Consider the following 114,554-nt stretch of genomic DNA (forward strand, 5'->3'; position numbering starts at 1 on the left):
GCCCGCATAGGAGGACAGCCCCAGAACCGTCAGATCGGCGGAGGCGCAGTATGCCGTCAGTTGTTTGCCGCCGTAGCTGCATTCGATTTTCGAACGGCTGCCCGCATCGATCAGCACGGCGGCCTGGTCCCCGAACGCGGTAACGGCGTCGTCACCGTTCCAGCAAATGTCGAACAGCATATTCCCATCGTACACCGCGAGCGGCTGCTGAACTTTCGAATCGCTCAAGTTCAGCAGATACAGGGCCGACTGGATCACGCCGTTTTTCGTATTGACGCCGGTGACCGCCGCCATGCTCCCATCGGGGCTCAGGGCGGCCGCCGTCGGATAGTAGTCCGAAAACCAGTAATGGGATTGCTCGCGGCCGTCCGCCGTATAGGCGGTCAGTTCCCCCCGGTATCCTTCCGCCTCTGTGATCAGCGCATAGCCCCCCTGACGGGCAAGCGCGCCTGCGATCAGATTCTGGTTCAGGTTGATTTTCCGAATCGTGCGGTTGATACTTTCCAGTTGGCATGCCCTGCCGCCCAGGTTATAGAGCAGCATCCGGCCGCCGTTCAGCTTGAGAACCGGATCGCTGAAGCTGTGCTGGCGGGAAACAAGCTCCTTTGCGGTCGAATTCAGCACCGTAAGCGACGTGTCGCTCGCAAAGCAGACGTTCTTGTCCGCCGACAGAAAATTCTGCGGCTGAACGGAAGTACCGGCGATGGAATGGGGAAATCCATCGCCCAGTCCCATGCCGACAACGCGGGCCTGCGCCCATTCCAGAACGGTCGCGGGAGCCAGATTGTCCCGGTTCATCCAGCCGAGGGTCCCCGCGACGCAGAGAAGCAGAATCAAAACGATCCTGTAGAACCAGCGCGGAACCGTATGCTCCCCGAAAACCTTCGGCGCTTTTCTGTCCCTCCTGGGGTGATGTTTCGCCGTGTCGAACTCCGCCGTGTCAAACCGGCGCCCGTTTTCAGCCATTGAGTCTCACGTCCTTATAGAAAACCCTGTTCAGGTACAGTCCCTGGGGCGGCGCGGTCGGGCCCGCCGCCGCGCGGCTGCGCGCCTCCAGAATCCGTTCCACGTCTTCCGGCTCAAGCTTTCCTTCCGCGACCCGCAGCATGGTGCCGACCAGAATGCGGACCATATGGTAAAGGAACCCGTCCGCAGATACAAAAAAGCTCACCGCTCCGCCGTCTTTCTTCCAGTATGCCTCGGTCACCGTGCGCGTCATGTCGCCGCGCTCCCTCGCGTCGACGGCGCAGAAGGAAGTAAAATCATGGGGTCCAAGCAGCCGGGAGGCGGCGCGGTTCAGGCGTTCCGGATCCAGCGGAACCCAGTAGTGCAGCGCCCTCCCGTTTAAAAAAGGATTTCGGACCCGCTCGTTCCAGATCAGATACTCGTATTCCTTGCCGAAGCAGGAATACCTTGCGTGGAACTCCGCCGGGACTTCCCGGCAGGACAGAACGGCGATATCCTTCGGCAGAAAATGGTTCAGCGCCCCGACCAGCCTTTCACAGGGGATGTCGTGTTCCGTATGAAAGCTGATGCAGAACCTGCGGGCATGGACAAAGGAATCCGTCCGGCTGCAGCCCTTGACGTCCGTCTGCTCTCCCAGGATCCGACGGAGGGCCTGCTGGAAAACCTCCTGAACCGAAACGGCATTCTTCTGAACCTGCCAACCGTGATAGTTTGCTCCGTCAAAGCAGATTGTAACCAGAAGATTTCGCATGATTTCCCTTTCTCACCTCAGCGCGGCCGGAAAGTGAAAGGCGCAGAACAGAACCGCCGCGCAGAACAGGCCGGATGCTGCGGCCGCCGCCGCGTCCAGGCCGGACATGTGGAGCTGCTTCATTTTAGTGCGTCCTTCGCCGCCGTGATAGCAACGGCACTCCATCGCCATCGCAAGGTCGTAAGCTCTGCGGAACGACGACACGAACAGAGGGATCAGGATCGGGATCAGCGATTTGATCCGCTGCATGAACCCGCCGCTTTCCAGGTCGGCTCCCCTGGCCTTCTGCGCGTTCATGATCTTGTCAGTTTCCTCGAGCAGCGTCGGCACGAACCGCAGCGCGATCGTCATCATCATCGCGATCTCATGGACCCCGACATGCAGGACCTTGAGCGGTTTCATCAGGCGTTCCAGCGCATCGGTCAGCTGGGTCGGGGAAGTCGTGAACGTCAGCACCGAGCTGAACAGGATCAGGCTGAAGATCCGCACGGCAACGAAGACCGCATTGCTGATCCCGCCGTCCGTGATCCGCATGGTGAAGCCCGGAAAGCGCTGGCTCCAGACGGTGGTCCCGCCGCCGTAAAACAGGTTCAGGACGAAGGTGAACGCGACGATGAACAGGACGGCCTTCAGGCTTTTCAGATACTGATTCAGCGGCACGCCGGACAGGAGCAGGACGGCGGCCATCAGCAGGAGCATCAAAGCAAGGCCCTGAAAATTCGTCGCGACAAAAATAAAAACGATAAAAGCAAAGGTGATGATGATTTTCATGCGCGGGTCCAGACGGTGAATCAGCGAGTCCCCGGGAAAATACTGGCCCAGCGTGATGTCTCTAACCACGGGCGGCGCCCCCTTTCTTCAGCAGCGGCAGAAGCTGCTCCACCGCCTGGTCAACCGTCAGGGAAGGCTCGACCGGGCAGCCGTGTTCCCGCAGCGTCAGCAGGATCTTGGTGATTTCCGGGACGCGCAGCCCCATCTTCTCCAGCTCCCGCCCGCGCGCAAAGACTTTTTCGGTTTTGTCCAGCATCACGGCCTTTCCGCCGTTCATGACCAGCACCCGGTCCGCCACGCGCGCGATGTCCTCCATGCTGTGGGAAACCAGAATCACCGTGTTGTTTCTCTGCCGGTGGTATGCGCCGATCTGGCGGAGCAGCATGTCCCTCCCGCGCGGGTCGAGGCCCGCCGTCGGTTCGTCGAGGATCAGCACGTCCGGGTCCATCGCGATCACCCCGGCGATGGCCGCCCGGCGCTTTTCGCCGCCGGAAAGCTCAAACGGGCTTTTCCCGAGCAGCTCGTCCGGCAATCCGACAAAACGCGCCGCCTCCCCGGCCCGATCCTTCGCCTCGCTCTCCGAGAGGCCCATGTTCTGAGGCCCGAAGCAGATATCCTTCAGAACGGTTTCCTCAAACAGCTGATGCTCCGGGTACTGGAACACCATGCCGACCTGAAAGCGCACGCCGCGGATCTTTTTCGGCTCGGCCCAGATATCCTTTCCCTTGAGCAGCACCTGACCGGACGTCGGTTTCAGCAGCCCGTTGAACTGCTGAATCAGCGTGGATTTGCCGGAACCGGTGTGACCGATCAGGCCGAGAAACTCGCCCTGTTCGACAGAGATGTTGACGTGGTCCACGGCGGTCTTCCGGAACGGGGTTCCCTCGCCGTACAGAAAAGTGAGTTCTTTGGTTTCAATGACAGGCATTTGTCTCTCCTATATTTCCCGACCTTTTGAGCAAAGGCTCCAGAGCCGCGACGCATTCCTCAGCATTCAGGACTCCGTCCCGCAGGGGAATCCCTGCGGATTTCAGACGGTAAATCAGCTCCGTGGACTGCGGAACGTCGAGCTGATGTGTCTTGAGCAGTTCCACCTGGGAAAAAACCTCCCTCGGCGTTCCCTGTGTCAGAATTTTGCCGTCGTCCATCACGACGACGCGGTCCGCACCGACCGCTTCGTCCATATAATGCGTAATCAGGACGATGGTAATTCCTTTTTCACGGTTCAGACGGTGGATCGTTTCAAGGACCTCGTCGCGCCCGCGCGGGTCCAGCATGGCCGTCGGCTCGTCCAGCACGATGCAGTCCGGCTGCATGGCGATGATCCCCGCGATGGCGATCCGCTGCTTCTGCCCGCCGGAGAGCTTGTACGGCGCGTGCAGGCGGTAATCGTACATCTCCACCGCTTTCAGCGCGTCGTCCACCCGCTCGCGGATTTCCGGCGGCGGGACGCCGAGATTTTCCGGACCGAAAGCCACGTCTTCCTCCACGATGCTGGCAACCAGCTGGTTATCCGGGTTCTGAAGGACCAGGCCGACCCTCCGGCGGATCTCGATCTTCAAATCCTCGTCGAGCGTGTCGAGGCCGTCGACATAGACCTTGCCTCCGCTGGGGAGCAGCATGGCGTTGAATTCCTTCGCCATAGTGGATTTTCCCGATCCGTTACGCCCCAGCAACGCGACAAATTCACCCTTTTGAATGCCGAGTGAAACGCCGTGGAGAACTTCGGGCGCATTCTTATCCTCCTGCGATTCATAGGAAAACGTGACGTCTTCCGCCCTGATATAATCTTCCATCAATCCTGTTCCGTCCTTTGCTGCGCCGCAGCTCAGCCGCGCATTTTAGTCTGATTCAGTCTTTCCCTGTATTCTTCCCGGTCGATCAGCCCCGCCTCATAAAGGCTTCTCCATTGCTCTTTCCCGCTGGAAAGGAAATCCTCCCCGGGGGCGGCCTGATTGGATTCCGCACGCGCTTTGGACCTTTTTTTCGAATCCGGGAAAGCGGAGGGATTCCCCTGCAAACGCCGTTTCCCGCCCGGACGCAGGTCTCTGTTTTCCGAGCCGCTCCTCAGCCTGGTGAATACCCAGTACGCCCCGGACAGGAGCGCGGCCAGGGCGAGAAGATAAAGCACGCTGATCGAAATATGGGAGTCGACGGCCTTCGGAATCAGCTTGACCGCGGCGACCAGCAGCACAAAGGCCGCGCCTGCTCCATTCTTCTTTTTCTTCTCCACGCGAAAACCTCCCTTTCCCGATTCAATCCGCCCGCCATACCGCCGTGCCTCCGCACGGCAGAACCAGCCCGCTCCGCGTGACGGGCAGTCCGATCTCTCCGGAGGATAGTCTCCCTTTGAAGCGCCCATTGACCAAAACGCCCAGAATATATTCCATGACCGCAGGGGACAGCCCCGCGGTGTACGAATTTAAAAGGAAAAACAGCGGATCGCGCGAAAGCAGCGGCACGCATTCCCCGACCAGCGCGTAAATCTGTTCCTCCAGCTTCCAGACCTCCCCGCCCGGCCCCCGGCCGTAGGAGGGCGGGTCCATGATGATCCCGTCGTAGGTATTGCCCCGGCGCTGCTCGCGGCGGACGAATTTCTGGCAGTCGTCGACGAGCCAGCGCACAGGTCGGTCCGAAAGGCCGGATTCCTCCGCGTTTTCCCTCGCCCAGGAAACCATCCCCTTGGATGCGTCCACATGGCAGACCCCGGCCCCGGCTTTCAGGCAGGCAAGCGTCGCCGCGCCCGTGTAGCCGAACAGGTTCAGGACCCGGACCGGGCGGCCCGCCTTCCGGATCAGATCCATGACAAGATCCCAGTTGACGGCCTGTTCCGGAAAAATCCCGGTGTGTTTAAATCCCATCGTTTTCAGGCGGAACGTAAGGTCCCCGTAGCGGATGTTCCACACGGGCGGCACGCTCCGGAGCACCTGCCAGCTTCCGCCTCCGGCGGAGGAACGCCGGTAGCGGGCGTCCGCCTTATCCCACAGAGGGTCTTTCTTCGGCGTATCCCACAGGACCTGCGGGTCCGGGCGGATCAGGATCACTTTTCCCCACCGCTCCAGCCGTTCTCCTCCGGAGGCGTCGATCAGTTCATAGTCCTTCCAGTCTGCAACTCTCAATCCAATCTCCTCAGACTGCCGGGAAATCGCGCAACCGTAAATTGCTTTGCAATTCTGCTTGCTGCGTTGGCTACGCTTTCCTTGCACGATTTTCGACGGTCTACAAGTCATTGATATCTCTCTAGGCGAGCCGGTCGCGGAGAACACCCGCGATGGAATTCGCGACCTGAGCGATCTCCTCTTCGTCCTCCCCTTCGACCATCACCCGGAGCAGCGGCTCCGTGCCCGACGGGCGGACCACGACCCGGCCTCTGTTTCCAAACCTTTTTTTGGCGGACTCCACCGAATCCTTGACCTGCGGATCGGTGTAAAAGCGCAGCTTTCCGTCCGGCTTTACCTCGACGTTGACCAGCACCTGCGGGTAACGCGTCATCAGGGTCGCAAGGCTTGAAAGCTTTGCCTCCCTCCGTTTCAGGATGCTGAGAAGCTGGGCGGCCGTCAGCTGTCCGTCGCCGGTCGTGGCAAAATCGTGGAAAATAATATGGCCGCTCTGCTCGCCGCCGAAGTTGTAACCTTCCAGCAGCATTTCCTCCAGCACATACCGGTCGCCGACCTTCGTCGCCTCAAACTTGATGCCGTCGTCCGCGCAGAAACGGTTGAAGCCCATATTTGTCATGATGGTGCCCACCACGGTATCTTTCGCCAGCTTGCCGCGGGATTTCAGATCGGCCGCGCAGATCGCCATGAGAAAATCGCCGTCCACCAGGCGGCCGTTCTCATCCACGGCAAGGCAGCGGTCTGCGTCCCCGTCAAACGCGACCCCCGCGTCCAGATGGTTTTCACCGACAAAGCGCATCAGATTTTCCATGTGGGTGGACCCGCACGCGTCGTTGACGTTGATCCCGTCCGGATGGTCCGAAAGCATATGACACTCCGCGCCCAGTTCAGAAAACAGCAGTTCCGCCGTTCGGCTGGCGGAACCATTGGCACAGTCGACCGCAATCTTCATGCCGGTCAGCGCAAACGGCACGGTGCATTTAATGTGATCCACATAGTCACGCACGGTGTTCGGGGCATCCGACACGCTTCCGACCGCTCCGCCCACCGGGCAGGATGGCTGGATCGCGTGGTCCAGAACGATCGACTCGATCTGTTCCTCCAGCGCATCCGGCAGCTTGTATCCGTCGCCGCTGAATATTTTGATCCCGTTGAATTCACAGGGGTTGTGCGAGGCTGTCAGCATGACGCCGGCATCCGCCTTGTATTTCCCGACCAGAAACGCGACTGCCGGGGTTGGAACGACTCCGAGCCGGACGACGTTCGCGCCCACGCTGCAAAGCCCGGCGGTCATGGCCGCTTCCAGCATGTCGGAAGACAGGCGGGTGTCCTTGCCGATCAGTATTTTCGGATGGCGGTGGGCGCTGTCGGTCAGCACCATCGCGGCCGCCCTTCCGATGCTCATGGCGAGTTCGCAGGTCAGTTCGCTGTTCGCAATTCCGCGGACCCCGTCCGTTCCAAATAATCTGCCCATAAAATCTCTCCTGTATGAAACCTGTCCGAACCGGCAGGCTCGATTTCATTTTTGTCAGTGCGCTTTTGCGCGGGGCTCACTGTTTTCTGTTTATTATGTCGCGTACTGCATCACGCTGTCAAGCGTGTTCCCGCTGACCACCACAATATCCCCCGGCAGTATCTGGGTAAAGCCCTTCGGGACCAGCACGCGGCCGCCCCTCCGGATCATGACCACAAGGATCTCCTCCGGGAGATCCGCCTCCATGATCGACCGTCCCGCCCAAGGATGGTCTTCTTCCACCCTGATTTCGAGCAGCTTTGTTCCCGAATCATCCACATAGTCGTTAAAGGTTCTTGTGACACTCGCTTCATAGTCGACCAGCCCAAGTTTTTTTGAAACCGCAGGCAGCAGGGAGCCCTGAATCGCAACGGAAAGCAGGGAAACAATGAAGACCAGATGAAAAATATCGTTTTTCAGGCCGGCAATGTAGGAAACAGCGTAAATCGCAAACACGATGGAAGCCGCGCCGCGGAGGCCGACCCACGAAACCAGCAGCATCTGCCGGAACGAAAACCGGAACCAGCTCAGAATGGCGAAGACCGCCGCGGGCCGTGCCACCACCATCAGGAACAGCGCAAGCAGGATTCCCTTTCCAAGGACCGCCGGGAAGTGGGAGGGAAACGAAAGCAGCCCCAGCATGAAAAACAGCAGGATCTGCATCAGCCAGGACACCCCGTCGAAAAAATGGACCAGCGACTTTTTGTAGAGAATTTTGCTGTTTCCCAGAACAATCCCCACCAGATATACGCAAAGGAGGCCGTTTCCGCCGAGCCACTCGCAGAACGAATAGGAAAAAGCCGCGATGGCCAGGACGAAGATGGGGTACAGCCCCTCGATTTCAAAGCGGACCCTGCGCAGGAAAAGCGACGACGCGAAGGCCAGCGCAAACCCCAAAACCGCCGAAACGGCGATCTGTTTGACCAGCAGAATCCCGATCGGCCCGCCTCCCGACGTCATCGCCTGAATCGACGTCAGGGTCATCAGATAGGCAAACGGATCGTTGCTTCCGCTCTCAAGCTCCAGCAGCGACGCCAGACCTCCCTTGAGGTTCAGGCTCCTGGACCGCAGAATGGCGAACACCGCGGCCGCGTCCGTCGAGGCGACGACGGATCCGACCAGCATTCCCTCCTGAAACGGCATGCGTAAAGCGGTGGCGCAGAACAAAGCGGTCAGGACGGCCGTGACCGCCACGCCGGCCGTGGAAAGCATCAGCGCGGGGACGGCCACCGGCCGCGCCACTTTCCATTTCGTGCCAAAGCCGCCGTAAAACATGATCAGCATCAGGCCGATGGAACAAAGATTCTTCGCAAGGCCGTAATCATCGAATTCAAATCCCAATACGCCGTCGGACCCGCACAGCATGCCTAAAACAAGAAAGATCAGGAGCGTGGGGATCCCGAAGCGGTAAAGCAGTTTGCTGGATAAAATGCAGGCAATGACAACTGCCGAGAACGCAATCATCCATATTGTCATTCTTACACCTTCTTCTCTAGTTCATTTTCCGGCTTCGCTTCCTTTTTTTATATTATTTATATGAATCAAGTTTGTTTAAAACAGTTTTTGCTGGCCCGGATCTTCCCTGCCGGCAAATTCAAGCCCCAAGTGCTCATAAGCCGCCGCGGTCGCACAGCGTCCGCGCGGCGTGCGGTTCAAAAATCCAATCTGCATCAGATACGGTTCATAGATATCCTCGATCGTGACGGCCTCTTCGCCGATGGCGGCCGCAAGCGTTTCCAGCCCCACCGGGCCGCCGTTGTAAAATTTGATCAGCGCGCGGAGCATCCTCCGGTCGTTCGCATCCAGCCCGAGCGCATCGATTTCCAGCCGGTCCAGGCCGATCCGGGCCGATTCGCATGTGATGGTGCCGCCCGAAATGACCTGCGCAAAGTCGCGCACCCGCTTGAGCAGCCGGTTCGCGATGCGGGGCGTCCCGCGCGAGCGCGAGGCGATCTCCAGCGCGCCGTCCGCCTCGATCGGGATTCCAAGAATTTTCGCGCTGCGCGTGACGATCCGCGCCAGCTCCTGCGGCGTATACAGCTCCAGGCGCAGCACCACGCCGAAGCGGTCCCGCAGCGGCGCGCTGAGCTGACCGGCGCGGGTCGTCGCGCCGACCAGTGTGAAGCGCGGCAGCGGCAGATGGTAGGAAGCCGCCATCTGTCCCTTGCCCGTGATGATATCCAGCGCGAAGTCTTCCATCGCGGGGTACAGGATTTCTTCCACGCTGCGCGAAAGCCGGTGAACCTCGTCGATAAACAGCACGTCTCCGGGGCTCAGATTTGTCAGGATCGCCGCCAGGTCGCCCGGCTTTTCGACCGCGGGCCCCGAGGTGATGCGCAGATTTACGCCGAGCTCGTTCGCGATGATGCCGGCCAGCGTCGTTTTCCCGAGGCCGGGCGGACCGTAAAGCAGGACGTGGTCCAGGCTTTCCTTTCGCTGTTTGGCCGCCTCGATAAAAACGGAGAGATTTTCCTTGACTTTTTCCTGGCCGATGTACTCCGCGAGGGTTCTGGGGCGCAGGGGATTTTCAACCTCAGCGTCCTCCGGCTCATACTCCGGGGCGACGACGCGGTTCTCAAAATCGTATTCGTTTTCGTTATCTTTCTCGTGATCCGTGTATGCCATTCCTCAGCCTCCTCCCCGTCAGCCCCCCTGTTTTCCAGCGTCAATCGTGCGCAGCGAGAGGCGGATCAGCTCCTCGACCGGCAGGGCGCTGTCAAACTGCGCGACGATGGCGGACGCGTCCGAAGGCGAATAGCCCAGCACGGAAAGCGCCTCCACCGCCGCAGCCGCATGCGAAGACGCGGAAACGGCGCCCGCGGCAGACGTGATCGTCCCCTCCGTTCCGCCGAGGTCGCGCACCCGGTCGCGGAGCTCCAGGCAGATGCGCTGCGCAAGCTTCGGTCCGACCCCGCTCGCCCGGGTCAGCGTTTTGCTGTCGCCCGTGGCGACGGACGCCGCGACCTGTTCCGGCTTCAATTCCGATAAAATGGCGAGACCGGCTTTCGGCCCCACGCCGGAAACGCCGGTCAGCATTTTGAAACAGCTCAGCTCCGCCTGGGTGGAAAATCCGAACAGATCGAGCGCGTCCTCCCGGACGTTCAGCACGGTGAACAGCTTCGCCTGCGCGCCGATCTGCGGCAGGGCCCGCTGCGTATTCAGGGAAGTAAAGCATTTGAACCCCACGCCGCCGCACTCGACCACGGCGATCCCCGGTTCCATATGGGTCAGGGTCCCTTTGACACTGTAAATCATGATTCCTCCGTTACGACCGGTTCCGAAGCGAAATCCCGCCCGAAAGCATCGCCCGCCTTGTGGCCGACCCGGCCGCCTGACCGTGACAGACCGCCATCGCCAGCGCGTCGGCGGTGTCGTCCGGTTTCGGAACTTCCTTCAGGCAGAGCAGACGCCGGGTCATCTCCATCACCTGCGGTTTCTTCGCCTGACCGTATCCGGTCACCGCCAGCTTGACCTGCAGGGGGGTGTATTCAAAAATGTGCGCGCCCGACTGATGGGCGGCAAGCAGGATGACGCCGCGCGCCTCCGCCACGCCGATCGCGGTTTTCTGGTTGTTCTGAAAATAGAGCTTCTCGATCGACACCGCGTCCGGCTTCCATTTTCTCATGACGGCGCATAGCCCGTCGTAGATGCTCTCAAGCCGCACGCAGAAATCCTCTCCGGCGCGGGTTTCCACGGCGCCGTGTTCCAGCGGAACAAACCTTCCCCGTTCCGCCCTGATGAGGCCATAGCCTACGATCGCATATCCCGGGTCGATTCCGAGGATCACCATCGCGCCGCCTCCCTTCCGGAAAATATTCGTTTTATTATATCACAAATGCCATGCCGATGGAATACCGCGCCATGAATTTGAACGGATGTGCGGCGTCTTCCTTTTAAACGCCGATAAAAGGCGTATAATAAAGAAAAAAGGACGGTGCGTTCCATGCTTGAAAAAATAGATCTGAAAAAGAGCGTTTCCAGAGAGGAATACAAGGCCCGCTCCAAAAAGCTTCGGGAACGCCTTTCCATCCTGCAGCAGCAGGTGCGGAAAAAGAAGCTGCCCGTCATCGTCCTGTTCGAAGGCTGGGGCGCGGCGGGAAAGGGCGAGCTGATCTCCGACCTGATCCTGAATCTCGACCCGCGCTGGTGCAGGGTGCATTCCGTGACGCGGCCGACGGAACTGGAGCGGAGGAAGCCGGTTCTGTGGAGGTACTGGAACTTCATCCCAAAGGCCGGGGATTTTTCCGTGCTCGACCGCAGCTGGTATATGGACGTTTCCACCGCCCGGCTGGAAGAAGATATGAGCGCCGAAGAGCTGACTCGCCGGCTCAACAGCATCAACACCCTAGAGCGCGAGCTGACGGACGCAGGGTATCTCATCATCAAGTTCTTCGTGCACATCAGCAGGAAGGAACAGAAAGAGCGCTTCGAAAAGCTGGCGAAGGACCGAAACACCCAATGGCGCGTGACCGAACAGGACTGGAAACGGAACCGGCAGTATGAAAAATACTGCGAATCATTCAATGAGATGATCGGCTATACAAATACGGCGGCCGTCCCCTGGCACCTGCTCTCCGGCATGAACCGCCGGGCCGCGGCGCTGGATGTTTTTGAGACCGTCATCGCGCGGGTCACGGAAGCGCTGAACCCAGGCCCCGAAGCAAGGGCCGCCGAAGGGCCCATCCGGCCCGGCTCTTATCCCTTTCTGACGATGCCGAAGCTGTCCGAAGTTTCACTGGACCGCACGATGGATGAAGACGAATACCACCGGCGGGTCGAGGAGGACCAGAATCTGCTTCGCGAGCTGCACAGCGAACTGTACCTGAAAAAAATACCGGTCATCCTCGCGTTCGAGGGCTGGGACGCCGCCGGAAAGGGCGGAACCATCCGGCGCGTGGCAAAGGCGCTCGACCCGCGCGGATATCAGGTCGTCCCCATCGCCTCCCCGACCCCGGACGAGGCGGCCCGGCATTACCTTTGGCGGTTCTGGAAGAACCTTCCGCGCGACGGGCATATCGCCATCTTCGACCGGACGTGGTACGGCCGCGTTCTGGTGGAGCGCGTGGAGGGCTTCTGTACCGAGAGCGACTGGCGGCGCGCCTACCGCGAAATCAACGAATTCGAGCGCGAGCTCGCCGACTGGGGCGCGGTGATCCTGAAATTCTGGCTTCAGATCGACAAGGACGAGCAGCTCCGCCGCTTTCAGGCCCGCCAAAACAGCCCCGAGAAAAACTGGAAGATCACGGACGAGGACTGGCGCAACCGCAGCAAATGGGACCAGTACGAAATCTGCGTCAACGACATGCTGAAATACACATCGGTAAAATACGCGCCGTGGCATATCATCGAATCGCAGGATAAAAAATTCGGGCGGATCCAGACTCTGGACCTGATCACGGACGCCATCCGGGAACGGTGCGGTGAAAAGCGCCCGCACGGCAAAAAAGAGGATTGATTTTTCGCAGGAAACAACGTATCATCAAAACAGAAGCAGAAATCGGAGGTGTTTTTCAATGATCGGAATCATCGGGGCAATGGAGGTCGAAGTGCAGGACCTGCTCGATTTGATGCCGGAGCGCAAAACGGAAACCGTCAGCGGGATCGTTTATCACAGGGGACTCATCGAGGGAGTCGAATGCGCGGTCGCCCGATGCGGGATCGGAAAAGTGGCGGCCGCCGTCTGCGCCCAGACCATGATCCTGCGGTACCGCCCCTCCGCGCTGCTGAACGTCGGGGTCGCGGGCGGAACCGGCGCCGGGGTGAAGATCGGCGATGTGGTCGTCTCCAGCGCGCTGGTCCAGCACGACATGGACACGACCGCGCTCGGCGACGAAAAGGGATTTCTGAGCGGGCCGGACATCATCCGCATCCCGGCTTCCCCCAGACTGACGGAGCTGGCCGCGGCGGCGGCCAAATCCGTTTTCACGCCGGAAAAAATACATACGGGAGTGATCGCCACGGGCGACCAGTTCGTCTGCGACTCGGAACGGCTCGGCCGCATCGCGGACGAATTCGGTGCCGTCGCCTGCGAAATGGAAGGCGGAAGCATCGCACAGGTCTGCTATCTGAACGGATTGGATTTTGTCGTAATCCGCGCGATTTCCGACAATGCGAACGAACAGGCGGCGACGGATTTTACGACGTTTGCCGGCCGCTCGGCGCGGGAACTCACGCTGCTGATAAAGAATTTTCTCCCCAGGATTTAACAAAGGAGGAGCAGCGGATGGAACTGATCGACATCACCAGAGAGCTGTTCTCCTCTCCCCCGTATCCGGGCGACCCGGTTCCGTACCGGGACATCGTGCGCCGGATGGAGCTGGGGGACGACTGCAATCTTTCCGGCTTTTACGCCTGCTGCCACAGCGCCACCCATCTGGACGCGCCGCTCCATTTCATTCCGGGCGGAGACTCCATCGACAAGCTGGACCTTTCGCGCTGCGTCGGCCCCTGCACGGTCATTCCGGCTCAGGGCATCGTAACCGGGGCGGACATCGACCGGCTGGCGCCGAAGAGCGGGGACCGGCTCCTGCTGAAAGGGAACGGAGAGGCTTTTTTATCCAAAAGCGCGGCGTTCGCGCTCGTCGGGGCCGGTGTCCTGCTGGTCGGAACGGACGCGCAGAGCATCGGCGCTCCGGACGACGAGGAAGGCCCTCACGCGGAGCTGCTCGGCGCCGGGATTCCGATTCTGGAAGGACTGGACCTGACCGCCGTACAGCCGGGAGGCTATCGGCTGATCGCCCTGCCGCTGCTGCTGGCCGGCGCGGAGGCCGCCCCCGTCCGGGCCGTTCTGGCATGGGGCTGAACGCCTACCGATAAAAGCGGTATACCGCAACGACCTTCCCCAGGATCTGAACGTTTTTTGAATAGATCGGCTCAAACGCTGAATTTTCCGGCTGAAGGCGAACGCGGTCCCTCTCGCGGAACAGGCGCTTCACCGTCGCCTCATCTTCGATCAGGGCGACGACGATCTCCCCGTCGAGCGCCGTCTGCGTCTTGACGGCGACAACGAGATCGCCGTCAAGAATCCCCGCGTCCTTCATGCTTTCGCCCTTCACGTTCAGGGCGAAATACTCTTCATCCCCCGCCCGTTTGGCCGGGGAAAACGGCAGATATCCCTCGATTTCCTCCACGGCAAGGATTGGGTTTCCCGCAGCGACGCGCCCCAAAACCGGCACCTGTACGGTCGTCTGTTCCCCTGCGAGGTGAATGGCGCGGTTCAGCCCCCGGTCGCGGGTGATCAGCCCCATTTCCTCCAGTGATTTTAAATGCGCATGAACACTGGAAGTCGACTTTAAACCCGTCGCCCGGCAGATTTCCCTGACGGTCGGCGGCAGGCCGTTCTCCATTCTGCCTTTTAAGTAATCATAAACCTTCTGTTGACTCTTGGTCAGCACCGCAAACCCACCTTCCTTTTTGACGTTGTCACACCGTGAACCGAAAAGCCGCAAAACACGTGCTCAGCCCGCGTTCACGGGCAATGTTCCCTCAGGCGCCGGAAGCTCCTCTTCGGTCTACGCCGTGAGATTATTATACCATACTATCACGGAAAGTGGAAACAAATGTTTGCAAAGCGCCGGCTACAGCGGCGTTTTGCATGTATGACGGCAAAAAGCAAAATGGCGGACAGCCGGTCGGGGCCGTCCGCCACTCTCTTACTTTACCGTGATGACCGATACGGGGCAGCCCTCCTGTGCTTCGACCGCTTTGCCCTCCGAGCCCTCCGGCACATTTTCCTGATAGACTTCCGCAATCCCGTCGTCTCCCATGCGGAAAACCTCCGGGCATGTTTGTGGGCATAAGCCGCAGGAAATACAGCCGCTTCTGTCAAGACTTGCTTTCATGAACCAGTCTCCTTTCGAAAAGATATCTTTATGGTTTCCGTTTCCCTCCGATAAAATACAGCGGGGACCTGCGGAGGCAGACGCGGCACTTCTGTAAAAAAGAGCCAGTCCGTTCAAATGTTTTTTGGAAAAAATTCATAAGGTATTCACAGCCCATTCACAACTTTTTTGTGCATGGAAGATATAATATAGACGTAATCAAGGAGTTGGAGCCGCACCACTCTTTGGTTCATGTTCTACCCTCCTCAATATACCCCTCAAGCTAATGAAATCGGACCCGATCGGAAACGACCGGGTCCCTTTTCGGGTTTGATTCGCGCCTTTTATTAATCCATCTCTGAAAAAAATTCCTCCGACTTCTGCCTTTTCCGAATATCGGACCGTTTATGTGGTCAAAATAGGTTCGGAGGTGGCAGAATTGAATTTGCATATTCAAAAAAACGGCCGCAAAGGATCTTCAAAAGGTTTTTATATCGCTCTTGGGGTCTGCCTGATTGCCGTGGGCGTAGCGGCCTGGACGACCTATGACAGTGTGGTAAATTACGCGACGCCGGAGGATAAATCGCAGAGTGAACCGGTCCAGAGCACGGCGCCCGCCAACAATACGGTCAGCGGCGTATATGGAGAACCCGAAGCTTCCTCGCAGCCGGAGGTTTCATCCGTCGCCCCGGAGGCTGCTTCGTCAAAGCCGGCGGAATCGAAGCCTCAGAAAACGTCTTCGGTCCCCGACAAGCCCACGGCTGCCGAAGTAACATCCTACTCCTTCCCGGTTGGAAAAACGGTTGTCCAAAAGTTCAGCGCCGACCCGGTCTACTGTAAAACGACGCTCGACTGGCGCGCCCACACGGGAGTCGACCTGAGCGCAGAAAAGGGAGAAGATGTAAAAGCAATCGCAAACGGCACGGTAACCAAGACCTATAAAGACGACAAATACGGAAATATCGTCATTATTACACACGGCAGCGTGGAAGCCTGGTACTGCGGTTTGGATCAAATGAAAGTGAAGGCCGGGGACAAAATTGAATCCGGACAGGTCATCGGCACGGTCGGCACGGTCCCGATTGAGGCGGATGAAGAATCCCATCTGCACTTTGTCACAAAAGTGAATGGAGAATATGTTGATCCTTTGACCATACTGAAATAAAAATCCGGCGTCCGCCTGGGCGCCGGATTACTTATGATCCGAAGACGGCCGAATATCAAAAATGATTTGAAACTGCCGGCAAATTATGATATAATGAGTCTGTAAGTGAATACAGACAAATTTTAAGCTGCATTCTGTTCACAATATGTTCAACATTTATACAGAATCTGTTTTCATAATCGGAAACGATCCTGCTATAATGGTAAGGGAATTGGATTCAAACTGCTTGATAAGGAGGCAGAAATTTGAAAAAAGGCAAGGCAGCCGTCCTTGTTTGCGTAACCGGTCAGCGCGACTGTGACCGCTTGATTCGCGCGGGAAAAAAGATTTCCGACAGCCAGTCCGTCCCGCTTCAAGTACTGTGTGTTCAGCCTACTTCCGCAGGTTTCGACGCCGATTGCGAGGAATTGGAATATCTTCGTCAGACTGCAAAGGGCTCAGACGCCGAAATGTCCGTTTATTTTCACGATGACGCGCCGCTGATGGCGGCAGGATACGCAAAAAGTATTCAAGCGATGCACATCGTCACGGGTATGGCGGAGGCGCCGGTCAATGGATTCGTGGAGATCATACATAAGCTGTTGCCGCATATTCCGGTTTCGATGGTAGCCAAGGACGGGACGATTTACAACATCTGCCCTGTTAAAAACAGCGGCGGGCAGACAAAAAAATTAATTTACCAGAATTAATCAGATCGTGAAATAGATCACAGAATCGCTGCGGTACGCCGCGGCGATTCTGTTTTTTCCGTATTTTCAGAAAACAGTGATTCCCCCGCCCGCCATATCATATACATGAAAGAAAACAGAAATGTTCTATATTGAAGGTGAAATCGGCATGGTGATTTACAGAATCAGGCCCGGGGACAGCATTTACCAGTTATCCCGGCTGTACGGCATACCTGAACAGCAGATTCTTGAAGACAACCAGATCAGCGACCCGCGGCAGCTTGTGGTCGGCCAGGCTGTGGTGCTGATGACGGACCGCGTGGAACACACGGTCGGGTCCGGCCAGTCCCTTTATTCCATCTCCGCATTATACGGAATTTCGGCCGATCAGCTGATCGCAGCAAATCCTCAGATCACCGATCCGTCGCTGATCCAGCCGGGGCAGGTGCTGACCATACCGGTCACATCGGAGAAGCTTGGGTCGATCATCACCAACGGCTACGTTTACCCCGGGGTCGACCTCGACACGCTGAAGCGCACGCTGCCGCACCTGACCTTCGCCAGCATCTTCAGCTACATGGCAAAGGCGGACGGCTCGCTGACGCCGATCGAGGACGAAGCCGTGATCAGCGCCGCGCGCGCGCAGAATACGGCGCCGATCATGGTGGTCACCAACATGCGCCCGGAGGGCGGCTTCAGCAGCGAGGTCGCCGATGCGATCCTGTCCAGTCCTCAGGTTCAGGACACTCTTCTCGACAATATCGTGCAGACGATGCAGCAAAAGAATTATTACGGGCTGAATATCGATTTCGAATATATCTATCCCGCAGACAGGGAAAGCTACAACAGCTTTCTTCGGAAAACCGTTGAAAAGCTGCATCCGCTGGGCTACATCGTCCTCACGTCTCTCGCGCCGAAAACCAGCGCGGAGCAGACCGGCCTGTTGTATGAGGCACATGACTATCCCGTTCACGGGGACCTGGCGGATTACGTCATTCTGATGACCTACGAATGGGGATACACCTACGGCCCGGCGCGCCCGGTCGCACCGCTGAATCTGGTGGAACAAGTGATCAAGTACGCGGTCTCCGTGATTCCTCCGGAAAAAATCCTGATGGGAATTCCCAACTACGGCTACGACTGGACCCTCCCCTTCGTGCGCGGGACATCCGCCCGCTCCCTGACAAATCCCGGCGCCGTGGAACTTGCCGCCCAGGTCGGTTCCCATATTCTCTTCGATGAAGAAGCGCAGTCGCCCCATTTTGATTATTATTCCTCTGACGGCAAAAAGCACACCGTATGGTTTGAAGATGCCCGGAGCATCCGCGCCAAACTGGAGCTTGCCCACCGGTATGGCCTTGCCGGTGTCAGCTATTGGACGGCCAACAGTTACTTCTCTCAAAACTGGCTGGTGCTTTCTTCTCTTTTCGATGTCACCAAAGTGCTGTAATGAAACGGTCCGGCCGCAAAATCGCAGCCGGACCGTTTCGATTTGTGCAGGGCGTTTAAAGGCGGCCCTGCAGTGCCGTTAAAAATTTCCGGGACAGCACATCGTACTCGTTATTCCGGAGAATATACTCCCGCCCGCGGCAGCCCATTTCCTCCAGCTCTTCCTTCGTGCAGGACGACAGCTTTTCCGACGCCCGCGCGATGGCCGCGCTGTCCTCCGGCGGGATCGAAACGCCGCATCCCGCTTCGGCCACCATGTCGTTCGGCGCGTCGATCGCAAAGATGACGGGCTTTCCCGCCATCATGTAGTCCATCAGCTTGTTGGGGCTGACGCCGAACCGAAACAGCGGCTGGCGCTGCAGACCGATGTACAGCGCATCCATCTGGCTCAGGAGCTCCGGGATCTGCCCGCGCCCGACCGGAGGCAGGAACGTGACCACGTCCTCCAGCTTTTTATCCTTCGCCTTCTGAATCAGCCGCTCGCGCTCCGGCCCCGGCCCGATCAGCAGAAGGCGGATTTTTTTGCCGCAGAGCAGTTCCCCGGCCTCCACAAAGCTGTCAAGCGCATTGGCGATCCCGTGCGCGCCGGCGTATCCGATCAGGAATTCCCCCTGCTCGTGAAAGCGGAAGAGCTGTTCGCTGTAGACCGGAGGCTCCCCGAACGGCTTCTCCCAGTCGGCCTTTTCGATCCCGTTCGGCACATAGACAAATTTTTCCGCAGCCATGCCGTGCTCCACCATGTGCTCCTTCGCGTTCGGCAAAAGCGAAACCACGCGGTCGCTGTGGCGGTAGCAGTAGTTCTCCGCCGCCTGCATCACACGGATGTACGGGTGCTTCGGGCTCATTCCACCAAGCTCGATCGGGCTGAGCGGCCAAAGGTCATGCACCTCGTAGATTAATGACGCCCCATATTTTTTTGCAATATGATACGCCGGGTAAATATCCAGGGGATAGGTGGAAGAGGCAATGACCGCGTCCGGCGCGCCAGCCTTTGCGAGTTCTTTTTGATCGCGGTACAGCCCGCTGAGAAACGACAGCATATTCTTGACCCGGCCCATTCCGTTTCCATGATATTCCGGACCGGCAATCCAGAAATAGCGGATTCCATCGAGCATCTGCTCATCGAACTTCTTTCCCTGAAGATCCGGGTTCTTTGTGCGCAGGTGCGAATAGGAGCTGGCCGCGATGGTCACATTGTGCCCGTCCTGCGCCCAGCGCTTTGCCATGAACCAGGGGCGGAATTCCATTCCGTGAAGCCGGGAGCCCGCGTAGTGATTGATATAGAGAATGTTCACGCCGCGCCTTCCCCCATTCGCGCAACTGCGGCCGCGACTCTGCCCGAGGCGTTCCCGTCGCCGAACGGCAGCTTCGTCCGCGCTCCGGGATCCACTTTTGTATTGACCGCTTTCTCATAGATTTCTTCCGTTTCCAGCGCGGACAGCACGTTCCAGTTTCCGGCGAGAGTTTCCACCCACTCGGTTTCACTCCGCAGCGTAACGCAGGGCACCTCTAAAAACCAGGCCTCTTTCTGCAGGCCGCCGGAATCGGTCAGGACCTGGCAGGCATTGGAGGTCAGCAGCAGCATTTCCAGATAGCCGACCGGATCGATCAGCTGGATGTTATGGAAACCGCACTGCGAAACGGCCTGCTCCGCCAGCGCACGGGTGCGCGGATGAATCGGAAGGACGACTTTCTGCGGCAGGCGTTCAAACGCGCGGAAAATCCGCTCAATCGCCGTGAGCCCTCCGTCCGTCGTTTCGGCACGGTGCAGCGTCGCCAGACGGTACTGCTTCGGCTCGATGCCGAGCTGCTCAAAAATCGCCGTCTTCTCCGGATTCCCCTGTGCTAATTTGGAAAAATGGAGAACGGAATCCAGCATAACGTCGCCGCTGTTGTACACGCCCGCCGTCACGCCTTCTTTCGCCAGATTCCGGACAGCCGTTTCCGTCGGGCAGAACAATAGATCGGAGATATGGTCCGTCAGAACACGGTTCAGCTCTTCCGGCATCCGGCGGTTGAAAGAACGAAGCCCCGCTTCCACATGCAGAACGGGAATATGGAGCTTGGCGGCGGCCAGCGCGCCCGCCAGCGTGGAATTGGTGTCCCCGTAAACAAGCAGCGCGTCCGGTTTTTCCCGAAACAGCACTTCTTCAATCTTCATCAGCATTTCGCCGGTCTGCTTCCCGTGGGTGCCGCTTCCTACGCCGAGGTTGTATGCCGGTTTCGGAATATTCAGCTCCTGAAAGAAAACGTCCGACATGTTGCGGTCATAATGCTGCCCGGTGTGGATGATGACCTCATCGCAGACCTTCGCAAGGGCCATCGAAACCACGGAAGCCTTGATAAACTGCGGCCTCGCGCCGACTACGGTTACCAGTTTCATGATCGGCTCCCCTCAGTTGACCCGCACGTCTTTATGCGTCATATCGAGCGTTGAAAATTCAAGGCTGTCGAATTTTACCGGCAGGCCCGTCTTCTGGGACTTGTAGGCCGCCAGGATGATCTTCATCCCCTTGATTCCCTCTTCTCCGCTGACCAGCGGAGAAGTGTGGCTGTCGACCGCCTCGATATAGTTCCGATAGAGCGCGTTATGGCCGCTGCCGTACACGTCCTTCGGGTCTGTTCCGGCCAGCTTTTCCACCTCCGCGTCCTGCGCGGCGGGAGATGCGAAATTCCAGGTCTGGATGCGGTTGACCGCGAGTCCGCCGATCACAGCCGTGCCGGTCTCCCCAAACAGGGAGAGTGTCTCCTCCAGGTTCTTTGGGTAAACGCAGGCGGTCCCCTCCACAATGCCGATCGCGCCGTTTTTAAAGCGGATCAGAATCGATCCGAAATCCTCCGCCTCGATGTCCCGCAGATAATTCCCGGTCATCGCCATAATGGTATCCGGTTCTCCGCCCAGGCTCCACTGCAGCAGGTCGATTCCGTGGATGCACTGATTCATCAGCGTCCCGCCGTCCTGCGCCCATGTGCCGCGCCACGGCGCCTGTTCGTAATAGGGCATCGAGCGGTTCCACAGGACGCGGGCGGTGCCGCTGACCAGTTTGCCGAACCGGCCGTCCTCCAGCGCTTTGTGCAGTTCCCGCACCGGCGCGTTGAACCGGTTCTGGTGGCAGACGCCGATCGTCACGCCGTGCGCCTTCGCTTCGCTGAGCATCTGCTCGGCGTCTTTGGTGGAAAGAGCCATCGGTTTTTCCACCAGCACGTTTTTGCCCGCGCGGATGCACTCCAGCGCGATCTGCGCATGGTAGCCGCTCTCCGTCGCAATGGAACAGCAATCGATTTCCAGTTCCTCAAGGGCCTTGCGGTAATCGGCATACACCTTCGGCCGGTAGCCGGCGGCCTTTTGACAGTCGTCCGCCTTCTGTTCCGCCTTTTCCGCCATCGGATCACAGACGGCGGCAAGCTCCATGATATCTTGGTTGGCCGCAGCCGCGGCAATATGATTTTTGGAGATCCGGCCGCAGCCGATCAGGATAAAACGGTATTTTTTCATTACAATCACCTGTTTTTCATTTACTATCTTGCATCCCTAATACATTTCCTATTCAGAAATATCGGCATGGCGGTGAAAAAAGTCCGCCGCCGGGAATTTCCTCAGACCGTCCCGCCGGACAAGTCCATTTTCTTCCACAAACCGAACGACGGGCCGAAACAGGCGGGCAGTGCCTGCGGAAGTATCCCCGACCCGTCCCGCCAAACAAAGCGATTCCTTCCACAGTCTGAACGGCGGGCCGGTGAGTGCAGCGTCACGCTGCCTGAAAAATCCCCCGCTTTCGCCGGAAAGCCGGGGGATTTTAATTAAAGCAGCTCGATGTTGGAACGGTTCTCGACATCCTTCATCGCGTTGCGGGTGTCGAACACTTCCTGCGAAAGCGCCTGAATCTTTGGATAGTCAAAACACGAATGGGCCGTACAGAGAATGACGATGTCCGACGATTTCAGCATTTCGTCCGTCAGTTCCTTCGCGCCGGTGTGGACTTTGTCTTTATATTTATATTCCGGAATATATGGGTCAAAAAACGTTGTGTCCGCTCCCTTGGAGATGAGCAGGTCAACCACGTTGAGCGCCGGGCTTTCGCGGTAATCGTCGATATCGGCTTTATAAGCGACACCGAGGACCAGCACCTTCGCGCCGTTCATCGCCTTTTTGTCCCGGTTCAGGACCTCCATCGCGCGCTGCACCACATATTCCGGCATTCCCGTGTTGATCTCGCCGGAGGTTTCGATCAGCCGTGTGTGGTAGTCGTACTCGCGGGCTTTCCACGCCAGATAGAAAGGATCGAGCGGAATGCAGTGGCCGCCGAGACCCGGGCCCGGATAAAACGCCTGAAAGCCGTAGGGCTTTGTCTTCGCGGCCTCGATGACCTCCCAGACGTTGATCCCCATGCGGTGGCAGATGATCGCCATTTCGTTGACGAGGCCGATGTTGATGTTGCGGTAGGTGTTTTCCAGCAGCTTTTCCATTTCCGCCACAGCCGGGCAGGAAACCTCAAAAACCCCGCCGGCCAGCACGCTGCGGTAAAGCGCCGCGGCGACCGTCGTGGAATCGGAACCGACGCCGCCGACCACCTTCGGGGTGTTTTTCGTCTTGTACTGCTTGTTGCCCGGGTCGACGCGCTCCGGGGAGAACGCAAGGTAAAAATCCTCGCCGCAGGTCAGGCCGTTCGCCTCAAAAATCGGCTTGAGAAGTTCCTCGGTCGTGCCCGGATACGTGGTGGATTCCAGGATGACCAGCATGCCCCCGTGGGCATATTTGGCTACGGATTCCGCAGAGCCCTTGACGTAGCTGATATCCGGCTGCTGATATTTGTCGAGCGGGGTCGGCACGCAGATCGCCACGGCGTCCACCCCTTCGATGAACGAAAAGTCTGAGGTCGCGGAGAGCTTTCCGCTTTCCACCATATCCTTCAGCGTGTCGCCGACGATATCGCCGATATAATTGTGGCCCCCGTTTACGGATTCCACTTTTTTCGCCTGAACGTCGAACCCGATCGTCCGGTAGCCCGCTTTGGCAAACTCGACGGCGAGCGGAAGCCCGACATAGCCGAGCCCGACAATGCCGACCACGGCTGTTTTCTTTTCAATTTTATCCAACAGTTCCTTTTTTACATTCGACATTTTATTTTCCTCGCTCCGTCAAATTAAAGATTCTTGAGTGCCGTGCAGACCATGCCGATCTCCTCGTCCGTGATATACCCGTGCATCGGCAGGCTGAAAACAATGTCGCAGAGCCGTTCCGCATCCGGCAGGTCACCCGCGCGATACCCCAAAGGCTCGTACACCTTCTGGAGATGAAGCGGCTTCGGATAGTAGACCATCGCCGGGATGCCTTTCGCTTTCAGCCCGTCCAGTATTCTCGTCCGCTCCTGAGGGTTCTCCGCTTTCAGAGTGTAATACCCGAAACCAGACGAAAATCCGTCTTTGATCACCGGCGTGCGGAATCGGCCTCCCAGAAGCTTTTCATATTGGGCCGCCGCCCGCCTGCGATGCTCGTTCTCCTCGTCGAACGCGTGCAGCTTCGGCAGCAGGATCGCCGCCTGCAGGGTGTCGAGGCGGGCGTTAAGCCCGATGCGCACATTTTCATATTTAAAGCTTCCCTTGCCATGCACGCGCAGGGACAGGAGAAGCTGACAGGCTTCCTCATCGTCGGTAAAAACCGCGCCGCCGTCCCCATAGCAGCCAAGCGCCTTGGCCGGGAAAAAGCTGGTTCCCGCGTATTTGCCGAACGAACAGGCCTTTTTCTCCCCGATCGCGCCGCCGAATCCCTGCGCGGCGTCTTCAATCAGGAGCAGACCGTGCCGCTCGCAGACCGCCTCGATCGCGGGGAAATCCGCCGGCTGACCAAACAGATCAACCGCGATGACCGCTTTGGGTTTCAGTTTTCCGTTTTTCAGGGTCTTTGCAATCTGCATTTCCAGGGACTTCGGGCTCAGATTAAACGTCTCCGGATCGGAATCGCAGAACACGGGAGTCGCCCCGCACAGGCTGACGACCTCAGCGGAAGCGAAGAAAGTGAACGCGGGAACGAACACCGCGTCGCCCGGTCCTATTTTTTCCGCCATCAGAGGCATCAGGAGCGCGTCCGTGCCGCTGCCGACAGAAACGCAGTATTTTCTCCCAACATAGGAGGCAAGCTCCTGTTCCAGCTGCTCCACCTGCGGACCGGAAATGAAATGGGAACTCTCGATCACACCGGCGATGCCGGCGTCGATTTCTTTCTTTAAACGGCGGTATTGAGCGCCGAGATCGTTAAACGCAAGCTGCATTATTTTCGTTCCTCCTTCAGGCCGTTTTCGCCTTCCACATATTTTCTGCCGCACTTCGGGCAGACGAGGCCCTCGCTCAGCTTTTCCCCGCATTCGCAGGCCCAGCCATGCTGACGGGCCGGGCTTCCCATCATGATCGCGTGGTCGGGCACGTCTTTCGTCACAACGCTGCCCGCCGCAATAAACGAATTCCTGCCGATGCGGTGCCCGCAGACGATCGTTGCGTTTGCGCCGATGCTCGCGCCGTCCCCCACAGGGGTGCGGGCGTAAAACTGCGTTCCCCGCTGCGGGTAACGGCAGCGCGGCCGCTGCACGTTGGTAAACACCATGGACGGCCCGCAGAAAACATAATCGCCGAGCTCAACACCCTCGTAAACGGATACATTGTTCTGGATTTTGCAGTAATCCCCGATTTTGACATTGGGCGCGATAAACACATTCTGGCCGATGGTGCAGCCGCCGCCCACGCTGCAGCCGCCGCTGATATGGCAAAAATGCCAGATTTTCGTCCCTGCCCCGATTTCGGCGCCCTCGTCCACACAGGCGCTTGGATGGGCGAAATATTTTTCAGATTCCTTCACAGACAAGCCACCGTTTCTATAGAAATATGGTCCACGGTCCCTTCCGCTTCCGCAGCGGGGCATGTCGGCGGCAACATGCCGCTTAACCTGTATATTATAGCCCCAAGCGTCCTCATAGTCAATCATCGCCGGCCCGGAATCAGCCATTGATTGACATTATCAGGGAATCGTACTATATTATTGGTATCTTTTGAGTTTTCCGGCATGATAATCAGATTATTTAGAAAAAATATAAAGAAAGCAGGATAAAGGATACAGTATGAATGATTTTCAGAAAAGGGATGCTTTTATCCCATATAATCTTCCGGACCTGACACAGGCTGAGATCGATGAAGTGGAAAAAACTCTGAAGTCCCTTTGGGTTGCGAAAGGCCCGCGCACCGTCAAATTCGAGCAGGAATTTGCGGAACATCTGGGCGCCAGGCATGCGGTCGCCATGAATTCCTGCACGGCCGCCCTTCACGTGGCGCTTTTATCCGCCGGAATCGGCCCGGGGGACGAGGTCATCACAACGCCGATGACGTTCGCTTCCACCGCAAACACCATCCTCCACTGCGGCGCGACGCCGGTGTTCGCCGACATCGACTATCAGACCGGCTGCATCGACCCGCAGGAAATCGAAAAGAAAATCACCAAAAAGACGAAAGCGGTCGTCCCGGTCCATTACAGCGGACAGGTCTGCGACCTGGACCGCATCTATCAGCTCGCCGACCGGCACGGCCTGTTTGTTTCGGAGGACGCCGCGCATGCTTTGGAGAGCCGCTACAAAGGCCGCCTGATCGGAAACGGCCTAAAAGGAGCCGCCTCCTACAGCTTTTATGCGACAAAGAACCTGACGACCGGAGAAGGGGGCATGCTCGTCACCGACAGCGACGACATCGACGCGAAAGCGCGCATCTGGGCCGGACAGGGAATGAGCCACAACGCCTGGAACCGCTATGCGAAGGGCGGCACATGGCGGTACGATATCTGTGAGCCCGGTTTCAAATACAACATGTTCGACATCCAGGCCGCGCTTGGTCTCGTACAGCTCTCCCGCATCGGAGAAATGCAGGCGAGGCGTCTCGCAATCGCAGAGAAATACCAGCGCGAATTCGGCAAAATCGACGCGGTGGAACCGCCGTTTGTTCCGGATTACGCAGAGCATTCCTGGCACCTGTACGTCCTGCGGATCGTCCCCGAGCTCCTCACCATTGACCGCGACCGCTTCATCGTGGAGCTGAACGCGCGAAACGTCGGCACCAGCGTGCATTTCATCCCGGTGACGGAGATGAGCGCCTATACCAAGCGGTACGGATTCAAAAAGGGAGATTTCCCAAGCACGGAAAAGCACTTTGAGCGCATCGTTTCGCTGCCGCTTTATCCGAGTTTATCGGAAGAACAATCGGATTACGTCGTGGCCGCCGTGCGCGACATCGTCGAGACCTATCATAAATAGTGCCGCTGTATTTCGGCACCCTGGCAAAACGAAAGGGTTCTCCCGCCGGGAAAACCCTTTTTTATTTGCCGGCCGCTGTCCGCCCCGGCCCGCACAGCCGAAGCGTTTCCACAACGGAACAGAATTTATCTGAAAAGCTGACAATGAAGCTCTCCCTGTATTTCGGGGGGATCGGCGTCAGCGGCCACATGTGCCGCAGGATGATATTCTTTTCCAGATCATTTAAAATAAATTGCCGCTGCGCGTTTTCCAGCGCCGTTCGGGGATGTGTAAACCCGTGCAATCCCTTCCTGCCGTTTTTTTCATGCCAGTCGTACAGAAAAAAATCGTGCAGCAAGGCACCCCGGATCATGCTCCGGCGGTCCACGGAGATCCCCAGGCGGCTGCTCAGCCACAAGCTGGTGTAAGCAACGGAAATACAGTGGTCAAGGCAGGACACATCGGCATGCTGAACAAAGGCGTCCATCTGCCGAACCAGGTCCGAACGAAGCAGCTCGGCAACACACTCACTAAAATACGCCTTTTCTCCTTCGGAAAGAACCATACCGTTTTCGCCTCTCGGTAGCCAGCGGCCAAAAAAATCACCGGCAGAAAAAGGATTCAGAGATCGGCTTTCTTCGACTCTTCCCCCGCTTTTTTTGCCAGTTTCTCAAGACAGTCACGGCAAATATTATGCCCTCCAAAACTGATAATCCCATTCATTCCGCTGCAGAAGATACATGCAGGTTCATATTTTTGAAGAATGATCCGATTATCATCGTCAACGAATATCTGGAGAGGATCCTTTTCATTTATATTCAAAGTCACCCTCAGCTCTTTCGGCAGCACAATGCGGCCCAATTCATCAACTTTCCTCACGATTCCTGTTGATTTCAATAAAAGTACTTCCTTTCACCAAATACGGTCGTTTTTTCGCCTGAACGGAAAAATTATAGTATAATTTTCCATATTTGTCAATTGGTTACACTGAAAAACTTTTCATTGAATCAATAATATTGAAATTCAGTCACGAATAGTAATTATACAGTTGATTTTCAGCGAGGGGATGAACAAACTGTTAAATTACATCTGGGCCGGCATGATTCTTTTCAGTGTAATCTGCGCCGTCATCACCGGAAGAATGGAACAGCTTTCCGGCGCCGTTTTAAGCGGCGCCTCCGACGCGGTGACCCTGGTGCTCACCATGACCGGCATGATGTGCGCCTGGACCGGCCTGATGAAAATCGCCGACGAAGGCGGGCTGACAGCGCTTTTGTCGAAGGCGCTGAATCCGATCATGCGCCTGCTGTTTCCCGACTGCAAGCCGGGCGGACCCGCTGTCAAAGCGATGTGCATGAACATCACGGCAAATCTGCTCGGCTTGGGCAACGCCGCCACGCCTCTGGGGATCGCCGCCATGAAAGAGCTGAAAAAGAACAATCCGACGCAGACCGCGGACAATTCCATGGCGACGTTTGTCGTTCTGAACACGGCTTCCATCCAGCTGATCCCCACATTTCTTGGAACCATGAGAGCCCAGTACGGCTCCGCCGCGCCGTTTGACATCCTGCCGGCAGTCTGGATCACCTCCGTCTGTTCCGTGATCGTCGGACTGACGGCGGCAAAGCTGATGGAGGGTTTTTCCGGTGGATAAGTTTGGGATTTTCGTGATGCCTGCCGTCGTTTTTTGTATCATCCTGTTCGGATTCATTCGGAAAGTTCCGGTCTTCGACACTTTTGTCTCGGGCGCCAAAGAAGGCCTGCGCTCCACCGTTTCGATCCTCCCGTCGCTGATCGGCCTGATCATGGCCGTTTCCATGCTCAGCGCGTCCGGCGCGCTGGATCTTCTCTCCTCGCTTCTGGCTCCCGTTGCAAACTGGATCGGCCTGCCGAAACAGGCGATGCCTCTCGCGCTGATCCGGCCGATCTCCGGCAGCGGTTCCACAGCCGTTCTCTTCCGTATTTTTCAGGATTACGGGCCGGACAGCTTCATCGGGCGCGTCTCGTCGGTGATGTCCGGATCGACGGAGACAACCTTCTATGCCATTGCCGTTTATTTCGGAGCTGTCGGCATCAGGAAGACCCGCCACACCATCCCCGCCGCGCTGACGGCCGACCTGACCGTCTGCATCGTTTCGGCCCTGACGGTGCGGCTGCTCTTTTCGTGATATGGAACGGACGCTGAGGTCCGCACCGGTCTGGGCCCTGGCCGGGAACCCGAACTGCGGGAAAACGACGCTGTTCAACCGCCTGACCGGCTCCAGCGCCACGGTCGGCAACTGGCCGGGCGTCACGGTGGAAAAGAAGAGCGGCACCGCCAAATGGGACAGTGGGAGCGCTCATATCGTCGACCTGCCCGGGATCTATTCCCTTGTGCCCTACACGCCGGAGGAAGCGCTCGCGGGAAACTTTCTGCGCGAGGAAAAGCCGGATCTGATTCTGAATGTGATCGACGCCACCTGTCTGGAGCGGAGCCTGTACCTCACCACACAGCTGCTGGAGCTTGGAATTCCCGTCGTCGCGGCGCTCAGCATGACGGACGCGCTCGCCCGGCGCGGCGGCAAAGTGAACTGCCGCCTGCTTTCGGTCCTTCTCGGAGTCCCGGTCGTGCCGATCTGCGCGACCCGCGGGACCGGCACCGCCGCGCTGCTGAAAACAGCCGCCCGGACGCCGGACGGACCCGTGCGGGCGGCGCGGCCCATCCGGCCCGCCCCCGGAGTCCGGGACCCCGACCTCGAGTCGGCCCAGGCCCGTTACCGCCGGATTCATGACATTGTTTCAAAAACCGTCTCGGGCGCCGAAGTCGTCCACAGGGTTACCGAACGGATCGACCGGATCGCCACAGACCGGTACTTGTCCATTCCCCTTTTCCTGCTGATCGTCCTGGCGGTTTTCGCGCTGACCTTTGGCACCGTGGGAAATGCCCTAGTACAAGTTATGGGGCTTCTGGTCGACTCGGCGTCCCGGACATTGGGCACTTTTCTGGAAGCCGCCGGAGTCTCCTTCTGGGTGAAAGACCTGATTCTGAACGGAATTCTCGCCGGCGTGGGGGCGGTTCTGAAATTTCTGCCGCAGATCGCCCTCCTTTTCCTGCTGCTCTCTTTTCTGGAGGACAGCGGATACATGGCCCGCGCCGCCTTCATTATGGATGCGCCGATGAGAAAAATCGGGCTTTCCGGGCGCTCGTTCGTTCCCCTGCTAATGGGATTCGGATGCACGGTCCCGGCGGTCATGGGCACGCGGATTCTGGAAAGCGAAAAAGACAGGCGCCTGACCGTGCTGATTACCCCGTTTATGTCCTGCAGCGCGAAAATGCCGGTCTACTCCCTGTTCCTCGGCGTCTTTTTCGCGGGCCGCCAGCCGGCCGCCATGTTCCTGATCTACCTGCTCGGGGTCCTGATGGGGCTTCTCTCCGCCGTCTTCCTCAAAAGCACCGTGCTGCGCGGCGAACCCGCCCCGTTTCTGATGGAGCTGCCGGATTACCGTCTTCCGACGCCCGGCAATATCCGGAAGCACGTCGGCCGGCGGGTGCGGGATTTCCTCCGCCGCGCCGGAACGACCGTTTTTCTCGCGACCGTGGCGATCTGGCTTCTGCAGTCCATTTCGGTTGATTTTCACATGACTTTGGACAGTTCGCGCAGTCTTCTCGCGTTGGCGGGGCACGCCGTCGCGCCGGTTTTCACCCTGTGCGGCTTCGGGGGCTGGAAACAGGCCGTCGCGCTTCTGACCGGCCTTGTCGCGAAGGAATCGATCGTCGGGGCATACGGCGTTCTCTGTGCCGGCGACCCCGCCGCCGGGCTGAAAGTGCTGTTCAGCCCGGCGAGCGCCTGCTCCTACCTGATCTTCATCCTTCTCTACACCCCGTGCTCCGCGGCGCTCGCGGCGATCCGCCGGGAATCGGGCCTGCGCCTCGCCGTGTTCAGCGCGTTCTATCAATTCGCGACCGCCTGGTATGCCTCCGCGCTGTTTTATCAGCTCGCGCTGCTGTTCCAGAGACTGCACCCTTAGCGCTCCTCCTACAGCCAGGGGTCCGGCACCGCCGCGGACGGGGAAGTGAGCAGAACGTCGGGGTGTCTCAGGATCCGGCGAAAATGGCGCATCGCCTGGGCATAATAATATCCATCGCAGATCCGTTCGTCCACAACGAACCGGAAGTTGATCGTCCTGACCGGCTTCACGGCCCCATAGCGCCCCATCCGGAGCGAAGTTTCCTTTCTTCCGATGGAAAGAAAGATGGAGCACGATCCGAAATCATAAAGATGGTGGTAGACGGAACCGATTCCCGTGGAGCCGATGTCGACCACAAAAGCGCTCGCGTGAAACGGAGAAACGCGGTGAATTGCCCGGGGCATAAGCCCCGCCTCGTCCATGCGCCACAGAAGGAACACGACCAAACGCAGAAAACGAACGGGCAGACGCCTCAAAAGCTCCGCCGTGCGGTATGTTCCGTTGTTCTGCGCGGAGCTTTTGACCTCTTCAATCCCGGTGTGAATTTTTCTCCAGATGTCCTCCAGGGAATCCGCAGGGGAAAAGAGCGTTTTCACGGCTGTATCCTGCCCCGCCTCGCTCATGGTGTTTTTCACGTCGATCGAGAGGGCGATCTGGTTTCTGGCGTAGAGCTTTCTTCCGGATACGTACCGGTTCAGCCCGGGGTGCAGGGCGATCAGGCGCACCGCCGCGGCCATGACGACATGCAGGGTGCTCAGATCTTTCATCCCGGTTTCCCTGCGCATCCGCCGGATAAACTGTTCCAGATGAGTGATCTCAACTTTTTCCTCGAAAAAGACCATACTGCCCGTCCTGTTCTTCATCACGTGCGGAATCACCGCGAAAAACGGATCCTCTTTGCGGATGCGGAACGAATCATAGCGGTCGCCGAACCTGCGCTTCCGGCCGGGATAAACCGTATTCTCCATCATAAACCCTCCTCATCGGAAGTTTTCATCTTGATTATAAATCAAAAACGGCAAAAATCCAATCGCTTTCTTCCCATTTCGCGCATTGCATTTCCATAAAGTGTTTGTTATAATGTTTGTGATTTCATGGCGGAAACCGGAAAAATTTTTCGGTTCCGCGGTAGGAGCGGATTTTCATGATTTTGGTTCTGGATATCGGCAACACCAACATCACTTTGGGCGTTTACGAAGGAGACAAGCTGCTTTTTGTCTCCCGCATGGCGACGGACCGTATGAGAATGGAAGATCAGTACGCCATCGAACTGAGGGAAATCCTGGACATCCATGGCGTTTCCTTCCGGCAGATCGAAGGAACCGCCATCAGTTCGGTCGTTCCTTCCGTAGACCTGTCCCTGAAACGGGCAATCCTCCGCCTGACCGGAGCGGAACCGGTCAGCGTCGGGCCGGAAATGAAAACCGGAATCCGGATCGGCATCAGCTCGGAAGTGGTCGGCGCCGACCTGATCGTCGGCTGCGTCGCTGCGGCGGAGCTGTTTCACGGGCCGTGCATCATCATCGACATGGGGACTGCGACGACGTTCGTCGTCCTGGACGAGAACCGGGTCATGCTGGGCGGCGCGATCGCGCCGGGGGTCGGCATTTCGCTGGACGCCCTGACGAACCGCACGGCGCAGCTTCCCTCCATCAGCCTGGAAGCGCCCGCTCATTTTATTGGAAGCAGCACCACCGAATGCATGCGCTCCGGCCTGATCAACGGAACCGCATGCATGATAGACGGCATGTGCGCCCACATGGAAAAGGAACTGGGTAAAAAATGCCAGGCCGTGGCAACGGGAGGTCTCTCAAAGGAGATCATCGAGCAATGCGAACGGGAGATCGTATACAGCGATACGCTTTTATTGGAGGGCCTGCGGATCATCTACGAAAAGAACAAGCCCTAAGTTTCCCGCCCGAGCCGGATGTACGACAAAAGCCGCCGTTCCCGAAATGCCGGGACGGCGGCTGATTTAAGGTTAAAATGGTCCTAAGCGTTGTGATGAGTGGGCTCCTCCTCATCGCGGAACAGAAACCTCAGACACCAGAGAGCGGAAACGGCCACCACAATGAAAACAACGCGGCTGCCGGCCGTCAGCTGTCCGCCGAAGATCCAGGAGACAATGTCGAACCCGAAAAGTCCGATGGAACCCCAGTTCAATCCTCCGATAATAACCAGTATCAAAGCGATTTTATCAAGCATTGATATTACCCCTTTCATCATGTAGCTTTACCGCGAAAATATAATTTATTCAGAAAATTTAATTTAAATTTCTGAAATTCCGCCTCTCGCGGCCTTTTAAAGAGGCGGACAAAATATTTTGCCCTTTTCTTCACAAAATAAAACACGCTTTACAAATCCGATCCTCTATGATAACATGCAAATGAGAATTGTTTGCATTTAGCGAACAGAAATGGCCGCACGGCGGAAAGAGCCGCGCGCCGTCAAGTTGAATCCGGGAGCTGATCGTATGGAAAACAGCAGAGGCCGCCTGAAAAACTGCGGACTGAAAATCACGCGCCAGCGCCGCGAAATCATGGACATTTTGGAACAAAGCGCGAGGCCCGTTTCCGCAGAGGGAATTTTTTTCAAACTGCGGGAACAGGGAAACGCCATCAGTCTCTCCACCGTTTACCGGGTTCTGGAGCTCCTGGTGACAAAAAAGGCCGTGCGCCGGATCAGCACCGTGGACGAATGCGGCGCCCTGTTTGAACTGGGCGATATGCACCGTCACTATCTGGTCTGCCTGAGCTGCCACAAGATGTTCCCGATCGACGACTGCCCCCTGGAGGCCTATGAAAAAGAGCTGACTGCCAGGACCGGCTTTGACGTAACCGGCCACAGCCTCGAAATTTACGGCTATTGCCGTGACTGCCGCAAGAAAAACGACTGATTTTTTCCAGCCTCTTCCTCGGCTCTTGACAATGCGCAGCGGAAAGATTAACATATATGGTATTCGCAGTGAAATAGAAAGCTATATATTGCCCTGCGTGAGAAGCAACGGGGAGGAATATTCATGCTGACACACATTATTAAAAGGAACCGTTCCAGAGTGCCTTTTAAAGAGGAAAAAATCGTCTGGGCGATTTTCAAAGCCGCGACCGCGGTCGGCGGCGACGATTTTGCGACCTCGGAGCGCCTTGCGAGCGAGGTTGTAAAACTGGCGGAGCAGAAATATCCGGACGGCGTTGCCGAGGTCGAGGGAATCCAGGATATTGTTGAAAAGGTTCTGATTGAAGAGGGCCACGCCAAAACGGCGAAGGCCTTTATCCTATATCGGGAAAAGAGGCGTTCCGCGCGCGAATCCAACGCGCTGATCGGCGCGACGATCAACATGTTCAGCGAATATCTGGACGACAGGGACTGGAAAATCAACGAAAACGCCAACACGCAGAAATCCATCAACGGGCTGAACAATTATGTCCGCGAAGCGTTTACAAAGAATTACTGGCTGCACGAAATCTATCCTCAGGAGATACGCGACGCGCATCTTTCCGGCGATCTCCACATCCACGATCTTGGTTTCTTCGGGCCCTACTGCGCGGGCTGGGACCTGCGGCAAATCCTGCAGGGCGGGTTCGGCGGCGTGCCGGGCAAGGTGGAATCGCGGCCTCCGAAGCATCTTCGCACGTTTTTAGGACAGATCGTCAATTCCACCTTCACGACTCAGGGGGAAACCGCAGGCGCGCAAGCCTGGTCTTCGTTCGATACATACTGCGCGCCGTTCGTCCGTTACGATCATCTCGATTATAAATCGGTCAAGCAGGCCCTTCAGGAGTTTATCTTCAATCTGAATGTTCCGACCCGCGTCGGCTTTCAGTGCCCGTTTTCGAATTTAACGTTCGACATCGCCGTGCCCCGCACGCTGCGCGACCAGAACGTAATGGCCGGCGGAGCGGTCATGCCGGAGAAATACGGCGATTTTCAGAAGGAGATGGACATTGTCAATCTCGCGTTCTGCGACGTGATGATGGAGGGCGACAGCAAGGGCCGCGTGTTCACCTTCCCGATTCCGACCATCAACGTGACAAAGGACTTTCAGTGGGACAGCCCGGTCGTCAACCGCTTCATGGAGATCACCTGCAAATACGGAATCCCTTACTTTTCCAACTACATCAACTCCGACCTCTCGCCGGAGGACGCGCTCTCCATGTGCTGCCGCCTGCGCATCGACAAAAGCGAACTGCGCAAACGCGGCGGCGGCCTGTTCGGTTCCAACCCGCTGACCGGTTCCATCGGCGTCGTCACCGTTAACCTGCCGCGCATCGCCTACGTTTCCAAAAGCGAGTCCGAATTCCGCATGCGCCTTTGGCGGGAAATGAACATCGCAAAGGAAAGTCTTGAAATCAAGCGGAAAGTCATTGAGGAGCAGACCGAGCGCGGGCTGTATCCCTATTCGCGCAATTACCTGAAAGACGTCAAGAACAAGACCGGAGCGTACTGGTACAACCATTTCAACACCATCGGGCTGATCGGCATGAACGAAGCCTGCATGAATCTCTTTGGGCCCGGCTGCGACCTGACGACCGAAAAGGGTCAGGAGTTTGCAATCGGCACGCTCAATTATATGCGTGATTTCATCCGGGACATTCAGGAGGAAACCGGGCATTACTACAATCTGGAGGCAACGCCCGCCGAAGGGGCAAGCTACAGCCTGGCACGCCTGGACAAGGCGCGCTACCCGGATATCATCACCGCCGGTGAAAACGAGCCGTATTATACGAATTCGACCCAGCTGCCGGTCGGATATACGGACGACATTTTTGAAACGCTCGACCTTCAGGATGAACTTCAATCATTGTATACGGGAGGCACCGTGCTGCATTTTTACCTTGGGGAAGAGATTCACGACACGGAGGCCGCAAAACGCCTGATCCGCAAAATTTTTACCAAATACAAGCTGCCCTATATCTCGCTGACACCGACCTTCTCGATCTGCAGCGACCACGGCTATCTTGCCGGCGAACATTTCACCTGCCCCTATTGCGGCAAACCCGCCGAGGTATGGAGCCGCGTCGTCGGCTATCTGCGGCCGGTTCAGAATTTCAACCGCGGCAAACAGGAAGAATACCGTGAGCGCAAGAAATACGTCATACGGGAGCAGGCGCTATGATTTTCGCCGGGATCCAGAAAAGCTCGCTTGTCGACTATCCGGGGCTGGTTTCCTGCGTGCTGTTCGTGCCGGGCTGTAATTACGACTGCTTTTACTGCCACAACCGCTCGCTGTTCAGCGGCCCGCACGAGATTCTGGACCCCGGCGCGGTCTGGACGTTTTTGAACAAGCGCGCGGGCCTGCTCGACGCGGTGGTTCTGACCGGCGGCGAACCGACCTGTCAGGCCGACCTGGTTGAAACGCTGTTGGAATTCAAATCATTGGGCTATCAGGTCAAACTGGATACGAACGGCTCGAATCCGGAAAGAGTCGCGGATGTGCTCAAAAGCGGCGCGTGCAGCTACTTTGCGGTCGATTACAAGGCCCCGGCGGCGCGGTACAAAGAGATCTGCGGACCTGGCGCGAATGCGGAAGCCGTGCGGAAAACGGTCCGTCTGCTTGCGGAAAGCGGCATTTCCTTCGAGATCCGCACCACCGTGATCCCCCAGCTGACAGAAAGGGATCTGCTTCAGATGGCTTCCGAATTGCCTCCCGTTCCCCGCTGGTCGCTGAACCGTTACCGAAAACCGGAGCAGTACAAGCCCTGCGACAGGGCGAGGATCAGCGCGCCTCCGTGGCTCCAGGAACAAATTGAAGGCTTTGCGCGGAGCATGTCTTCCGTACAGCCCTATATGAACATAAAATAAGCGGCCGCCCTTCCCTTTTTCAGGGAAAGCGGCCGCTTTTCAATCCTTCGATTCAAATTCCCGGTACAGCAGGCTGGGCTGGATCCCGTCGTTGTTCTGATATTTGCCGCTTTGATACGGATCGTAGTCCCCTTCGATGGTGTGGTAATAGATCTGGCAGATTTCCACTCCCGGATAAATAACGATCGGCTGTGTGCAGAACATTTCGAGCGTCCAGTATCCGGCGAAACCAACATCCCCGAATCCGGCGGTGATATGGATAAACAAGCCGAGCCGACCGACGGAAGAGCGTCCCTCCAGCATGGGAACCAGACCCTCGGTGCGGGTGTATTCCGCCGTTCTTCCCAAATACAGCCGTCCGGGCTCCAGCCGAAAACCGGAATCCGGAATCCGGATTTTTTTAACCGGATTCGGTTTCTTCATATCCAGCACGGTCTCCTCGTATACCAGAAGCTCATTGTGGAGCGACAGATTATAGCTGTTCGGGTTGATTTTTTTTCCGTCAAAAGGCTCAATTACAATATCTCCGCCCGCGCGGCGAAGAATCTCTCTTCCGGACAGAATCATATTCCGCTTCCTTTCCATTTGAAACCTGTCCCACGGCGAACCGGGGAAAGGATAAAAAATACGATAAATGCGGGCGGACCGCATTTATCGTACAAACATACTTTAATCAAATCGCGGAAAACCCGCGTTTTGCGTCTTTGTCAGGCTTCTTCCTTCATTTTCGCAAAGCACTCGCTGCAGTAAACCGGACGGCCTTCCGTCGGCTGGAACGGAACCTTGCAGGGAGCACCGCACGCAGCGCAAACAGCATCGAACATTTCCCTCTGGGGTTTCTGGCTCATTCTGCGGGCCTTGCGGCACTCAGGGCACCTTTTCGGTTCATTGGTAAACCCTTTCGCAGCGTAAAATTCCTGCTCGCCAGCAGTCCAGACAAACTCCTTCCCGCATTCTTGACAGACTAACGTTTTGTCCTCAAACATATTTTTTACCTCACTTGTGATAATTTTTTGCCCTGGGACGGAGTTGAACCGACAACCTTTGGAATTACCAATGCTCTTGCGTTAAGCTACTGGGGCATATGACGAAGGGTGGTTTCTCACTCCTACGCAACATAGATTATACCAGAACGAGGGGAATGTCAAGCATTATTTTTAATTTACTGAAAAATATTTAAAATAATCTATAATTAGCGAAGAAATATCAATATTTTTTCATGGATTATGCCGATTTTAAACGAAACGGCTTTTTCTTGAAAAACACGCTGCAAAAGGGGTCTCCAAGCTGTGCGCGGCAGAAAAAAGGCCAGCGCAAAATCCGCCGGCCTTTTTTGTTCAGTCCGTCCGATGCATTTTGTCCAGACATTCCGGGCAGATCCCCCGAAGCAGAATATCGGCTGAATCAATCTGCAGGCGGTATTTTCTCTCCGCCTGAATCACCCGCGCGGGACTGACAGATTCATCCGGTATATCCATCACGCAACCGCATTTCGAACAGACAAAGTGAGTGTGCGGTTTGACGTTTCCATCGAATCTTTCCTGCCCGTTCACCACGCCGACGCTGAGAATCGTTCCATCCTGCTTGAACTGCGCCAGGTTTCTGTAGACCGTTCCGAGGCTTAAATCGGGGTACTCCGGCTTCAGCTTTTCATAGACCCAATCGGCCGTCGGATGCGAAGTAGTTGAGCGCACGGCGCTCAAAATCGCTTCCCGTTTCCTGCTGTAATTCCGTCTTTTTTCCATAAGGTCACCTCGCGGCAATCATAATAATAATAACTTTTCTCGATTATTTTAACATTGTTTCCGCCTTTTGTAAAGAGCATTCCTTCTTAGTTTGCCGTCATGTATCAAATTGGCAGAAAAGATGATATAATAAGTCCCGGCAAAAAGCATCAACATACAAAAGGAGATATCATGAAAAAGGGCATTCTGAAGGAATACGCTGTCATTACCCTGAGCACGCTGGTGATTTCGGCCGGTATTTATTTTTTCAAATTTCCAAATGACTTTACCTTTGGCGGGGTGTCCGGCCTGGCGGTCGTATTGGGGCGCATTACAACTCTTTCTCCGGGGAGCGTCAATTTTGTTTTAAACGCTCTTCTGGTGATCTGCGGATTCCTTTTTTTAGGAAAAAATTTCGGCATAAAAACCGTTTATACGAGCTTTCTTCTCTCCGGCGCGGTCTGGATTCTGGAACGGCTGGTCCCGATGACAAAGCCGCTGACGGACGATCCGATGCTGGAGCTTGTGTTCGCGGTGCTGCTGCCCGCCTTCGGCTCCGCTCTGCTGTTTCACGCGGGAGCCTCCTCCGGCGGGACCGATATCATCGCGATGATCCTGAAACGATATACCAGCGTGGACATCGGAAGAGCCCTTTTCATCAGCGACTTTTTTATCACGATGTCTTCTTTTCTGGTTTTCAGCATTAAGACCGCCCTGTTTTCCTGCCTCGGCCTGCTGGCGAAATCGCTGATTGTCGACAGCGTAATTGAAAGCATCAACCTGAACAAATACTTCAACGTGATCTGCTCCGAGCCGGAGCCGATTCTGGACTACATCGTCAAAAAGCTGGATCGGAGCGCGACGGTATGCGACGCGGTCGGAGCTTATTCCCACCATCACAAATATATCATCTTTACCGTGATGAACCGCGCGCAGGCAGTGCAGCTGCGCCGTTTCATCCGCTCGGTCGAACCGGACGCGTTCCTGCTGGTCTGCAACACCAGTGAAATTATCGGAAGAGGGTTTCACAGCGAATAACCCGCAAAAGGACCGGGCGCCAAAATTCTGCGCCCGGTCCTTTCTATTTATGAAAAAGCTTTGTCACCATTCCGATCTCTTCCCCGCTCGGAACAAGCAGCCGGTAAAACGGCGTGTGGGAAAAGCGGCAGAAAATGGCAATACAGGTGACGGACTGCGCCGTCAGCGAGATCGACGTTGCGAGCGCGACGCCGTTAATGCCCATGCGCGGAATCAAAACCAGGCTGAAAACAGTATTGACCGCGATACCCAACACCGTCGGGATGATATTCAGCTCCGGCTTTCCGTATGCGGCAATGGAATTTCCGAGCACCTTCGCGTAGGAGATCAAAACATAACCGACAGCCAAAAAAGGGAGTGGTTTCACCGCATCCCGGTACATGGGAAACAGAACCGGGACGAAGATCTTCGCCGCCCAGTAAAGCAGAACTGCGGAAACAGTCGTGATATAGGTGACGATTTTGGATGAAAGCACGGAAAGGCGGACTTTGTCCTTTTGTTCCGTCATCCCGGCGATCCGGCTCAGGATGACCTGACTGACGGCGTCCGGCAAAACCCAGACCTGCTGCATAATGGTGACGGCCGTGCTGTAAATGCTGTAATCCGCCAGGGAATACAGCCCCTGGACAATATAGGTTCCTAAAAACGAATTGAGGTAGGTCAGAACATTGCTGACATGGGATTTCAGGCTGTACCGGACCATATCGCCCGTTCCAACCGGAAGATCGTTTTCCGGGGCCGGCTTCGGCTTCGGTCCGTTCCACCGCACAATGCCGTAAAGGGCAAACAGGAGCATCCCGGCTGTGATTGCGATGGTGCACCAGACCCAGACGGCGGCGTTCGGCCGCAGAAAAATCCAGACCGCCAGTGCCGTCACCAGAATCCGCTGCGTAAGGTTCACGAGATTGAAGGCTTTAAACTTATCCTCACCCCGCAGGACCGACGTGCAGATATTGAACAGAAACGACAGAGCGCCGTAAACGACAATCGCGACCAGAAACTGGGCGGGCGTTTCGGTGAAGAACGAACTTCCGCGAAGAAAGAAAAGCATCGCCGCCCCAATCCCTGCGATCACGACCGTGACGCCGAGGCTGAGCCTCTTTACTGCGCGCTCGGTATTGCCCACTGTAAAGCGGGCCACATAATATACGACTCCGGAAGCGGCGCTGAGACCGAGGACCGTATTCAGCCCCCCGCCCCATTGCTGCACCTGATTATACAGCGCCTTCACATCCGGGCTGACGTTCCGCAGAACGATAAACGACGAAATCAGCCCCAGCACGGCCCCAAACAAATTGGTCCCGAACGTGTTAACCGAATCGCGCACCACCGCGCTGTGAATTTTCTTTGTCTTCTCTTTTTTCATCCGGTTTCAGACTCCACCTTAATTTCATTTCGGATGGAGTCATTATAGCATCATCGGCGCCGAATCACAACTGATTTTCATCCGTTGCCGCGCGCCTCCGGCAAACTGCGCTCCAGCGCCTTTTTCACGGCAAAATAGAGAGGGACCGCGATCACGTCCGCAATCAGGGCGTTGGTGAGCGTCGCGCCGAGCTTTGTCAGCATGATGATCTGTACGGACTGCGCCGCGGACCCGAGCATGATCTCTTTCAATGCGGAGTAGGAAAGATACAGGACGCAGTATGAAAGCGACCCGATCACGGCGGCCGCGACGACACGGGAAAGCTTTTTGCCGGTCTTGTCTCCGCCCCAGGCGATCAGGCCGCAGATCCAGGCCATGGCAAACTTTGTGACGAGCGTCACCGGCGCGCTGGAAGCCCAGCCGCCGACCAGATCGAACAGCCCCGAACCGATGCCCGCGGCCAGCCCTCCGTAAACCGGCCCGAGCAGCAGGCCGGACAGAATGCAGAACACATTGGCAAAGCCGATCATCGTCTTATCTCCGCCCACCGGGATCTGCACTTTGAAAAACATGGTCGCCAAAAAGACGAGCGCAGCCATCAGGCCCGCCAATGCAAGACGGACCGTTCTATTTCCGCTTCTCAATGAAAAAATCCCCTTTCAGCTACCGCTGTTTCACCATCACAGACAAACGGTCTTTTAGCTTCAGCCGGTCGAACGCACGGCCCAGCAGAATGTAAATTGCGGCGCTCGCGGCCGCCTGGATCAGGTTGCCCGGGATTTCCGCCACGGGCGCCGCAAACCCGCCGAGCAGAACAACTTCCGTCAGATAATAGCCGCCGATGCAGATGCCGCCCGCAGCCGCGCTGGCCGCCAGGTTGCGTTTGGAGATCACTGTTTTCGCCGAAGACGTAAAACAGAGGACCATGGCGGACTTAATGACCAGCGTGGGCAGCGCGTAGACGGCGCTGCCCGTCAGGGCGTCGGAGAGCGCCTCCCCGATGCCTCCCGCCGCCACCGCGTAGGGGGCGGGCAGAATGCTCGCGGCAAGGTACAGAAAAGCGTCTCCCAGATGGATATAGCCGCCGGTCGCCGGGGTCGGGATGTGAAACAGGTATGCCGTCACGACAAAGATCAGCGCCGCAAACAGCGCCGTCAGAACGGGCAGCCCTGTAAATTCCGTTTTTTTCATTGCTTTCACCTTCCATGGGATTGATTTACAAAAAATACGTTGCTATAATAATAGCTAATCACTGTTGCTATTGAAATATACAGTTTAAAAAAATTCGTAAAGTACAGTTGAGGATATTTTATGACCTACGATTTTTTACAGCTGAACCGCGCTTCTCCTGTTTCGCTGTATCAGCAGCTTTATTCTTCCATCCGCGGGGCGGTGGAGTCGGGGCATCTGAAGACCGGGGAGCGGCTCCCGTCCATCCGTTCCCTGGCGGACGGGCTGAAGGTGAGCTGCACCACGGTCGAAAGCGCCTACCAGCAGCTCTGTGTGGAAGGATATCTCCGGGCCCGTCCCCAGCGGGGATATTTTGTGCTGGAAGCGCGCCGGCCCGATGCGGTCCGGCCTGCCGTGCGCGCGGACTTCTCCCGCCCGCCCGGCCTGCCCGTCCGATACAACTTCGGCAGCGACTGCGTGGACAGCGCCAACATGGATTTAAAGCTGTGGAGGCGGCAGATCAGGGACGTGCTGAACCGGCAGGAGATTATCGCCTCCTACGGCGAGCATCAGGGAGAATACGCTCTGCGGGAGGCGCTTTCTTCTTACAGCTACGGCGTCCGCGGCGTGCTGGCCTCTCCGGACCAGATCGTCATCGGAGCCGGGACGCAGCCTCTGCTTTCCATTTTGTGCGGCCTTCTGAACGGCGGGGAAACCGCCGTGGCCATGGAGGAGCCGGGGTTCCGGCAGGCGGAGCAGATTTTTTCCGACTGCGGCTTTCATGCCTTAAAGCTGCCTGGGGATGAGGACGGCCTGAACATGGAGGCGCTCAGGGCAAGCGGGGCGAAACTCGTGTTCCTCAGCCCGTCCAACCGGGTCCAGACCGGAATGAGCCTGCCGATCAGCCGGCGGATGGAGCTTCTGCGCTGGGCCGGGGAATGCGGAGGCATCATTATCGAAGACGACCACAATGGGGAACTGCGGTACCGCGCCCGGCCTATCCCCGCCCTGCAGGGAATGGGCGGAGGAGGGAACGTCGTCTACATCGGGTCGTTTTCCAAACTTCTGCTGCCGTCGGTCCGCATCGGCTACATGGCGCTGACGCCGGAGCTGCTGAACAGGTATCGGCTCAGCGCGGGAAACTACAATCAGACGGCCTCCAAAATCGAGCAGCTCGCGCTGGCGAACTACATCCGGAGCGGACAGATGGAGCGGCACCTGCGGCATCTTCGGAAACTGTACGGCATGAAATGCGACCGCCTGACCCGGGCGCTGAAGCGGGCGTTCGGCGGACGGGTGAAAATTCTCTTGCAGGAAACCCCATTGAGCATACTTCTGACCCCGCCTGAGGATGCGGGCATCCAATCGCTCTGCGCGCTGGCGCTTCATCAGGGTGTCCGCGTCGGGACAACCTCGGACGGCAAAAAAATCCTGCTCGGCTTTGCCGGCATCCCCTCGGAGCAAATCGAGGACGCCGTTTCCTGTCTGCAAACGGCCTGGAAAGACGTTTTGAAAGAAAAGGAGATTGATAGAAATGAAGGCTTATGAAAGGCTTCTCCATTACGCGTCGTTCGACACCACATCCTGCGAGGACAGCGAAAGCTGCCCCAGCACGCCGGGCCAGCTCCGTTTTGCGGACGCGCTGGCGGAGGAAATGAAGTCGCTCGGCTTTTCCGGCGTGCGCCGCGACGAATCCGGCTATGTCTACGGCACGCTCCCCGCGAGCTGTGAGGCAAAGGCCCCGGTGATCGGCCTGATTTCTCACATGGATACCTCAGACGCCGCGCCCGGCGCGGGAATCCGGCCCCGCATCGTCAGAAATTACGACGGCGGCGACATCGTGCTGAATCGGGAGAAAAACATCGTCATGCGCGCGGCGGATTATCGCAACCTGGCGGACTGCATCGGAGAGGACCTGATTGTGACCGACGGAACCACACTGCTCGGCGCGGACGACAAAGCGGGCATCGCGGAGATCCTGACGATGGCGGAGGAACTGAACCGCCGGGGGACCCCGCACGGAACCATCGCCGTCGCATTTACTCCTGACGAGGAAATCGGGCGCGGCGCGGACCGCTTCGACGTGAAGGGCTTCGGCGCCGACTTTGCCTACACGGTGGACGGCGGAACCGTCGGCGAGCTGGAATACGAGAATTTCAACGCGGCGGGGGCCGTCGTTACCGTGCATGGGGTCAGCGTTCATCCGGGCGACGCGAAAAACCGGCTGCGCAGCGCGGCTCAATTCGCCATGGAATTTCATTCCATGCTTCCGGAGGCGGAAACGCCGGAGCACACCGAGGGCCGCGAGGGCTTTTACCACCTGACCCGAATCGCGGGCGACGCGGAGCACGCCGAGCTGCGTTACATCATCCGCGACCACGACCGCGCGAAATTCGAGGCGCGCAAGGAAACCGTCCGAAAAATCGCGGACTATCTGAACGAAAAATACGGAGCGGGGACCTTCGAGCTTTCCCTCTCCGACTCCTATTACAATATGAAGGAAAAAATCGAAGAACATCCCGAGATTGTCGCGCGGGCCGAACAGGCCATGAGGGAAGCGGGCATGGAACCGCGCGCCGTCCCGATCCGCGGCGGCACGGATGGGGCCCGGCTCTCCTTCATGGGGCTTCCGTGCCCGAACCTGCCGACCGGCGGACAGAATTTCCACGGCCGGTTCGAGTTCATCCCGATCCGGTCGATGGAACAAATGGCGGAAGTCCTGATCAATCTGGTGAAAGCAGGCGGACGAGAATCATGAAGCTGGATCTGAAGCATCCCTCCTTGGAACAAAGAAACGAATACCTCTCTTTCGCAAAAGACTGGGCGGATCACGAAGAAGAAATCACGCCGTACTCCGCCCGGCTTCTGGGGCGGAGCTATGAGGAATGGCTCGCCGGCACTCTCCGGATGGAGCGGGAAGCCCCGGAACGCTTTGTCTGCGCGCACACGTTCTTTCTGACGGATGAAGCCGGAAAAATTTTGGGCGCGGTCAATATCCGCCATGAGCTGAACGGCGAACTGCTGAAATCCGGCGGGCATATCGGGTATGGAATCCGCCCCTCCGAGCGCCGGAAGGGGTACGCGGTCCGGATGCTCGCGCTGGCACTGCCGATCGCTGAACAATTAGGGATCGCAAGGGCCTTGATCACCTGCGACAAAGAGAACATTGCCTCCGCGAGAACGATCCTCCGCAACGGCGGAGTGCTGGAAAACGAGCTTGCGCTGGACGGCAGGACCGTCCAGCGCTACTGGATCGGACCGCGGCAGTCCCAATGCGGCGCTTTTTGAAATTTTATATCGCATTCAATGCAAAAATGTGATATGATAAATCGGTAAAGGCAGCCCCGTCGCAACGCTGTTTTTCAATTGAACCTTCTGATATTTCATGATATAATTAACTTTTATTAAAGATTGCAGTTAAAGGGGATTTACGGAACATGAACCTAGCCAACCAGTACCGCACGCATTTCTGCGGAGAAGTCAGCGAACAGCAGATCGGAAAGGAAGTCCGCGTAGCGGGTTGGGTCGAGAATATCCGCGACCACGGCGGAATCAAATTTCTCGATTTAAGGGATCATTCCGGCGTGGTGCAGATCGTCGTCTACGACGACGCGCTTCTGGCGGAAGTCAGCCGCGAATGCAGCCTGACCGCATCGGGCGCCGTCGTTCTGCGCGACGAGGAGACCGTCAATCCCAAAATTCCGACCGGGACGGTTGAGGTGAAAGTGGAAAATCTGACCGTGCTGGGGAAAGTGCTGGACAGCCTTCCGTTCGAAGTCCCCCTCTCCCGGGAAACCAAGGAGGACGTTCGACTGAAATACCGCTACCTGGATCTGCGCAATCCGAAGGTTCATCAGAATATCGTTCTGCGTTCCCAGGTGATCTCCTTTCTTCGCCGCAAAATGACCGACCTGGGTTTTCTTGAAATCCAGACGCCGATCCTTTCCGCCTCCTCGCCGGAGGGCGCGCGGGACTACCTGATCCCCAGCCGCCGGCACCCGGGCAAATTCTATGCCCTGCCTCAGGCCCCGCAGATTTTCAAACAGCTGCTGATGGTTTCCGGCTTCGACCGCTACTTTCAGATCGCCCCGTGCTTCCGCGACGAGGACGCGCGTGCCGACCGCTCGCCGGGTGAATTTTATCAGCTTGATTTCGAGCTTGCGTTCGCAACACAGGAGGATGTGTTCCAGGTCGCGGAGGAAGTCGTCGGCGAAACGTTCGCCAGGTTCTCAGACAAAACCGTGACCAAAGCGCCGTTTCCCCGCATCCCCTACGCCGAATCCATGCTGAAATATGGCACGGACAAACCGGATCTGCGCAATCCGCTGGTGATTCTGGACATTACCGATCTGTTTGAGGGGACCTCTTTCAAACCGTTTCAGAAGAAAACCGTCCGCGCGATCAGCGTGCCGGACTGCGGCGGGCAGCCGAAAAGCTTCTTCGAAAACATGCTCGGCTTTGCCGAAAGCATCGGCATGAAGGGCCTCGGCTATATCAAGGTCGCGGAAGACGGGCAGTATCAGGGCCCGATCAATAAATATCTTCCCGACGATAAACGCGCGGAACTGACGAAGCGCGGAGATCTGAAACCGGGAACGGTGATCTTTTTCGTCGCGGATGAGGCGGATGCGGCCGCCTCCCTTGCCGGGCAGATCCGTACGGAGCTGGGCCGGCGCCTCGGGCTGATCGACGAAAGCCGTTTCGACCTGTGCTTCATCGTCGATTTTCCAATGTTCGAACTGGACCCGGACACCGGGGAAACCGTCTTCACGCACAACCCGTTCTCCATGCCGCAGGGCGGGATGGAAGCGCTGCTGAACAAAAAACCTGAGGAAGTCCTCGCCTACCAGTACGACATTGTCTGCAACGGCGTGGAACTCTCCTCCGGAGCGGTGCGGAACCACCGCATCGACATCATGAAAAAGGCGTTTGAGATCGCGGGATATACGGAGGAGGACTTGAAAACCAAATTCACCTCGCTCTACCACGCGTTCCAGTTCGGCGCCCCGCCGCACGCCGGCATGGCGCCAGGTGTCGACCGGATGCTGATGCTTCTGACAGGAGAGGAAAACATCCGCGAGGTCATTGCGTTCCCGATGAATTCCAACGCGCAGGACATGATGATGGGCGCGCCGAACGAAGTGACGGAACAGCAGCTGCGCGAAGTGCATATCCGGCTGCGGAAACCGGCCGAAAGGAAGGTCTGAGATGGTCACTCACGAGGAGATCCTGAAAATCGCCCGCCTTGCAAAGCTCTCCGTCGCCCCGGAGGAGCTGGATGGCCTGACCAGGGATATGAACAGCATCATCGAATTCGCGGACGCCGTCAATTCAGTTGCCGCCGAAGATTCCGGCTTCGACAACATCAACAACCTGTCGAACGTATTCCGCGATGATACGGTCGTTTCCTCCTTTAGCCGAGAGGAAATCCTGAAAAACGCACCGAACCAGGAAGACGGATATTTCCTGGTCCGCCGGCGCAGTTAGGAGGCCCGGATGGAACAGCACGGATTGATTTCTAAAATCGGCGGGCTCCTTCGTTCCGGGGAAATCAGCTGCACGGAACTGACCAAAAAGTATCTGGAAACCGCCGAACAGGAAAACGGGCGCCTGAACGCCTATGTAAGACTGACGCCGGAAACCGCGCTGAAAACCGCGGCCGAGGTGGACCGGAAACTTTCGGCGGGTGAGAAGCTGTCCCCTCTCGCCGGAATTCCGATGACCCTCAAGGACAACATTTCCACCAGCGGCATTGAAACGACCTGCTGTTCGAAGATTCTGCAGGGCTATGTCCCGATCTATGACGCGACGGTGTGGTCCATCCTGAAGCAGCAGGACGCGGTCCTCATCGGAAAGACCAACATGGACGAGTTCGCGATGGGCTCCTCCTGCGAGACCTCCTGCTTTGGCGGAGCGAAAAATCCGCATAATACTGAGCGCGTGGCGGGCGGCAGCAGCGGCGGGGTTGCTTCGGCAGTCGCGGGCAACCTCGCGGCGTTCGGCCTCGGCTCGGACACCGGCGGCTCTATCCGTCAGCCCGCCAGCTTCTGCGGCATCGTCGGATTCAAGCCGACCTACGGAGCGGTTTCGCGCTACGGGCTGATCGCCTACGCCTCCAGCTTCGACCAGATCGGCCCCATCACAAGGAGCGTGGCGGACGCCGCGCTGGTCTACGACGCGATCGCCCAGTACGACCCGATGGACTCGACCAGCAGCGACAAGGCGGCACCCGCGTTTTCCTCTTTGGGGAAGGACATCAGGGGGCTGAAAATCGGCGTTCCGAAAGAATATTACGACGGGATCCGCCCGGACGTCAAAGCCGCTCTCGAAAACGCTTTAAAGGTCTGCCAGTCGCTCGGCGCGGAAATTGTGGAATTTTCGATGCCTTCGATCAAATACAGCCTGCCGGTTTATTATATCCTCGCCTGCGCGGAGGCTTCGTCCAATCTCGGCCGCTATGACGGCATCCGCTACGGCACCCTTACGGAACACTACGCCGACCGCGACGAGATGATCTGCAGGACGCGCAGCGAGGGCTTCGGCGCGGAGGTCAAGCGCCGCATCCTTCTCGGCACCTATGTTCTGAGCGCCGGTTATTACGACGCGTTTTATAAAAAAGCGCAGAACCTGCGCGGGACACTCGTCAAGGCGTTTGAGGACGCATTCTCCCGCTGCGACGTGATTGCGGCCCCGACCGTCCCGATGACGGCGTTCCCGCTGAACTTCACCGCGCGGGACGCGGTCGAAACCTATTTGACCGATATCTGCACCGTTCCGGTCAACATCGCGGGCCTGCCGGGCATCAGCGTCCCGTGCGGCTTTGGAAGCGACTCCATGCCGGTCGGACTTCAGCTCATCGGCGCGCGTTTTTCGGAACCGGCCCTGTTAAACGCCGCGTTTCAATACGAGCAGGCGGCGGGAGACGACGTTTTCCGCGCCTTGGAAACGGGGGTCGCACGATGAATTACGAGCTGGTCTGCGGACTGGAAACCCATGTGGAACTCGCGACAAAAACAAAGATTTTCTGCTCCTGCACCACTGAATTCGGCGGAGAGCCGAATACCCACTGCTGCCCTATCTGTATCGGGCTGCCGGGCACGCTGCCCAAGCTGAACCGGGCCGTTGTGGAGTACGCCGTGATGGCGGGCCTCGCCACCAACTGTGAAATCAGCCCGGTTTCCAAAATGGACCGCAAGAACTACGTATATCCGGACCTTCCGAAGGCATATCAGATTTCCCAGTACGACATGCCGCTGTGCCGGAACGGCCGGGTGGATCTGTCGAACGGGCGCAGGATCCGCCTCAACCGCATCCACATCGAAGAAGACGCGGGCAAGCTGGTCCACGAGCGCGGCAACACCTTCGTCGACTACAACCGCGGCGGCGTCCCGCTGATCGAGATCGTCACGGAACCCGACCTGCGCAGCATCGCGGAAGTCGAGGAATACGTGGAAAAGCTCCAGATGATTCTGCGCTACATCGGCGTTTCCGACTGCAAGATGCAGGAGGGCTCGCTGCGCTGCGACGTCAACGTGTCCGTTCGCCCCGCCGGGCAGGAAGCGTTCGGCACCCGCGCGGAAATCAAGAATATGAATTCGTTCGCTCATATGGTGAAAGCGATCGAATACGAATATGACCGGCAGGTGGACCTGCTGATGAGCGGCGAAGAGGTTGTGCAGGAAACCCGGCGCTACGATGAGGAATCCGGCTGCACCGAGGGAATGCGCGGCAAGGAAGACGCCGACGACTACCGCTATTTCCGCGAGCCGGACCTCGTGACCATCCGCATCACGGACGAAATGCGGGAAACCCTCCGCGCGAAGATGCCGGAGGACCCGCAAAAGCGCCTGACGCGGTTTGGATCGGATTACGGTCTGCCAGAAGCGGACGCGCGGCTGCTGATCGAGCACCGCCGCATCGCCGACTATTTCGAGGCGGCGGCGAAGGGCACGAAAAATCCGCGCGCGGCGGCCAACTGCATTCTGGGGCAGATGTTCGCCCGCCTCGGCAGCGAAGCCGAAAAAGAGCGGTTTGACGTCGCGGTTTCCCCAGAGCGGCTGCGCGAACTGATCCTGCTGCTGGACGCGGGCAAAATCCGGATGAACCTCGTGAAATCCACGCTGGAAAAGATGCTGGACTCCGGCAAGCCGGCCTCGGATTTTCTGAATGAAAAAGATCTTGCCGGATTGAGCGCGGATGATTTAAAAGCGATCTGTGAAAAAGCCGTTGCGGAAAATGAAGCGGCCGCTGCGGACTACCGCGCCGGGAAAGGAAAAGCGCTGAAAGCAATTCTCGGCTCTGTCATGAAGGCGACGCGCGGGCGCGCCGACCCGCAGGAAGCGGAAAGGCTGCTCGCGGAGCTGCTGAAAAAATAACGGAGAGTTCGGGCGGGCGGCTTCGGTCAATAACAGAAAGGGTAAGTGCTTTATGGATGTAAACATCCTGCTATTTTCTGATTTTGAAATCTTGGATGCTTTTGGCCCTGTGGAAATTTTAGGATGTATTGAGGAATACAGTCTGCATTACGTTTCAGTTACCGGCGGAATCATCAAAAGCAGACAGGGTACAAAAGTATTAACCGAGGAAATGAAAGACGCCGATTCTTATGGAATTCTGCTCATTCCCGGCGGGCAGGGAACACGGCCTTTAGTGAATGATATTGATTTCATCAAAAGGTTGTCCTATATGGTCATGAAATCAGAATATTGTCTTGCAATTTGTACAGGTTCAGCATTACTTGCGAAAACGGGACTTTTGGATCGTAAAAAAGCGACTTCGAACAAAAAGGCTTTTGAATGGGTACAATCAATCGACAAAAACGTTTTGTGGGTTAGAAAAGCCAGATGGGTAGAAGATCAAAAATATTATACATCTTCCGGGGTGTCTGCCGGAATAGACATGACATTGGGTTTTATCGCGGAAAGATTTGGAAAAGAGAAAGCACAAAAAATTGCCGAGCATATCGAATATATTTGGAATTCGGATTCTCATAACGATTTATTCGCGAAATGCGAAAGAGGCAAGCAGAAAATGGTTCATGGAATAAATTTGGAAAACGTCATGGTGGACTGCGATGATGAGCAAAAGCTGTGCGAATTTTATCATCAGCTGCTCGGATGGGAAAAAAGCCAAATGTTTGGCCATCCCGCGTTAAGCAGCGAAAACGGGACTGTATTTTTGTTTATGGAAGAAAAAGATTATGTTCCGCCCGTATGGCCCGAAGAAAACGGAAAGCAGCAAAAACAGATGCACTTTGATTTTCAGGTCCCGGACGTTGCGGCGGCAGTCGAATATGCTCAATCCATCGGGGCGGCGAAGACGGTAGCCCAATTCGGCGGCAATGAATGGGTAACGATGACGGACCCCGCAGGACATCCGTTCTGCCTTTGTGCGAAGGAGAATCAGCCTTAACTGCGATCCATGTCATTTTTACCAAACGCGTCAAAATATCTCGTATCAGTATATGATGTGAAACAAAGGCCGCGGGAACAAGGTTTGTTCCCGCGGCCTTTGTCATAATTTTTTCAGGAATCTCAAACCCCCGGCGGGGGTATTTGGCAGCTCAGACCCGGTTCAGCCAGTCGCCGTAGCCTTCCCGTTCCATCTCCTCCTTCGGGATGAACCGGAGCGACGCGCTGTTGATGCAGTATCGCAGACCTCCCAGTTCCATGGGGCCATCGGCAAAAACATGTCCCAGGTGGGCATCGCCGGTCCTGCTTCGCACCTCCGTGCGGATCATCCCGTGAGTCAGGTCCTTGTGCTCCGCGACAAGCTCCTGCGAAATCGGCCTGGAAAAGCTCGGCCATCCGCAGCCGGAGTCGAATTTGTCTTTTGACGTGAACAGGGGTTCTCCGGTGGTCACGTCCACATAGATTCCCGGCCTCTTTTCGTCCCAGTACGCATTCTGAAACGGCGGTTCCGTCGCGGCGTTCCGCGTCACCTCATACTGCGTTGGGGTCAGCTTTTCTTTCAGCGTCCGCGGGTCCGGCGCCGTGAATCGGTCCGGGCGTTCAACAGCCTCGGCCGCTTTTTTGATCTTCGCCGGGCTGATGTGGCAGTAGCCGCCCGGATTTTTGTCCAGATAATCCTGGTGGTATTCCTCCGCCGGATAAAAATTTTCGAGCGGCAGCACTTCCACCGCGACCGGCTTCGCCAACGTTTTTTGCAGGCGTTCGATTTCCGCGCGGATCACCGGCAGGTCTTTTCCGTCCGTGTAATAGATGCCGGTCCGGTATTGGATTCCGCTGTCCCCGCCCTGCCGGTTGACAGAAGCCGGATCGATCGCGTCGAAATACAGGCGCAGCAAAAATGCGAGCGATACCTTTCCCGGATCGTACTTCACGCGGACGGTCTCCGCGTGCCCGGAATCCCGGCACACCTGCTCATACGTCGGGGCTTCGTCCGGGCCGTTCGCATAGCCCGCCTCGGTTTCCAGTACCCCGCGAACGGACGAAAGATACTTCTGCATGCCCCAGAAGCATCCTCCCGCCAGATAAATTTCAGACATTATTGTTCCTCCACAATGTTTTGCACCCGCCCGACCTGATCTTCTTCCTCCAGCATCACCTTGATGCCGTGCGGATGCGTCGGGCTTTTGGTCAGGATCCGTTTGACATGGCCGCGCGTTAGCTTGCCGGTTGGCTGGTCTTTTTTCAGCACGATATCGACCAGCGCGCCGATTTCAATATTTTTCCGGATTTTACCGTCCATCGGTTCACCTTCCATCTTTCCCCGTATTTTGCTTTTTACGCCGGTGAAGCAAAAGCAACGTGACCGCCGTCAGAATCGGCGCAAGCAGATAAAGAAGCGGCAGCAGGAACGCCAGCGGCGTTTTCGCCGTCAGATAAACCGCCGTGGAGCCGTTCGCTCCGCCGATAACGGAAAGCGGTTCGGCTCCCGAAAACGCCGCTTTGATTCGAAACAGCACCGGGCGAAAAACCGCACAGGCCAGGACGCCGCATTCCAGAAGCGTGATGAGGCCGAAAATCATCGCGGCAAGCCGCAGCAGCGACAGGGATATTTTTTGTCTCTTTTCCCCGCCTATTCCCATTCAAAAGTCCCCCTTTTTCTTCCTCCACTGTAGCGGATTCCTGCCCGGATGTCAAGGCGGGGTATTTTTCGACCCCGGTCCCGGCTTTTGATCTCGGGACAATGCATCCCGCCCTGTAACGGCTGGATCATGGATCGTGTTTTTAAAAAAATCAGGGACCGCCGGATTACCGGCGGTCCCCTTTTTATTCATCAGGCCGTCTTCATGTGAAGCCTGAGCCTGTCTGAAATCATGGCGATAAATTCGGAATTGGTGGGTTTTCCTCTTGTATTGTGGATTGTATATCCGAAATAGGAATTCAAAATATCCACGTCACCGCGGTCCCACGCCACTTCAATCGCATGGCGTATCGCGCGTTCCACACGGGACGCCGTGGTGTTGTATCTCTTTGCAACACTGGGGTAAAGCTGTTTGGTCACTGCATTGATAATATCCGGAGTTTCAATTGCCATAATAATGGAATCACGAAGATAATGATATCCTTTAATATGCGCCGGAACGCCAATTTGATGCAGGATCTCCGTCACCTGAATTTCCAGGGACGGCTCCGGATCCTGAGAGGCCTGTCTGGATTTCGCGGGCGCGGCCGCAGAAAGGCCGTTCATATCGCAGAGCTGAACAATCCGGTCCGCCAGATCGGCGGCGTCGAACGGACAGATCGCAAAATACGCCGCACCGGACATCATGACCTCCCGCTCCAGCGTGGGACTTGTAAAATTGGAAACAATCACAAAAAGCGGTTTTGCCCCCGGCATTTTCGTCCGGGTCGCTTTGATCACGCCGATTCCGTCCAGCCTTGGCATGAAAAGATCGGCAAGCACTACATCAGGATGGATCGTTTCTATTTTTTCCAATAGCTTTATTCCATCTTTCTGCGCATAGCTGACTTCCAATTCAGAACTTTCAAAAACTCGACCGTAGTCGTTATGAAACTCCGTACTGTCATTTGCGATAAGCAATTTTATACGCTTTTCCATGTTTGATCCCCCTAATTGATTTATTATAGCGTTATAATACCATATATTGGTAAAAATGGCAATAGATTGGTAATATTTTTTTTGAATTAAGGGGAAAAAGATAAGCGCGTTGATTAAGACGCTTTTGATTTCATTGCGGAATCGACCGATTTGGATTCCGCCAGCATATTTTCAGCAAATACCCCGTAGCCGCGGGTCGGATCATTGACAAAAACATGGGTCACCGCACCGACCAGTTTACCGCCCTGAAGAATCGGGCTGCCGCTCATCCCCTGAACGATGCCGCCCGTTTGGGTAATCAGCTTCCCGTCGGTAATGTGAAGAATCAGATTTTTGCTCTGTACCTGATCTCTGTAGTCGATTCTTTCGATTTCAGCATCATAGTACTGTGGTGTGCCTCCATCAATGGTGGTCAGAATTTGTACTGCGCCAGCTTTGACATCCTGCTTCATGGCGACCTTCAAAGCGCCGCCTTCCGGAGCGGAATTCAAATACCCGTAGACTCCGGTTGTTACATTGGCAACCAGTCTGCCCATCGCGTCGCTGTCGGTAAAATACCCGCGAAGCTCTCCGGGTTTTCCTTTTAGTCCCTTCGACACACCGTTAATGGTGACCGGAACAATATCGCCGCTTAGCAGCGGCATCAGCTCGCCGGTGTCGGAATCACAGATTCCATGCCCCAGCCCCGCAAAGCTTTTGGTTGACGGGTCATAATAAGTCAGGGTTCCAATTCCCGCGGTGCTGTCGCGGACCCAAAGACCAGCTTTGTAGAGTCCGTCGGCTTCCGCCCGAACCGGCTGCAGGGTCACAGTGGAAAGGGTGCCGTCACGCCGGACGCAGAACCGCATGTTTTTGCCATCGCAGTTTTCCACGTCCTTTGCGACTTCACTGTTGGAACTGACTTCCTTTCCGTCAACTTCGGTAATCACATCCCCGATCTTCAGCCCCGCCTGTGCAGCAGGATTTACGGAGCCGGAGGAGGTCTGGATGTCCGCAAGCCCTACGATCACCACGCCGTCGGTAAACATTTTAATTCCGAACGGCGTTCCGCAGGGCACGACGCAGGTCTGGTCGACAATGCTGACGTCCACGGACTTAATTGGAATCAGGTGGTACAGCATTAAAGTACCCTGATACGTTTTTGGATAAGAGACGCCCGCGCTGGCTGTTACATCGCTGTCGCCGACAACCGTAATCGCACCGGACAACCACTCCAGATGGTTCCCTGTGGTCACGGTATAGGAATCGGGAGTAAAATAATCCGCCGTCAAAAGAACTACTGCCAGCAAAAGTTCAAGCATGGCGGCGGATGCGGTTAGCATTGAAATGATTTTTTTCAAAATTTCACCTCCCTTGCGCCGCACTATTACTCTGCTCACAAGGGAGGTCTTTTATGTTGTCAATTCTGTTTTATTTTACCAGAAAATAGAAAACGAAATAGGTTTTGACCATTCGCCGCCAAACGTGCCGGATATTTCATAAGGTGGGAACAAATTTATGTTGAAGGGAACGTATATCCGAAAATCAGAGCGGCATTTTATAAACATCTAATAAAAAGCTTTCCCAAATTTTCAGAAAAAATCTGAATTTTTTTCATAAGTTTAAGCAGGCCGGGATTTACCAGAAGCTCATCTTTCATTTCGGGCACACTATGGCGGGAGGTGATGAACAATGGACTTAGGTTCCGACAGCGGTATTCCCGGCATCCCCGCCGGCTCTGTTTTGCCGATCAACCAGGATTCCGATGAAAGCTATTTTCTGTCCCTGCCGGAAGAGACTCAGCAGGCACTTTTAAAACAAAATTTTTCTTCTGAGCAGCAGTTCCATAATGCCTTGGAACGTCAGAAGGAAAAAGAATAGAGAAAAAAAGCGGGCGGCCCTGAAAAGGGCTGCCCGCCGTATGATGTTGCTTACTCTTTTTCAAGGACCTGGAACCGGGAAACCAGCTGATTCAGCAGGCCCGCCTGTGCGCTCAGCTCTTCGCTGGAGGCTGCACTCTCTTCCGCCGTCGCGGAATTGGACTGAACAATGGCGGAAATCTGCTCCACGGAACGGCAAGAGTCTGGGAGCCCGCCGACACCTGGTCCGCGCCAGAGATTTGACCTGATCGGCAGTAATCGGTCCGAATCAGGAAAGCCGGGTCTTGAAATCCTCATAGTTGAACTCCCTGACGAGGCGGAAGCCCTCGGATTCCCCGTAGAGGAGGATCGCCGGAAGCCCGATCCCATTGAACGTGTTGTTCTTCACCATGGAGTAGATCGCCATGTCGCGGAAAACCAGCCGGTCTCCGGGCCTAAGCGGTTTTGGGAAGGAATAATCGCCGATGACGTCGCCCGCGAGGCAGGTCGGCCCGCCGAGGCGGTACGTATACGGCGTCTCCCCCGGTTTCCCCGCGTCCACGATTTCCGGGCGGTAAGGCATTTCCAGCACATCGGGCATATGGCACGCCGCAGAGGTGTCCAGAATGGCAATCCCCATTCCGTTCTCCATCACGTCCAGCACGGTGGAAACCAGAAATCCCGCGTTCAGCGCAATCGCTTCGCCCGGCTCCAGATAAACCTGCACGCCATACCTGTCGTGAATCCGGCGGATGCAGTCTTTCAGCAGGTCGAGACGGTAGCCCGGTTTGGTAATATGGTGCCCGCCCCCGAAATTGACCCATTTCATCCGGGACAAAAAGCGGCCGAACTTTTCCTCGAATACCCGCAGGGTACGGTCGAGCGTTTCCGCGCCCTGCTCGCACATTGTGTGGAAATGCAGCCCTTCGATTCCTTCCAGCTCTTCCGGGCGGAAGTTCCCAGGCGTTACGCCGAGGCGTGAGAACTCTCCGCAGGGATCGTAAATGCCGGTCTCGATCTCCGAGTACTCCGGATTGACGCGGATGCCGCAGCTCACTTTTCCGCCGCTGTTGCGCACCGCGCCTCTGAACTTTTCCCATTGGGAAAACGAATTGAATACAACGTGGTCGCTGTATTCCAGAATCTGATCAAACTCGTCCTCCCGGTAGGCGGGAGCGTAGATGTGGACTTCCTTCCCCATTTCTTCCCGTGCCAGCCTCGCCTCGAACAGGGAGCTGGAAGCGGCGCCGTCCAGGTATTTTCCGATCAGCGGATAAACGGAAAACATCGAAAACGCCTTCTGCGCCAGCAAAATCCGGCAGCCGGTCTCTTTCCGCACGGAATCGAGAATTTTCAGGTTTTCAGTAAGCAGTTGCTTGTCGATTACGTAGCACGGCGTGGGCGGAATCATCGGATCAAACATCATTCCCACCGTCAGCCGATCAGCGCCGGGGAAAAATCCTCGCGCCAGGGCAGCCCGCAGCGGTTCATCGCGTCCATGTACGGGTCCGGATCGAATTCCTCCACATTGAAGACCCCGGGCTTTTTCCATTTCCCGGTCAGCACCATCATCGCGCCGATCATCGCGGGAACGCCGGCCGTGTAGGCGACGGCCTGACTGCCGACTTCGCGGTAACACGCCTGGTGGTCGCAGATATTATAAACGTAATAGGTACGCTCTTTTCCGTCCTTGACGCCCTGAAAAATGCAGCCGATGTTGGTTTTGCCCTTTGTCCTTGGGCCGAGGGTGGAGGGGTCCGGCAGGACCGCTTTCAGGAATTGAAGCGGTACGATCTGCTTTCCCTCGAACTCGATCGGTTCGATCGAAGTCATTCCGACGTCTTCCAGCGCCCGCAGATGGTCCAGATAGCTCTGGGAAAACGTCATCCAGAACCGGATGCGCTGAATTCCCTTGATATTCTTCGCAAGGGATTCCAGTTCCTCGTGGTGCAGCAGATAAATATCCTTCGGCCCGATCTCCGGCAGATCGTACACCCGTTTGATTGCCATCGGTTCCGTTTCGACAAAGCGGCCGTTTTCAAAGTAGCTGCCCTTCGCGCTGACTTCGCGGATATTGATCTCCGGGTTAAAGTTGGTGGCAAACTTATAGCCGTGGTCGCCGGCGTTCGCGTCGACAATGTCGATGGAATGAATTTCGTCAAAGCAGTGCTTTTGGGCATAGGCGGAATAAACGCCCGTCACGCCCGGGTCGAATCCGCTGCCGAGCAGCGCGGTGATGCCGGCCTTCTCATAGCGGTCGCGGTAGTCCCACTGCCACTTATATTCAAAGTGCGCGGTTTCGGGCGGCTCGTAGTTTGCCGTGTCCACATAGTCGACCCTCGCTTCCAGGCAGGCGTCCATGATATGAAGGTCCTGATAGGGCAGCGCCACATTGATGACGATGTCCGGTTTTTCCCTCCGGATCAGCTGAACCAGCTCCGCCACGTTGTCCGCGTCAACCTGAGCGGTCGAAACCTTCGTTTTCCCGCCTTCCAATTTCTTCTTCAGCGCGTCGCATTTGCTTTTGGTCCGACTCGCAATGCAGAGTTCCTCAAAGACCTCCGGATTCTGACAGCATTTATGCGCGACAACGCTTGCTACGGCCCCCGCGCCGATCATCATAGCTTTTCCCATACCGGGTACCTCCTCTGGTTTATTCTTCTTCTTTCATCGGCTCCACTTTTTCCAACAGGTCGTTGACATAGGTCGGCAGCGAAAACGCCCCGACGTGGAGCTTCGTGTTATAGTATCGGGTCACAAGGCCCAAACGATTCCATTCCTCCGCCCGCAAGTCTTCCACCGGGCGCAATTTTTTGGAAGCGAAGCCGAACAGCCAGTGTCCCGACGAGTAGGTCGGAATATGCGCCTGATAGACCCGGCTGACCGGGAACGACTGCACGATCCTCTGGTGCGCGCGCTGCATGGCCACCGCGTCGTTGTGGTAAAACGGGCTCTCCTGCTGATTGACGAGAATCCCGTCCTCGTCAAGTGCCTTAAAGCAGTTGCCGTAGAACTCCTTGGTGAACAGCCCCTCTCCCGGCCCAAACGGGTCGGTGGAATCCACTAAGATCAGGTCGTATTCGTCCCGTTTGTCACGGACAAAGCGGAGCCCGTCCTCATAGAAAACGCGAACCCTGGGGTCGTCCAGTCTGCAGGCGGTCTGCGGCAGGTACTTTTTACAGGCCTCGACCACTTCGCGGTCGATCTCAACCAGGTCAATGCGCTCAATGCCCGGATAGCGCGTCAGCTCGCGCACCGCTCCGCCGTCTCCCCCGCCGATCACCAGAATCCGTTTTGCGGAAGGATTCACAGCCATCGGCACATGCGCGATCATCTCATGATAAATGAACTCGTCTTTCTCCGTCAGCATCATGAAACCGTCCAGCGTTAGAAAGCGGCCGAATTCCGGCGACTCAAAAATATCGATGCGCTGGAATTCGCTCTGGCTGCTGTAAAGCTGACGGTCCACCTTGATGGAAAAATTGACGTTTTTCGTATGTTTTTCGGTAAACCACAATTCCATCGTCAAATCTCCTTCAGAACCTGAATCGTTTTCATGCTGACATCCCGCATGCCGGTCAGCATGGCGCCCTTTTCTCCGGCATAGCGAACATATTCTACAATTTCCCGGGTAATTCGTTCTCCCGGGGCCACGACCGGAATGCCGGGCGGATAACACATGACGGATTCCCCGCTGATGCGCCCGGCGCTCAGTTCCACCGGAACCGGCTCTTTTTCGGCGTAGAACGCCTTCTGGGGCCGTTCGACCACCTGGGGCGGAATGTATTCCTGCGTGAGCAATCCGCTCTTGTCGCGCTCGTAGCGGCGCTTGATCTCGGAAAGGGCCGCAACCAGCCGCTCCGCATCAAGAGCGCGGTCTCCCATGGAAATGTAGGCGAGGATGTTGCCGAGGTCCCCGAACTCGATCTGAATATCGTATTCGTCCCGCAGCAGGTCATACACCTCGATCCCCGCCAGCCCGATGTCCAGCGTGTGGACCGAAAGCTTGGTCACGTCGAAGTCGTAAACGGTCCCGTCGTTGACCAGTTCCCGCGAAAACGCGTAATAACCGCCGATGCGATTGATCTCTTCACGGAGATACTCCGCCATGGAAACCACGCGCCGGAAGATTTCCCCGCCCCGCAGCGCGAGATTGCGGCGGGAGACATCCAGCGAGGACATGAGCAGGTAGGAAGCGCTGGTGGTCTGCGTCAGGTTGACGATCTGGTCGACATAGCTTTCATCCACGGCCGGACCGGTGAGCAGAAGGGAACTCTGGGTCAGCGAGCCGCCGGATTTGTGCATGCTGACCGCGGACAGGTCGGCTCCCGCCGCCATGGCGGAGACCGGCAGTCCCTCGCCGAAATAGAAATGGGTTCCGTGCGCCTCGTCGGCCAGAACGAGCATATGGTGTTTGTGCGCCAGCTCCACAATGGATTTCAGATCGGAGCAGATGCCGTAATAAGTCGGATTGTTCACAAAAACAGCTTTTGCGTCCGGATTTTCCTCGATCGCCCGGCTCACGTCCGAAAGCGACATCCCCAGGGAAATCCCAAGGCGCCGGTCGATGCCGGGGTTGACATAAACCGGAACCGCGCCGCAGAGAATCAGCGCGCTGATCGCGCTGCGGTGAACGTTGCGCGGCATGATGATTTTTTCGCCCTTCTTGCAGACGCTCATGATCATGCTCTGCACCGCGGACGTGGTGCCGTTCACCATGAAGAAAGCGTGGTGCGCGCCGAACGCCCCGGCGGCCAGTTCCTCCGCTTCCCGAATCACCGAGGAGGGATGGCAGAGGTTGTCCAGCGGCTTCATCGAGTTGACGTCCACCGTCAGGCATTTTTCCCCCAGGAATTCCGTCAGTTCGGGATTCCCCCTGCCGCGTTTGTGGCCGGGCACGTCAAACGGGACGATCCGCATGTCTTTAAAGCGGTTCAGGGCCTCCAGAAGCGGAGCCCGCTCCTGCCCCGTCAATGTTCCGCTCCCTCCGGCGTATCATAGACGTTCGCGCCGCTGAAAATCTCGATCATTTCCCTGCGCAGATTCTCCGTGATCGTCAGGCGCAGCTTGGGCGGAAGCTCATACACATCCGTGTTGAACAGATAATTCTGAAGGTCGATGTCCTTGATGAGCAGCTTCGTGTGGAACAGGTTGGCCTGATAGACGTTGATGTCGATCGCATCGTATTTCAGGAGGGTGGCGGCGTCAATATAATCCTGAATGGACGTGATCTTATGGTCCATAAAGAGTTTCTTTCCGCTGAAATCGCGCGTGAAGCCGCGGACGCGGTAATCGGCCGTGATGATGTCGGAGTCGAAGCTGCCGATCAGATAATTCAGCGTGTTGAGAGGAGAGATCTCTCCGCAGGTGGAAATGTCGATGTCCACGCGGAAGGTCGCGATCGCGTTGTCCGGATGATACTCCGGATAGGTATGCACGGTCGCGTGGCTTTTGTTCAGATGCGCGACGACCTCGCTGCCGGTGCCGTGGAGCACGCCCCTGCCCAGATTGCAGGAGCTGTCGATCTCATCGGGAGGAAACGCCTGCTCGGCAATCAGGAACGCGACGCTCGCGCCCTGCGGGTCGTAATCCTGCTTGCTCACATTCAGGACCTGGGCGCCGATCATTTCCGTCACGCGGTAAAGAATATCGGTCAGACGTTCCGAGTTGTACTGCTCGTCGATATATGCAATATAATCACGCTGCTCCCGTGCGCTTTTCGCGTAGCAAACATCATAAATGTTAAAGCTGAGCGATTTGGTAAGATTGTTGAAGCCGTAAAGTTTCAGCTTGTTTTCCAACCGTAACACCCGACCTTTCCCGGATTTAAAGCATTATGCGAATCACGAATTTTTTTTAAAAACAGCTGAAAAACCATTGAATTTCATGAATTTTACGGGTTAATCCTAAAAGATCTTCCTTATTCTCCGATTTTCATGTTTTTCTTGATAAATTCTCTTTAAAAAATCAATATATATTATATACAGAAATCCCTATTAGTCAAGGGAATTTCCCGGATTGCCCGATAAAATTTGGGCGCTGTCCAAAAGCCGGCGCTTCGGATTGCCTTTTCTGTTTTTTCATCCGCGGTTCAGTCTGCAAAACATCCGCGCCGATCAGGCGGATGTCTCCATCTCCATGAATAAGGTTTACCGAACCGCCGCAATTCATTCCGCAGTGTCCCATTTCTCACCGCAGTCCCAAGAGAGAAGAAGCATTTGAAAGGCAACAAGGCGGTATTTACCGGGAACTCCCGGCAAATACCGCCTTGTTGCCTTTTGAAATTGGAATTGGGTCTTGCTTATTTCAGTTCTTCCGTCGGGATTTCGTCCATATCGTCAAACGCGCGGTTTTCCCCGGCCATAGCCCAGATGAACGCATAGTTTGAAGTGCCGCAGCCCGCGTGGATCGACCAGCTCGGATTGATGACAGCCTGCTCGTTGTGCATGACGATGTGCCTGGTTTCCCGTCCCTCGCCCATCAGATGGAACACAACATTGTCTTTGGGAATATTGAAATACAGGTAGACTTCCATCCGCCTTTCGTGCGTGTGAACCGGCATCGTGTTCCAAACGCTTCCGGGCTCCAGAATCGTGCAGCCCATGGAAAGCTGGCAGGTCTGCAGAACGTCCGGGTGGACAAACTGGTTGATCGTCCTCAGGTTGCTGGTCCCGGAAGATCCCAGCCTGCGGTGGATTGCTTTTTCAAACGGGATCAGGGTCGTGGGACAAGCGCAGTGAGCCGGAGTGGAACACATGTAAAATTTGGGAGGCCGCGCTGCGTCCACGGCCTTGAAAACCACTTCTTTGGTGCCCATGGAAAGGTATAAACCGCACAAATGCCCGACCGCATACTCCCTGCCGTCGGCGATGACAATCCCGTCGCCGCCGATGTTGATCATGCCCAGTTCCCGGCGCTCCAAAAAACAGTGAACGCCGAAATTTTTCCAGCAGTCGATGTTTTGATCCAGGCGGACCTCCCGGACGACAGGCATGGCGCCCATGGTGACGATGCGGTCGATGTGGGAATAGGTGGCCGTGACGTCGTCCGGCTCAAAGAGTCTCTCGATCAGAAATTCCTTTCTGATTTCTTCGGTCGTGTAATGTTTAAAGTCTTTCTGGTTTGCTGAATAGCGTATGTCCAAGGTAATCCCTCCAGATGAATCATGAGAACGGTCAGGGCTGTTTGCCGATATAGGCCAGAATTCCGCCGTCCACATAAAGAATGTGTCCATTTACAAAATTGGATGCTTCGGAAGCGAGAAAAACAGCCGGCCCCATCAGGTCGTCGGTTTTCCCCCAGCGGGCCGCCGGGGTCTTTGAGATGATAAATTTGTTGAACGGATGATCAGGGGTGCGAAGCGGGGCGGTCTGCGGCGTTTCAATGTACCCGGGGCCGATGCCGTTGCACTGGATGTTGTACTGTCCGTATTCGGACGCGATATTCCGGGTCAGCATCTTCAGGCCGCCTTTGGCTGCGGCGTAAGCGCTGACGGTCTCTCTGCCAAGCTCGCTCATCATGGAGCAGATATTGATGATTTTGCCGTGGCCGCGGCGGATCATGCCGGGAATCACAGCCTTGGAGACAATAAACGGGGCGTTGAGATCAACGTCGATCACCTGGCGGAATTCCGACGCCGCCATGTCGCACATGGGGATGCGCTTGATGATCCCCGCGTTGTTCACCAGGATGTCGATCGGCCCGGCTTCGGACTCCGCTTTTTCAACAAGGCTTTTTACCTGATCCTCGTCGGTCACGTCGCAGACATAGCCGTGGGCCTGGATGTTCCGCTCTGCATACGCATCGAGGCCCTTATCGACAAGTTCCTGCCTCAGATCGTTAAACACGATTTTCGCTCCAGCCTGTGAGAAAGCGGTTGCAAGCGCCATTCCGATTCCGTAGGATGCGCCCGTTACAAGAGCCGTTTTCCCTTTCAGGGAAAATTGATTTAAAATATCCATCTTTAACCTCCAAATCATAGCTTGCCGTTCTTTTATCAACGGCCGGGGCACAGGCCGTTTCGACCCGGACCCTTCCGTATCAAAGCGCCGCTAAACGAAATCCTCCCGCATCGGAGTAAAAATATCCAGCAGCACGCCGGCTTTCAGGCAGGTGCAGCCATGCTCGACGCCATTCAGTTTCAACATGGTGTCTCCTGCTTTCACAATTCTTTTTTCTCCATCGATATTGAATTCAAATTCCCCGCTGACCACGTAGGTAATCTGTGTATGCGGATGATGATGGAGCGCGCCCGCCGCACCCTGTGCGAACGTGTTTTCCACGCACATCAGGTCTTTGCTGTACGCCAGTGTTCTCCTGACGACGCCTTTTCCATTATCGAAGGGTTCCGCTTCCCCGTGAAACACCCATCTTTGATTTAACATTCTGCTTTTTTCTCCTTATTCCATTTATCTTTTTTTCCAAAAGCCTTTTTAGCGGTAGGCCAAACGATGCTTAAAACGCCGACAAGAATAAACAAAAATGACACGGGGCGCGTGAAGAACATGGCATAGCTGCCGTTCGCGTAGCTGATGCTATTTCTGAAATAGCTTTCCAAATTGCCGCTCAGGACGAAAGAGAGGAGAAGCGGGCTCACCGGGATCTTGGCGATTTTCATCACGATGCCCAGCGCACAGCAGGCCAGCATCATGTAGATATCAAAAATGCTGTTCGCCGCCGTAAATGCGCCGATGAAGCAGATGACCAAAATGGCGCTGTACAAAAAGTGGTATGGGATTTTCAAAATCATCGGAAACCATCTTTTGGTTGCCAGTTCAACAATGAGTACAACGATCGCGCTTACAAGGACGCACGCAAAGACCAGGTATGATATTTCAGGATTCGACGACATCAGAAGCGGTCCCGGCTGCAGCCCGTGAATCATCATGCCCGTCAGCAGCATCGCCGTAATGCTGTCTCCCGGAATGCCGAGCGCGATCATCGGGATAATCGCGCCGCCGACAGAGGCGTTATTCGACGTTTCCGAAGCCCAAATGCCCCCCGGATAACCGGTTCCGAACAATTCGGAGTGTTTGCTGCTGGATTTTGCCTGTGCATAAGCGATCAGATTGGACACCCCGGACCCTATTCCGGGCAGAAAGCCCACCCAGAGTCCCAGCAAAAATGACCGGACGATGGTCCCGATATGCTCCGTAAAATCCTGCCTTTTGAGCCCAAGTCCTTTTAAATTCGCTTTTTTGACCTCAGGCAGCTCCTGCGAACCCTTCGCAAAGTTTTCCACGACCTGCAAACAGGCAAACACACCCAGCGTGATGGCGATCAGGCTGATGCCGTTGTCCAGATTATGGTTCCCAAACGTGAACCGCAGAACACCGGAAACGCTGTCCATTCCGAAGTAACCGAGCAGCAGACCGATTGCGGTCGACAAAAGGCATTTGAACATACTGCCTTCCGCCAGAGCCGACACCAGCGTGATGGCGCAGAAGCACAGGCTGAAGTACTCCCACGGGCCAAGCATCAGGGCCAGCTGGGCGATCAGCGGGCTTAAAAAGGTAGCGATCAGAATGGAGCCGAGCGTTCCGATAAACGACGCGATGATCCCGATCGAAAGCGCTTTGGAGGCCTCGCCCTTCTGCGTCATCGGATAAGCGTCAAAGGTCGTCGCGATGGATGAGGAGGCGCCCGGAATTCCCATCAACGTCGCCGAGATGAAAGCGCCGGACACGCCTCCAATATACATGGCCAAAAGCATGCAGAAGCTGGTTTCCGTATCCATGCTGAACGTTACAGGGAGCAGGAGGGAAATGCCAATCGCCGCGCTCAGGCCCGGTATGGCTCCGAAAATAATGCCTACAATACAGGTCCCCACGATCAGAAGAAAATGAACAGGCTGAAAACAGATCAGCAGACTTGTCAGATAGGTACTCATGATTCACCCCTTAAAATATGCCCAACACACCTTCGGGCAGACTGATGGCAAAACCTTTCGTAAAGATCAGGTAAAGCGCGGCTGTCAGGGCAACCGCAATCACCGCGGACAGCGCCGCCGGCACCTTTTTTCCGCCGCTCAGCATTTTGATCAGAACAAACGATATGACCGGGGTCGATATGTTAAAGCCGAGGAACTGAAGCCCGACGGCATAGAGGACCATCACGCCGAAAGCGACGAAAAGCCGTTTCCAGCCGTCCTTCGCCAGATAAGCCTCATCTTCCTCCCGTTTCAGCAGCGATTCGACAAGCATGCCTAATCCGCATACCGCCATCAGCGCTTCCGCAATAATTGGCATCAGGGTCGGTCCCGGCTCGACCAGGTTCGCCGGCGTTCTGATCTCCTGTGTGTGATAAAAAAAGAACGCGGCGGCCAATACGGCTCCAATCCCGACAATGCCGTCTTTTTTGAGCGTTTTTTCTCCCAATGGGATTCCCTCCTTTTTTCTGCGCTTGCCTCCCGTTACTGCTTCACACTGTAAATGCCGAGGTCCTTCGCCACCTTCACGGCGCTGTCGTATTCTTCCTGGTACATCTTCTGGGATTCCTGGACGTCGTGCCACTCGGCAATCTGGCCCATCTGTTTCATGCCCTTGGTGTATTCCGAGTCCGCGGACGCGATGTTTTTCAGGGAGGCGTTGATCTTTTCGACCAGGTCCTGGCTCATGCCGGCAGGCCCGACCAGGTAATAGCTCGTACCCCAGGCGACATTCTGATACCCCTGCTCCTGGACGGATTTATAGTTCTGTTTCTGCGCCGCGGCGGCGTCAAAATCTTCAATTTTCGCCCCGTCCGTCCCGATCGTGGCCAGGACCTTCAGCTTGCCCGCCTTCTCATATTCGAGCCCGTTGCTCAGCGAAATGCTTCCGATATCAATAAATCCGCCCGCGAGATTCGTCAGCCGGTCCGTTTCTTCGGCGCACTGCACATTGTTGAACTTGACTCCGCACTCCGACTCGATTTTTCCCAGCATAAACTGTGTCGTTCCGCCCGGAGCCATGCCCGCCTTTACGATTCCCGGATGGGTTTTGCAGTAATCGACCATTTCCTTGAACGTGTTGTAGGGAGCGTCTTTCCTCGCCGCGATGCAGCGAAGCCCGTTGTTCCCGATGGCCGCTATCACCGTTACCTGCTTGGCCGGATCGACCTCGCTGGTTCCGGTAATATACTGCGTCATGATCGCCGTGTGCGCCACACAGAGATTCGCGCCGTCCGGCTTCTGGTTTGCAATGTTCTGAAAGCACACGGCGGTATTGTCGTAATTGTAGACCGAGAAATTGATCCCCTGCTCCTTATTGAGCCCCGTGGAAAGATACCTGGTCGTCAGATCGGAACCGCCCCCGGCCTTTCCGGGCACCATCAGGTTCACGGTTCCGGCCGGCCAGTTTACACTCGAGGCCGAATCGGCCTTTGACGCGCCGGAAGACGCGGAGCTCCCCCCGCCGCTCTGCGAACACGCGCAAAGCATGGACCCCAATAAACATACGGCTAAAACGCTTTCCAATACTTTTTTCATTTTCATACTCCTTTTTATTTTCTTGATGCTGATGCATCAGCTTTCCACGTAGAATACCTGGCGGCTCTCCATCAGGCCGTCCTCTTCGAGCCTTGCGAGATCCATGCGCTGAGGATTCCCAGGGACATCCGTCTGGCAGTAGAATCTGCCGTTCTTTTCTTCCGGCCGGTACAGCATATACTCCCCGACCGGCTTGCTGATCGGCTCATGGTACTCGATCAGCTCGTCCTCCCTGTACAGACACCCGAAAATCGCATTCAGGTATACCCTGCCGCCGGAAGAGAAGCGGACGTGGTGTTCCCTTGCCATGTCCCTGATCCGGATCAGGTCGTCCATCCGGCTCATTCTGCCGACGGACGGCTGCAAATGGTCCACGCCCTTCTCTATGTAGGTCTCATAGGCAAACGAGATCCTCATGGATTCCCCGAATGCGATTGGAATCGAGATCCCCATGTTCTTCAGCCGCTTGATCTCATTCATATCGTGCGAATGGACCGGCTCTTCCAGCCATGCGGGACGGTAAGGTCCCACAAGCTCTGAAAAATGGAATGCGGTTTCGGCGTCCCATTTTTGGTTGGCGTCTACCGCGATATCGATTTTGTCACCAACCGCCTTTCTGACCTTTTCCAGCCGCCTTACATCTCTTTCGATATCACTGCTGCCGACTTTGAATTTGACGGTCGTATACCCCTCTTCGGCATAACGGACCATGTCTTCCACCAGCGCGCTGTCGTCCAGTAAGATCGAACCTCCTCCCTTGTAGGCCGCGGCCCAGTCCTTTTTCGCGCCGAGGAAACGGTGCAGCGGCAGTCCTGCCCTCTGGGAAAGAATGTCCAGCATCATCAGGTCCAAAGAACCGACTTCCACTGCCTGCGGGCTTTGGAATCCGCTGTTCCGCACCTTCCAGTACAAATTTTTCCGCCACTCGTTGTAGCTTCTTTTCTCTCCGTTGAGAATGAGCGGAAGGATGTCTTTTATAAAACCGCGCCCGACGCAAAGGTGCGCGCAGGCGCCTTCTTCATCGTAGAGCTCAATGCATCCATGCTCGGGCGCAAATTTTCCCATCCCGCCCGTGCCGTCCTGAAAGGGCCTTGGCAGCGGAATCGGCTTAAAGCTGTAATATACCGCTTTTCGGAACTGGATTTGATCCTTAAAATCAAATGAAAACATCAGAAGCCTCCTAGGTGTTCGCGCTGAATTTTGTCTTATATTGTAACCGCTGCCGCGGGAAGGATCAATTCTTTTCCTGACCAAAAAGGCCTTTCGTTTTTATGCAGTACAACTTTGGATTTCAGTATGAATGAAAAACATTTCAATCGGCTTTTTTGCATTTCAGTTTTATTTCAACATGAAATGGATCCGATGCCTTCTCCTAAATTTTTTTTTACAAAATTCTTTGGGTTTATGGTATAATCGTACAGAAAAATATTATTTTGACGTCTCTTTTAGGAATGGGAGGAAATTATGTCGGGGATCGCTCTGTTTGCTCCGGACGATGAGACCTGCCATCAGGCGGAGGATTTTCTGAAAACAGCGAAAGACAGCCATATTTCTATCTTTAAAAGGAGCCAGACGGAAGACATCCTCGTGGAGGCCCAGAAAGCCATATCCGAGGGAGTCACTATCATCATTGCGAGGGGCCGTCAGGCGGAGATCATAAAAAAGAATACGAATGTCACCGTTGCGGACATCGTATTAACGGCTCAGGAACTTGGCCTTCTGATTCTGAAGGCCAAGAATATCATCGGCATCAATAAGCGCCGGATTTGCATCGGACTGTTCGGATGGGGGGAAATGTTCTGCGATACCACCTATTTTGAACAGCTGTATGACGTGACTTTGAGGCGTTATCCGCTGCACGAAGAGGAAGAATGGCGCAATGTAATCCGGAACTCGGTAAATGACGGGATTGACATTATCATCGGCGGCAAATCCGTTATGGAATACGCCGAGGCGATCGATATTCCCAGTCTCTACCTCTCGGGAACCGGGGAATCTCTGCGGGTCGCCATAAAAAATGCCGAGTCTCTTTACCATATGGCAAAAATCGAGGAGCGCAACTACGCTCAGTTTTCCACCGTGCTGGACAGTTCTTCCAACGGCATCATCAAACTGAGCAGCAACGGCAAGATCCTGATTTTGAACCGCATGATGGAGGAAATTATCGGCATTGGTTCGGACAAGCTGATTGGGCTTCCGATCAACCGCATTTTCAAGGAGATCAACCAGGAAAAGATTCTTGAGGTTTTAAACGGAGAAACCGAAAACTATTCCACGCTTCTCACTTTCCGAAACCAGGAGCTGGTTTTGATCATGGAGCCGATCATTGTCGATCAGGCGATCGAGGGAGGCATCCTTTCCTTCAACCGCTTGCACCGTATTAATGCCGCAAACAAAAATCAGCTGGAGAAGCAGTATCTCAGCGGTTATGTCGCGCACGCCACATTCGACGACATCAGTAAAAAAATGAAAGGGCTTTATAAGATCGTGGAAACCGCGAAGCTGTACGCCCTGTCTTCCAGCCCGATGCTGATCGAGTCGCTTTCCGGCCCCGAACTGGATGTGATCGCTCAGGGAATCCATAATTACAGCATGAGGAGAAACGGCCCATTCCTCATGATCAACATGGCCGGCATGACGGAAGATCAGCAGTCCGCCGCGCTGTTCGGCACGCCGGGGTCCCAGGACGGCGGCGCCCTTTTGGATGCGGATCACGGCACGCTTGTCATTCAAAGCATCGACAAGCTCAGCCTTCCCATCCAATACAAACTGACCAGAGCGATCCGCTCCAAAAGGATCTCCACCGGCAAACGGCCGTCAGACTTCACGATTTTTGACACGCGCATTATCGCCTGCACCGCAAAGGACCTGACCGAACTTAGAAAAAAGTACCTGTTTCGCTCCGATTTGTACTTCACTTTAAAGTCGCTCTGCCTCAGGATCCCGGAGCTGAAAGACAGGCCGGAAGACGTGGCCTTCCTGCTCAGCACCTACACCAGGCAATATATGCAGCAGTACTCCCGGTTTCACGTGCTGACCGGCCAGGCCAGGAAACTGCTCCTGGAATATCCCTGGGAAGGAAACAGCATTCAACTGCAGACTTTTTGCGAGCGGATGATTCTTACCGCGCAAAGCCGAAGCATCACGGAAGAATACGTGCTTTCCCTCCTGAATGAGCTTTACCATAACGACCTGAACATCTATGAGGACATGGCTTCTGAAAAACTCAAAAACGCGGAATTCCTTGACAAACTTGAGGACCCCATGTACAAACTGATTTACGGCGCCCTGCAAAAATACAAGGGAAACCGCAAGCTTGCCGCCGCCGAGCTTAAAATCAGCACCACGACTTTATGGCGTAAAATGAAAAAATACCAAATGACTCAAGACTGGCAGAAGTAGAAGGAACAACAGTATGGCATTACTGGGAACAACTCGGGAAGCGTGCGGTTTCGCCTCAACAATCACCGGCCGTGCGTGCGGGACGGTCAGACGGCAGCTTAATCGAAAAAGGAAGGACCTCCTTTTGCTAAAACAGTGCGGGCAGCGCCGACCGCACAAAAATGCAAAAGGAGGTCCTTTTATAACAATGGATGAAAAAGTTTACCGCAAAAACCGTCAATGACTGCTGCGGGCTGTTTTGACAAAGTCCCCGGGATTAGTGGAGCTCAGCCGATAAATTCTTTGACAATGGAGTTAAAACGCTCAGGTTCTTCAAAAAACAGAAGATGTCCGCGTTCTTCGAAAAGCTCAAGTTTGGAGTTTGGAATGTGTTCCTGGTTCCACACCTGCGCTCTCCAGTCTATAAAGCTCTTTTTGCCCCCGATAATCAGCGCCGGAATGGTAATCGTGGGAAGCACATCCCTCCAGTCGCCAAGCCAATGAGTAAAGGCAAGAGTGGCTGTATAATCAGCCGGCATCTTTATGTTCTCGGCTATGAGGGCGTTTTTGTCTTTTTCGGGGACCTGCTTTGTGAGAAGGCCTTCGATCAGTGCCTTTGAATACGCCGCTTTATCCTCACGGATCGCCTTGCAGTTCGCAAGCAATTCCTCATAGGTCCAAAGCCCGATCTCATTCTCCTTACATTTGAGCAGCCATGCGGGCTCATCGACGAGGATCATTTTCGACAGCCGCTCTGAGCCGAAGGTGTCCCAGTAACTCCATATGACGGAGCAGCCCATCGACCATCCCAGGATATTGACGTCCTTCAGATTCAGACCGACCAGCATATCATGGATATCCTTTGAAAGACGGGAAAGGCGGTAGCCATGATCCGGCTTTTCCGACTCGCCGTGGCCGCGCTGATCCACCGCAATCACCCTGAAATCCTTCGCCAGCTCCGGGATATTGTACCTGAACGCTTCCGAGGACTGCGCCCAGCCGTGGATCATGACAAGCGGCTTGCCGGAACCCGCTTCCAGATAGTGCAGTTTCGTTCCGTCGCTAACGGTAAAATACTTTGACATTATGCTGTCCATTTCAATTCTCCCCTTTAATTTTATCGTTTATTAAGCCGGGGACCAATTCACGGCGGTTTACACCACCTCCTAAATTCCGTCAGCACGAATTCAGCCCCCTGTGCGAATGGTGGACTGCAAGCTGTGCGCATTTATCGGTGAATAAAATTGCACCATTTATAGCGCAACAGGCTACGGCTGTCCACAACAGCCCGGTTTGCAATTAGACGTTAACGCCTTGCTTTTTACAGGGATCCAAGCAGCAGCCGAAGAAATATCGGTGCAAAAACATGCACCTTTTACTGCAACGGATTCTATAACATTTTCTCAGACAGGAGAGAAATAGCCGAAACTGCATTTTTCCCAATTTTGCTTTACAATAAAAGTAATTTTATTGTATAATTGAGAATGGTGTATTATACAGCTTTGAAACAGCCGCTTTTCTCAATCCCTTCGAATCCGCCCCGGCGCGGTCTTATTAATAGTGCTATTATTTTCACCATTAATATAATCCATTCTGTGGGATTTGTCAAGCAGCTTTAACAGATTTGTTTTGATACGAGAGAGTATAATGGAGGCAACAACGTGCAGTTGGTAGTTTTGGCGGGAGATCTGGGGCCTAAATGGTTCCATGTTGCTCTTCGTGCGATGGTGCTGATCGCGAGGTCGAACGGCATGATGACCAGTTCTCAGCTTGCGGAAAAGCTCGGGTGCGAAAATACCTATCTCAAGAAAATCATGATCCGCCTGGCGAAAAGCCATCTTATCGTATCATACCCCGGACGATACGGGGGATACTCACTCGGCAAGCCGGCTGGTCAAATCAAGGTGCTTGATGTTTATCAGGCGCTGGTCACGACGACACCGACTCCTTATTATTCAGTGCCGTCGACTGGCCCCGAGTATTATATTTCGCTGATCGTTACAAAGGGCGAAAAAGCGTTTCAAAGCGTGCTGAATGAATTTACGATGGAAGACCTTCTCGAGGACGGAGAAGACGAATGACCGCGTTTTTACGCGCCGGGGTAAAACACATGCTTCAGCGACCAGACTGACGTGCCGATTGCGTGTCTGCTGATTCTGGCTTCGGGAAGTTCAAGCTGAAACGCGTGAATGCCGCCCGGATAAAGCGTGAAACCGGTCGGGACACCCGCCTGAGAGAGCCTTGTCACAAAAGCGATCGTTTCGTCCCGGTGCGGGTCCAGATCCCCCACATAGCAGTAGCATGGGGGCAAACCGTGCAGATCAATTTCCCGCGCCGGCGCCGCGTAGGGAGAAACGTCGTCCCTGTTCTCGTGCCCTTTTCCAAGGTAAAAGTTCCATATTTTTCTGACCGAATCGTAATTCAGGGCTCTCGGGTCCCTGAATTCGGTACTCGACTTGGTTCTCAGGCGATCATCTATGGTTGGGGCGATCGGCATCTGAAAGACAGGCATCGGGCCACCGCGGTCTCTCGCCATCAGGCATACCGCAACCGTCAGGCCACCGCCGGAACTCAGTCCTGTAACAGCAATTCGCGACGGGTCCACGCCGATTTCTTCTGCGTTTGAAGAAAGCCATAAAAGCGCAGCGTAACAATCCTCATAAGCGGCCGGAGCCGGGTTTTCCGGCGCCAGCCTGTACGCGGGCGATACGATGACGCAGCCGACATCTTTCACATATCGATAACACATGGCGTCTTCATGCTCAGGGCTTCCTATTGTGTAGCCGCCGTAATGAAAATACAAAAGGCCGGGGAGGTTCCCGGTCCTTATTTTTGGTCCGTAAAGGCGGATCTGAATCGGCGGCGCGCCTTCCGGACCCGGAATAAGCCGTTCAGATACCGAAACTTCCGGGTCCGGAGGAACGGGAATCGGAGGATAAATGATATCTCTTCCGATTTTTTTTATGATATTCGCGCTGCTCCATGCGCCAAGATAGGCCGGCGGCTGTGTTAAAATGTGAACGAATTCCGGGTCAATATGCTGATCCAAATAGGATTCACCCATCTACATGCCTTCTTTACCGTTTTCCCTGCGAATCTGGGTTCCGGATTTAAACCCTGTCAGCCGTTTTTTCAGGAAAGGCCGCTTTTCTGTAATAGACAAGCGATGTCAATCGGCTTTGACCGCAGAGGTTCTTCTAAATTAATGGAGGAATCAACCCATGACATTCGTCAGACTGCCCAGTTTTTCAATGGTGACCCGGACTTCGTCGCCGGGCTTCAGCCATTGCTGTTTTTCTTTCGGCATTCCCAAAATAACGCCGGCGGGTGTTCCGGTAAAGAGGATATCTCCGGGCTTCAGGGTCATGAACCGGGAAACATAGCTGATGACGGTCGCGCAGTCAAAGATCATGTCGCGTGTGTTGGCGGACTGCCGCAGTTCGCCGTTGACGCGGCATTCAATTTTCAGAGACTGGGGGTTGATTTCGTCTGCGGTCGTGATGAATGGACCGACAGGAGCGAATCCGTCGCAGGTTTTGCCGAGCATCCATTGTGGAGTCCGGGACTGAAGGTCCCGCGCGGAAAGGTCGTTTCCCGGCGCGTAGCCGAACACGCAGGAAAGAGCTTCCTCTTTTGTAACGTCGCGCGTTTCCCGGCCGATGACAACGACCAGTTCCGCTTCGTAATCGAATTTCTCCGCAGCCGAGGGAAGCCTGATGACATCATGGTGGGCCGCAAGCGCATTGTTATACTTATTGAAGAGAACCGGATATTTCGGTATCTCCGACTTTGTTTCTGAAGTGTGGCTCACATAGTTCAACCCGACGCAAAGAATCTTTTCAGGACTTGTCACACAGGGCAGGTAGCAAATGTCGTTTTCCAAAATCGGCTGCGTTCCCGATTCGGCAAAAAGCCTGAGGTTTTTCAATGCCACTTCTCCACCCAGAATTACATCTTCCATTGTCCGCAAAGCATTGCCGCCCGGCGAGGCCGCAGCATCGATCAAACCATTTTTCGTCAGGATCCCAAGCCGTTTTTTCCCATTCAGAGAAATTTGCGCCAGTTTCATGCTGATTTCTCCCTTTTCATCATTTTTCACTGATTTGCTTAGGTCTCGTTTGAAAAATCAAGGAACTTGTCTATCAAACAAGGCCTAGCGTTTTGTTTTTCAGTATATCATATCGCCTCAGTGGTTCAATTCAACAAATGGAATATTTCGCATGCTTCTGTCCCCGTCTTTTGCTTTTTCGGCGGCTCCATTACTGGAAAACGTATTGTATATCGGACGGGTTCCCCGTTAAATGCTTAACAATAGCGCTTCTTTCAGGACCGGATTCTCCAATTGGGACCATCTAACCTGTTGATCCCCCCAAGCCATTCCAGAATAACCAATCCTCTTCTATATGTTTCATTATTGCAATGATACTTCTTTCAAGCTCATAGATCAACCGATTCGTTACTGTTTCTTCCAATTTTCATAAATGTCGCTTGGTACCTATCCCGCATGCCCGAACAGCAAGAAAAGGCGGTTTCTCCCGGTCAGTACCGCCTTTTTTCGTTTCGTGCTATTCTATTCCTGGTAAAAAGCAGGTCATTTCGTATCATTCTCCGCTCGCTTCTCAAGATAAGCATTCAGACCGTCAAGGAACGCTTCCGGATTCTCCACTTTTTTAATAGCAAGCAATTCCCCAAAGCTTCGGGGGTACGCTCCCGAACAAGTGAAAACCGTTACGCGATTTTGTAGGCAATACTCCAGAATTCCGGGAACTCTGTAAACATCTTCCACCATCGTATCCTTTGTAATTTTCATAATAGCTCCCCCTGACTGGATAATACTTATAAATAAACAAATTCCGGATGTTTTGGCATCTGAATCAAACTGCAATCGGAAGCTTCAAAGCATTTTTATTATACTTCTCATAACTCGATAAATCAACCAATACTCCTGCCCCCATTTCCAATTTCTACAAATAAGCCTAGACACCCAAAACATAAGGCGGCACCCTCCGGTTTCTCCCGGTCAGTACCGCCCTTTCTCGCTTCGTGCTATTCTATTCCTGGTAAAAAGGTGGTCAAAATCACCTGTTTTGCCGGGCTCTATCCCGCGAAAGCCTCTTCGGCCCTCTCTTTGTAGTGGTGGGCCTCTTCAAGCATCATGTCCTTGACCTTCATCAGTCGGATCTGCGTGGAGCGCTCGTTCTCATCGAGCTTCATCGTGATATATTTGATATTCTCCTGCAGGTCCGGAATCATGATGTGTTCCAGCGCGTTCACGCGGCGGCGGGTCTTTTCTATCTCGGCAGCCATCATGCGGCAGGATTTTTCGACCTCCGCGAGCTTCAGCATATCCGGAAGCAGGTCCGCCAGCGACTTGACCGCGTCGTCCAGATCGCCGGAGGTAAACGCAAAGCCGTAGGAGTAAATGTCGTTCGGATCGGACGTCCGGGTCTGATATTTGAAAACCGGAACCTCCACGCTCATGACGTTGCGCTGCGAGACCTCCAGCGAGACCTCCTGCTTGGGAGCCATCAGGGCAACGTTCACTTCCTCGTCGGGCATTCCCGCGCGGGCCAGAACAAAATTCTGGTTTGCGGAGCGGATCCCCCCCTCAACCTTCTCTCGCAGGGAACGGTTCAGGCGGACCAGATCCAGGTACTGCCGCATCAGTTCGTCGCGTTTGTCTTTTAAAAGTTTATGCCCGCGCATCGCGGTGACCAGCTTTTTCTTCAGCCGTGTCAGCTCCATGCGGGTCGGATTCACATGTGTGGCGGCCATCCCGTAGCCCCCTTCCTATCACTTGCCATAATACTGGTCGAGGAATTCATCCTTGATTCGTTTCAGCTCGCCGCGCGGCAGAATGGAAAGCAGCTTCCAGCCAAGGTCCAGCGTTTCTTCAATGCCGCGGTTGCTGTCATAACCCTGGGAAACATACTGCTTTTCAAATTCGTCGGAAAATTTCGCATACAGCTTGTCAATATCCGTCAGCGCCGCCTCGCCGAGAACCACCATCAGTTCCTTGGCGTCTTTGCCGCGCGCATAGGCCGCAAAAAGCTGGTTCATCGTATCCGCGTGGTCGGCGCGCGTCTTGCCTTTGCCGATGCCCTTATCCTTCAGGCGGGAAAGCGACGGCAGAACGTCGATCGGCGGCGCGATACCCTTGCGGTAAAGCTCGCGGCTTAAAATGATCTGACCCTCCGTGATATATCCGGTCAGGTCCGGGATCGGGTGGGTCTTGTCGTCCTCCGGCATGGAGAGGATCGGGATCAGCGTAATGCTGCCGCTCTTCCCCTTCTGCCGGCCCGCGCGCTCGTACAGGGACGCGAGGTCCGTGTACATGTAGCCCGGATATCCGCGGCGTCCGGGAACTTCCTTGCGCGCCGCGGAGATCTCGCGCAGCGCGTCGGCATAGTTCGTGATATCCGTCAGGATGACCAGCACATGCATGTTCTTTTCAAACGCGAGATATTCGGCGGCGGTCAGCGCCATGCGCGGCGTCGCGATCCGCTCGACGGCCGGGTCGTTCGCCAGATTGACGAACACGACGGTCCGGTCGATGGCGCCGGTCTCGCGGAAGCTCTCGATAAAGTAGTTGGACTCTTCGTAGGTGATGCCGATGGCGGCGAACACCACGGCGAACGGTTCTTCCGTCCCGATCACCTTCGCCTGTTTCGCGATCTGCGCCGCGAGATTCGCGTGCGGCAGGCCGCTGGCGGAAAAGATCGGAAGCTTTTGCCCGCGGACCAGCGTGTTCAGTCCGTCAATAGCGGAAACGCCGGTCTGAATAAATTCCTGCGGGTAGTTCCGCGCCGCCGGGTTCATCGGCAGGCCGTTGATATCAAGCCGTTTTTCCGGCAGAATTTCCGGACCGCCGTCGATCGGGTGTCCAAGGCCATCGAAAATGCGGCTGAGCATATCCTCCGAAACGCCGAGTTCCATGCTGCGGCCGAGAAAGCGGACCTTGCTGTTGTCGAGGTTGATGCCGGTGCTGCTTTCAAACAGCTGAACCAGCGCGTTGCCGCCGTCGATTTCCAGCACCTTGCAGCGGCGCTTTTCACCGCTCGCCAGCTCGATTTCTCCCAGTTCGTTGTAGGCGACGTCTTCCACGCCGCGGACCAGCATCAGAGGACCCGCAACCTCCTGAATGGTCTTGTATTCCTTTGGCATCAGAAGTCCTCCTTTCGGCTGAGCAGGTCTTCAATTTCTTTTCCGAGCTCCGTCGTGATTTCATCGAATTCCGCAGCGACTTTGTCCGCCGCAATATACTTGAAGCGCCCAATCCTCTCGCGGACCGGCAGGCTGACAAGGCCGTTGACCGGCGCGCCCTTCTGCAAAGCCGCCACCGTGTCGTCGTAGAACCGCAGAACCAGCTTCATCGTCAGGTACTGCTTTTCCAGCGGCGTGAACATGTCGACTTCGTTAAAGGCGTTCTGCTGCAGGAAATCCTCGCGGACGCTCCGCGCGGCTTCCAGCTTGAGGCGGTCCGGGGCGGAAAGGGCGTCCATGCCGACCAGCTTGACGATTTCATCCAGCTCGCTTTCGTCGTGCAGCAGGCGGAGAATTCTTGCGCGCAGCTCCATCCAGTCCGGATGCACATTTTCATTGAACCATTTGCCCAGGGAATCGGCGTACAGCGAATAACTGGTCAGCCAGTTGATGGCGGGGAAATGACGGGCGTAAGCCAGCGCGGAATCCAAACTCCAGAACACCTTGACGATGCGCAGCGTCGCCTGGGATACCGGCTCGGAAATATCGCCGCCCGGAGGGGAAACGGCTCCGATGACCGACAGTGAGCCTTCGCGGTCTTCTTTTCCGATGGTCTTGACGCGCCCGGCGCGCTCATAGAACTGAGCCAGACGGCTTCCCAGGTAAGCCGGGTAGCCTTCTTCACCGGGCATTTCCTCCAGACGGCCGGACATCTCGCGAAGGGCTTCCGCCCAGCGGGATGTGGAGTCGGCCATCAAAGCGACGGAATAGCCCATGTCTCTGAAGTATTCCGCAATGGTGATTCCCGTGTAAATGGAGGCTTCCCGCGCGGCCACCGGCATGTCGGAGGTGTTGGCGATCAGCACGGTCCGTTTCATCAGGGAATAGCCGGATTTCGGGTCCTTCAGTTCGGGGAACTCGTTCAGAACGTCGGTCATTTCATTGCCGCGCTCACCGCAGCCGATGTAGACGACAATGTCCGCGTCCGCCCACTTGGCGAGCTGATGCTGCACGACGGTCTTGCCGCTTCCGAACGGTCCCGGGACCGCCGCCGTGCCGCCGCGCGCGATCGGGAACATCGTATCGATGATCCTCTGCCCGGTGATGAGCGGCATGTCGGGCGAAAGCTTTGTCTGATACGGGCGGCCGATCCGGACGGGCCATTTCTGCATCAGGGAGATTTCCCGTTCCGCGCCGTCCTCCGTCCGAATCTTTGCCACGATCTCCTCGACCGTATAATCTCCCTCGGCAATCGACGAAACCGTTCCCGTGGTCCCGTTCGGCACGAGAACCCGGTGCTCGACGATCTCCGTTTCCTGCACGGTTCCCAGAATATCGCCGCCGGTGACCTGATCCCCAGCGGATACCTTCGGGACAAAATGCCATTTTACATCGCGTTTTAGGGCGGGAATCTCGACCCCGCGCTGAAGGTTATTGCCGGTCATTTTCATGATTTCCTCCAGCGGGCGCTGGATTCCGTCGTAAATGCTGCTGATCAGTCCGGGGCCCAGTTCCACGCTCAGCGGCGCGCCGGTGGATTCCACCGGTTCGCCCGGCTTCAGGCCGGAGGTCTCCTCATAGACCTGAACGGAAGCCTGGTCCCCGTGGATCTCTATGATTTCACCAATCAGGCGCTGCTCGCTGACACGCACCACGTCGAACATATTCGCGTCGCGCATTCCGTCGGCGATGACCAGAGGTCCGGCAACCTTTTTGATCGTGCCTTTGCTCATTTTCCTTCTCACCTGCTTCTTTCGTTATCGCTGTTGAAAATAATATCGGAGCCGACCGCCTGCTCCACCGTTTTCTTCACGTTCCGCATTCCGATCCCCGTATTCCCGGAAACGCCCGGAATCGGAATGATGGCCGGAAGCTGCTGGGACTCATACCGGCTGATTTCCGACGAAAGGCCCTCGAACACCGCCTCCGTCACATAAATCACGGCGTAGTCCTCCTCCGCAAGGCGTCTCAGTTCCCCGGAGGCTTCGGCAAGATCCCGAACGGGACATACGTCCAGCCCCAGCGAGGCAAATCCGTAAATGCTGTCGCGGTCGCCGAGTACGGCGGTTTTATACATACGTCTCCCTCAGCCTTTCCCGGACGGACTCATCCGAAAGCCGGTTCAGCTTGCCGGACAATATGATCCTGACCGTTTTTATTTCATTTTCCCGCGCCAGAAGGTATGCAGCGACCGGCGCGATGGTAAACGGGTTGTATTTCTGCGGGCGGATCTGCTCCATCAGCAGATCATCACACCAGCGTTCAAACGAAGAGACCGATTTCCGCACGGCGGGCACGGCTCCCGCGTAGGGCGTCATGGCCAGATACTCCAGAACGGCATCCACGCCGGACGCCGCCGCGCGGGCCAGCTTTTTTACATCAAGCGTGGAGCAGGGAGCAAGGGCGTGTTCAAGGAATTCCAGCGGCTTGCCCGTGCGCGCCGAACGGACGGCGATCCGGATATCGGCGGACGCGACCGTCAGCTCCGCGTATTTCTGCAGCACTTCATTGTCGGATGCCATGCCGGCATTCAGCACCGCTTCCAGGGCGGCCCGGTCGATGACGACATCGCACATCTGGCCGTCGTGGTTTTGCAGAAGCACCCTGCACGCCTCCTGAGCGGCGCCGCGCATCTGCTCAGGCAGCTGCGTGAAGTCCTGGTCCCGGACCGCCTTCAGAATCAGGCTGGGATCGATCGTTCCGCTTTCGAAATAGATGTTCGGCGTCTTCGAGTCCATGCAGACTTCCTTCACCGCCGCTTTCAGATTGTGGTAATCGTTTGCGTAAAGGAAGACGTCAAACGCCGACAGATCCTCACCGATCAGCTCCCGAATCAGCTTCCATGTCTTTTCGCGCTCCGCGGACAAAATCTCCCCGGCATTGCCGGAAGAAACATCCCACCCTTTTTCGGAAAGGACATGCAGGCAATCCTCGTAATTTTTGCAGGCCATCAGCTGTTCCAGCGTCTGAGCGCCGAAAAGCGACAGCTCCTTCGAGCGGATGCGGGCAACTGCATATACATAATCCTGTTTTTCGGCCATTTTCAACCCCCCGCAAACACGAGCTGGTTCACCTTGTCCTGCAGCTCGTCGCGGCGGGCGTCAAACAGAGCCGAAAACGAGCAGTTTTCCTCGATTCCGCCATAGGACAGCACAAAACCGCCGTCAATATTCCTCGCCTGCCCGGAAACCCTGAGCGACGCGCCCTGCCCTTTGACGGCGGCGTTCAGAGCCGCTTCAAAACCGGCGGGAAGCCTCTTCAGGTCAGCGGGGGAAAAGAGGATCTCCCCCTCGCGGGGCAGCGCGTTTTTCACCGCCATCTTCAGAATAAGCTTAAAATATTCGTCGTCGGGCAGGGCATACAGAGACTGCTTTGCCTTTTCAATGATATCCGCAATCAGCTGTTGCTTTGCGCCCAGAACCGCCTTGCGAATCTGCAGGGCGGCCGCAGACTCGGCCCTCTCCCGGATCATGGCCGCCTCTTCTTCGGCGCGCCTGCCGACGGCGGCGCACTGCTCGGCCGCATCCTTCCCGGCCTGGCTGCGGATCTCTTCCGCCTGTGCGCGCGCTTTTTCCAGCATCGCGTTCACCGCCGAGTCCGATTCGGACGTGATATCCTGTATGATTTTATCTAACCCTGTCATTGACAAGTTCTCCTAACTGTTAAACGTTCAGTCCGCCGACGCCGAAAATCGCAAGAATGGAAACCAGAAGGGCAAGAATCGCGTATGTTTCAACCATTGCGGGGAAAATCATGGCTTTGCCGAACTGGTCCGGGCGTTTGGAAACGAGCCCGATGCTGGCGATTGCGGCATTGCCCTGGTGAATGGCGGAAAAATAGCCGACCAGCGCCATCGGCATGCAGGCCGCAAAATACAGCAGCCCTTTCGCGCCGGACATGGCCCCCGCTCCGCCGCCGAGGATGCCGGTCTGGGAAAGAGCGATAAACGCGATCAGCAGGCCGTAAATGCCCTGTGTGCCGGGAAGGAGCTGAAGGACGAGCACCTTGCCGAACATGGACGGATCCTCCGTGACGACGCCCGCCGCCGCCTGGCCGGTTTTGCCGACTCCGTGTGCCGAGCCCATTCCGGGGAGAAGCGCTGCGAGCGCCGCGCCCAAAAGCGCAAGGGGAAGCCCAAGACTGTTAAAAAAGTTCATGATTCATTTTCCTCCTTGAATTGATAATATTTAGTATGAGCGCTTGCGGAAAATGGGGTGAACTTCCGCCCGCCGCCCGAATAAAACTTGCCGAAAAACTCCACGTACTGGAGTCGGTTCGTATGAACGTACGCGCCCAGCATATTGATCATGATGTTCATCGTATGCCCCACGATGAATATCAGGATGAAGACAATCGCGCCCACGACGCCGCCGCCGGACATGCTCGCCATCTTGTTGACCACGCTGGCGATGACCCCGGTTGCAAGCCCCAGGGCCAGCAGGCGGGAGTAGGAAAGCACGTCGCTCAGATACCCCGTCACGTTGTACAGGGCGTACAGCCCCTTCATGATCCGCTTGACCGGACTGCGCGATTCGCGTCCGCCCGTCAGGATAATGCCGACCGCCCCCACGGCCGCGGCGACTGTCGCGACCTTCGCGGCGGCTGCCGAAACCGTGAAGGTAAGGCTGAACATGTCGTGCATCATGCTCGTGGAAAGCAGGAGCACAATGAGCCCGCCGACCAGCAGATACCAAAAGACCACATCATACAGCGCGTCCAGATACCGTCCCGTGTGCAGCGCCTGATACAGGTTGGCGCCCAGCCCGGCAAAGAGGTGGATAATACCCACCAGCAGGCAGAAAACCAACAGGCGCATCGGCTGGTTCAGCGGTGCGAACCAGACGGCCGGTATGGTCACATTCGCGTGAAAGAAGGTCTTTCCCACCACGTCGACCACGTCCCCGAAATAGCTGCCGAACATCACGCCCCAGAAGGTCGTGGAAAGGCCGCAGTAGAAAAACATGTTCATCATGTGATGCATGGACAGCTTCATATGCGGATACTTTTTCATGAGAATGAATGTGACGAGGGTCATGATGATTCCATAAGCCGCATCGCCCAGCATCATGCCGTACAGAAAGTAATAAAACGGAGCCATCAGCGCAGTCGGATCGATTTCTCCCTTGCCCGGCAGGCTGAATGACTCGACGACATCCTCCACCGGGGTTGCAAACGCGTTGTTTTTTAAAAGGACGGGAGCGTCGTCCTTTTCGTCCGGGTCGGAAAACTCGATCGCCAGGTCGAATCTTTTGGAAAGCGCCGCTTCCAGGCCCGAAGCCTTTTTCGCCGGAACATAACCGGTCAGAAGGAAAGTGCGCTTCGACTGTGCCAGACGCCCGATCACCTCGTATTTTTCCGAGCGCATGGTATCGTAATCTTCCAGCAGTTTCAGGTCGCCGCGGCATTCCGCATAGCTCTTGACCTCGGATTCGTCGCGCTCTATGGACTTCCTGCACTCCTCTTCCTCCGCTTTCAGCGCTTCGGTTTCCCTCGCCGGCGTCCTTTCCGGCTGGACGGCCGGCCTTGCAAAGCCCAGCGCGTTCAGCGCCGCGGCGTAAGCCTCCCCGTCCTTCTTTTCGCAGAGAAAGAAAACGCAGGTCTGGTCCTTTAAGGAGCCGACAACCTCCGCAGCGAAGGGCCCGGCTTCCGGCGCCGCCTTGGCCAGATTTACACTCAGTTCCTCCCGGGTCAGGGCGCCGGGCAGAGAACCGATCAATGCCGCGGTCTTCTTTGTCCCCGCGAAACTCAGCGGAACGTCAAGCTCCATCCAGGGGGACAGCGCTTCCCGCTCCAGCTCCGTGCGGACGATCTCCGCGCGGCTTTCCGCAAGATTTTTCTCCAGTTCCTCCAGCCGTGCGGCAACGCGCACCGTTTCGTCGTGCCGCTGTGCGAACTCCTCGTACTGCTGCGCGGTCAGCTGCTCTTTCCCCTCCAGCGCGGCCAGCATGGACTGGTTCTGGGGAACGGCGCGGTTCAGGATCTCCAGCGCGCGCCTTGCCGCCGCAACGTTCTTTTCGAAAGCTGTCCGCGAGTCCGACAGATCGCTTTTATGGAAGACTCCATCTTCCAAGCCGGTGTCGCCGACCTCGACAACGCCGCGGCGCTGCAGATCTTCGAGAAGCTGCTTGCGGTTTTTTCTGAGCGCGCAGATCACCACACGCTTCATTTGTATCACTGCCAATTGGATATTCCCTCCTTGCGTCCGGCACCCGCAGGCGTCAGATCAGTTCGGACAAAACAAGCCGGACCGCCTCGTCCTGCCGGCGCAGCGCCGTTTGGCGCATCGATTCGACTTGGGAAGCAATTTTGGACTGCACGTCCATTTTCATCTCGCCGCCCCTGCTGTCCGCTTCGTCGAGAAGCGCCCTGGCCTCCCGTTTTGCTTTTTCCAGCATCGCGCCGGCCGCCTCCGCGGCTTCCCTTCGCGCATCCTGTAAAATGACATCGCACTGTTCGGCTGCCTGCTCTTCGGCTTTCTGAGCGTCGGACTCCGTTTTCTTGATCGCATCTACGATTTCCGTTGCCATTTTTTCACCTCGAACCAACCGGCAAATGACTGCCGTTATTTTTTGCTATTTATTTTTAATAATATCTGTATCCAGTTTTTTATTCTACATCTAAGTCAAAAAATAATCAAATCTTTTTCCTGGTTTTCCCGGTTTTTTTTATGCAACACGACTGAAAATCCGGAGAATAAAAATTCCGGAGCATAATAATAAAATCCGGAACGGACTGATATCGTTTCTCTTAAAATTAAACGCCTATGCGCCTTCTATTTTTCATATCAGGATTATAATTTTGCAATGATCCCTATACTATAAGGAAATAAGGATTAGGAAAAGGAAAGGATTGTGATTTTCATGGCTGTGATTGGAGCATTCATCATGCCTCATCCTCCGATTATCATTCCGTCAGTCGGAAAAGGCGAAGAGCGCAGAATTCAGAAAACCTCCGACGCATATCAGCGCGCGGCGGCGGAGATTGCCCGGATGAAACCCGAAACGCTGGTGGTTCTGTCTCCTCACGCCGTGGCATACGCCGACTATCTCCACATTGCGCCGGGCGCAGCGGCCAAAGGCGATTTTTCTGAATTCGGGTCCGCAGACCCGCCGCTGGAATTTTCCTGCGATACCCAATTCGTTTCCGCTCTTTCGGACGAAGCGGGCCGGCGCGGGCTGCCCGCAGGAACGTTCGGGGATAAACGCCGGCCGGTCGACCACGGAGCACTGGTCCCCCTTACTTTTATCACTCGGGCTTACCGCGATTTTCGACTGGTCAGGTGCTCGATCTCCGGCCTGGGCGCCTCCGCGCACTACCGGTTCGGCCAGTGCATCGCGCGGGCAGCGGAGCAGCTTGGCCGCAGGGTCGTTCTGATCGCGAGCGGCGACCTCTCCCACAAGCTGAAGGAAGACGGGCCGTACGGCTTCGCGGAAGAGGGGCCGAGGTTTGACCGCGAAGCGACGGAGGCAATGAAGGCCGGAGACTTCCTGCGCTTTCTGACGTTTGACGAGGAGTTCTGCGAAGCGGCGGCGGAATGCGGCCTGCCTTCGTTTCAGATTCTGGCCGGGGTTTTCGACGGAACTGCCGTGAAACCGGAATTTTTGTCCTATGAAGGCCCGTTCGGCGTCGGCTACGCCGTCTGCGGGTATACTCCCCAGGGTCCCGACGAAAGCCGCAGATTCGGGGAAAACGCGGAGCAGCGGAAAAAGGAAGCTCTTCTCGGAAAGCGGAAAGGCGAGGACGAGTATGTCCGGCTTGCCCGGATGTCGCTGGAAAACCGGATCATCGAAGGCAAACGCCTCCCCCTCCCGGAGGGACTGCCGCCCGATCTTGCAAACCGCCGGGCCGGCGTGTTCGTCTCGCTGAAAAAGGACGGCCGCCTTCGCGGCTGCATCGGAACCATTCAGGCAACACAGAGCTGCGTCGCGGAAGAAATTATTTGCAACGCGGTCAGCGCCGGATTGCGCGATCCCCGGTTTGAGCCGGTCGGCGAAGAGGAACTGCCGAAGCTGGTTTACAGCGTAGACGTCCTTGGAGAGGCGGAGCCCGCCGCTTTTCCCGGCGGTCTCGACCCCGCCCGCTACGGAGTCATCGTCCGCAGCGGAGAGCGGTGCGGACTGCTGCTGCCGGACCTGCCCGGCGTAAGCACGCCGCAGGAGCAGGTTTCCATCGCACTGCGCAAGGCCGGGATCGGCGAAAACGAATCCTATACAATGGAGCGGTTCGAGGTGGTGCGGCACACATGAGCAAAGTTGTGTGCGGGGTTTGTCCCCACGCCTGCGCCCTTGAGGAAGGACGGACCGGCTTCTGCGGCGCTAGGTCGAACCGGGGCGGCAAAATCGCCGCCGACAGCTACGGCAGGGTGACGGCCATCGCGCTGGATCCGGTGGAAAAGAAACCGCTGCGCCGTTTTTTTCCCGGCAGCCGGATCCTCTCCGTCGGCAGCTACGGGTGTAATCTGCGCTGCCCCTTTTGTCAGAACCACGACATCTCCATGGTGAAATGGGACGACGACAGAACGGAGTTCCTCTTTCCCCAGCTGCTGACCGACCAGGCGCTGGAGCTGAAAGCACAGGGAAATATCGGCCTTGCCTTCACCTACAACGAGCCGTTGATCTGCCCGGAATACGTAATGGACTGTTCCCGGCTGAACCGGAAAAACGGCCTGAAGAACGTCGTGGTCACTAACGGGTACGTCAGCCTGGAACCGCTTAAACGGCTTTTGCCCCTGGTTGACGCGATGAATATAGACCTCAAAAGCTTTTCTCCGGAATTTTACCGGAAGATTTCGGGAGGGCTGGAGGAGGTCAAGCGCACGATTTCCCTCGCGGCGGAAGTCTGCCATGTGGAAGTGACGACGCTGATCGTGCCCGGAGAGAACGATTCCCCGGAGGAGATGGAACGCCTGTCCGGCTGGCTGGCGGAAGTGGACCCTGAAATTCCGCTGCATGTCACACGATTCTTCCCCAGATACAAAATGGAGGACAGCTTTCCGACTCCGGTCGGTACCATTGATTCTCTCGCCGAAACCGCGCGCAAAAACCTCAAATATGTTTACGAGGGCAACATATAAAAAATCCGCCGCGGAAGAGATCATCCGCGGCGGTCATGTTTTTCTTACGGCTGATTATTGAACCCCTTCGATCTTTGTGACGAACATCCTCTGGGCGTCGTCGTCCTTGTAAACGCCCGTATAGGTAACTTTCACATTCTGACCAACCTTGAAGCCGTTGTCCAGATTCACGAGAGTCACGCCGAGCCTGCGGACGGTCAGGTCGTGTCCGTCCGTCGTATGAATCAGGACGCTCATCATCGCGGCGTCTTTGACGACGCCGACGACGGTATGCTCCGTTTTGTCAAACGCAGGGTCCTCCGATGCGGGAGTGGGCGCTTTGTCGTTGTAGGTATAGGTGTACACGTTCCCGTCCTTCGGGCTGTAAAGAAGCAGCGGGCCTTCGGTGTAATCTTCATCCCAGGCGGAATAAGTGCGGTAAGTCACGCCGTTCAGGGCAACCGGCTTGTCCTTCTCCTCTTTCAGCGTGTATTTCTTCCAGTCGAGCGGAACAGCCGACTCAATCTTCTCCTTGATCTGATCGTCGGTCAGGCTGGAGACGCTCCCCGACGACGCAGAAGACGGAACTGCGGAAGACACGGCGGAAGACGGCACGGCGGAGGAGCTTTCCGAACCGGTGCCGGACGACGACGGGCTTCCCACGGGAAGCTTTCCGTTGGTGAACAGAAGGACGCCCCCACAAATAATCACGACAAGAACAATAATCAGAAGCCAACCTGTTTTTTTCATAGATGATTCCTCCTGTTAAATGTTTCCGGAACGATCCGCCCTTTCACTATACCTTATTTTTCGCCTGAATTCAACAGATAAGACAAATCTGTAAGGAATCGCATTGCGGCGAACAGGCTTGCAAAGTTCCCGCACTATTGTTATAATAACCTCACGGCGTAAGCGGAAGCAGAGCTTCCGACGCCTGAGAGAACATTGAACCATGATTGCGGCCCGGTCGCGTTTCTATGCGGCTCTGCGGTTCATGTTATAATAACCTCACGGCGTAAGCGGAAGCAGAGCTTCCGACGCCTGAGAGAACATTGAACCATGATTGCGGCCTGATTGCGTTTTATGCGGCTCCGCGGTTCATGTTATAATAACCTCACGGCGTAAGCGGAAGCAGAGCTTCCGACGCCTGAGAGAACATTGGACCATGATTGCGGCCCGGTCGCGTTTCTATGCGGCTCTGCGGTTCATGTTATAATAACCTCACGGCGTAAGCGGAAGCAGAGCTTCCGACGCCTGAGAGAACATTGAACCATGATTGCGGCCTGATTGCGTTTTATGCGGCTCCGCGGTTCATGTTATAATAAAGCGGGAATCGGAATACAATACATCCGGAAGACAGGCGCCTGCTTTGCGGGCCGGAAAAAAGGTGGATCTCATGCAGCACTGGAAAAAGATGATTGCTCCGATCGTGATCACTGTCCTTGCGGCGGCCGTATTTCTCCTATGGCTGCTGGCTGTCGCTCTGTCGCCAGGTCTTCCACTGCATATAAAAATTATTGCGGGACTGATTCCGGCGGCGTTGATCGGCGTTGCCGTTTTCGTCCTGATCGAACGAATCAGAGAGATAAGGAGCGGTGAAGAAGATGATCTTGGTCAATACTGACTATATAACGGGCAAAGAGCTTGAAATGCTCGGCCTGGTGAAAGGAAGCACCATCCAGTCCAAAAACATCGGGAGGGACATCACCCAGGGTTTCAAATCCATTGTCGGCGGAGAACTGAAATCCTATACCGATATGATGAACGGCGCCCGTGCGCTTGCCACCAAACGGATGGCGGAAGAGGCCGAATCCATGGGAGCGGACGCGGTCGTGAACATCCGTTACGCCTCGTCCTCCGTCATGCAGGGTGCGGCGGAAGTCATGGCTTACGGCACGGCTGTGAAATTCAAGTAACGGTTACCGGCAAATCAAACAGGGGGCGCGGCAATGTGCCGCGTCCGTTTTTAAATGCGGGGAATTATAAAATGAATCAAAAACGGGACTTTCCTAAATTGACCGTCACACAGAAAGCGGAGCGGAGCATTCTTGCGGGACATCCGTGGGTTTACGGCACGGAGATCACCGGCGGAGATCCGTGCGGGGACGGGGATCTGGCCGACGTGGTCAGCCGGCGCGGCGCGTACCTCGGCACCGGTTTTTACAACTCCCATTCGAAAATCAGGGTCCGGCTGATCTCCCGCAACGCGAACGACCGGTTCGACGAGGCCTTTTTCGAGCGCAGGCTGCGCTATGCGTGGGAATACCGTAAAACCGTTCTGGAAAAGGACGACCTGGCCTGCTGCCGCATCATCTTTGGGGAAGCGGACCTCTTCCCCGGGCTGACCGTGGACCGGTTCGGGAATATCCTGGTGGCGCAGACCCTGTCGCTCGGCATTGAGAAAATCAAGCCGATGCTGTTCCGCCTGCTGTACCGCATCCTGACCGGGGACGGACAGAAGATCGACGGCATCTACGAGCGCAACGACTCCGGGCTTCGCGATCTGGAAGGGATGAAACAGGGGCGCGGCTTTTTCCCTCTGGACGGGCTGGCGGCGCCGGAATCCGGCAGGACTGTCATCCGCGAAAACGGAATCGAATACACCGTCGATTTTGAAAACGGGCAGAAAACGGGGTTTTTCCTCGACCAGAAATACAACCGCAGGGCGGCCGCCGCCGTCGCGCGCGGCAAAAGGGTCCTCGACTGCTTCACCGACACCGGCAGCTTTGCGCTGAACGCCGCGGCGGCCGGCGCGGCTCGCGTCCACGCGGTGGACATTTCCGAAAACGCGATCGCAATGGCGGGGGAAAACGCGGAACGCAACGGCCTCTCGGACCGCATGTCGTTTGAAACCGCCAATGTATTCGACCTGCTCCCCTCCCTGGCCGAAAACGGGAACCGGGAATATGATTTTGTGATCCTTGATCCTCCGGCCTTCACCAAATCCCGGCAGACGGTCGCGAACGCCTCCCGCGGATACCGGGAAATCAACTACCGGGCGATGAAGCTTCTTCCGAGGGGAGGATACCTCGCGACCTGCTCCTGTTCCCACTTTATGACGGACGAGCTGTTCCGGGACGTGCTCCGCCGCGCGGCTCTGGACGCCCAGGTGGCGCTTCGCCAGATCGAGGCCAGGCAGCAGGCCCCGGACCACCCGATCCTGTGGAATGTGCCGGAAACCTCCTACCTGAAATTCTATCTGTTCCAGATTGTCTGACCCCAGTTTGGCAGGCAACTATTTCCTCCCGGACCGGTCCGGTTGTAAAATGCGGCATTGTGTTCTATAATAATGTCGATATCTGACGAACGCACAACCGCGTTTTTCATCCGCCCTGTTTCCTTCGAACCGTATTTGGGAGAAAATGTATGCTGAGAAAAAGAATCTGTCCGTTTCTGCTCGCCGCGCTGTTCGGCTTGCTGACCGCCTGCTCCTCCGGTCAGGGGAGTTCATCCGCGCCCGTATCGTCGGAAGGGGACAAGGCAAGTTCGTCTTCCTCCTCCGTGTCTTCCTCTGATTCCGCCCCGGCGTCCTCCTCTTCCTCCGGGGCTGCCTCCAAATCCGCCGCCTCGTCTTCCGCGGCCAAGACCTCCTCCGCGTCCCCGGCCCAGGAAAAATCGAAGACCGTCAAGGTCACGGTCCCTGAGGGATTTACCCTTCCCCAGATCGCGGCGAGGCTGGAGGCGAAGGGAGTCTGCCGCGCCGACGATTTCATCAAAGCCGCGCAGACGTACGATTTCAGCTATTATTCCCTTGTCGCCAAAATACCGAACAGCCCAAACCGCTGTTACAAGCTGGAGGGTTACCTGTACCCCGACACCTATGAGTTTTACACCGACATGAAGCCGCAGGACGCGGTCGGGAAATTCCTTCGCAGCGCGGAAAGCCAGATCGGAAGCAAATATTCTTATTCCGGCATGACGACGGACCAGCTGATCACGCTCGCCTCCATTATCGAGCGGGAAGCCGACGATTCGGATAATATGAAGAAAGTTTCGTCCGTATTCCATAACCGGCTGAAAACAGGCATGATTCTTCAGGCGGACTCGACCCGGGATTACTGCAATCTTTATCTGGTCCCGAAATTCGGAGACAAGTATAACAAATATTACAATACATACCCCAACCGCAGCCCGGGCCTTCCGATCGGGCCGATCTCCAATCCGGGCGCGAACGCCCTTTATGCGGCGGCGCACCCGGCGGACACGGATTATCTGTACTTTGCGACGGGGACGGACCATAATTATTACTACGGCGCCACCCAGCAGGACCGCGATACGTTGATGGCGAACGCCGGCGTCACGCCGCTCTATGCGGACTGACGAAATCATAAACGGACAGGGTGAAAAAGAATGAATGCGGCAACCGATGCGCGTAAACAGTTTGAGCGGATGACAGAGACCCCGATCCCCCGTCTGATCTGTTCCCTCGCGGGACCGACGATGGTCAGCATGCTGATCTCGGCCGGCTACAATCTCGCGGATACTTATTTCGTCGGCCAGCTCGGCACCAGCGCCACTGGAGCGGTCGGCGTCGTGTTTTCCCTAATGGCGATCATTCAGGCTCTGGGATTCATGCTGGGCATGGGGTCCGGCGGAGTCATTTCCCGATTTCTGGGGCAAAAGAGAAACACGGAGGCCGCTCAGGCCGCCTCCACCGCCTTTTTCACGGCGATTGCCGTCGGCTTTCTCATCATGATTCCAGGGCTGATTTTCAGCGACGGCCTGATGCGTCTGCTGGGCGCGACGGATACCATCCTCCCCTACGCGCAAAACTATGCGCAGTATATTCTTTACGGCGCTCCGATCATGTGCGCAACCTTTGTCATGAACAACGACCTTCGCGCCGAGGGAAAAGCGTTTTTTTCCATGATCGGCATCGCAACCGGCTGTGTTTTGAATGTGTTTCTCGACCCCCTGATGATCTTCACTTTTCATCTGGGCATCGCGGGCGCGGCGATTGCCACCGTAATCGGTCAATCCGTCAGTTTCGTCATCCTGATTTTCAATTATATCCGCCACCGGACAATTGTCGGAATCAGCGCGAAATATTTCTCATACAAATGGAGTATGCATTGGGAGATTCTGAGGACCGGGATGCCGTCCTTCTTCCGGCAGGGACTTGCCAGCATCGCGACCATCGCCCTGAACGTTTCCGCCGCATTTTACGGCGACGCCGCCGTCGCGGCCATGTCGATCGTCGGCCGCTCCTTTTTCTTCATTCTCTCCGCTCTGCTCGGCTTTGGCCAGGGATTTCAGCCGGTCGCAGGCTACAATTACGGCGCAAAATGCTACGCCCGCCTGAAGCAGGCATACTGGTTCTGTCTGCGGGTCGGCTTTCTCGGCCTGCTTGTCCTGTGTTCCGCCGCGTTTCTCTTCGCTCCGCAGATCATGGCCATGTTCCGCCGGGACGACCCGCAGGTGATCGCGATCGGCGCGTTCGCATTCCGGGTCCAATGCGCCGTCATGCCGCTTCAGACCTTCGTTGTCATTTCCAACATGCTGTTCCAGTCCATCGGAAAGGCAAAGCAGGCCACATGGCTGGCCGTTTTGCGGCAGGGGCTCTGTTTTCTTCCCGCTATTGTGGTTCTGCCGAGGTTCTTCGGAATACTGGGCGTCCAGATCAGCCAGCCGGTGGCGGACTGTTTCACTTTTGTGATCGCGCTGTTCATTACCTCCCCGTTCCTGCGGGACCTGAACGGGATGATCCGCTCCGGCAACTGCCCGGAGCCGGCGAAAGAAACCGCGGGGGAAATCGAAAAAAACCAATCTTAAAGGGGAAATATCTGCCGGAGGTGTGCCGCCGTGTCCCTGAATCAATCGGATCTGACCTTTCTTCGTCAATCTCTCCCGTTTTGGAACCGCCTGACCGAGCAGGAAAAGAAGCTGGTGGAATCCAACGCGGCGGCGAGGTCCCATCCCGCAGGCAGCAGCCTGCACAACGGCTCGGCAGACTGCGCGGGTCTGTTTATTGTGAAAAGCGGGCAGGTGCGCACCTTCATTCTTTCGGACGCGGGCCGAGAAATCACCCTGTTCCGCCTGTTTGAAAGAGACATCTGCATTTTCTCCGCCTCATGCATGCTGAAGAACATCCGGTTTGACGTATTCATCGAGGCCGTGCAGGACAGCGAGACCATTCTGATCCCGACTTCCGTCTACAATCATCTGAACCAGAACTCGCTCGCGGTGTCGGACTATACCAACCAGCTCCTGTCGTCGCGGTTTTCCGACGTGGTATGGCTTATGGAGCAGATCCTGTTCATGAGCTTCGACCGGCGGCTGGCGATGTTTCTGCTGGAGGAATCGGCTATCAGCGGCGGAGACCTTCTGACGACAACGCATGAGGAAATCGCCAAGAATATGGGGACCGCGCGGGAAGTCGTAACGCGCATGCTCCGCTATTTCCAGTCCGAAGGGCTGGTGCGGCTTTCCCGCGGAGAGATACGGATCCTCAGCCGGAAAAAGCTGCAGGCTCTCTCCTCGCAAGCCGCACAAACGCCGGGGCACGGAAAAAGCTGAACGGGCCGCGGGAGAACATTTGACAAACAGAAAGGGATCCCTCTTTCCGCCAAGCCCGGAAAGAGGGATCAAATTTTATCAAATATAAAACATATAACAGGAATCCTGTTTCTGTCTTTCGGACTCGGACAGAAGGTCCAGCAGCGTAATCTTCCGAAGGACTTGTTCCACCGACAGATCCAGAACGGAGAAAACGGAATTTTGCATCGCCTTTTCGATATTCCCCGCTTTTTGCTGTACAGACTCCACCGTCTTTTCAAAAAGGGACTGCTCCAGCGCCCTCAGAATTTCATAGACGAGTATTTCCTGCGGCGGTCTTGACAGCTTGTACCCGCCCTGCGCTCCCTTGATGGCAAGAACCAGCCCGCCGCGCTTCAGCAGCGAAAACACCTGTTCAAGATAGATTTTTGAGATGCCGAGCCGCTCCGAAAGGCTGATGATGGTGATACAGGCGTCGCTTCCATATCCCTCCGCCATGCATATCATAGCGGCCAGGCCGTATCTCCCCTTTGAAGAGATTCTCATAAGAATTCTCCTTTGATCTGCTTCTTATTTCTATCATATCCAATCCGATTGGGGAAGTCAAGTCCGACCGCCGCAAATCATACTATTTTTCTATTTTTGCTCGGTCTGCATTGACAGGAAACGGAAAAGCGACCTATAATGAGACAAAATAGAAAATAGCAGAGGTGGGAAATCCTTGTTTGCGAAAACTGTTACGGACCTGATCGGAAACACTCCGTTGCTGGAGCTTTCCAACTATGAACGCAGGCACGGCTTGAACGCGGCCGTTCTCGCGAAGCTGGAATATCTGAATCCGGCCGGAAGCGTCAAGGACCGCATTGCAAAGTCCATGATCGAGGACGCTGAGAAATCAGGGCTTTTGAAACCCGGCTCGGTAATCATCGAGCCGACAAGCGGCAACGCGGGAATCGGCCTGGCCTCGGTCGCGGCCTCAAAAGGGTACCGCATCATTCTGACCATGCCGGAAACCATGAGCGTCGAGCGCCGGAAGCTGCTGGGAGCCTATGGCGCCGAGGTGGTGCTGACCGACGGGAATCTGGGAATGCAGGGCGCCATCGACAAAGCCGCAGAACTTCAGAAGGAGACGCCGGATTCCTTCCTCCCCGGCCAGTTCACCAACCCCTCCAATCCGCGCGCTCACTACGATACCACGGGGCCAGAAATCTGGCGGGACACAGAGGGCGGCGTGGATATTTTTATTGCCGGGGTCGGAACGGGCGGAACCGTCACCGGAGTCGCGCGATACCTGAAGGAAAAAAAGCCGGAAGTGCGCGCCGTCGCGGTGGAACCGGCGGACTCTGCGGTTCTTTCGGGCAAAAAACCCGGCCCGCACAAGCTGCAGGGCCTTGGGGCGGGATTCGTGCCGAGAACGCTCGACACCGGATTGTTGGATGAGATCATCCCCGTGCGGGACGAAGACGCCTATCAGACCGGAAAAGAGCTTGCCCGGTGGGAAGGCATCCTGACGGGAATTTCGTCGGGAGCGGCCGTCTGGGCGGCAAGGCTGCTCGCCCAGCGCCCGGAAAACCGCGGGAAGCGGATCGTCGCCCTTCTGCCGGACACCGGCGAGCGGTATCTTTCCACGCCGTTTTATTTCGACTGACTCGGAGGAAATCCATGCTGGACCAATTTTCCCGCTCTCAGCTTCTGCTGGGCGGCGAGGCCATGAAAAAGATCAAAAACGCATCGGTCGCCGTCTTCGGGATCGGCGGGGTCGGCTCCTATGCCGTTGAGGCGCTTGCCCGCGCCGGGGTCGGCACTCTCGCGCTGTTCGACGACGACCGCGTCTGCCTGACGAATCTGAACCGCCAGATTCACGCCACTCGCAAGACCATCGGGACCCCGAAAGTGGAGGCGATGCGCGACCGGATCCTGGAGATCAACCCGGACTGCCGGGTGGAGCTTCACCAATGCTTTTACACGCCAGATAATGCCGGCGAATTCGACCTGTCCCGATACGGCTATGTGATCGACGCGGTAGACACCGTCACCGCGAAGCTGGAGCTGATCGTCCGCGCGAAGCAAGCGGGCGTCCCGGTGATCAGCTGCATGGGCGCCGGCAACAAGCTGGATCCGACCCGGTTCGAGGTTGCGGACATCTACAAAACCAGCGTCTGCCCGCTCGCGCGGGTCATGCGCCGGGAACTCAAGGCGCGCGGAGTGAAAAGCCTGAAAGTCGTCTACTCGAAGGAGCCCCCACTTCAACCGATCGACGATTGCGAGATCAGCTGCCGGAACCACTGCGTCTGCCCTCCCGGCACCCGCAGAAAGTGCACCGAGCGCCGCGCCATCCCGGGGAGCGTCCCGTTCGTCCCTCCGGTCGCCGGAATGATCCTCGCCGGAGAAGTTCTCAAGGATCTCGCCGGAATAGGACAGCTTCCGTCCCCGCCGGAAACGGACCCGCGGGAAGGTGCTTCCTCCATAGAACCGTAATAAAAAGCTCCGCCCCGCGCGGAGCTTTTTCATCGTTTTCGTACGGAAGATTCTGTGTTATAATAACCTCACGGCGTAAGCGGAAGCAGAGCTTCCGACGCCTGAGAGAACATTGAACCATGATTGGCGGGCCGGTCCTGTTTTCTAAAGCTCTGTGGTTCATGTTATAATAACCTCACGGCGTAAGCGGAAGCAAAGCTTCCGACGCCTGAGAGAACATTGAAACATGATTGCGGGCCGGTCCTGTTTTCTAAGGCTCTGTGGTTCATGTTATAATAACCTCACGGCGTAAGCGGAAGCAAAGCTTCCGACGCCTGAGAGAACATTGAACCATGATTGCAGCCCGGACACATTTTCTGCGGCTTCGCGGTTCATGTTATAATAACCTCACGGCGTAAGCGGAAGCAGAGCTTCCGACGCCTGAGAGAACATTGAAACATGATTGCGGGCCGGACACATTTTCTGCGGCTTCGCGGTTCATGTTATAATAACCTCACGGCGTAAGCGGAAGCAGAGCTTCCGACGCCTGAGAGAACATTGAAACATGATTGCGGCCCGGTCGCGTTTTATGCGGCTTCACGGTTCATGTTATAATAACCTCACGGCGTAAGCGGAAGCAGAGCTTCCGACGCCTGAGAGAACATTGAAACATGATTGCGGGCCGGTCCTGTTTTCTAAGGCTCTGTGGTTCATGTTATAATATTTAAAATTAGAACAGGGAGGCATTCTTATGAATTCCAGATTTCTGCACACCAACTTTACCGTGCTGAACCTTGACAAAAGCCTGGAGTTTTACAGCCGCGCGCTGGGTCTGAAGGAAGTCCGCCGCATCACTCCTCCGGACGGGTCGTTCCTCATCGTTTTCCTTGGGGACGGACAGACCGATTACAACCTGGAGCTGACCTGGTACCGCGACCGCAAAGAACCCTACAATCTCGGCGACAACGAAATCCATCTCGCCGTAAAGGTCCCGGATAAAAAAGCCGCCTACGCCCTCCACAAGGAAATGGGATGCATCTGCTACGAGAACCACGACATGAACCTCTACTTTATCTCCGATCCGGACGGGTACTGGATCGAAATTCTGGATTAAACCGATGAAACTGCTTCACCTCTCCGATCTCCACATCGGCAAGCGCGTCTGCGAATTCAGCATGCTGGAAGACCAGAGGCATATCCTGGAACAGATTGCCGGAATCGCGCGCGACGTGCGCCCGGACGCCGTTCTGATCGCGGGCGACCTCTATGACCGGAGCATTCCGGTCGGGGAGGCCGTCACGCTTTTGGACGATTTTCTGACCGAGCTGTCCGGACAGGCCATTCCCGTATTCGCCATCAGCGGGAATCACGATTCTCCGGAACGGCTTGATTTCGGCAGCCGCATCATGCGCAAAAACAACGTGATGATCGCGGGCACCTTCCAGGGAACCGTTCCCCACGCCGTTCTTTCCGACCGGTTCGGAACCGTACATATTTATTTGCTGCCGTTCCTGCGTCCCGCCGCGGCACAGCCTTTTTTCGGACCCGAAAAAACGGACACCTACGACCACGCGGTCCGCGCGGCGCTCGGCACGGTCCCGCCCGACCCCGGCGAGCGGAACGTTCTGGTCGCTCATCAATTCGTCGTCAGCGGCTCCGCGGAGCCGGACCGCTGCGACAGTGAAACGGTTTCCGTCGGCGGGCTGGACAGCGTCGATGTTTCCGCGTTCGACGGGTTCGACTACGTCGCCCTCGGCCATCTGCACGGGCCGCAGCAGATCGGACGCCCGACGGCGCGCTATGCCGGCTCCCCGCTGAAATATTCCTTTTCGGAGACCCGGCAGAAAAAGAGTGTCACGGTGGCGGAGCTGGGCGAGAAAGGAAAAATCGAGCTGACCCGGATTCCCCTGACGCCGCTGCGGGACATGAGGGAGATCCGCGGCCCGATCGAGGCGCTGACCGCGCCGGAAACCTTTGAGGGAACCAACCGGGAGGATTACATCCGCGCCGTTCTGACCGATGAAAAGGAGATTGCCGATGCGGCCGGAAAGCTGCGCGCGATTTATCCCAATCTGATGCGGATCGATTTTGAAAACAGGCGGATGGATTCCCAAAATACCGGCACTTCAGCGTCGGGAGATCCCTCGCTCAGAACGCCGATGCAGTTGTTTGAAGAATTCTATCAGGACCGCAACGGAGCGCCGATGTCCGGCGAGGAACGGGAGATCATCGGAAAAATCATCGAGGAAGCCGGGAGGGACGCCATATGAAGCCGCTGAACCTGGTCGTCAGCGCGTTCGGCCCCTACGCCGGCCGGGTGGAACTCCCCATGCGGGAATTTGGGTCCGGCGGGCTGTTTCTGATCTGCGGGGACACCGGCGCGGGCAAGACCACGATTTTTGACGCGATCTCGTTCGCGCTGTTCGGCGAGGTCAGCGGCTCCACCCGGACCCTCGACACGCTGAGGAGCAATTTCTCAGAGCCGGATACCAAAACCTTTGTGGAGCTTCTCTTCTCCCATGGCGGGAAGGAATACAAAATTCTGCGAAATCCGAGTTACAAACGCCCGAAGAAAAGAGGCGCCGGGGAAGCGACGGAAACCGCGGACGCCGTTCTGACCCTGCCGGACGGCTCCGTGCGGACGGGAAGCTCCCGCGTGACGCAGGAGATCGTCGGGCTGCTCGGCATCGACCACAGGCAGTTCAAACAGGTGGCGATGATCGCTCAGGGAGAATTTCTCGATCTGCTTCTCGCGGAAAGCGCCGAACGCGCGGAAATCTTCCGCCGCGTGTTTTCCACCGACCTGTTCCGCCGCGTGGAGGAACTGCTGAAAACCCGGGAGCTGGAATTGCGCCGCGGCTGGGAGGAGAGCGCCCGCGGCATTCTGCAGGACGCCGCTCTGATCCGTCCCGGGGAGAACAGCGCACTCGAAGAGGCGCTGTCCGCCTGTCTCGGCGAAAATGACGTCAATCTGATCCCTCAAGTCCTGCAGCTCCTGTCCGCCGCAAACGCGGACGACGCCGGCGAGCTGAAAGCCGCAGAGAACGAGCTGGCCGGGTCGCGGGACAGAGTTTCCGGGCTGATCGCTTCTCTGGCCGCCGCACGGCAGACGGCGCAGGCTTTTGAGTCGCTGGAATCGGCAAAAAAACATCATGCGGAGCTTCTGGAACAAGGCGGGGAGATGGAGCGGCAGGCAAAAGCGCTGCGCGCGGCGGAGCAGGCCGGGTCGCGCGTCACGCCGGCCCGTTCCGCATTGCTCCGGGAACAAAAGGCGCTCCAGGCGCTGGAAGAGGAGATTGCGGCCCTGGCCGGAAAAATCGCCACTGCGGATGCCGCCCTCGGCGGATTGAAAGCGGCGGCGGCGGCGGAGCGAGAGAAGGAGCCGGAGCGCGAAAAACTTTCGGGTGCGATCGGCACGCTTTCCTCCGTACTCCCGGGCTACCGGAAAGCGGAGCTTCTGGAACGGCAAACCGTGGAGCTGGAGCGTTCCCTCGCCGGACAGGACACGCTTCTGGGTTCCCTCAGCGAAAAAAAGAAAACCCTTGCGGAGGTGCGCGATCGGCTTCGGGCAGAACTTGAAGGCCTGGCGGACGCGGAGGTCGAACGCCTCGCCTGCAAAACGGCCGAGGAAAATGCCCGCAGGACCTGCGAGGCTCTTTCCGGGATCCTGGACTCCGTCGGGAACATCCGAAAACTGATCGACGGATACCGTTCGACGCGGAACGGATATCTGAAAGAAGAGGCCGCTTACCGTGAGGCGAATGCCTCCTGCGACCTGGCGGAACGGGCCTTTCTGCGCCAGCAGGCCGGGCTTCTTGCCTCCGGTTTGGCCGACGGGGCTCCCTGCCCCGTCTGCGGCTCCACCAGCCATCCCCGCCCGGCCGTCCTGGACGGGCCGGCCGTGACGGAAGAACAGCTCCGACGCCTGAAAGCGGAGCGCGACCGGCATCACGGCGCGCTGGAATCGGCCGGCCTGAAACTCAAAGCCGCCGAAACCCGCATTCTGTCCGACCGGGAAAACCTTCGCAAATCCGTCAACGATCTGCTCGGCGGCGTCACGGGCGATGAAAACGTTCAGGCTCTGGAACAAAGAGCGCTCCAAGTTCGCGCACAGGCCGAACAGGATCGCACCCAGGCTCTGGCAAAGCTGGGCGCTCAGGAAAAACGCTGCCGGAGAAAATCCGAATGCTCCGCGCGGCTGGGCCTGACCGAAAAAGATCTGGCGGACGCCGACCGCGAGCTGGAAACACTGACCGGAAAAAGAAACAGCTTTTCGGCATCGCTGGAGGCAAAGCGCGCCGAGACGATGTCGGCGCGCGCTTCCCTCCCTTTCCCGACGGAGAGGGAAGCCGAGCAAAAACTCGATGAGCTGAACCGCACGCTCACCGCGATGAAACAGTCTCTTCAAAAGGCGGAGGACGCATACCGTTCCTGTCTCGGCGAACGGGAAGGGGCGGCCGCCGTCCTTGAGGATAACCGAAAAAGGGTGGGTCTGACCCGAACCCAGGCGGAAGGGCTGGAGCAGGAGTACCGTCTCCGCCTGACGGAGGCCGGATTCCGGACGGAGGAAGAATATCTCGCATGCATCCTTCCTGCCGAGCAAATGGAACGGCTGCGGCAAAATCAGACCGATTACCGGGACGACCGGCTGCGGACCGAGGACATGATACGCCGCCTCACGGCGGAGACCTCCGGGAAAACTCCCTCCGACCTCGCGGGGCTGGAGCAGGAGCTCGCCCGGGAACAACAGGAACAGCTTTCAAGAGAATCCGCTTTTCATACGCTTTCCGCCCATCTGGAAAACAATCAGGGCGTACAGCGGCGGATCAGCCGGTCCTTGGCGGACCGGAAGGACCTGGAAGAAAAATACGCCCGCATCCGCGGGCTTTCCAGAACCGCCAACGGGGAACAGAGCGGCAAACAGAAGCTCGACTTCGAGCAATATGTTCAGGCGGCCTATTTCGGCCGCGTGCTACAGCAGGCAAACCGGCGCCTTTCCGCCATGACCAACGGCAGGTATGTCCTGCTCCGAAGGGAAAATCCATCCGACCTGCGCTCCCGTTCCGGGCTGGAGATCGACGTGCTGGACAATTACAACGGCAAGACGCGCGACGTCCGCTCCCTTTCCGGCGGGGAATCCTTCAAGGCTTCGCTTTCGCTTGCGCTCGGCCTTTCGGACGTCGTGCAGAGCTTTGCAGGCGGCGTGCGGATCGAAACCATGTTCATCGACGAGGGATTCGGCTCCCTGGACGACGAGTCCCGCCAGCAGGCCATCGCGACGCTGGCCGGCCTTGCGGAAGGGGACCGGCTGGTTGGCATCATCTCCCACGTCGCCGAGCTGCGGGAGCAAATCGACCGGCAGATTATTATACAAAAAGGAGTATGCGGCAGCAAAATACGGATTGTTAAATAAATATGCCAAGATGCCTCGGATTCCGGCGAATTGCGGCGCCGCCCGGCGGAAATGACCCATGCGAACCGGATTCCGGCGGCTCGGCTCGAAAACGATCCGATATTGGAGTTTTGAAAAGAAATATTACTTTCCGTAACATTTGATTATAATATACTATATGTTATTTCAAAGCCGATTGAAGAAGCCGATGCTGCAATTCCAGCATCGGCTTTTTTCTCAGTCAGCATTCCTTTTTAATAGAAGCATTGCACAAGGATCGGGAACAGCGGCATGGTCAAAGCGGAGAACAGCGTGGTCAGGGCAACGGCTTTCGAGCCGAGACGCGTATCCCCTCCGAACTGCGCCGCAAACATCACCGAATTTGCCGCGGACGGCGCCGAGGAAAGAATCAGGAGCGAAGTGAAAATCGTTCTGTCGACGTGCAGCGGAAGCAAAAGGCAGAAGCAGATCAGGGGGACCGCCAGCAGACGCGCCAGCGAAAGCACGTAAAGGCTGGCATCGTTAAAGAGTTCGCGGAAGGGGACCTGCGTAATGTAAACGCCGACCACCAGCATTGCAAGCGGCGTATTCATTTCGGAAAAACACTGCATCGGGGATAAAATCACTTCCGGCAAACGAACGGAAAAAACAAAAAGAACAAAGCCGGCCGCGAATCCAAGCACGCCCGGATTCACGATCGCATTTTTGCAGTCGATCTGCGGTTCCATCTTCATGCTGGAGACGCCGTGCGTCCACACAAACAAATTGAAAACGGCCATGAACACGGAAGCATAGGCCACTCCCTGGCTTCCCAGAACCGCGTCCACCAGCGGCAGGCCCACAAAGCCGCAGTTGGAATACGCCACGGCGAAACGGAGGATTTTCCTTCGCTCCGGCGGAGCTTTTCGGAACAGCAGATAGCTGAAGCCGATGGCGGCCACGGCGCAGACGGCGGAAAGCGCGCCGGAGAGGAGAAGGCTGCCCACGCTGACTTTGCCGAGCATATCCTGCAGGGACGTGATGATCACGCAGGGAGTGACGACCCAAAAAAGGACGGAGGTCATTTCTTTCGCCCCGCCGTCCGAAATAAAATTTATTTTACCGCAGACATAGCCCGCCCCGATCATCAAAAACAGGATGGCTACCTTGAGCAGAACACTGAGGAATAAGGATATCATTTCTAACCACCCTGCCGCATCAGGCTGACTTTCCGGCATTGGCCGGAAAGTCGAATTTCCTGTTTTTATGAGATATAGTTAAGTATAAAGCGCCCGGTTCCTTCTGTCAAGGATTCCAAAGCGCAAATAAATTTTATAATTCTTTTTTCCATTTTAACCCGGCGGCCAGTATGATATGATAAACAAACAAATGAAAGCTGTCCGGGATAAAGGGGAGTAGCTGAATTTCGGAAGGTCAACAACCGTTGCGCAAGCTTCTGGCCTCCGATCCAAACTCTTTTGGAAAGCAAGACCTTTACCAGAAATGTTTGTTTCTGGCAGGGGTCTTTTTCTTTTCCTCCGCCGAAACTGCAAATAATGAGAGAGGGATGCGTGATTTGCTGAAAAATCAGGATACCATAAGAAGGGAATCCGTTTGGAAGGAGGAGCTGCCCTTGAATAGCTATCTGAAAGAATCCGCCGACGTACTGCGGGAACTCAACAGCCGCACCGACGGCCTTTCACCGGAGGAGGCGAAGCGCCGGCTGCTGGAGCAGGGGCCGAACCGGCTGAAGGACGCCGAAAAAAAATCATTTCTGTCCCGGCTGAAAGAACAGCTCATGAATCCGATGATTTTGATCCTGCTGGCCGCGGCGGTCATTTCCGGACTGATGGGAGAAATGACGGACGCCTCCGTTATTTTGTTCGTGGTCCTGCTCAACTCCATCCTTGGGATCGTGCAGGAGAACAAATCCGAAAAGGCGATTGAGGCACTGCAGAAAATGACTGCCTCCCGGGCCAAAGTGCGTCGCGGCGGTGAGATCTCCTCCATTCCCTCCTCCGAACTGGTGAGGGGCGACATCGTCCTATTGGAGGCGGGGGACGCCGTCCCCGCGGATTTGCGCCTTCTGGAGGCGGCTTCGCTGAAAATGGAAGAGGCCGCGCTGACCGGCGAATCCGTCCCCGTGGACAAAACATCGGACGCTCTCCAGGCCTCGGAGGGAGTTCCTCTGGGCGACCGGACCAATATGGCCTATCTGGGGGGCAGCACCGTTTACGGCCGCGGAACAGGCGTTGTCACAGCGACTGGAATGAACACTGAAATGGGGAAAATCGCAGACACGCTGGCCAAAGCGAAAGAAGAAGAAACCCCGCTGCAGCGGCGGCTGGATCAGCTCAGCCGCCTGCTGAGCATCGGAGTGCTCGCCATCTGCGCGTTCGTGTTTGCGTTCAGCCTTTTTACCCTGCACGATTACAGCTCTCAGGCCGTGCTGAACACCTTTCTGCTGGCGGTCAGCCTGGCCGTCGCCGCCGTTCCGGAAGGTCTTGCGGCCGTGGTGACGATCGTGCTTTCGATCGGCGTTTCCAAAATGTCGGCCCGAAATGCGATTATCCGAAAACTGACGGCGGTGGAGACTCTTGGATGCACCCAGGTGATCTGCACGGATAAAACCGGGACCCTGACTCAAAACAAAATGACGGTAGTCGATACGTTCGGCGAACGCACGCTGCTGCCAAAAGCTTTCGCCCTGTGCAGCGATTCCCGCCTGAACCCCCAGAGCGGCGAAATCGTCGGCGAGCCGACCGAAAACGCGCTGGTCGCCTTCGCGCTGAAGGAAGGCTTCGACAAAAACGGATTGGAAGCCGGATTTCCGCGCAGGGGCGAGGCCCCGTTCGACTCGATGCGCAAAATGATGACCACTGTGCACGTCCTTCCGGAGGGCGGGCTGATCCAGTACACAAAAGGCGCGCCGGATGAAATCTTAAAGCGCTGCGGCAGCGTGATGCGGGACGGAGCCGTTCTTCCGATGACGGAGGAGTTCCGCCGGGAAATTCTCGACGCGAACCGTGACATGGCGGGCCGGGCCCTGCGGGTCCTGGCCGCCGCGCAGAAGCCGCTGTCCGCCCTGCCGGACGGCTTTACTCCGGAAAAGCTGGAAACCGGCCTGACTTTTCTGGGCCTTGCCGGCATGATCGACCCCGTGAGGGAAGAAGCCGCGGAAGCCGTGCGCGAATGCCGCCGGGCCGGAATCCGCCCGGTTATGATTACCGGGGACCACAAGGATACCGCGGCGGCCATCGCCGCCCAGATCGGCATCGCGGGACCCGGGGAAACCGTCATGACCGGCAGCGAGCTGGACCGCCTCTCCGACGGGGAGCTCAGGGAAGCCGTGCAGCGCTGCGGGGCCTACGCCCGGGTGCAGCCGGAGCATAAAGTCCGCATTGTCAGCGCTTTGAAAGACCTCGGCCTGATCACCGCCATGACCGGTGACGGCGTGAACGACGCTCCCGCCCTGAAAACGGCGGATATCGGCGTCGGGATGGGCATCACCGGCACGGATGTGACCAAAAACGCGGCGGACATGGTGCTGGCCGACGACAATTTCGCCACCATCGTCTACGCGGTTCGGGAAGGGCGCAGGATCTACGACAACATCCTGAAAACCATCCAGTTCCTGCTCTCCTCCAACCTCAGCGAAGTGATCTCCATTTTTGTCGCGACTCTGCTCGGCTTCTCCCTGTTCCGGCCGATCCATATTCTTTGGATCAACCTGATCACCGATAGTCTGCCGGCCGTCGCTCTTGGGACGGAACCGGCCGAAAAAGGGATCATGGGACGCCCGCCCCGCGGCAAAAGCGAAAGCCTGTTCGCGGACGGACTCGGAGCCGACGTTCTCTACCAGGGCGCCGCGGTCGCCGCGCTGACCCTGCTCGTCTACTGGATCGGCAGCCAAAGCGGGCCGGACGTCGGCACCACCATGGCCTTCGTCACCCTGTCGATGTGCGAAATCTTTCACTCGTTTAATCTGCGTTCCCGCAGAGGCTCCGTATTTCTTCTGCACGGTCAGAATAAGATCCTTCTCGGCACCATGCTGGCCGCTCTGCTGCTGACCTTCGCAATGGTCGAGCTTCCGTTTCTGGCCTCCGTCTTCTCAATGGTGTCGCTGACGGCGCGCCAGTACATGATCTCCATCGGAACGGCGCTGCTGATTCTGCCCATCGTGGAAGCGGTGAAGGCGGTCCAGCGTTTTTTGAGCCGCTGACCGGCTCCGGGTTGCAGCGATGTGATATAATAGGGGAAAAAAGGGGAAATACAGATGAACGCTGAAATCCGGTATTTGTATCACAGCGGTTTCTCGTTGGAAACCGCCGGTCATTTTCTGATCTTTGATTATTATCTCGACACTCCGAAGGGCTGCGGGCTGTCGAAAGGGGTCATTGATCCGGAGGAAATCCGCGATAAGAACGTCGTCGTTTTCGCCTCCCACAGCCATCCGGATCATTACAGCCCAAAAATTTTCAGTTGGAGGAAAGCCGTCGCGAACATTCGCTATGTCCTCGCGGATGAGATCCACGCGCCCGAGGACGCCGTGAAAATCGCGCCGGGCGAAACCGCCGACCTGGGCGGCCTGACCGTGCGCGCGCTGGAATCGACCGATCTGGGCGTTGCGTTTTTGGTCCATACCGACGGACTGTGCGTCTACCATGCGGGCGATCTGAACTGGTGGCACTGGGATGGCGAACCGGAGGAGGACAACGAAGAGATGGGCCGGCGCTACCGGGAACAGATCGACAAACTGCGCGGCGAGGAAATCGACGTGGCCTTTCTGCCTGTCGATCCCAGGCAGGAGCAGAACGCGCTGCTCGGCCTGACTTATTTTATGAAAACGGTCGGAGCAGAATCCGTCGTTCCGATGCATTCATTTGGGAAACTGGAATTTTACGAATCGCTGAAAACCGATCCCTCATTGAAACCCTGGTTGAACAAGGTGCTGTTTTACCGGGACCGGGGAGATGTCATGACCTATCAAAAGCGCTGAAAAGCTATAAAGGGAGGCTCCCGTGCGGGGAGCCTCCCTTTTTTTAGACCGGACGAAAATCCGTTAATCCTGCAGCTTCAGCTGGCTCAGCGTGTTCTTGAGCACCTGGGCAAGGCGGTTCAGTTCCTGGCTGGTCGCGGAGCTCTGCTCCGCCGTTGCGGAATTGGACTGCACTACGGCAGAAATTTGCTCGGAGCCCTGATTGATCTGCCCGATCGCCCTTGCCTCCTCGGCCGCGGATTTCGAGATGGCTCCAAACAGAGTGGTCATCGACTCGACGCTGTCCACAATTTCCTTCAGGGACGTGGCTGTCTCATCCGCTATTCTGCGCCCTTCCGTCACGGCGCCGATCGAATCCTGAATCAGCACGGAGGTGTTCTTTGCCGCTTCCGAGCTCTTTCCGGCCAGGTTGCGCACTTCGTCCGCAACAACCGAAAATCCCTTGCCGGCCTCTCCCGCCCTCGCGGCTTCCACCGCCGCGTTCAGCGCGAGGATATTGGTCTGGAATGCGATGTCCTCAATCGTCTTGTTGATCTTTTCGATCTTTCCGGAGGATTCTTCGATCCGGGCCATTGCGGCAATCATTTTTTCCATCTGTTCGCTTCCGTGCGTGACCTGGTTCCTTGCGTCCAGAGCGATCGAATCCGCCTTTTTAGCGGATTGGGCGCTCTCGTCCACCTTCTGATTGACTTCTTTCAAAGAAGCCGAAAGCTGTTCGATGGTTCCCGCCTGCTCCGTGGCTCCCTGAGCCAGCGCGTGAGCGCCCTCCGCCACCTGCTGCGATCCCCCCGCAACCTGATCGGCCATTTGGCTGATCTCACCGAACGTAGAATTCATAGACTGGATGATCGCGTTCAGCGCGTCTTTGATGGCGGTGAAGTCGCCCTGGTAATCCCGCTGCGGAGTCACGGTGAAATCACCGTCCGCCATGCCTCCCAGGACGGCGGAAATTTCCTCGATATACCCGTTCAGGGATTCCACGGTGGACCCGAAAGTCTTCGAGAGCGATTCGATTTCGTCCTTTGTGCGGACGGCGGGAACCTCTGAATGCAGGTCTCCGTCCGCAAGGGTTTCAATGCGGCCCGCAAGGGACAAAACCGGCTTTACGATCGGAACGGCAACTCTGTTGGAAACCAGGATCGACAAAAGGATGAACGCGGCGATGAGTCCAAGCATGATGCAGATCGCCGTATACATTCCGGACAGCATCTCGGATCTGACGGCCACCACGCCGATCGACCAGTCCGTGTTCGAAATCGGAAGGTAGGAAACGTAGACCTGCTGCCCTTCAAGCGTCGTCAGATCCCCTCCCGTTTTTGCCTCCGCCATCTTCTTGACGACCTCCGCGATACCGGAATAGGAGGGATCTTTTTTCGCAAGCTCTATGTAATTGACAGAGTCAAGGACATTGTTTATTTTTTTATCCGCGATAATTTTCCCGGCATTGTCCACAATAAAGCCATAGCCCGATTGGCCGATTGAAACGCTGTTCAGGAGGCTGTTCAGCGTGCCGATCGAGATGGAGCACGTGAGGACGCGGGGCAAACCGCCTTCTTCATCGTTGATGGGAGTCGCCATTGTGACCAGCATCCCGCTGTCCTCCTGGGAAAAATAGGTGCTGGAGGTGGCAAAGCGGCCATCCAGCGCTTTTTTAAAATAGTCTTCGCCGCTGATGTCCTTGCCTCTGACCGTTTTGCCCGTACTTTCGGCCAGATCGACTTTGAAGAAGCCGTGAACCATGCTCTGATAATCCAGTTCTTTGGCCAGGTCGTCGTTCGACAGCGACTTGTCAAAAAGCTTGCTGTCCTCTGAAATATCCGAAACCGCAGTGCGGAATTTATCCAGTGAATTGTCCACAACCTGGCTGTAGGCATTCGCGGATTGAGCCACCTCATCCTCCATAAAGCTCATGGAATTCTGATAAATCAAAAGCACTGACATCCCGCCGAAAACGATGCAAATGGAAACTGTGATCATCATAAAGCGAAGAAGAAGCTTTCTCTTCAGTCCCTTTTGGCGAACGGCTCTTTTTTTCGCAGTCGGGCCGGATTTTGCACGGATCAGCTTTTTTCTTTTAAAATGTGTTTGAAAAAACGACTTGAAATGAATTTTTTTCAATTTCAGCAACTCCCGGTAATGATTTATTTTGTATGAAGGACAATCAGATCCGCAATTTGCTGCAAGGGCGCCTGCTTCACCACGGCCCCGATCTCAAAGGCTGCCATCGGCATCCCGTAAACGACGCAGGTAGCCTCATCCTGACCGATGGTGTAAGCGCCCGCTTCTCTCATGCGCAGAAGGCCTTCGGCGCCGTCCCTCCCCATTCCTGTAAGAAGCACGCCGACTGCTTCCGGCCCGGCCGTCTCGGCCGCGGAGTCAAACAAAACTCCGACCGACGGGCAGTGCCCGTTCACGCGTTCCCCGCGAACGCATTTGACATAATATCCCGCCCTGTCTTTTTTCAGCATAAGATGCAGCCCGCCCGGCGCAATCAGGGCGCTTCCCCGGCCGACACGGTCGCCGTCCCGCGCCTCCGAAACCCGGATTCCGGAAATTCCGTTCAGGCGCTGGGCGTACATTTTGGTAAAGCCGGACGGCATATGCTGGACAATGACAATTCCGGGCAGGCCGTCGGGCAGGCGTTTCAGAATCTCCGCCGTCGCGTCCGTCCCTCCGGTGGAGGCGCCGATCAAAATCACGCGCTCCGGTTTTGCCGGCGGGGGCGGCGCCTTCGCCTTGGGCGCGTGCGCGCCCGCGGGTATGGCGGAAGCAACGGCGATCTTAGCTTTCACGCAGGCCTCGCTGCAAAAGGCCCGCCAGCTTTTCCTGTCCTGATCCCCGGGGAGCTGAACCAGATCGTCGGCTTCCATTCCGCGGACGCTCACGGCATCCTCGTCCGGCCTGACCAGGGCAACCAAAGGGATGCCGGCCGCTTCGATCAGAGAGGCCGCGCTCCCGCCGAACAGCCTCGCCCCCGCAATGACCACATCCGGCTCAAACGTGTTCAGCACGGAAACTGCCTGTGAAATACTGCTCACAGTCCTGATCTCGCCAAACGCGGAGTCCCCGGACATGCCTTCCTTCATTGCGGAGAGAATGTGTGGAGAGTCGTCTGCTATCAGGGCTTTTATTGGTCGAAAGGGCATAGCGCTTATCCTTTCTGATAAATAGAAGGTTCGATATATCGCAGCGGAATCACATCCCGCTGAACGGTTTCCGAGTGGCCGATCAGCAAATATCCGCCGGGTTTCAAGCTTTCATAGAATTTCCGAATCAGATTGTTTTTGGTTTCCTGATCAAAATAGATCATGACGTTCCTGCAGAAGATCAAATCAAACGGCTGATGAAACGGAAACGGATCCATCAGGTTCAGGCTACGGAAAATAACCTCTTTCTTAATCTCTTCGCTCAGAACATAGGCCTGCCCCTCCCGGACGCGAAAGTACCTTGTCCGCCACCCGTCCGGAAGGTTCCGGAGGGACTCCGCGGAATAAACCCCCTGCCGTGCCGCCTCCAGCACCCTTGTGGAGATATCGGTGGCCAGAATCCGGTAGTCCCAGCCGGAACACGGTCCGAACCACTCCCGCATCACCATGACCGCCGTGTAGGCCTCCTCCCCTGTGGAACACCCCGCGCTCCAGACCCGCAGGCATCTGTCCGGCCGGTTGTCCGTCAGTTCAGGAAGAATGACATCTTTCAAAAATTCAAAATGCCGCGGTTCCCGCATAAAGTAAGTGTGGTTGGTCGTCAGGCGGTTCATCATGGTATTCAATTCGTCCGGACTGCTGCGGATGAGACTGAAATACTCCGTAAAGCTGGAGATGTTTTTTTCGGCAAGTACAGAAAAAAGGCGCGCCTCAATCAGGAGGCGCTTTTTCCCGAGGTTAATGCCGAAGTTTGTGCGGATAAAGCTCACAAGCTCCTGAAATTCCCCGTCGGTTAAATGGATCATTCGGCCTCCCATATTTTCCGTTTCAGCTGGCATTGTACAGGTTCTGCACATTTAAGATCAGGCTGATGCTGCCGTCCCCGAGGATCGCACAGCCGTCGATCCCGTTTTTCTTGATTTTGAACTGATTCAGGTAAGCAGGGAGAGGCTTGACGACCACCTGCTGCTCGCCGAGCAGCGCGTCCGCGAAAATGCAGAAGGAGTTGTCGTGGGTGCCCACCAGGATCATGATTCCGCCGCCGATATCCTCTACCTCCGTATCGAGGTGATAGGCCTTGTGAAGGCGGACGACCGGATAATAGCGTTCGCGCACCATGATGATCTCATGCATGTCGGTATCGTACATAATGTTCTCGTCCCTCGCTTTGAAGGACTGAAGAATATTCTTGATCGGAATCGTGAACATCGTGTCCCCGACGGAGATTTTCATGCCGTTGACAATCGCAAGGGTAAGCGGTATTTTGAAAATGACCCTGGTCCCCTCTCCCTGCTTGCTTTCCACCGTAACTTCCCCGCCGATTTTCTCCACGTTCTCCTTGACGACATCCATGCCGACGCCGCGCCCGGAAAACTCCGTCACCACGTCGTTGGTGGAAAATCCCGGCATCAGGATAAACTGGTTCACCTCATGGTCCGTGTAATCGTCGGCCGGTTTGGTCAGCAATCCCTTTTTATTGGCTTTGTCGAGCACCGCCTTACGGTCGATGCCCGCGCCGTCGTCGGAAACCGTGATCAGGATCTCGCCTCCTGTGTTTTGCGCAGAAAGCGTGATGGTCCCCATTTTGGGCTTCGAGGTTTTCGCCCTTTCCTTTTTTGATTCGATTCCGTGGTCCATCCCGTTGCGGACCAGGTGCATAATAGGATCCGCAATGCTGTCCACAATGGTCTTGTCGACCTCGGTTTCTTCGCCGATCAGGACGAGCTGGACCTCCTTGTCAAGCTTTTTGCTCATGTCGCGAACAATCCGATTCATCTTCTGGAAAACGGTGGAAACGGGAACCATCCGGATGGACATGACAATTTCCTGCAGTTCATCGGTCAGCTTGCGCAGCTGCCGCGATGATTTTGTAAAGTTGTTGTCCAGCCCTGCCTGCTGAAGCGCCGGTGTTGAGGTAACCATCGATTCCATAATCACGATTTCCCCCATCAGGTCCATCAGGCTGTCCAGCTTGGAGAGATTGACGTTGATGAGGCTTTGCTTGACCGGCGAATGGGTCTGCTGGGCCGCTTTTTGCGGCTGGGGGCCGGCGGCGGACTGCCCTGCGGACTGCCGCTTTTTCAGCGCTTCGCCCAGGATGGAATAGGTTTTCGTATAAGTAAATGCCTCAACGGCCGGAATCGCCTGGTCGCGCGCCTTTGGCTCACGGAAAAACAGGTAGAAGCCGTCTTTCTGGATTTGGGAAGCGGTGGTCTTGTCCGTTTCGATCTCACGGGGCTGGTAATCGAATTCGTCGCAGGAGTCCTGCAGGCTGTTGACCAGCATAAACGCTCGCAGATTTTCCATCTGCGCATCCTCGTCGAAAAAGATTCGGATGGCAAACGGAAATCCTTTTTCGGACTCCTCTTCCAACAGCCCGGCTTCCAGGCCGGAAACGGCCGCGGCGTCCTTCCGGGCGGCTTCCTGCGCCGCGCCCTGGTCCGCCTCGGCTGCGGGAACCGCCGCATCGGCGGAAATCTTTTTGAGGAAACCGTTAATTTCCTGCTCCAACGTGCCGATATTGTTTGTGAGCGGCTGTCCCTCCTGGACTTTCTTCACTTCCGCCCTGAGAAAATCCCCCGATCGGAACATCAGGTCGAACAGGCCTTCCAGGTCTTTTTCACCGATTCCCTTTTCCCTGACGAAAGCAAAAAGGTCTTCCATCTTGTGGGAGATGACCGCCAGGCTGTTGAACTGCATCATGGCGGATGAACCTTTAATGGTGTGCATGATCCGAAAAATTTCGTTGATGCTGTCCTGATCCAGATTTTTGTTCTTTTCACTTTCTATCAGAATATCGTCCAGATGCTCCAGCAGATCAGTCGTTTCAAACAAATAGACGTCCAACATGGATTCGTTTCCGCTTTCCATATATGTCTCTCTCCCATCCTATTAATGAAAACTGGGTTTCCGGAATCCGGATGATAGGTTTCACCGATTCCTTATTTATTACATTTATTGCTTTTTATTATATCGACCATTTTCTAATAAAATTAACAGAATTTCTCCTGATTTTATGAAAGAGGTGCTTTTATGCCGGAAAACCTGCGTATCACCGCTCCGGTCCCAAACAGCGACGGAATTCTGAAGCCGAATCCGTCCGCTCAGTCGTCTCCGGTCGAGCCCATGGAACCGGCCAGAGTGAATCGGCCCAACGCGCAGGATCAAAATACCGATTCGGCGTCCCTGAACCTGTTGCTTGGCAAAAACTCCGTATTCGGAAAATTCATTCAGCAGCTCAGGCAGACGCCGGCGCTTTCAGAAACACTCGGCAAGCTGCTCTTCACCGCCGTGCGCAAAATGGAGGCCTCCCCGTCCTCTCTGCCGGAAAGCTCCGTTTTGAGGGAGCTGGCGTCCGGTCTGACGGCAGAACAGGAGGACCTGGTGAAAAGCCTGATCTCCCAGCAGAAGGGCAGCAGCCTGTTCTCCGGGCCGCTTTTTCAACTGCTGGGCCGCATTTCGGAACAGGCCGGGGACCCGCAGCTGGACCTGAGGGTCGCCTCGTTTCTGAAAGCTTTCGACGGTTTTTTCTCCGTGAAGGATACGACCGCGGCGATCGCTTCAAACCTTGACAGGATCGGCCGGCAGATTCCGGCCGGCGACGCGAAGCAGCTCGCGCTTCTCGCTGAAAAGCTCAACACGGCGGATCCGGAAAGACTGCTGGGCAGCAACCTGAATCTTTTGAAAAAAGAAATACTTCCGTTTCTGTCCGCATATGTTTCAAAGAGCAGCGATTACGGCGAAATGCGGGAAACGATCTCCCTTCTCCTGCAGAACGCCTCGATTCTGAATATAAGCTCCCGTGAAAATCTGGAGGCTCAGTACCGGCGGCTGGTTTCTTATTGTGACCGCCGCGTCGGGGAACCGATGCTCCGGCTGATGCGCTCCTTCTACGAAGAGGCGGTCAGCCCGGAGCGCGGAAAGACCGAAAATCATTTTTTTCGGTCCCTGGTTTCCCTGCTTTCCCAAGGCGGAGGGTCGGACGCGCCGGAAACCGACAAAGCGGTCTATGCGGATATCAGCCGGTCCCTGCTTCTGGACAACAGCGTCTATATGCCGTTCACTCACATTCTTCTGCCGGCGGTCGTCCAGGGCAGATTTCTGTTCGCCCAGATCTGGATCGAAAAAAAAGGCAGCCGGGAAGAGGAACGCGCTCCCGCCGGCAGGACTGCGGAACCGATCCGCCTGTACCTGACATTCACCATTCAGGATCTGGGATATTTCGAGGCGAGGGTTGAGCTGACAGGCAAGAAGGTCGACCTGGCCCTCTCCTGCCCGGAAAAACTGCTTGCAAAGAGAGGACCCATCGCGTCTTCTCTGGGGCAAATCCTTGTAAAAAACGGCCTTGCATCCGGGGACATCCGTCTGTCCTGCTGTGAAAAGCCCGAAGTCCCGGATCTGATTGTCCGGAAGATAATGGAAAGGAAGCGGACGGTCGATGTCACCATTTGAAAAGCTTCAGAAAGCGGCCGCTCTGAAATATGACGAAAACTCGGACGGCGCTCCCATCGTGGTCGCGTCCGGAATGGGCGATACCGCCAGGCAGATCGTAAGCCTTGCGGAAAAGAACGGCGTGCCGGTATTCCGCGACGATTCCCTCGCGACGCTTCTGTCCCGGCTGGACGCGGGCGTCCAGATTCCTTCGGAGCTGTACCGCGCCGTCGTCGATATCTATATCTATTTTCTCGGCTTTCACGCCGATTCCGCCGGCAACGTGGCGGAGCAGCCTGAAATGGAACAGGAAAAAAGCTAGGCCGACAAAATTCTGATAAGTTTTTGTCTTTGCGCTAACATTTCAGTCCAATAGGACGATAATAGATAATGGGAAACTGAAAGCGTATTTGACAAAAAGCGAATAAGGTGAGGAAACATGAAAAAGACAAAAAAGAGCGCAAAAGGCACGTTCTCCGTCATGGAGAACATCCCTTCGGAAAAGCATCTGACCTTCTTCATCGACCGGCAGCTCTATGCCCTGCCGACTTCCCAGGTTGTTGAAATCATCCGGCTGCAGCCCATCACCCTGATGCCGAACCTTCCCGACTACGTGAAGGGCGTCATCAATCTGAGGGGAAAGATTGTCCCTCTCATCGATATGAGGCTCAAATTTTCAAAGGAATCCATTCCATACGACAACTTGACCAGCATCGTCATTGTGGAGAACGGCGACATGACGGCCGGCCTGATCGTCGATTCGGTCAAGGATGTCAGGGATATTGCAAAAAGCCAGATTTTCGACGCGCCGAAGTACAAGAAAAGCGTCGGTGACCGGTATGTCGCCGCCATCGCGTCTTTGGGAAAAGAATCCGCCATGGTCCTGGATATCGCGCGCGTCCTTTCGGAGCGCGGCGCCGATTCCGCGCCGGCGCGCCATTCTGCGGATCAGATGCTGAAAACCGCAGCCGAATAAATCCGGTTCAGAGAGCAATGCAAGACAAAGTTGGGGGGCTTACCATCGAATGCTGCCAATTCCTGAGGACTACCTCCGGTCGCCATGTGAAGTCAAGGCCATGGACAACAAGCCGATCCTGACAGGCTATCTTGGCTGGATAGGGGAAGACGGGATCCAAATCGTAAACAAGGCGGAACC

General features: G+C 56.2%; 114 protein-coding genes (2 of these 114 cut by a window edge). 46 read left to right on the forward strand and 68 right to left on the reverse strand.

From position 1 onward, the window contains the following. From EQM14_RS12760 to ruvC, 12 genes are all read right to left on the reverse strand, one after another. Positions 1–966, reverse strand: partial view of a DUF5711 family protein gene (locus EQM14_RS12760; protein ID WP_128743553.1) — the 5' portion only. It extends 267 nt beyond the left edge of the window; only the first 966 of its 1,233 coding nucleotides appear in the window; the start codon lies at positions 964–966; the stop codon falls past the left edge of the window. After that, positions 959–1,717: a tRNA pseudouridine(38-40) synthase TruA gene (gene truA, locus EQM14_RS12765; protein WP_128743555.1), complete on the reverse strand. Its 759-nt coding sequence runs from the start codon at positions 1,715–1,717 to the stop codon at positions 959–961. The genes EQM14_RS12760 and truA overlap by 8 nt, the downstream gene beginning before the upstream one ends. A gap of 12 nt (positions 1,718–1,729) precedes the next feature. Then, positions 1,730–2,557: an energy-coupling factor transporter transmembrane component T family protein gene (locus tag EQM14_RS12770; protein ID WP_128743557.1), complete on the reverse strand. Its 828-nt coding sequence runs from the start codon at positions 2,555–2,557 to the stop codon at positions 1,730–1,732. Continuing rightward, a complete protein-coding gene (locus tag EQM14_RS12775) occupies positions 2,550–3,416 on the reverse strand; it encodes an energy-coupling factor transporter ATPase (protein WP_128743559.1) in 867 nt (288 codons plus the stop codon). The genes EQM14_RS12770 and EQM14_RS12775 overlap by 8 nt, the downstream gene beginning before the upstream one ends. Further along, positions 3,403–4,284 carry an energy-coupling factor transporter ATPase gene (locus EQM14_RS12780; RefSeq protein WP_442861495.1) on the reverse strand — a complete coding sequence of 294 codons (882 nt, stop codon included), beginning with the start codon at positions 4,282–4,284 and terminating at the stop codon, positions 3,403–3,405. The genes EQM14_RS12775 and EQM14_RS12780 overlap by 14 nt, the downstream gene beginning before the upstream one ends. 32 nt (positions 4,285–4,316) lie before the next feature. Beyond that, the gene (locus EQM14_RS12785) at positions 4,317–4,721 is read right to left on the reverse strand and encodes a hypothetical protein (protein ID WP_128743561.1); all 405 of its coding nucleotides are present in this window, start codon (positions 4,719–4,721) and stop codon (positions 4,317–4,319) included. Between the two features lie 22 nt (positions 4,722–4,743). Continuing rightward, a complete protein-coding gene (locus EQM14_RS12790; RefSeq protein ID WP_128743563.1) occupies positions 4,744–5,607 on the reverse strand; it encodes a class I SAM-dependent methyltransferase in 864 nt (287 codons plus the stop codon). 121 nt (positions 5,608–5,728) lie between these two features. Further along, a complete protein-coding gene (gene glmM, locus EQM14_RS12795) occupies positions 5,729–7,078 on the reverse strand; it encodes a phosphoglucosamine mutase (protein WP_128743565.1) in 1,350 nt (449 codons plus the stop codon). Positions 7,079–7,171: 93 nt separating this feature from the next. Then, a complete protein-coding gene (locus EQM14_RS12800) occupies positions 7,172–8,593 on the reverse strand; it encodes a potassium/proton antiporter (protein ID WP_128743567.1) in 1,422 nt (473 codons plus the stop codon). Positions 8,594–8,668: 75 nt separating this feature from the next. Next, on the reverse strand, positions 8,669–9,742 hold the full coding sequence (gene ruvB, locus EQM14_RS12805; RefSeq protein ID WP_128743569.1) for a Holliday junction branch migration DNA helicase RuvB: 1,074 nt from the start codon (positions 9,740–9,742) through the stop codon (positions 8,669–8,671). Between the two features lie 18 nt (positions 9,743–9,760). Then, positions 9,761–10,372 carry a Holliday junction branch migration protein RuvA gene (ruvA, locus tag EQM14_RS12810; protein WP_128743571.1) on the reverse strand — a complete coding sequence of 204 codons (612 nt, stop codon included), beginning with the start codon at positions 10,370–10,372 and terminating at the stop codon, positions 9,761–9,763. 10 nt (positions 10,373–10,382) lie between these two features. After that, positions 10,383–10,907: a crossover junction endodeoxyribonuclease RuvC gene (gene ruvC / locus EQM14_RS12815; protein ID WP_128743573.1), complete on the reverse strand. Its 525-nt coding sequence runs from the start codon at positions 10,905–10,907 to the stop codon at positions 10,383–10,385. Between the two features lie 153 nt (positions 10,908–11,060). Here ruvC and pap point away from each other — a divergent pair, with 153 nt between their 5' ends. The 3 genes from pap to EQM14_RS12830 are packed head-to-tail and all read left to right on the forward strand — an operon-like array spanning position 11,061 to position 13,919. Continuing rightward, the gene (gene pap / locus EQM14_RS12820; RefSeq protein WP_128743575.1) at positions 11,061–12,572 is read left to right on the forward strand and encodes a polyphosphate:AMP phosphotransferase; all 1,512 of its coding nucleotides are present in this window, start codon (positions 11,061–11,063) and stop codon (positions 12,570–12,572) included. Between the two features lie 58 nt (positions 12,573–12,630). Next, positions 12,631–13,323, forward strand: a complete 693-nt coding sequence (locus tag EQM14_RS12825; RefSeq protein WP_128743577.1) for a 5'-methylthioadenosine/adenosylhomocysteine nucleosidase — start codon at positions 12,631–12,633, stop codon at positions 13,321–13,323. Between the two features lie 17 nt (positions 13,324–13,340). Beyond that, complete coding sequence (locus EQM14_RS12830) at positions 13,341–13,919, forward strand: cyclase family protein (protein WP_128743579.1); 579 nt, start codon at positions 13,341–13,343, stop codon at positions 13,917–13,919. Between the two features lie 4 nt (positions 13,920–13,923). Here EQM14_RS12830 and lexA read toward each other — a convergent pair whose 3' ends face one another. Continuing rightward, positions 13,924–14,511, reverse strand: a complete 588-nt coding sequence (lexA, locus tag EQM14_RS12835; RefSeq protein ID WP_326974785.1) for a transcriptional repressor LexA — start codon at positions 14,509–14,511, stop codon at positions 13,924–13,926. A 258-nt stretch (positions 14,512–14,769) separates the two neighbouring features. Next, positions 14,770–14,958, reverse strand: a complete 189-nt coding sequence (locus EQM14_RS12840; protein WP_128743580.1) for a ferredoxin — start codon at positions 14,956–14,958, stop codon at positions 14,770–14,772. A 409-nt stretch (positions 14,959–15,367) separates the two neighbouring features. Between EQM14_RS12840 and EQM14_RS12845 the strand changes: the two genes are divergently transcribed. The 3 genes from EQM14_RS12845 (at position 15,368) to EQM14_RS12855 (ending at position 18,220) form a co-directional block, all read left to right on the forward strand. Next, a complete protein-coding gene (locus EQM14_RS12845; protein WP_128743582.1) occupies positions 15,368–16,102 on the forward strand; it encodes a M23 family metallopeptidase in 735 nt (244 codons plus the stop codon). Between the two features lie 245 nt (positions 16,103–16,347). Then, positions 16,348–16,791: a hypothetical protein gene (locus EQM14_RS12850; RefSeq protein WP_128743584.1), complete on the forward strand. Its 444-nt coding sequence runs from the start codon at positions 16,348–16,350 to the stop codon at positions 16,789–16,791. Between the two features lie 148 nt (positions 16,792–16,939). Continuing rightward, positions 16,940–18,220, forward strand: coding sequence for a LysM peptidoglycan-binding domain-containing protein (locus EQM14_RS12855; protein WP_128744337.1), 1,281 nt, complete (start codon positions 16,940–16,942; stop codon positions 18,218–18,220). 55 nt (positions 18,221–18,275) lie between these two features. Here EQM14_RS12855 and EQM14_RS12860 read toward each other — a convergent pair whose 3' ends face one another. From EQM14_RS12860 to EQM14_RS12870, 3 genes are read right to left on the reverse strand one after another with little or no spacing between them, the layout of a single operon-like run. Then, positions 18,276–19,514 (reverse strand): glycosyltransferase family 4 protein, encoded by a 1,239-nt coding sequence (locus EQM14_RS12860; protein ID WP_128743586.1) that lies wholly within the window; start codon positions 19,512–19,514, stop codon positions 18,276–18,278. Continuing rightward, on the reverse strand, positions 19,511–20,602 hold the full coding sequence (wecB, locus tag EQM14_RS12865; RefSeq protein WP_128743588.1) for a non-hydrolyzing UDP-N-acetylglucosamine 2-epimerase: 1,092 nt from the start codon (positions 20,600–20,602) through the stop codon (positions 19,511–19,513). Before wecB ends, EQM14_RS12860 begins: the two co-directional genes overlap by 4 nt. Before the next feature lie 12 nt (positions 20,603–20,614). Further along, on the reverse strand, positions 20,615–21,715 hold the full coding sequence (locus tag EQM14_RS12870; RefSeq protein WP_128743589.1) for a Gfo/Idh/MocA family protein: 1,101 nt from the start codon (positions 21,713–21,715) through the stop codon (positions 20,615–20,617). A gap of 66 nt (positions 21,716–21,781) precedes the next feature. Here EQM14_RS12870 and EQM14_RS12875 point away from each other — a divergent pair, with 66 nt between their 5' ends. Then, a complete protein-coding gene (locus EQM14_RS12875) occupies positions 21,782–22,024 on the forward strand; it encodes a hypothetical protein (protein WP_128743590.1) in 243 nt (80 codons plus the stop codon). Here the strand turns inward: EQM14_RS12875 and EQM14_RS12880 are convergent. From EQM14_RS12880 to EQM14_RS12890, 3 genes are read right to left on the reverse strand one after another with little or no spacing between them, the layout of a single operon-like run. After that, entirely contained in the window at positions 22,021–23,340 is a 1,320-nt protein-coding gene (locus EQM14_RS12880) for a nucleotide sugar dehydrogenase (RefSeq protein WP_128743591.1), read from the reverse strand. The genes EQM14_RS12875 and EQM14_RS12880 overlap by 4 nt on opposite strands. Before the next feature lie 23 nt (positions 23,341–23,363). Next, positions 23,364–24,488 (reverse strand): DegT/DnrJ/EryC1/StrS family aminotransferase, encoded by a 1,125-nt coding sequence (locus EQM14_RS12885; RefSeq protein WP_164919083.1) that lies wholly within the window; start codon positions 24,486–24,488, stop codon positions 23,364–23,366. Beyond that, positions 24,488–25,069, reverse strand: coding sequence for an acyltransferase (locus EQM14_RS12890; RefSeq protein WP_243112529.1), 582 nt, complete (start codon positions 25,067–25,069; stop codon positions 24,488–24,490). The genes EQM14_RS12885 and EQM14_RS12890 overlap by 1 nt, the downstream gene beginning before the upstream one ends. A 259-nt stretch (positions 25,070–25,328) precedes the next feature. Here EQM14_RS12890 and EQM14_RS12895 point away from each other — a divergent pair, with 259 nt between their 5' ends. After that, complete coding sequence (locus EQM14_RS12895; RefSeq protein WP_128743592.1) at positions 25,329–26,507, forward strand: DegT/DnrJ/EryC1/StrS family aminotransferase; 1,179 nt, start codon at positions 25,329–25,331, stop codon at positions 26,505–26,507. Between the two features lie 61 nt (positions 26,508–26,568). On the opposite strand, the gene EQM14_RS12900 is transcribed toward EQM14_RS12895, so the two are convergent. Both EQM14_RS12900 and EQM14_RS12905 read right to left on the reverse strand, forming a co-directional pair. Then, positions 26,569–27,051, reverse strand: a complete 483-nt coding sequence (locus EQM14_RS12900) for an HD domain-containing protein (protein WP_128743594.1) — start codon at positions 27,049–27,051, stop codon at positions 26,569–26,571. A 56-nt stretch (positions 27,052–27,107) separates the two neighbouring features. Next, complete coding sequence (locus EQM14_RS12905; protein WP_128743595.1) at positions 27,108–27,383, reverse strand: AbrB/MazE/SpoVT family DNA-binding domain-containing protein; 276 nt, start codon at positions 27,381–27,383, stop codon at positions 27,108–27,110. A 169-nt stretch (positions 27,384–27,552) separates the two neighbouring features. On the opposite strand from EQM14_RS12905, the gene EQM14_RS12910 reads away from it, so the two are divergent. From EQM14_RS12910 to feoB, 3 genes are read left to right on the forward strand one after another with little or no spacing between them, the layout of a single operon-like run. Then, a complete protein-coding gene (locus EQM14_RS12910) occupies positions 27,553–28,140 on the forward strand; it encodes a nucleoside recognition domain-containing protein (protein WP_243112530.1) in 588 nt (195 codons plus the stop codon). Then, entirely contained in the window at positions 28,133–28,654 is a 522-nt protein-coding gene (locus tag EQM14_RS12915; protein ID WP_243112531.1) for a spore maturation protein, read from the forward strand. Before EQM14_RS12910 ends, EQM14_RS12915 begins: the two co-directional genes overlap by 8 nt. Position 28,655: 1 nt before the next feature. Then, positions 28,656–30,494 (forward strand): ferrous iron transport protein B, encoded by a 1,839-nt coding sequence (feoB, locus tag EQM14_RS12920; RefSeq protein WP_128743597.1) that lies wholly within the window; start codon positions 28,656–28,658, stop codon positions 30,492–30,494. An 8-nt stretch (positions 30,495–30,502) separates the two neighbouring features. Here feoB and EQM14_RS12925 read toward each other — a convergent pair whose 3' ends face one another. Beyond that, the gene (locus tag EQM14_RS12925; RefSeq protein ID WP_128743598.1) at positions 30,503–31,405 is read right to left on the reverse strand and encodes a hypothetical protein; all 903 of its coding nucleotides are present in this window, start codon (positions 31,403–31,405) and stop codon (positions 30,503–30,505) included. Positions 31,406–31,578: 173 nt separating this feature from the next. Here EQM14_RS12925 and EQM14_RS12930 point away from each other — a divergent pair, with 173 nt between their 5' ends. Continuing rightward, complete coding sequence (locus tag EQM14_RS12930; RefSeq protein WP_128743599.1) at positions 31,579–32,343, forward strand: type III pantothenate kinase; 765 nt, start codon at positions 31,579–31,581, stop codon at positions 32,341–32,343. Positions 32,344–32,426: 83 nt separating this feature from the next. On the opposite strand, the gene EQM14_RS12935 is transcribed toward EQM14_RS12930, so the two are convergent. Beyond that, the gene (locus tag EQM14_RS12935) at positions 32,427–32,639 is read right to left on the reverse strand and encodes a DUF378 domain-containing protein (protein ID WP_128743600.1); all 213 of its coding nucleotides are present in this window, start codon (positions 32,637–32,639) and stop codon (positions 32,427–32,429) included. A gap of 268 nt (positions 32,640–32,907) precedes the next feature. Here EQM14_RS12935 and EQM14_RS12940 point away from each other — a divergent pair, with 268 nt between their 5' ends. The 3 genes from EQM14_RS12940 to EQM14_RS12950 all read left to right on the forward strand — a co-directional run bounded on the left by EQM14_RS12940 (position 32,908) and on the right by EQM14_RS12950 (position 36,236). Beyond that, on the forward strand, positions 32,908–33,330 hold the full coding sequence (locus tag EQM14_RS12940) for a Fur family transcriptional regulator (protein ID WP_128743601.1): 423 nt from the start codon (positions 32,908–32,910) through the stop codon (positions 33,328–33,330). Positions 33,331–33,453: 123 nt separating this feature from the next. Further along, a complete protein-coding gene (locus EQM14_RS12945) occupies positions 33,454–35,550 on the forward strand; it encodes a ribonucleoside triphosphate reductase (protein WP_128743602.1) in 2,097 nt (698 codons plus the stop codon). Further along, positions 35,547–36,236: an anaerobic ribonucleoside-triphosphate reductase activating protein gene (locus EQM14_RS12950; RefSeq protein ID WP_128743603.1), complete on the forward strand. Its 690-nt coding sequence runs from the start codon at positions 35,547–35,549 to the stop codon at positions 36,234–36,236. The genes EQM14_RS12945 and EQM14_RS12950 overlap by 4 nt, the downstream gene beginning before the upstream one ends. Before the next feature lie 39 nt (positions 36,237–36,275). On the opposite strand, the gene dcd is transcribed toward EQM14_RS12950, so the two are convergent. The 3 genes from dcd to EQM14_RS12970 form a co-directional block, all read right to left on the reverse strand. Continuing rightward, the gene (dcd, locus tag EQM14_RS12955; protein ID WP_128743604.1) at positions 36,276–36,803 is read right to left on the reverse strand and encodes a dCTP deaminase; all 528 of its coding nucleotides are present in this window, start codon (positions 36,801–36,803) and stop codon (positions 36,276–36,278) included. Positions 36,804–36,943: 140 nt separating this feature from the next. Continuing rightward, positions 36,944–37,222 (reverse strand): zinc-ribbon domain containing protein, encoded by a 279-nt coding sequence (locus tag EQM14_RS12960; RefSeq protein ID WP_128743605.1) that lies wholly within the window; start codon positions 37,220–37,222, stop codon positions 36,944–36,946. Positions 37,223–37,573: 351 nt separating this feature from the next. Continuing rightward, entirely contained in the window at positions 37,574–37,981 is a 408-nt protein-coding gene (locus EQM14_RS12970) for a Fur family transcriptional regulator (protein ID WP_128743606.1), read from the reverse strand. A gap of 171 nt (positions 37,982–38,152) precedes the next feature. Here EQM14_RS12970 and EQM14_RS12975 point away from each other — a divergent pair, with 171 nt between their 5' ends. After that, positions 38,153–38,998, forward strand: coding sequence for a YitT family protein (locus EQM14_RS12975; protein ID WP_128743607.1), 846 nt, complete (start codon positions 38,153–38,155; stop codon positions 38,996–38,998). 43 nt (positions 38,999–39,041) lie between these two features. On the opposite strand, the gene EQM14_RS12980 is transcribed toward EQM14_RS12975, so the two are convergent. The 3 genes from EQM14_RS12980 to EQM14_RS12990 form a co-directional block, all read right to left on the reverse strand. Then, complete coding sequence (locus tag EQM14_RS12980; protein WP_128743608.1) at positions 39,042–40,364, reverse strand: lipopolysaccharide biosynthesis protein; 1,323 nt, start codon at positions 40,362–40,364, stop codon at positions 39,042–39,044. Positions 40,365–40,441: 77 nt separating this feature from the next. Continuing rightward, positions 40,442–41,008, reverse strand: a complete 567-nt coding sequence (locus EQM14_RS12985; protein ID WP_128743609.1) for an ECF transporter S component — start codon at positions 41,006–41,008, stop codon at positions 40,442–40,444. Between the two features lie 19 nt (positions 41,009–41,027). Continuing rightward, on the reverse strand, positions 41,028–41,555 hold the full coding sequence (locus EQM14_RS12990) for a TIGR04002 family protein (RefSeq protein WP_128743610.1): 528 nt from the start codon (positions 41,553–41,555) through the stop codon (positions 41,028–41,030). 120 nt (positions 41,556–41,675) lie between these two features. Between EQM14_RS12990 and pdxR the strand changes: the two genes are divergently transcribed. The 8 genes from pdxR (at position 41,676) to EQM14_RS16900 (ending at position 50,945) form a co-directional block, all read left to right on the forward strand. Then, on the forward strand, positions 41,676–43,082 hold the full coding sequence (gene pdxR, locus EQM14_RS12995) for a MocR-like pyridoxine biosynthesis transcription factor PdxR (protein WP_128743611.1): 1,407 nt from the start codon (positions 41,676–41,678) through the stop codon (positions 43,080–43,082). Next, a complete protein-coding gene (pepT, locus tag EQM14_RS13000; protein ID WP_128743612.1) occupies positions 43,069–44,292 on the forward strand; it encodes a peptidase T in 1,224 nt (407 codons plus the stop codon). Before pdxR ends, pepT begins: the two co-directional genes overlap by 14 nt. Further along, entirely contained in the window at positions 44,289–44,822 is a 534-nt protein-coding gene (locus tag EQM14_RS13005; protein WP_128743613.1) for a GNAT family N-acetyltransferase, read from the forward strand. Before pepT ends, EQM14_RS13005 begins: the two co-directional genes overlap by 4 nt. A gap of 149 nt (positions 44,823–44,971) precedes the next feature. Continuing rightward, positions 44,972–46,741: an aspartate--tRNA ligase gene (aspS, locus tag EQM14_RS13010; RefSeq protein WP_128743614.1), complete on the forward strand. Its 1,770-nt coding sequence runs from the start codon at positions 44,972–44,974 to the stop codon at positions 46,739–46,741. A gap of 1 nt (position 46,742) precedes the next feature. Beyond that, a complete protein-coding gene (gene gatC, locus EQM14_RS13015; RefSeq protein WP_128743615.1) occupies positions 46,743–47,021 on the forward strand; it encodes an Asp-tRNA(Asn)/Glu-tRNA(Gln) amidotransferase subunit GatC in 279 nt (92 codons plus the stop codon). 9 nt (positions 47,022–47,030) lie between these two features. Continuing rightward, the gene (gene gatA, locus EQM14_RS13020; protein WP_128743616.1) at positions 47,031–48,497 is read left to right on the forward strand and encodes an Asp-tRNA(Asn)/Glu-tRNA(Gln) amidotransferase subunit GatA; all 1,467 of its coding nucleotides are present in this window, start codon (positions 47,031–47,033) and stop codon (positions 48,495–48,497) included. After that, the gene (gene gatB / locus EQM14_RS13025; RefSeq protein WP_128743617.1) at positions 48,494–49,909 is read left to right on the forward strand and encodes an Asp-tRNA(Asn)/Glu-tRNA(Gln) amidotransferase subunit GatB; all 1,416 of its coding nucleotides are present in this window, start codon (positions 48,494–48,496) and stop codon (positions 49,907–49,909) included. Before gatA ends, gatB begins: the two co-directional genes overlap by 4 nt. Before the next feature lie 52 nt (positions 49,910–49,961). Further along, on the forward strand, positions 49,962–50,945 hold the full coding sequence (locus EQM14_RS16900; RefSeq protein ID WP_326974788.1) for a DJ-1/PfpI family protein: 984 nt from the start codon (positions 49,962–49,964) through the stop codon (positions 50,943–50,945). Positions 50,946–51,096: 151 nt separating this feature from the next. Here the strand turns inward: EQM14_RS16900 and msrB are convergent, their stop codons facing one another. The 5 genes from msrB to spoIVB form a co-directional block, all read right to left on the reverse strand. Continuing rightward, entirely contained in the window at positions 51,097–52,041 is a 945-nt protein-coding gene (gene msrB, locus EQM14_RS13040) for a peptide-methionine (R)-S-oxide reductase MsrB (protein ID WP_128743618.1), read from the reverse strand. Beyond that, positions 52,041–52,244, reverse strand: a complete 204-nt coding sequence (locus EQM14_RS13045) for a YwbE family protein (protein ID WP_128743619.1) — start codon at positions 52,242–52,244, stop codon at positions 52,041–52,043. The genes msrB and EQM14_RS13045 overlap by 1 nt, the downstream gene beginning before the upstream one ends. 4 nt (positions 52,245–52,248) lie before the next feature. Next, positions 52,249–52,584 carry a hypothetical protein gene (locus EQM14_RS13050; protein WP_128743620.1) on the reverse strand — a complete coding sequence of 112 codons (336 nt, stop codon included), beginning with the start codon at positions 52,582–52,584 and terminating at the stop codon, positions 52,249–52,251. Positions 52,585–52,775: 191 nt separating this feature from the next. Beyond that, a complete protein-coding gene (gene spo0A, locus EQM14_RS13055; protein WP_128743621.1) occupies positions 52,776–53,561 on the reverse strand; it encodes a sporulation transcription factor Spo0A in 786 nt (261 codons plus the stop codon). 113 nt (positions 53,562–53,674) lie between these two features. Beyond that, positions 53,675–54,901 carry a SpoIVB peptidase gene (gene spoIVB / locus EQM14_RS13060; protein WP_243112532.1) on the reverse strand — a complete coding sequence of 409 codons (1,227 nt, stop codon included), beginning with the start codon at positions 54,899–54,901 and terminating at the stop codon, positions 53,675–53,677. 331 nt (positions 54,902–55,232) lie between these two features. Here spoIVB and EQM14_RS13065 point away from each other — a divergent pair, with 331 nt between their 5' ends. Further along, positions 55,233–55,421 carry a hypothetical protein gene (locus tag EQM14_RS13065; protein ID WP_128743622.1) on the forward strand — a complete coding sequence of 63 codons (189 nt, stop codon included), beginning with the start codon at positions 55,233–55,235 and terminating at the stop codon, positions 55,419–55,421. Between the two features lie 50 nt (positions 55,422–55,471). Here the strand turns inward: EQM14_RS13065 and EQM14_RS13070 are convergent, their stop codons facing one another. From EQM14_RS13070 to EQM14_RS13130, 13 genes are all read right to left on the reverse strand, one after another. Further along, a complete protein-coding gene (locus tag EQM14_RS13070; protein WP_128743623.1) occupies positions 55,472–55,717 on the reverse strand; it encodes a hypothetical protein in 246 nt (81 codons plus the stop codon). Then, positions 55,689–56,825 carry a carboxynorspermidine decarboxylase gene (gene nspC, locus EQM14_RS13075; RefSeq protein WP_128743624.1) on the reverse strand — a complete coding sequence of 379 codons (1,137 nt, stop codon included), beginning with the start codon at positions 56,823–56,825 and terminating at the stop codon, positions 55,689–55,691. Before nspC ends, EQM14_RS13070 begins: the two co-directional genes overlap by 29 nt. An 8-nt stretch (positions 56,826–56,833) precedes the next feature. Continuing rightward, positions 56,834–58,033: a saccharopine dehydrogenase family protein gene (locus tag EQM14_RS13080; protein WP_128743625.1), complete on the reverse strand. Its 1,200-nt coding sequence runs from the start codon at positions 58,031–58,033 to the stop codon at positions 56,834–56,836. A 19-nt stretch (positions 58,034–58,052) separates the two neighbouring features. Beyond that, complete coding sequence (speE, locus tag EQM14_RS13085; RefSeq protein ID WP_128743626.1) at positions 58,053–58,922, reverse strand: polyamine aminopropyltransferase; 870 nt, start codon at positions 58,920–58,922, stop codon at positions 58,053–58,055. Positions 58,923–58,924: 2 nt separating this feature from the next. Further along, positions 58,925–60,373: an aminotransferase class I/II-fold pyridoxal phosphate-dependent enzyme gene (locus EQM14_RS13090; protein WP_128743627.1), complete on the reverse strand. Its 1,449-nt coding sequence runs from the start codon at positions 60,371–60,373 to the stop codon at positions 58,925–58,927. Beyond that, on the reverse strand, positions 60,370–61,209 hold the full coding sequence (gene speD, locus EQM14_RS13095) for an adenosylmethionine decarboxylase (protein ID WP_128743628.1): 840 nt from the start codon (positions 61,207–61,209) through the stop codon (positions 60,370–60,372). Before speD ends, EQM14_RS13090 begins: the two co-directional genes overlap by 4 nt. A gap of 491 nt (positions 61,210–61,700) precedes the next feature. Further along, the gene (kduI, locus tag EQM14_RS13100; protein WP_128743629.1) at positions 61,701–62,543 is read right to left on the reverse strand and encodes a 5-dehydro-4-deoxy-D-glucuronate isomerase; all 843 of its coding nucleotides are present in this window, start codon (positions 62,541–62,543) and stop codon (positions 61,701–61,703) included. 31 nt (positions 62,544–62,574) lie between these two features. Next, the gene (locus tag EQM14_RS13105) at positions 62,575–63,360 is read right to left on the reverse strand and encodes a gluconate 5-dehydrogenase (RefSeq protein ID WP_128743630.1); all 786 of its coding nucleotides are present in this window, start codon (positions 63,358–63,360) and stop codon (positions 62,575–62,577) included. A 90-nt stretch (positions 63,361–63,450) separates the two neighbouring features. Then, positions 63,451–63,783 (reverse strand): cupin domain-containing protein, encoded by a 333-nt coding sequence (locus tag EQM14_RS13110; RefSeq protein WP_128743631.1) that lies wholly within the window; start codon positions 63,781–63,783, stop codon positions 63,451–63,453. Beyond that, a complete protein-coding gene (locus EQM14_RS13115; RefSeq protein ID WP_128743632.1) occupies positions 63,777–65,288 on the reverse strand; it encodes a tripartite tricarboxylate transporter permease in 1,512 nt (503 codons plus the stop codon). Before EQM14_RS13115 ends, EQM14_RS13110 begins: the two co-directional genes overlap by 7 nt. A 10-nt stretch (positions 65,289–65,298) precedes the next feature. Beyond that, positions 65,299–65,775 (reverse strand): tripartite tricarboxylate transporter TctB family protein, encoded by a 477-nt coding sequence (locus tag EQM14_RS13120; RefSeq protein ID WP_164919084.1) that lies wholly within the window; start codon positions 65,773–65,775, stop codon positions 65,299–65,301. A gap of 35 nt (positions 65,776–65,810) precedes the next feature. After that, a complete protein-coding gene (locus EQM14_RS13125; protein WP_164919085.1) occupies positions 65,811–66,863 on the reverse strand; it encodes a tripartite tricarboxylate transporter substrate binding protein in 1,053 nt (350 codons plus the stop codon). A 36-nt stretch (positions 66,864–66,899) separates the two neighbouring features. After that, positions 66,900–68,033 (reverse strand): enolase C-terminal domain-like protein, encoded by a 1,134-nt coding sequence (locus EQM14_RS13130; protein ID WP_128743635.1) that lies wholly within the window; start codon positions 68,031–68,033, stop codon positions 66,900–66,902. Between the two features lie 294 nt (positions 68,034–68,327). Between EQM14_RS13130 and EQM14_RS13135 the strand changes: the two genes are divergently transcribed. Further along, a complete protein-coding gene (locus tag EQM14_RS13135; RefSeq protein ID WP_128743636.1) occupies positions 68,328–70,265 on the forward strand; it encodes a PrpR N-terminal domain-containing protein in 1,938 nt (645 codons plus the stop codon). Positions 70,266–70,531: 266 nt separating this feature from the next. Here EQM14_RS13135 and EQM14_RS13140 read toward each other — a convergent pair whose 3' ends face one another. Next, complete coding sequence (locus EQM14_RS13140; RefSeq protein ID WP_128743637.1) at positions 70,532–71,341, reverse strand: alpha/beta fold hydrolase; 810 nt, start codon at positions 71,339–71,341, stop codon at positions 70,532–70,534. A gap of 564 nt (positions 71,342–71,905) precedes the next feature. On the opposite strand from EQM14_RS13140, the gene EQM14_RS13145 reads away from it, so the two are divergent. Then, positions 71,906–72,325 (forward strand): Rrf2 family transcriptional regulator, encoded by a 420-nt coding sequence (locus EQM14_RS13145; protein ID WP_128743638.1) that lies wholly within the window; start codon positions 71,906–71,908, stop codon positions 72,323–72,325. Between the two features lie 8 nt (positions 72,326–72,333). On the opposite strand, the gene EQM14_RS13150 is transcribed toward EQM14_RS13145, so the two are convergent. The 12 genes from EQM14_RS13150 to EQM14_RS13205 all read right to left on the reverse strand — a co-directional run bounded on the left by EQM14_RS13150 (position 72,334) and on the right by EQM14_RS13205 (position 83,974). Continuing rightward, positions 72,334–73,308 (reverse strand): alpha/beta hydrolase, encoded by a 975-nt coding sequence (locus tag EQM14_RS13150; protein ID WP_128743639.1) that lies wholly within the window; start codon positions 73,306–73,308, stop codon positions 72,334–72,336. Between the two features lie 150 nt (positions 73,309–73,458). Beyond that, positions 73,459–74,313, reverse strand: coding sequence for a fumarylacetoacetate hydrolase family protein (locus EQM14_RS13155; RefSeq protein ID WP_128743640.1), 855 nt, complete (start codon positions 74,311–74,313; stop codon positions 73,459–73,461). Between the two features lie 522 nt (positions 74,314–74,835). Beyond that, positions 74,836–75,054, reverse strand: coding sequence for a hypothetical protein (locus EQM14_RS13160; protein ID WP_128743641.1), 219 nt, complete (start codon positions 75,052–75,054; stop codon positions 74,836–74,838). Between the two features lie 287 nt (positions 75,055–75,341). Further along, positions 75,342–76,019 carry a V-type ATP synthase subunit D gene (locus EQM14_RS13165; RefSeq protein ID WP_128743642.1) on the reverse strand — a complete coding sequence of 226 codons (678 nt, stop codon included), beginning with the start codon at positions 76,017–76,019 and terminating at the stop codon, positions 75,342–75,344. A gap of 18 nt (positions 76,020–76,037) precedes the next feature. After that, positions 76,038–77,408, reverse strand: a complete 1,371-nt coding sequence (locus tag EQM14_RS13170) for a V-type ATP synthase subunit B (protein WP_128743643.1) — start codon at positions 77,406–77,408, stop codon at positions 76,038–76,040. Continuing rightward, the gene (locus EQM14_RS13175) at positions 77,408–79,180 is read right to left on the reverse strand and encodes a V-type ATP synthase subunit A (protein ID WP_128743644.1); all 1,773 of its coding nucleotides are present in this window, start codon (positions 79,178–79,180) and stop codon (positions 77,408–77,410) included. Before EQM14_RS13175 ends, EQM14_RS13170 begins: the two co-directional genes overlap by 1 nt. 8 nt (positions 79,181–79,188) lie before the next feature. Then, positions 79,189–79,524 carry a V-type ATP synthase subunit F gene (locus EQM14_RS13180; RefSeq protein WP_128743645.1) on the reverse strand — a complete coding sequence of 112 codons (336 nt, stop codon included), beginning with the start codon at positions 79,522–79,524 and terminating at the stop codon, positions 79,189–79,191. Continuing rightward, a complete protein-coding gene (locus tag EQM14_RS13185; RefSeq protein WP_128743646.1) occupies positions 79,517–80,488 on the reverse strand; it encodes a V-type ATPase subunit in 972 nt (323 codons plus the stop codon). The genes EQM14_RS13180 and EQM14_RS13185 overlap by 8 nt, the downstream gene beginning before the upstream one ends. Positions 80,489–80,490: 2 nt before the next feature. Further along, complete coding sequence (locus EQM14_RS13190; protein ID WP_128743647.1) at positions 80,491–81,090, reverse strand: V-type ATP synthase subunit E; 600 nt, start codon at positions 81,088–81,090, stop codon at positions 80,491–80,493. A 19-nt stretch (positions 81,091–81,109) separates the two neighbouring features. Then, positions 81,110–81,604, reverse strand: coding sequence for a V-type ATP synthase subunit K (locus EQM14_RS13195; RefSeq protein WP_128743648.1), 495 nt, complete (start codon positions 81,602–81,604; stop codon positions 81,110–81,112). Beyond that, the gene (locus EQM14_RS13200; RefSeq protein ID WP_243112829.1) at positions 81,601–83,622 is read right to left on the reverse strand and encodes a V-type ATP synthase subunit I; all 2,022 of its coding nucleotides are present in this window, start codon (positions 83,620–83,622) and stop codon (positions 81,601–81,603) included. The genes EQM14_RS13195 and EQM14_RS13200 overlap by 4 nt, the downstream gene beginning before the upstream one ends. Before the next feature lie 43 nt (positions 83,623–83,665). Beyond that, a complete protein-coding gene (locus EQM14_RS13205; RefSeq protein ID WP_128743650.1) occupies positions 83,666–83,974 on the reverse strand; it encodes a hypothetical protein in 309 nt (102 codons plus the stop codon). A 333-nt stretch (positions 83,975–84,307) separates the two neighbouring features. Here EQM14_RS13205 and amrA point away from each other — a divergent pair, with 333 nt between their 5' ends. Both amrA and amrS read left to right on the forward strand, forming a co-directional pair. After that, a complete protein-coding gene (gene amrA, locus EQM14_RS13210; protein WP_128743651.1) occupies positions 84,308–85,693 on the forward strand; it encodes an AmmeMemoRadiSam system protein A in 1,386 nt (461 codons plus the stop codon). After that, on the forward strand, positions 85,690–86,520 hold the full coding sequence (gene amrS / locus EQM14_RS13215) for an AmmeMemoRadiSam system radical SAM enzyme (protein ID WP_128743652.1): 831 nt from the start codon (positions 85,690–85,692) through the stop codon (positions 86,518–86,520). The genes amrA and amrS overlap by 4 nt, the downstream gene beginning before the upstream one ends. Before the next feature lie 54 nt (positions 86,521–86,574). Here the strand turns inward: amrS and EQM14_RS13220 are convergent, their stop codons facing one another. Next, complete coding sequence (locus EQM14_RS13220; protein ID WP_128743653.1) at positions 86,575–87,249, reverse strand: hypothetical protein; 675 nt, start codon at positions 87,247–87,249, stop codon at positions 86,575–86,577. A gap of 646 nt (positions 87,250–87,895) precedes the next feature. Here EQM14_RS13220 and EQM14_RS13225 point away from each other — a divergent pair. The 6 genes from EQM14_RS13225 to EQM14_RS13250 all read left to right on the forward strand — a co-directional run bounded on the left by EQM14_RS13225 (position 87,896) and on the right by EQM14_RS13250 (position 93,015). Then, positions 87,896–88,123 carry a hypothetical protein gene (locus tag EQM14_RS13225; RefSeq protein WP_128743654.1) on the forward strand — a complete coding sequence of 76 codons (228 nt, stop codon included), beginning with the start codon at positions 87,896–87,898 and terminating at the stop codon, positions 88,121–88,123. After that, entirely contained in the window at positions 88,104–88,415 is a 312-nt protein-coding gene (locus EQM14_RS13230; protein WP_128743655.1) for a YbjQ family protein, read from the forward strand. The genes EQM14_RS13225 and EQM14_RS13230 overlap by 20 nt, the downstream gene beginning before the upstream one ends. 71 nt (positions 88,416–88,486) lie before the next feature. Further along, positions 88,487–89,716 carry a class I SAM-dependent rRNA methyltransferase gene (locus EQM14_RS13235; RefSeq protein ID WP_128743656.1) on the forward strand — a complete coding sequence of 410 codons (1,230 nt, stop codon included), beginning with the start codon at positions 88,487–88,489 and terminating at the stop codon, positions 89,714–89,716. A gap of 149 nt (positions 89,717–89,865) precedes the next feature. Further along, complete coding sequence (gene mltG, locus EQM14_RS13240; RefSeq protein ID WP_128743657.1) at positions 89,866–90,819, forward strand: endolytic transglycosylase MltG; 954 nt, start codon at positions 89,866–89,868, stop codon at positions 90,817–90,819. A 30-nt stretch (positions 90,820–90,849) separates the two neighbouring features. Continuing rightward, positions 90,850–92,271, forward strand: coding sequence for an MATE family efflux transporter (locus EQM14_RS13245; protein ID WP_128743658.1), 1,422 nt, complete (start codon positions 90,850–90,852; stop codon positions 92,269–92,271). Between the two features lie 30 nt (positions 92,272–92,301). After that, positions 92,302–93,015 (forward strand): Crp/Fnr family transcriptional regulator, encoded by a 714-nt coding sequence (locus EQM14_RS13250; protein WP_243112533.1) that lies wholly within the window; start codon positions 92,302–92,304, stop codon positions 93,013–93,015. A gap of 78 nt (positions 93,016–93,093) precedes the next feature. Here EQM14_RS13250 and EQM14_RS13255 read toward each other — a convergent pair whose 3' ends face one another. Next, the gene (locus tag EQM14_RS13255) at positions 93,094–93,540 is read right to left on the reverse strand and encodes an RrF2 family transcriptional regulator (RefSeq protein WP_128743659.1); all 447 of its coding nucleotides are present in this window, start codon (positions 93,538–93,540) and stop codon (positions 93,094–93,096) included. Positions 93,541–93,715: 175 nt separating this feature from the next. On the opposite strand from EQM14_RS13255, the gene cysK reads away from it, so the two are divergent. The 5 genes from cysK to EQM14_RS13280 all read left to right on the forward strand — a co-directional run bounded on the left by cysK (position 93,716) and on the right by EQM14_RS13280 (position 100,864). Then, entirely contained in the window at positions 93,716–94,642 is a 927-nt protein-coding gene (gene cysK / locus EQM14_RS13260) for a cysteine synthase A (protein ID WP_128743660.1), read from the forward strand. Positions 94,643–94,656: 14 nt separating this feature from the next. Beyond that, positions 94,657–95,472, forward strand: a complete 816-nt coding sequence (locus EQM14_RS13265) for a tRNA threonylcarbamoyladenosine dehydratase (RefSeq protein WP_128743661.1) — start codon at positions 94,657–94,659, stop codon at positions 95,470–95,472. Between the two features lie 730 nt (positions 95,473–96,202). After that, positions 96,203–96,565, forward strand: coding sequence for a VOC family protein (locus tag EQM14_RS13270; protein ID WP_128743662.1), 363 nt, complete (start codon positions 96,203–96,205; stop codon positions 96,563–96,565). Positions 96,566–96,569: 4 nt separating this feature from the next. Next, complete coding sequence (locus EQM14_RS13275; protein ID WP_128743663.1) at positions 96,570–97,721, forward strand: exonuclease SbcCD subunit D; 1,152 nt, start codon at positions 96,570–96,572, stop codon at positions 97,719–97,721. Beyond that, the gene (locus tag EQM14_RS13280) at positions 97,718–100,864 is read left to right on the forward strand and encodes an AAA family ATPase (RefSeq protein WP_128743664.1); all 3,147 of its coding nucleotides are present in this window, start codon (positions 97,718–97,720) and stop codon (positions 100,862–100,864) included. Before EQM14_RS13275 ends, EQM14_RS13280 begins: the two co-directional genes overlap by 4 nt. Before the next feature lie 233 nt (positions 100,865–101,097). Here EQM14_RS13280 and EQM14_RS13285 read toward each other — a convergent pair whose 3' ends face one another. After that, the gene (locus EQM14_RS13285) at positions 101,098–102,021 is read right to left on the reverse strand and encodes an AEC family transporter (protein ID WP_164919086.1); all 924 of its coding nucleotides are present in this window, start codon (positions 102,019–102,021) and stop codon (positions 101,098–101,100) included. A 434-nt stretch (positions 102,022–102,455) separates the two neighbouring features. On the opposite strand from EQM14_RS13285, the gene EQM14_RS13290 reads away from it, so the two are divergent. Both EQM14_RS13290 and EQM14_RS13295 read left to right on the forward strand, forming a co-directional pair. Further along, a complete protein-coding gene (locus EQM14_RS13290) occupies positions 102,456–105,044 on the forward strand; it encodes a cation-translocating P-type ATPase (protein ID WP_243112534.1) in 2,589 nt (862 codons plus the stop codon). A 54-nt stretch (positions 105,045–105,098) separates the two neighbouring features. Beyond that, the gene (locus EQM14_RS13295) at positions 105,099–105,821 is read left to right on the forward strand and encodes an MBL fold metallo-hydrolase (RefSeq protein WP_128743667.1); all 723 of its coding nucleotides are present in this window, start codon (positions 105,099–105,101) and stop codon (positions 105,819–105,821) included. Positions 105,822–105,884: 63 nt separating this feature from the next. Here the strand turns inward: EQM14_RS13295 and EQM14_RS13300 are convergent, their stop codons facing one another. From EQM14_RS13300 to EQM14_RS13315, 4 genes are all read right to left on the reverse strand, one after another. Beyond that, positions 105,885–107,939, reverse strand: coding sequence for a methyl-accepting chemotaxis protein (locus EQM14_RS13300; RefSeq protein ID WP_128743668.1), 2,055 nt, complete (start codon positions 107,937–107,939; stop codon positions 105,885–105,887). A 23-nt stretch (positions 107,940–107,962) separates the two neighbouring features. Further along, complete coding sequence (locus tag EQM14_RS13305) at positions 107,963–108,859, reverse strand: CheB methylesterase domain-containing protein (RefSeq protein ID WP_243112535.1); 897 nt, start codon at positions 108,857–108,859, stop codon at positions 107,963–107,965. Positions 108,860–108,972: 113 nt separating this feature from the next. Then, positions 108,973–109,773, reverse strand: coding sequence for a CheR family methyltransferase (locus tag EQM14_RS13310; protein ID WP_128743670.1), 801 nt, complete (start codon positions 109,771–109,773; stop codon positions 108,973–108,975). Positions 109,774–109,795: 22 nt separating this feature from the next. Next, on the reverse strand, positions 109,796–111,838 hold the full coding sequence (locus EQM14_RS13315) for a chemotaxis protein CheA (protein WP_128743671.1): 2,043 nt from the start codon (positions 111,836–111,838) through the stop codon (positions 109,796–109,798). A 162-nt stretch (positions 111,839–112,000) separates the two neighbouring features. Between EQM14_RS13315 and EQM14_RS13320 the strand changes: the two genes are divergently transcribed. The 4 genes from EQM14_RS13320 to EQM14_RS13335 all read left to right on the forward strand — a co-directional run. Next, entirely contained in the window at positions 112,001–113,419 is a 1,419-nt protein-coding gene (locus tag EQM14_RS13320) for a hypothetical protein (protein ID WP_128743672.1), read from the forward strand. Further along, positions 113,406–113,720: an EscU/YscU/HrcU family type III secretion system export apparatus switch protein gene (locus tag EQM14_RS13325; protein WP_128743673.1), complete on the forward strand. Its 315-nt coding sequence runs from the start codon at positions 113,406–113,408 to the stop codon at positions 113,718–113,720. Before EQM14_RS13320 ends, EQM14_RS13325 begins: the two co-directional genes overlap by 14 nt. A gap of 117 nt (positions 113,721–113,837) precedes the next feature. Next, a complete protein-coding gene (locus EQM14_RS13330) occupies positions 113,838–114,374 on the forward strand; it encodes a chemotaxis protein CheW (RefSeq protein WP_128743674.1) in 537 nt (178 codons plus the stop codon). A 49-nt stretch (positions 114,375–114,423) separates the two neighbouring features. After that, on the forward strand, positions 114,424–114,554 hold the 5' portion of the coding sequence (locus tag EQM14_RS13335; protein WP_128743675.1) for a PilZ domain-containing protein. Its footprint extends 517 nt past the window's final position; 131 of the gene's 648 nt are visible here — the first part of the coding sequence; its start codon is at positions 114,424–114,426; the stop codon falls past the right edge of the window.

It is taken from the genome of Caproiciproducens sp. NJN-50, assembly GCF_004103755.1.
Lineage (GTDB): Bacteria > Bacillota > Clostridia > Oscillospirales > Acutalibacteraceae > Caproicibacter.

Bases quoted from the DNA above. Each gene is read 5' to 3' on its own strand.
- truA (WP_128743555.1), bottom strand. From the start codon at position 1,717: ATGCGAAATCTTCTGGTTACAATCTGCTTTGACGGAGCAAACTATCAC.
- EQM14_RS12775 (WP_128743559.1), bottom strand. From the start codon at position 3,416: ATGCCTGTCATTGAAACCAAAGAACTCACTTTTCTGTACGGCGAGGGA.
- EQM14_RS12780 (WP_442861495.1), bottom strand. From the start codon at position 4,284: ATGGAAGATTATATCAGGGCGGAAGACGTCACGTTTTCCTATGAATCG.
- glmM (WP_128743565.1), bottom strand. From the start codon at position 7,078: ATGGGCAGATTATTTGGAACGGACGGGGTCCGCGGAATTGCGAACAGC.
- EQM14_RS12800 (WP_128743567.1), bottom strand. From the start codon at position 8,593: ATGACAATATGGATGATTGCGTTCTCGGCAGTTGTCATTGCCTGCATT.
- ruvB (WP_128743569.1), bottom strand. From the start codon at position 9,742: ATGGCATACACGGATCACGAGAAAGATAACGAAAACGAATACGATTTT.
- ruvA (WP_128743571.1), bottom strand. From the start codon at position 10,372: ATGATTTACAGTGTCAAAGGGACCCTGACCCATATGGAACCGGGGATC.
- ruvC (WP_128743573.1), bottom strand. From the start codon at position 10,907: ATGGTGATCCTCGGAATCGACCCGGGATATGCGATCGTAGGCTATGGC.
- pap (WP_128743575.1), top strand. From the start codon at position 11,061: ATGCTTGAAAAAATAGATCTGAAAAAGAGCGTTTCCAGAGAGGAATAC.
- EQM14_RS12825 (WP_128743577.1), top strand. From the start codon at position 12,631: ATGATCGGAATCATCGGGGCAATGGAGGTCGAAGTGCAGGACCTGCTC.
- EQM14_RS12830 (WP_128743579.1), top strand. From the start codon at position 13,341: ATGGAACTGATCGACATCACCAGAGAGCTGTTCTCCTCTCCCCCGTAT.
- EQM14_RS12840 (WP_128743580.1), bottom strand. From the start codon at position 14,958: ATGAAAGCAAGTCTTGACAGAAGCGGCTGTATTTCCTGCGGCTTATGC.
- EQM14_RS12855 (WP_128744337.1), top strand. From the start codon at position 16,940: ATGGTGATTTACAGAATCAGGCCCGGGGACAGCATTTACCAGTTATCC.
- wecB (WP_128743588.1), bottom strand. From the start codon at position 20,602: ATGAAACTGGTAACCGTAGTCGGCGCGAGGCCGCAGTTTATCAAGGCT.
- EQM14_RS12870 (WP_128743589.1), bottom strand. From the start codon at position 21,715: ATGAAAAAATACCGTTTTATCCTGATCGGCTGCGGCCGGATCTCCAAA.
- EQM14_RS12875 (WP_128743590.1), top strand. From the start codon at position 21,782: ATGGCGGTGAAAAAAGTCCGCCGCCGGGAATTTCCTCAGACCGTCCCG.
- EQM14_RS12880 (WP_128743591.1), bottom strand. From the start codon at position 23,340: ATGTCGAATGTAAAAAAGGAACTGTTGGATAAAATTGAAAAGAAAACA.
- EQM14_RS12885 (WP_164919083.1), bottom strand. From the start codon at position 24,488: ATGCAGCTTGCGTTTAACGATCTCGGCGCTCAATACCGCCGTTTAAAG.
- EQM14_RS12895 (WP_128743592.1), top strand. From the start codon at position 25,329: ATGAATGATTTTCAGAAAAGGGATGCTTTTATCCCATATAATCTTCCG.
- EQM14_RS12900 (WP_128743594.1), bottom strand. From the start codon at position 27,051: ATGGTTCTTTCCGAAGGAGAAAAGGCGTATTTTAGTGAGTGTGTTGCC.
- EQM14_RS12910 (WP_243112530.1), top strand. From the start codon at position 27,553: ATGAACAAACTGTTAAATTACATCTGGGCCGGCATGATTCTTTTCAGT.
- feoB (WP_128743597.1), top strand. From the start codon at position 28,656: ATGGAACGGACGCTGAGGTCCGCACCGGTCTGGGCCCTGGCCGGGAAC.
- EQM14_RS12925 (WP_128743598.1), bottom strand. From the start codon at position 31,405: ATGATGGAGAATACGGTTTATCCCGGCCGGAAGCGCAGGTTCGGCGAC.
- EQM14_RS12930 (WP_128743599.1), top strand. From the start codon at position 31,579: ATGATTTTGGTTCTGGATATCGGCAACACCAACATCACTTTGGGCGTT.
- EQM14_RS12935 (WP_128743600.1), bottom strand. From the start codon at position 32,639: ATGCTTGATAAAATCGCTTTGATACTGGTTATTATCGGAGGATTGAAC.
- EQM14_RS12940 (WP_128743601.1), top strand. From the start codon at position 32,908: ATGGAAAACAGCAGAGGCCGCCTGAAAAACTGCGGACTGAAAATCACG.
- EQM14_RS12945 (WP_128743602.1), top strand. From the start codon at position 33,454: ATGCTGACACACATTATTAAAAGGAACCGTTCCAGAGTGCCTTTTAAA.
- EQM14_RS12950 (WP_128743603.1), top strand. From the start codon at position 35,547: ATGATTTTCGCCGGGATCCAGAAAAGCTCGCTTGTCGACTATCCGGGG.
- dcd (WP_128743604.1), bottom strand. From the start codon at position 36,803: ATGATTCTGTCCGGAAGAGAGATTCTTCGCCGCGCGGGCGGAGATATT.
- EQM14_RS12960 (WP_128743605.1), bottom strand. From the start codon at position 37,222: ATGTTTGAGGACAAAACGTTAGTCTGTCAAGAATGCGGGAAGGAGTTT.
- EQM14_RS12970 (WP_128743606.1), bottom strand. From the start codon at position 37,981: ATGGAAAAAAGACGGAATTACAGCAGGAAACGGGAAGCGATTTTGAGC.
- EQM14_RS12975 (WP_128743607.1), top strand. From the start codon at position 38,153: ATGAAAAAGGGCATTCTGAAGGAATACGCTGTCATTACCCTGAGCACG.
- EQM14_RS12980 (WP_128743608.1), bottom strand. From the start codon at position 40,364: ATGAAAAAAGAGAAGACAAAGAAAATTCACAGCGCGGTGGTGCGCGAT.
- EQM14_RS12990 (WP_128743610.1), bottom strand. From the start codon at position 41,555: ATGAAAAAAACGGAATTTACAGGGCTGCCCGTTCTGACGGCGCTGTTT.
- pdxR (WP_128743611.1), top strand. From the start codon at position 41,676: ATGACCTACGATTTTTTACAGCTGAACCGCGCTTCTCCTGTTTCGCTG.
- pepT (WP_128743612.1), top strand. From the start codon at position 43,069: ATGAAGGCTTATGAAAGGCTTCTCCATTACGCGTCGTTCGACACCACA.
- EQM14_RS13005 (WP_128743613.1), top strand. From the start codon at position 44,289: ATGAAGCTGGATCTGAAGCATCCCTCCTTGGAACAAAGAAACGAATAC.
- aspS (WP_128743614.1), top strand. From the start codon at position 44,972: ATGAACCTAGCCAACCAGTACCGCACGCATTTCTGCGGAGAAGTCAGC.
- gatC (WP_128743615.1), top strand. From the start codon at position 46,743: ATGGTCACTCACGAGGAGATCCTGAAAATCGCCCGCCTTGCAAAGCTC.
- gatA (WP_128743616.1), top strand. From the start codon at position 47,031: ATGGAACAGCACGGATTGATTTCTAAAATCGGCGGGCTCCTTCGTTCC.
- gatB (WP_128743617.1), top strand. From the start codon at position 48,494: ATGAATTACGAGCTGGTCTGCGGACTGGAAACCCATGTGGAACTCGCG.
- EQM14_RS16900 (WP_326974788.1), top strand. From the start codon at position 49,962: ATGGATGTAAACATCCTGCTATTTTCTGATTTTGAAATCTTGGATGCT.
- msrB (WP_128743618.1), bottom strand. From the start codon at position 52,041: ATGTCTGAAATTTATCTGGCGGGAGGATGCTTCTGGGGCATGCAGAAG.
- EQM14_RS13045 (WP_128743619.1), bottom strand. From the start codon at position 52,244: ATGGACGGTAAAATCCGGAAAAATATTGAAATCGGCGCGCTGGTCGAT.
- EQM14_RS13050 (WP_128743620.1), bottom strand. From the start codon at position 52,584: ATGGGAATAGGCGGGGAAAAGAGACAAAAAATATCCCTGTCGCTGCTG.
- spo0A (WP_128743621.1), bottom strand. From the start codon at position 53,561: ATGGAAAAGCGTATAAAATTGCTTATCGCAAATGACAGTACGGAGTTT.
- EQM14_RS13065 (WP_128743622.1), top strand. From the start codon at position 55,233: ATGGACTTAGGTTCCGACAGCGGTATTCCCGGCATCCCCGCCGGCTCT.
- EQM14_RS13070 (WP_128743623.1), bottom strand. From the start codon at position 55,717: ATGAGGATTTCAAGACCCGGCTTTCCTGATTCGGACCGATTACTGCCG.
- nspC (WP_128743624.1), bottom strand. From the start codon at position 56,825: ATGATGTTTGATCCGATGATTCCGCCCACGCCGTGCTACGTAATCGAC.
- EQM14_RS13080 (WP_128743625.1), bottom strand. From the start codon at position 58,033: ATGGGAAAAGCTATGATGATCGGCGCGGGGGCCGTAGCAAGCGTTGTC.
- speE (WP_128743626.1), bottom strand. From the start codon at position 58,922: ATGGAATTGTGGTTTACCGAAAAACATACGAAAAACGTCAATTTTTCC.
- EQM14_RS13105 (WP_128743630.1), bottom strand. From the start codon at position 63,360: ATGGATATTTTAAATCAATTTTCCCTGAAAGGGAAAACGGCTCTTGTA.
- EQM14_RS13110 (WP_128743631.1), bottom strand. From the start codon at position 63,783: ATGTTAAATCAAAGATGGGTGTTTCACGGGGAAGCGGAACCCTTCGAT.
- EQM14_RS13115 (WP_128743632.1), bottom strand. From the start codon at position 65,288: ATGAGTACCTATCTGACAAGTCTGCTGATCTGTTTTCAGCCTGTTCAT.
- EQM14_RS13125 (WP_164919085.1), bottom strand. From the start codon at position 66,863: ATGAAAAAAGTATTGGAAAGCGTTTTAGCCGTATGTTTATTGGGGTCC.
- EQM14_RS13130 (WP_128743635.1), bottom strand. From the start codon at position 68,033: ATGTTTTCATTTGATTTTAAGGATCAAATCCAGTTCCGAAAAGCGGTA.
- EQM14_RS13135 (WP_128743636.1), top strand. From the start codon at position 68,328: ATGTCGGGGATCGCTCTGTTTGCTCCGGACGATGAGACCTGCCATCAG.
- EQM14_RS13140 (WP_128743637.1), bottom strand. From the start codon at position 71,341: ATGGACAGCATAATGTCAAAGTATTTTACCGTTAGCGACGGAACGAAA.
- EQM14_RS13150 (WP_128743639.1), bottom strand. From the start codon at position 73,308: ATGGGTGAATCCTATTTGGATCAGCATATTGACCCGGAATTCGTTCAC.
- EQM14_RS13155 (WP_128743640.1), bottom strand. From the start codon at position 74,313: ATGAAACTGGCGCAAATTTCTCTGAATGGGAAAAAACGGCTTGGGATC.
- EQM14_RS13160 (WP_128743641.1), bottom strand. From the start codon at position 75,054: ATGAAAATTACAAAGGATACGATGGTGGAAGATGTTTACAGAGTTCCC.
- EQM14_RS13165 (WP_128743642.1), bottom strand. From the start codon at position 76,019: ATGGCCGCCACACATGTGAATCCGACCCGCATGGAGCTGACACGGCTG.
- EQM14_RS13170 (WP_128743643.1), bottom strand. From the start codon at position 77,408: ATGCCAAAGGAATACAAGACCATTCAGGAGGTTGCGGGTCCTCTGATG.
- EQM14_RS13175 (WP_128743644.1), bottom strand. From the start codon at position 79,180: ATGAGCAAAGGCACGATCAAAAAGGTTGCCGGACCTCTGGTCATCGCC.
- EQM14_RS13180 (WP_128743645.1), bottom strand. From the start codon at position 79,524: ATGTATAAAACCGCCGTACTCGGCGACCGCGACAGCATTTACGGATTT.
- EQM14_RS13185 (WP_128743646.1), bottom strand. From the start codon at position 80,488: ATGGCCGAAAAACAGGATTATGTATATGCAGTTGCCCGCATCCGCTCG.
- EQM14_RS13190 (WP_128743647.1), bottom strand. From the start codon at position 81,090: ATGACAGGGTTAGATAAAATCATACAGGATATCACGTCCGAATCGGAC.
- EQM14_RS13195 (WP_128743648.1), bottom strand. From the start codon at position 81,604: ATGAACTTTTTTAACAGTCTTGGGCTTCCCCTTGCGCTTTTGGGCGCG.
- EQM14_RS13205 (WP_128743650.1), bottom strand. From the start codon at position 83,974: ATGGCAACGGAAATCGTAGATGCGATCAAGAAAACGGAGTCCGACGCT.
- amrA (WP_128743651.1), top strand. From the start codon at position 84,308: ATGGCTGTGATTGGAGCATTCATCATGCCTCATCCTCCGATTATCATT.
- amrS (WP_128743652.1), top strand. From the start codon at position 85,690: ATGAGCAAAGTTGTGTGCGGGGTTTGTCCCCACGCCTGCGCCCTTGAG.
- EQM14_RS13220 (WP_128743653.1), bottom strand. From the start codon at position 87,249: ATGAAAAAAACAGGTTGGCTTCTGATTATTGTTCTTGTCGTGATTATT.
- EQM14_RS13225 (WP_128743654.1), top strand. From the start codon at position 87,896: ATGCAGCACTGGAAAAAGATGATTGCTCCGATCGTGATCACTGTCCTT.
- EQM14_RS13230 (WP_128743655.1), top strand. From the start codon at position 88,104: ATGATCTTGGTCAATACTGACTATATAACGGGCAAAGAGCTTGAAATG.
- EQM14_RS13235 (WP_128743656.1), top strand. From the start codon at position 88,487: ATGAATCAAAAACGGGACTTTCCTAAATTGACCGTCACACAGAAAGCG.
- mltG (WP_128743657.1), top strand. From the start codon at position 89,866: ATGCTGAGAAAAAGAATCTGTCCGTTTCTGCTCGCCGCGCTGTTCGGC.
- EQM14_RS13245 (WP_128743658.1), top strand. From the start codon at position 90,850: ATGAATGCGGCAACCGATGCGCGTAAACAGTTTGAGCGGATGACAGAG.
- EQM14_RS13255 (WP_128743659.1), bottom strand. From the start codon at position 93,540: ATGAGAATCTCTTCAAAGGGGAGATACGGCCTGGCCGCTATGATATGC.
- EQM14_RS13265 (WP_128743661.1), top strand. From the start codon at position 94,657: ATGCTGGACCAATTTTCCCGCTCTCAGCTTCTGCTGGGCGGCGAGGCC.
- EQM14_RS13270 (WP_128743662.1), top strand. From the start codon at position 96,203: ATGAATTCCAGATTTCTGCACACCAACTTTACCGTGCTGAACCTTGAC.
- EQM14_RS13275 (WP_128743663.1), top strand. From the start codon at position 96,570: ATGAAACTGCTTCACCTCTCCGATCTCCACATCGGCAAGCGCGTCTGC.
- EQM14_RS13280 (WP_128743664.1), top strand. From the start codon at position 97,718: ATGAAGCCGCTGAACCTGGTCGTCAGCGCGTTCGGCCCCTACGCCGGC.
- EQM14_RS13285 (WP_164919086.1), bottom strand. From the start codon at position 102,021: ATGATATCCTTATTCCTCAGTGTTCTGCTCAAGGTAGCCATCCTGTTT.
- EQM14_RS13295 (WP_128743667.1), top strand. From the start codon at position 105,099: ATGAACGCTGAAATCCGGTATTTGTATCACAGCGGTTTCTCGTTGGAA.
- EQM14_RS13310 (WP_128743670.1), bottom strand. From the start codon at position 109,773: ATGATCCATTTAACCGACGGGGAATTTCAGGAGCTTGTGAGCTTTATC.
- EQM14_RS13315 (WP_128743671.1), bottom strand. From the start codon at position 111,838: ATGGAAAGCGGAAACGAATCCATGTTGGACGTCTATTTGTTTGAAACG.
- EQM14_RS13320 (WP_128743672.1), top strand. From the start codon at position 112,001: ATGCCGGAAAACCTGCGTATCACCGCTCCGGTCCCAAACAGCGACGGA.
- EQM14_RS13325 (WP_128743673.1), top strand. From the start codon at position 113,406: ATGTCACCATTTGAAAAGCTTCAGAAAGCGGCCGCTCTGAAATATGAC.
- EQM14_RS13330 (WP_128743674.1), top strand. From the start codon at position 113,838: ATGAAAAAGACAAAAAAGAGCGCAAAAGGCACGTTCTCCGTCATGGAG.